Genomic DNA, 109,849 nt, shown 5'->3' with positions numbered 1-109,849 from the left:
TCATCGTCGAGCACCAGGCAGCGCCCTGGCAGCGGGCCGTGGTGCCCTTGCGCGCCCAGCGGCGCCAGCTGCGCCGTCAGCGAGGGCGCTTCGGCGGCCGGCAGCTCGACCCAGAAGCACGATCCCTTGCCGAGCCGGGATCGAAGGCCCTGCCGGGCGCCCATCAGCGCCACGCAGCGGGCCACCACGGCCAGTCCCAGGCCGTGGCCGCTGCGGTGCAGCTGCCATGCGTGGTGGGGGCGGTAGAAGGCCTGGTAGATCTGGCCCTGTTCTTCCAGGGCGACACCGACCCCGGTGTCCCATACCTCGATGCGCCAGTGCCTGCCGCGCTGCCGAGCGCCCACCAGCACGCCGCCGTGCGGTGTGTAGCGCAGCGCGTTGTGCACCAGGTTGGCCAATGACTGCCGCGCCAGCGCCGGGTCGGCCAGCACGGTGGCATGGGGCGGCGGCCGGTGCAGCCGCAGGGCCAGGCGGCGCGCGCCGGCTTCGGCTGCAAACTGGGTGTGGATGTCGTCGAACAGCCCCTGGAGCGGCAGCGCAGCGGGCCGCAACTCCACCGCGCCCGATTCGATGCGCGACAGGTCCAGCAGGGCATCGAACATGTGGCTCACCGAGCGCATGCTGAGCCGCCACTGCGTGAGCAGACCCTCCAGCCGCGGGATGTCCTTGCCGTGCAGGGCAATGGCCTCGGCCAGCAGGCCCATGGCGTGCACGGGCTGGCGCAGGTCGTGCGCGGCGGTGCTCAAGAAGCGGTTCTTCTCGGCCAGCGCCATCTCGGCCGCGCTGCTGGCCTGGCGGTAGCGTTCCGCCAGGTCCCGGCTGTGCTCTTCGAGCGCCACCTGGCGCACGAAGAAGCGGTGCGAGTGGATGGCGCTGCGGTAGATCACCACCATCATCACCAGGGCGATGGGCAGGGTGAAGTACCAATGGCTCTCGAAGGCCCAGGGCATCAGCACGAGGCTGCCGCCCATGCCGAAGAAGAATGCCCGGTAGACCCGCCACGAGGCCGACATCTGGGCGGCGTTGACAGCCACCGTACCCATCAGGGCGGCGTACACCAGCAGCATGAAGTCGTAGCTGGCAGTGCCCATGGGCAGGACCACGGTCGATGCCAGCGCCACGCCATGGGCCAGCGCCAGCCGCTGCACACGGGGCTGCCAGGCCGCGAGCAGGTCGGCGGGCGGGTGTTCGAGCTGCTCGCGGCGGTAGCGGCGCAGCAGGTGCCATGCGTACCACAGGGCCGGCAGGTACAGCGCGCCCCAGACGAAGAAGCCGCGCGGGTTGCCGCCCAGCCAGGCCAGCAGCCCTCCGAACAGAAAACCCATGGCGGGCATGGCCGCCATGCTCAGGCGCAGGCGCGCAAAGGCGGCGCTCAGCAGCCGCAGGCGGCCTGCGTCGGTGGGCGTGGGGGTGTCCAGCGCTTGCTCTGACATGTCCATGTGCCATGCCTCCCGTCAGCGGCCGTGCCGGGGTTCCAGCCACTGGGCCAGCAGGGCATGCAGCCGGACCACGTCGAGCGGCTTGGGCAGCACCAGGTAGCCCTCGCTCTCGGCTTCCTGCAGCTCGGGCGAGTGCAGTTCTCCGCTGACCATGGCACCGTAGGCGCCGGGGCAGTGCGCCATCAGCGCGCGCAGGATGTCAAAGCCGCTCTCGCCCGAGCGCAGGCGCTGGTCGCACAGAATGGCCCCTGGGGTGAAGCCCGTGTCCACCAGCGCCCAGGCCTCGCTGGCGCAGCTGGCGAAGCGGGCGCTGATGCCCCAGGCCTGCAACAGCGCGGCCCAGGCAGTCGCCACCTGCGGGTCGTCGTCGATGACCAGGCAGGTGCCTGACAGCGAACCCAGGTCAGGCGGGCTGCCACCGCCGGCGTCCCATGCCAGGCCGCTGTGGCGGGCAGGCAGGGCGTGGCTGGCGACCAGGGTGGCCGCGGGCAGGTGCAGCCAGAACCGCGATCCCCTGCCCAGGCGCGATGCGAGCCCGTAGTCGGCGCCCATCAGCTTGGCGCAGCGTGCCACCACGGCCAGGCCGAGGCCATGGCCGTCGTTGCCGATGTTCCAGGCGTGCTGCGGGCGGTAGAACGGTGTGTAGATGCGCAGCTGGTCCTCCAGGGCCACGCCCACGCCGGTGTCCCAGACCTCGATCTGCCAGCCCCCGCGGCGCCGGCGCGCGGTGAGCAGCACGCCGCCGCGCAAGGTGTAGCGCAGTGCGTTGTGCACCAGGTTCACGACCGACTGGCGCAGCAGGTCCGCATCGGCCAGCACGGCGGCCTGGGGACCCGGCGGGCGCACGCGCAGCTGCAGCCCGCGCGTGCGCGCCTCCTCGCGAAACAGCGTGAGCACGTCGCCGAAGAGGGCCTCCAGGGCCACCGGTACGGCGTGCACGGCCACATGGCCGCCTTCGATGCGCGAGAGGTCCAGCAGCGAGTTGAACATCCGGTTGACCGAGTGCACGCTGCGCTGCAGGTCGGCCAGCGGGGCGGACAGGCCCGGGTCGTGGTTGCGCCGGGCAATGGCCGCGGCCAGCAGCCCCATGGCGTGCACGGGCTGGCGCAGGTCGTGCGCGGCGGTGCTCAGAAAGCGGTTCTTCTCTTCCAGGGCGGCCTGGGCTTCGTCGCGCGCCGCCAGGTAGCGCGCAGCCAGCTGCGCGCCGCGCTCTTCCAGCCGCACCTGCTGCACGAAGAAGCGGTGCGTCGCGTTGGAGTGGCGGTAGATGGCCAGGCTGAACAGCAGCGCCAACGGCAGGACGGCATGCCAGTGCCCCGGAAACACCCAGACCAGCAGGGGCAGCGATGCATTCCAGCCCGCCATGTACAGGCGCATGAACACGCTGAGCACGGGCGTCTGGAGGGTGGCATTGCCGACCACGATGGCGGCATTGGTCACCAGCAGCAGCAAGGCAAAGTCATAGTCCGCATGGCCGGCCACGATGGCCATGGGCGCGGTGATGCCGGCGCCGTGCAGCAAGGCGCATGCTTCGAGCCGGGGCTTCCACTTGCGCACCATGGCCTGGGCATCCAGGCGCTTGCGGTCGCGCAGGTGCAGGCGCCGCTGCACGGACATCACCAGCGCGAACAGGGCGTAGAAGCCGCACCACACCCACATCCACCGTGCATCGTGCCCCTGCGCGTAGAACAGCGTGAGCGCCAGCGACACCAGCGGCAGCACGAAGATGCTGGTGAGCAGGAAGCCGAAGGTCATCTGCAGCAGGCGGGCCTGCCCCTCCATGCTGATGGGGGCGTCGTCGGACCCCTCGGCCGGTGGTGCTGCCGCAGGCGAGGCCATCAGCCCGCAGGCCCTGTGGCCAGCACCAGCCTGCGCCCGCGCAATTGGGTGATGGCCTCGATGCGGTTGCGTGCACCCAGGCGCTGCAGGATGGCGGTGACATGCTCCTTGACCGTGCTTTCCGACAAGGCCAGGTCCAGCGCGATGCGCTTGTTGGGCTGGCCCAGCAGCACCAGGGCGAGGATTTCGCCCTGGCGGGTGGACAGGCCCAGCTCGGCCGGGGTCACGGGCAGCTCGCGGCTGCGCAGGCCGCCGGGTTGCACGCGCCCGGCCGGAACGAACCAGGTCAGGCCGCCCAGCAGCGCATGCACGGCCTGGGCAAAGGTGTTCGGGCTGTCCTGCTTGTGCAGGAAGCCGTGCGCACCGCTCGCGCGCGCGCGTTCGCTCAGGAGCGGGTCGTCGTCGCCGCTCATGACGGCAATGGCCGTGCCGGGGCAACTGGCCCGCAGCTGGGCGATCAGGCCCAGCGCTGCGCCTTCCGCCAGCCAGAAATCGATGAGGGCCAGCGCCGGTGCGCCATGGGTCGCCACCTGCTGCAGGCAGTCGGCTGCGTCGGTGGCCAGCCGCATCTCCATGTCCGGGCGCAGCGAGCGCAGAAACTCGGCCACCCCACGTGCCACCAGGGGGTGGTCGTCCAGGATGATGGCGTAGGGGGGCGTGGAAGACATTCGGTGGTGTGAAACCCGCAGAGAGGGCAAATTCTGCCAAGTGTTCCGCAAGATGGCTGCGGCGCCAACCCTACCCAGGTAGGGTTGGCATGCGCGTGCACAGTCGCTGCGGGGAGGCGCAGGCAGGTCTGCTACATCCGGATACCTTGAGGGCCTGCTCTCGCTCGGCACCGCCCACTGCCGGATCGATCAACCCGCGCTGTCGCGCTTGCGCAGCACCACGGTGATCTGCCCGTTGGTCTCGATGGTGGCGCGCTCCACCTCGTGCACGTGCAGGCAGCCGCCGGCGCGCAGCGCGGCCTCCAGGTCGTCGGTGGACAGCAGTTCCTTGTGCATCAGCTCGGTATGCACCTGGCCCTTGTCCACCAGCACGCGCGGCGTGCCGTCGATCAGGCGCTCCAGCCACCCGAAACGGAAGGTCAGGTTGGCCAGCACCACATGGCAGCCCATGAGCGTGCTGGCCGAGATCAGCCCGCCGACCAGGGAGTTGTCGCCCGCGTTCATCGAGTTCTGCACGGCATTGGACAGGATCAGCAGCAGCACCAGGTCGAACGGTGCGTACTGCCCCGTCTGGCGCTTGCCCGTGAGCCGCAGGAAGACCAGCAGGAACACGTAGACCAGGATCCCGCGCAGCACAAACTCCCACCAGGGCACGCTCATTTCCCACATGGTTCGACTCCTCGGACATGGATATCCGTGGGTGCCAGTCTACGGGGTCTGCGCGTGGGCGAAAATCGGACCTTGCCGTTCCTTGTGTCAGACCAGAGAGAGATACCACGCATGCTGCGTCGCGAATTCCACCACCATGCCAGCGCGGGGGCCCTGGGCGCCATGCTGCTGGCCGTTGCCAACCGGGCGCATGCCCTGTCGCTGGCCGATCTGTCGGCCGCCGACACCTCGGGCGGGCTCAAGGCCGCCCTGTCCCAGGGCGTGCAGGCGGCCGTTGCCTCGCTGGGCCGCCCCGACGGCTTCCTGGGCAACCCCCGGGTGCGCATTGGCCTGCCGGGGCAGCTCGATGATGCCGCCAAGCTTCTGAAGTCGCTGGGCCAGGGGCGGCGCATCGACGAGCTGGTTACCTCCCTCAACCGTGCCGCCGAAGCCGCCGTGCCACTGGGCAAGGATTTGCTGGTGCAGGCCGTCCAGAGCATGACCGTGACCGACGCCCGCAATATCCTGACCGGGGGCGACACCTCGGTGACGGCCTTCTTTGCAGAGAAGACGCGGGCCCCGCTGGGCGAGCGCTTCCTGCCCGTGGTGAACCAGGCCACCGAGAAGGTCGGCCTCACGCAGAAGTACAACGCCTTTGCCGGCAAGGCCGCCAGCTTCGGCCTGCTCAAGGCCGAGGACGCCAACCTGGCGCAGTACGTCACCGGGCGCACGCTCGACGGCCTGTACCTCATGATCGGCGAGGAAGAGCGCGCCATCCGCCAGAACCCCGCAGCGGCCGGTAGCGCCCTGGCCAAAAAAGTGTTCGGAGCACTGCGCTGAAAGGCTTCGCCATGGCGTCTTCCGACAACACCGCCTGCCCTTGCGGCCAGCTCAACGCGCGCCAGAAGCCCCTGGCCTACGCCGACTGCTGTGGCCGTTATGTGGAGCACTTCGACACCACGCCCGCGCCCGATGCGCAACACCTCATGCGCTCGCGCTACAGTGCCTTCGTGCTGGAGCGCGCCGACTACCTGCAGGCCACCTGGCATGCACGCACCCGGCCCGCGCAGCTCGACTTCGACCCCGGCGCCCGCTGGCTGGGCCTGGCGGTGCGCAGCCAGCGCAGCACGGGCGAGGACACGGCCGAAGTCGAGTTCGTCGCCCGCTACCGAGTCGGCGGCCGCGCCGTGCGCCTGCACGAGACCAGCCGCTTCGTGCGCGAGGGCGGGCGCTGGTTCTATGTCGATGGTGACCAGCAGTGACCGCCATCCTTCTCTTTTTGTGAGCCTTGACCCATGACCTTTGAAGCCATTCTGTTCGACTGCGACGGCGTGCTCGTCGACAGCGAGCACATCACCAACGGTGTGCTGCGCACCATGCTCAACGAAGCGGGCTGGGCCATCACGCACGAAGAGTGCATGGACTATTTCATCGGCCGCACGGTGCGCAGCGCCACGGCCCGTATCGAGGCCGAAACCGGCAAGCCCCTGACCGATGAGTGGATGGCCAGCTTCTACGCCCGGCGCAATGCCGAGCTGGACCTGCACCTGGTGGCCATCGAACACATCCACCCCGCCATCGAGCGCGTGCATGCCCACCACGGCGGGCGCATCGCCTGCGCCTCGGGGGCCGACCGCTTCAAGGTGGAGATGCAGCTGGTCAAGGTGGGGCTCATGCCGTACTTTCAGGGCCGCATCTTCAGCGGCCACGAGGTGCCCCACACCAAGCCCGCGCCCGACGTGTACCTGGCAGCGGCCGCCGCGCTGCAGGCCGACCCCACGCGCTGCGCGGTGGTCGAGGACACCACCATTGGGGTGACGGCCGGCGTGGCCGCGGGCGCCACGGTGTTCGCCTACTCACCCCTGGGCATGGGCGATGAGGCCCTGCGCGCGGCGGGGGCGTCACAGGTATTCCGCAGCATGACCGAGCTGCCGGCCCTGCTGGGCTGCTGAGCCACCCGAGGGGGCAAGCGGGCACGCAAGCGCGCAGCCTTCTCTTAAACTCCCCCGCAGAGCGCGCATTCCTGCCGCGCCGGGAGGGGGAGCCTGTGGCAACACTGCAATCGATGGTGCGTGGGGTGGGGGCGGCATTGGTGGTTGTGCTGGCCGGGTGTTCGTCCGTGCGGCCCTGGATCAACGAGCCCATGCCCCTGGCGGAGCAGTCGGTCACGCAGCGGCCGTCCCAGCGCGATCCGAGCATCCTGGTGGCGGTCACGCTCTCGGGCGGCGGCGCGCGCGCGGCGGCCTTCGGTTTTGGCGTGCTCACCGAGATGCAGAACACGGTGTTCGAATGGAACGGCCAGCGCACCACGCTGCTCGATGCCACCGACGTGGTCAGCGGTGTCTCGGGCGGCAGCATCGTGGCCGCCTACTACGCGGCACATGGCATCGATGGGCTGCCGCGCTTCGAGCACGAGTTCCTGCGCCAGAACTTCCAGAACAGCCTGATCACCCAGGCCCTGCGCCCGGGCAATCTGATCGACCTGACTTCGCCCTGGCTCGGCCGCACGCACCTGCTGGCGCGCCGGCTCGATGAACTCTATGCCGGCAAGACCTTCGGCGACGTGGAAAAGCGCCCGCGCCACCCGCAGCTGTTCATCACCGCCACCGACATGTCGCTGGGCACGGGTTTCGAGTTCACCTGGGACCAGTTCGCGCTGATCTGCTCGGACCTGCGCACGGTGCCGCTGTCCTTCGCGGTGGCCGCCTCCTCGGCCGTGCCGCTGCTGCTCAGCCCCATGACCCTCAAGAACCATGCGGACCAGTGCACCGACCGGCCGGTCGGCACGGCCCTGGCACGGGCCACGGCCGGCGACTACCGCACCCGGCTGTACCGGGCACACGAGCAGAGCTACCTGGACGCCCGGCGCAAGCCCTTCATCCACCTCGTGGACGGGGGCCTGTCGGACAACCTGGGCGTGCAGCGCCTGCTCGACCGTGCCCTGGCAGGCGGCGGCCTGCGCGAAAGCTTCAGCGAGGTGGGCATTCCGCCGGGGAGCATCCGCAAGCTGGTGCTGATCACGGTGAACGCCGAGCGCGACCCCTCGTTCAACATCGACACCAGCGACAAGGTGCCCGACATGTTCCAGGTAGTCGATGCGCTGCTGTTCGGCACCGGCGCACGTGCCACGCGCGAGACGCAGGAGTTCCTGCGCGACATCACAGAGCAGTGGCGCAAGACCCTGGCCACCCACCCGCATGCCGGCGGCGACGTGTTCGCGCCGAACGCCGAGATCCATGTGGTGCCGGTCAACCTGCGCGATTCGCCCGACGATGTGGCACGCCCGCGCCTCTTGCAGATCCCCACGGCGTTTTCCATCGAGCAGCACGAGGTGACGGACCTGATCGAGGCCGGCGGCAGCGTGCTGCGGCACTCGCCCGAGTTCCGGGCGCTGGTGAAGTCGCTGCCGGTGTACCGCGCACCCCAGGCACCGCCGCAGTAGCCGGTGCGCGGCAGAGGAATCATGCCGGTTGGTCCGGCTCCATCATCGCGCGCACCAGCCCCGTGAAGGCCAGGGCCGCCGGCGACAGGGTGCGGTGCGTGAGCCACACGATGCTGTAGTGCGTTTGCATGGGGGCCTGCCTGCGGATCGGCAGGCGCGCCAGCGACCCGGCGCCATCGTGGACGGCCGCATGCTCCGGCGCGAGGATCACCGCGTTCGCGGTCAGGGCCAGGTGCTGCAGCGTGCCCAGGTCGTCACAGACGACGCTGAAGAAGGAGCGGTCCTTGCGCTGCACCTGGGCGTCGAAGTGCGCCGCCACGCCGCTGGGCAGGTTCGGGCCGGCGACGGGGTAGTCCATGGCCTGGTCCAGCGCCACGGGCTGCAAGGCCAGCAGCGGATGCCCTGTGCGCACGAAGAACGACACCGGGATGTTGGGCAGGCGCTTGAGTTGCAATCCCGGCTGCTGCTGCAGGTCGCGCGTGTCGGCGATGAACAGGTCCAGCTGGCGGCGGTGCAGGCGCTCGGCAAGCGCATTCGGATCGGCGACCTCGATGCGTATCGACAGCTGCGGATGGCGCTGGGCCATGTGTGCCAGCACGGGGCGACCCAGCATCCCGGCGGCAAACGGCCCCAGGCCCACGCTCAGCTGGCCCACCACCAGGCCCTGCAGCAACTGCAGGTCGCGCGGGATCTGGTCGGCATCGGCCACCAGCGCCTTGGCGCGCGCCAGCACCAGTTCGCCCGCCGTGGTGAAACGCACCTGGCCATAGGCCCGGTCCACCAGCCTGGCCTGCAGGGCTTCCTCCAGGTTGTCGATGCTGCGCGAGAGCGCCGGCTGGGACAGGTGCACCGCCTCGGCCGCGCGCCCGAAGCTGCCTTGTTCGGCCAGGGCGATCAGGTGGCGGAGCTGGCGCAGCTGCATTTTGCGGTTTATTTAAAAAGAAACACCATATTTTGCATTGGATATTCATTTGAAGCCTGTCGAGAATGGCCTGCATGCCTGCAAAACAAGGAGACAAGCCATGACGATCCCTTCCTTCCCGCGCCGCTGGGCCTTGGCAGGCCTGCTGGCCGCATGCGCCGCGGTGGCCGCGCCCGCCGCCCTGGCCCAAGCCCCGGCAGCGGACTTTCCCCACAAGCCCGTGACCCTGGTCGTTCCCTACCCGGCGGGCGGCGGCACCGACGTGGTCGCCCGCTCCCTTGCGGAGCAGATGGCGCGCCTGCTGGGCCAGCCGGTGATCGTCGACAACAAGCCCGGCGCCAGCGGCATCCTGGGCACCAGCACGGTGGCCAAGGCCGCACCCGATGGCCACACCGTGCTGGTGGGCCTGACCCAGTCGCTGCTGACCAACCCCTTTCTCTATGCAAGGCTGCCCTACGATCCGCGCAAGGACCTGGGCCTGGTCTCGCTGGTGGCCACGTCGCCGCTGCTGCTGCTCGTGCCCGCCAGCTCGCCGGCCCAGAGCGTGGCCGACCTGCAGCGTGCCCTGCGTGCCAAGGGCGATGGCGGCAACTGCGGCTCGTGGGGCGCGGGCTCGTACCCGCACCTGGCCTGCGCGCACATGGCATCGAGCTGGAAGGCGCCCATCGCCCACATCGCCTACAAGGGCGAGGCGCCCATGCTGCAGGACCTGGTGGGCGGGCAACTGAGCTTCACCATCGGCAGTGCCATCTCCGCCAAGCCCTACATGGATGCGGGCAAGCTGCGCGCGCTCGCCGTCACGGGCGGCCAGCGCCTGCCCCTGCTGCCCGCAGTGCCCACCTTCGCGGAGGCCGGCTTTGCCGATCCCGAGTACCGGGTGCTGGGCTGGCTCGGCCTGGCCGTGCCGCAAGCGACACCGCAGGCCGTGGTGGCGCGCCTGCAGCAGGCCGTGCAGCAGGCCGTGGCCACCCCTGAGGTGGGCAAGCGCTTTGCCCAGCTGGGCATGCTGGCCGTGGGCAGCACGGCCGAGCAGTTCCGCCAGGGCTATGCGGCCGACCTGCCGGTCTGGGAGCGCCTGGTGCGCACCTCGGGCGCGCAACTGGATTGATCAAGGCAATCACATGACTACCCCCAAGACCACTCACAACCCTGAGCCCATTGGGCAAGACCCCGTGACGCGGGGCTTCATCGCCACCTGGCCCCACGCCGAGGTGCGCGACGCCACGGGCCGCATCGTCTGGACCCTGGCGGGCTACGAGTTCCTGGACGAGGCCGAGCCGGCGCCCACAGTCCACCCGGGCCTGTGGGCGCATGCGCGGCGCAACCTGGCGCACGGCCTGTTCCAGGTCACCGAGCGCATCTACCAGGTGCGCGGGTTCGACCTGGCCAACATGACGCTGATCGAAGGCGACGCAGGCGTGGTCATCATCGACCCGCTGACCTGTGCCGAGACGGCCGAGGCCGCGCTGCGGATCTACCGCGCGCACCGTGGCGAGCGGCCCGTGACCGCAGTGGTCTACAGCCACAGCCACGTGGACCATTTCGGTGGCGTGCGCGGCGTGATCGACGAGCAGGACGCGATCCGCCGGCGCGTGCCCATCATCGCGCCCGCGGGCTTCGTCTGGCACACCGTGGCCGAGAACATGGTGGCCGGCAACGCCATGTCGCGGCGCTCGCAGTTCCAGTTCGGCCACACCCTGGCGCGCGGCGTCTGTGCCCAGGTCGACTGCGGCCTGGGCAAGAGCCTGCCGCACGGCACGGTGACGCTGATACCGCCGACGCTGACCATCGAGAAGGACCGCGAGCGCCACGTGATCGACGGCATCGAGATCGTCTTCGCCCTGGCCCCCGAAAGCGAGGCGCCTTCGGAGATGTTCTTCTTCTTTCCCGGGCTGCGGGCGCTCAACCTGGCCGAGATAGGCCAGCACAGCATGCACAACCTGTGTCCCTTGCGCGGCGCCCAGGTGCGCGACGCGCGCCTGTGGTCACGCTACCTGGACGAAGCGCTGCACGAGTTCGCGCAGCATGCCGATGTGGTCTTCGCCCAGCACAACTGGCCCACCTGGGGCCAGGCGGAGCTGAGCCGCTTCATCGCCCAGCAGCGCGACCTGTACAAGTACACCCACGACCAGACCGTGCGCCTCATGAACCAGGGCCAGACCGCCGTGGAGATCGCCGAGGTGCTGCGCCTGCCGGCCGAGCTGGCGGGCGTCACGCATGCCCAGGGCTACTACGGCACGCTGGTGCACAACGTCAAGGCCGTGGTGCAGCACTACCTGGGCTGGTACGACGGCAACCCGGCGCGCCTGCATGCGCTGCCGCCGGTCGACGCCGGCACGCGCTATGTCGACTACATGGGAGGCGCCCAGGCGCTGCTGGCACGGGCGCAGGCCGACTTCGAGCGCGGCGAGCACCGCTGGGTGGCCGAGGTCACGGCCCACCTGGTGTTTGCCGAGCCGACCCACCAGGCCGCCCGCGCGCTGTGTGCCGCAGCGCTCGAGCAGCTCGGGTTTGCCAGCGAGTCCGCCACCTGGCGCAATGCCTACCTGCTGGCGGCACGCGAACTGCGCAATGGCGTGCGCGCCGGCCCCCGGCGCAGCCTGGGCTATGACCTGCTCAAGGCCGTTCCGATGGAGATGTTCCTCGACTGCCTGGCCGTGCGCCTGGTGGCCGAACGCGCCAGCGGCCAGGTGCTGCACCTGGGCTGGCGGGTCACCGACACCGGCGAGCACTGGTCGCTGAGCCTGGGCAACGCGGCACTGACCTACCGGCGCATGGAGGGGGACATTGCCGTGGATGCCTGCATCGCGGTCAGCCACGAAGAACTGGCGCGGCTGCTGGCCCAGGGGGAGGGCGTGGCCGCAGCCCTGGCCAGCGGGATCGCAGAGGGCCGTGTCGGCGTGGCCGGAGATCTGTCACGGGTCCAAGCCCTGCTGGCGATGCTCGAGGAGTTCGAACCCATGTTCAATGTGGTCGAACCCTGACACGGATCTGCCTTCAACCGTCTGACGCCGTTGGGTCGCCTTGCCGTGCCAAAGCACTGTCTGCGGCTCCCCGCCTGGTCATACGATCGAATGCAAGTCCGTAGCAGAACCTGCGGGATCAGGGCCGGGTGTCGGGCGCGGGTGTGGTAGGCACGTCCTGCTCCTCGGCGGCCTCGATCTGCGCGGCCATGGCGCGCTGGTAGCCGGGGCGCTGCTGCAGGCGGTGCCAGTACAGCAGCGTGCGCTCGCCGAACTCGGGCGACAGGCCCAGGTGCTCGGCCAGCAGCAGCGCATAACCCACCGAGACATCGGCGGCGGTGAAGCGGCCTGCGCACAGGTGCTCGCCATGGGCCAGGGCGGCTTCCACCGCGCGCAGGCGGGCCAGGAACCAGCGGCGGTAGTCTTCCACCACCTGGGGCTGCTGGCGTCCCCGGGGCTCGAAGCGGCTGTAGCGCAGCACCAGTGTCTGGGGGAAGGTCAGCGTGGCCTCTCCCATGTGCAGCCAGTTGAGGTAGGCGCCATAGGCCGGGTCCACGGCGCGCACGTCCAGCCCGGCATCGGGGTGGGCCGCGGCCAGGTACTGGCAGATGGCGGCCGATTCGGTCATGCGCACGGCGCCCTGCACCAGCAGGGGCACGGTGCCCAGCGGATTCAATTCCAGGAAGCTGCGCGCCTTCAGCCGGGGCGGAAAGGGCAGCATGTGCAGCGAGTACGGCAGCTGCAGCTCTTCGAGCATCCACAGGGGACGGAACGAGCGCGCGCTGACGCAGTGGTACAGGTGGATCATCGGCATCGTGGGCCAGTGTAGTGCGCGGGCACGGCAGCGGGGTTCCCCACGCTGCCAGTGCGGTTGCAGATCACGCCGCCGTGCGGGCCAGGCGCCGGTACTCGGCGGGCGAATGCCCGGTCCAGCCCTTGAAGGCGCGGATGAAGCTCTTCTCGTTGACGAAGCCCGCCGCCTCGGCCACCTGCTTGATGGGGCGGTCGCTGCGGTGCAGCAGCTCCATGGCACGGGCCTGGCGCACCTCGTCCTTGAGGCCTTGCAGGGTGGCCCCTTCCTCCTTGAGCTGGCGGTGCAGCGTGCGCGGCGACACATGCAGCAGGTGCGCCAGCGACTCGGCGCTGTGCGATGCCAGTGCCTGGCCCGGGTGGCCCTGCACGGGCGCGCCCAGCAGCTGGCGCACGCGCGCCACCAGCAGCCGGTCGCGCCGGTACTGCAGCACGGTGAGCGGCAGCGCATGCTGCAGCATCTGGCGCAGCGCGGCCTCGTCGCGCCGCAGGGGCAGGCTGAGGTAGCGCGCGTCGAAGTGGATGGCCGTCCGTGGGGCGTTGAAGCGCACCGATCCCCCGGGGAACAGCACCGCATAGGCCTCGGCATGCGGTGGCGCGGCAAAGGCGAACTCGGCCGCCAGCAGCGGCACGCGCGAATCCACCATCCAGCAGCCCAGGCCCAGGGCATTGCGCAGCACCGAGACCAGGCAGAACTCGCGCAGGGAGCCCAGGTCGCGGTTCTCCACGATGGCCAGCGTGGCCGTGCTGTCGGCCTGCGCCAGGCGCAGCGTGATGTCGTCGGCCAGCAGGCCATGGTGGCGGCACCAGCGCTGGAGCGCCACGCCCAGGTCGGGCGAGCTGATGGAGGCGCGCGCCAGCATGCCGTAGCTGCCCCAGGGCAGGCGCCGGCCGAACCAGCCCAGGGCCTCGTCGTCGAGCTCGCGCATGGCCGCGCCCGAGATCTCCTCCATCTGCCAGGCGGTGATGCGGGCGCCTTCGTCGAACAGCAGGCCGGGCGCAATCTGTGCCTGGGCCAGCGCCCAGGCGGGGCTCATGCCGCGGCGCCTGTAAGCGAGTGCAATCGCCTGCACGAAGGCGATGGGGGTGGCGGCGGGCGCGGTCTTGGGGGCGGGCAGGCCCTCAGGGGCCGCAAGGGCGGGGGATTTCACGGGTGCCAGTGTGCCCGAGGTGTGGCACGATTTGCAACCTTTGTGTCAAGCAGGGGCCGTGGCAGGCTCCTATGCTTGCACATCGCCCCGCCATTCACTCGCTGTGCGGGAGTGCGACACGCAAGGAGACAAGAACATGGGTGCAGCCCTGCCTTCCCCCGCCCCGCTGACTACCAGCCTGGCCCTTGGCGCGACCGACGTGCCCTTGATCGAGCAGACGCTGGGCGACTTCTTCGATGCCATGGTGGCGCGCCAGCCCGAGCGCGAGGCGCTGGTCAGCGTGCACCAGCAGCGGCGCTACACCTACCGCAGCCTGCAGGCCGAGGCCCGGCGCCTGGCCAGCGCCCTGCTGGGCCTGGGCCTGGTGCCCGGCGACCGCGTGGGCATCTGGTCGCACAACAATGCCGAATGGGTGCTGATGCAGCTGGCCACCGCGCAGGTGGGCCTGGTGCTGGTCAACATCAACCCGGCCTACCGCACCTCCGAGGTGGAGTACGTGCTCAACAAGGTGGGTTGCCGGCTGCTGGTGAGCATGGCGCGCTTCAAGACCAGCGACTACCTGGGCATGCTGCGCGAGCTGGCACCCGAGTGGCAGCGCCAGGAGCCGGGCCGCCTGGGCGCGGTGAAGCTGCCGCACCTGAATACCGTGGTGTGGATCGACGAGGCCGGGCAGGGCGCCGACGAGCCGGGCCTGCTGCGCTTTTCGGACCTGCTGGCGCGCGGCGACGCGGCCGATGCGCGCGTGGCCGAGGTGGCTGCGGGGCTCAAGGCCACCGACCCCATCAACATCCAGTTCACGAGCGGCACCACGGGTTTTCCCAAGGGCGCCACGCTCACGCACCGCAACATCCTGAACAACGGCTTCTTCATCGGCGAGTGCATGCGCCTCACGCCGGAAGACCGGCTGTGCATCCCTGTGCCGCTGTACCACTGCTTCGGCATGGTGCTGGGCAACCTGGCCTGCTTCACGCATGGCGCGACCATCGTCTACCCCAATGACGGCTTCGACCCGCTCACGGTGCTGCAGGCGGTGCAGGACGAGCGCTGCACCGGCCTGCACGGCGTGCCCACCATGTTCATCGCCGAGCTGGACCACCCGCGCTTTGCCGAGTTCGACCTGTCCACCCTGCGCACCGGCATCATGGCCGGCTCGCCCTGTCCGACCGAGGTGATGAAGCGCGTGGTCGAGCAGATGCACCTGTCCGAGATCACCATCGCCTACGGCATGACCGAGACCAGCCCCGTGAGCTGCCAGAGCAGCACCGAGACTCCACTGGCCAAGCGCGTCTCCACCGTGGGCCAGGTGCAGCCGCACCTGGAAGTGAAGATCGTGAATCCCGACACCGGCGCGACCGTGCCCGTGGGCGAGCGCGGCGAGTTCTGCACGCGCGGCTATTCGGTGATGCACGGCTACTGGGGCGACGAGGCCAAGACCCGCGAGGCCATCGACGCCGACGGCTGGATGCACACCGGCGACCTGGCCACCATGGACGCCGAGGGCTACGTGAACATCGTGGGCCGCATCAAGGACATGGTGATCCGCGGCGGCGAGAACATCTACCCGCGCGAGATCGAGGAGTTCCTCTACCGCCACCCGCAGGTGCAGGACGTGCAGGTGGTGGGCGTGCCCGATGCCCGGTACGGCGAGGAGCTGTGCGCCTGGATCGTGGTCAAGCCCGGCCAGGAGCTGACCGAGGAGGCCGTGCGCGCCTTCTGCAAGGGCCAGATCGCCCACTACAAGGTGCCGCGCTACATCCGCTTCGTCGCGGGCTTCCCGATGACGGTGACCGGCAAGATCCAGAAGTTCAGGATCCGCGACGAGATGAAGGACCAGCTGGGCCTGGCCGAAGAAAAGACTGCTTGAAAGAGATTCGCTGCATGACCATCCTAGACACCCAATTGAACGCCCGCTCGGCCGATTTCCTGGCCAACGCGGCCGCCATGCGCACCCTGGTCGACGACCTGCGCAGCCACCTTGACAAAGTGGCCCAGGGCGGCGGCGAGGCCGCGCGTGCCAAGCACACGGCACGCGGCAAGCTGCTGCCGCGCGAGCGCGTGCAGATGCTGCTGGACCCGGGCACGCCCTTCCTGGAGCTGGCGCCGCTGGCCGCGCTCAACATGTACAACAACGATGCGCCCAGCGCCGGCCTGATCGCAGGCATCGGCCGCGTGAGCGGCGTGGACTGCATGGTCGTGTGCAACGACGCCACGGTGAAGGGCGGCACCTACTACCCGCTCACGGTGAAGAAGCACCTGCGCGCGCAGGAAGTGGCGCAGCAGAACCACCTGACCTGCATCTACCTGGTGGATTCGGGCGGCGCCAACCTGCCCAACCAGGACGAGGTCTTCCCCGACCGCGACCACTTCGGCCGCATCTTCTTCAACCAGGCCAACATGAGCGCCCAGGGCATCTCGCAGATCGCCGTGGTCATGGGCAGTTGCACGGCGGGCGGTGCCTACGTGCCGGCGATGAGTGACGAGTCCATCATCGTCAAGAACCAGGGCACCATCTTCCTGGGCGGCCCGCCGCTGGTGAAGGCTGCCACGGGCGAGGTCGTCACGGCCGAGGACCTGGGCGGCGGCGACGTGCACACGCGCCTGTCGGGCGTGGCCGACCACCTGGCACAGAACGACCTGCATGCGCTGCAACTGGCGCGCAATGCGGTGCGCAACCTCAACAAGGCCAAGGCCGCATCGCCGGCCGACAGCGCGCCGCTGCCGCCGAAGTTTGCCGGTGAAGAGCTCTATGGCGTGATCCCCGTGGACACGCGCAAGCCCTTCGACGTGCGCGAGATCATCGCCCGCATCGTCGACGGCAGCGAGTTCGACGAGTTCAAGGCGCGCTACGGCACCACGCTGGTCACGGGCTTCGCGCGCATCGAGGGCATGGCCGTGGGCATCATCGCCAACAACGGCATCCTGTTCAGCGAGTCGGCGCTCAAGGGCGCGCACTTCATCGAGCTGTGCTGCCAGCGCAAGATCCCGCTGGTGTTCCTGCAGAACATCACCGGCTTCATGGTCGGCCGCAAGTACGAGAACGAGGGCATCGCGCGCAACGGCGCGAAGATGGTCACGGCCGTGGCCACGGCCGCCGTGCCCAAGTTCACCATCATCATCGGCGGCAGCTTCGGCGCCGGCAACTACGGCATGTGCGGCCGCGCCTACAGCCCGCGCTTCCTGTGGATGTGGCCCAACGCGCGCATCAGCGTCATGGGCGGCGAGCAGGCGGCCGGCGTGCTGGCCACCGTCAAGCGCGACGGCATCGAGGGCAAGGGCGGCCAGTGGAGCGCCGACGAGGAAGAAGCCTTCAAGGCCCCCATCCGCCGCCAGTACGAAGACCAGGGCCACCCCTACTACGCCACCGCGCGCCTGTGGGACGACGGCGTGATCGACCCGGCCGACACGCGCCGCGTGCTGGCGCTGGGCCTGGCTGCCACGCGCAATGCGCCGATCGAGGACACCAAGTTCGGCCTGTTCCGTATGTAAGCCCAGGCAAAGCACCATGAGCAATTCCAACCTGACCATTGCCTACGAAGGCGCGGTGGCGCGCATCACGCTCACGCAGCCCGAGATCCGCAACGCCTTCAGCGACGAAGTCATCGCCGAGATCACGGCCGCCTTCACCGAGGTGGGCGCGCGCGCCGACGTGCGCGCCGTGGTGCTGGCGGCCGAGGGCCCGGCCTTCTGCGCGGGCGCCAACCTCAACTGGATGCGCCGCATGGCCGACTACACGCGCGACGAGAACGTGGCCGATGCCGGCAAGCTCGCCGAGATGCTGCGCGTGATCTACGAATGCCCCCAACCCACCATCGCGCGCGTGCAGGGCGACGTGTATGCGGGTGGTGTGGGCCTGGTGGCAGCCTGCGACATGGCGGTGGCGGTGGACACGGCGGGCTTTTGCCTGAGCGAGGTGAAGCTGGGCTTGATCCCCGCGACCATCAGCCCCTATGTGATCCGCGCCATGGGTGCGCGCGCGGCGCACCGCTACTTCCTTACGGCCGAGCGTTTCAGCGCAGCCGAGGCACTGCGCATCGGCTTCGTGCACGAGGTGGTGGCAGCCGACCCGGACTTCGTGGCGCTCGACGCCAAGCTGGCCGAGCTGCTCAAGGCGCTGACCAGTGCCAGCCCGGCGGCCGTGCGTGCCTGCAAGAAGCTGGTGATCGACGTGGCCGAGCGCGAGATCAATGCCGGCCTGATCGACGCCACGGTGCAGGGCATCGCCGACATCCGCGCCAGCGAGGAAGGCCGCGAAGGCGTGCAGTCCTTCCTGCAAAAGCGCAAGCCGGCCTGGCTGGCAGGCTGATCCGCTCACCAGGACTTTCCATGGACGCACTCTGGCTCAGCATCGTTCAGTGGCTGCACACCATCGGCCTGCACGTGGACCCGGGCACGGCCCGCGACGTGGCCGGTGGCGTGGCCCGTGCCACCCAGCAGCTCGACATGCCCGGCCTGCTGGCCCTGGCCGCCGCGCTGGGCTGGGCCAGCGGCGTGCGGCTGTATGCCGTGGTGTTCATGGTCGGCGCCATGGGCTGGGCTGGCTGGATGGCGCTGCCCCCGGGCCTCGCGGTGCTGCAAAGCCCCCTGGTGCTGGCGGTCAGCGGCTGCATGCTGGTGGTGGAGTTCTTCGCCGACAAGGTGCCCTGGTTCGACAGCCTGTGGGATGCGGTGCATGCGTTCATCCGCGTGCCGGCCGGGGCGATGCTGGCGGCGGGCGTGTTCGGGGCCGACAGCGCCACCATGGGACTGGTGGGTGGGCTGATGGGCGGCTCGCTCGCGGCCACCTCGCTGGCCACCAAGATGACGGCGCGCGCCGCGGCCAACACCTCGCCCGAGCCGTTTTCCAACTGGGGCCTGTCCTTCCTGGAGGACGGGCTGGTGGTGGGCGTGGTCTGGCTCGCCACGCAGTACCCCGTGACCTTCGGGGTGGTGCTGGTGGTGATGCTGGTGGTCTCGGTGCTGCTGCTGGTGGTGCTCTTCAAGTTTCTGCGCGCCGTGCTGCGGCGCTTGTCTTCTCTTTTCTCTGGCCCCGCGAAGGCGGTTTGAAGTCCTATGTTCACAAAAATCCTGATTGCCAATCGCGGTGAGATCGCGTGCCGAGTTGCTGCCACTGCCCGCCGCATGGGGGTGAAGACCGTGGCGGTGTACTCGGACGCCGATGCGGGCGCCAAGCATGTGGCCGTGTGCGACGAGGCCGTGCACATCGGCGGCAGCGCGCCCAAGGAGAGCTACCTGCAGTGGCAGCGCATCATCGGTGCGGCCAAGGCAACGGGCGCGCAGGCCGTGCACCCGGGCTACGGCTTCCTGAGCGAGAACGAGGAATTCGCCCAGGCCTGCGCCGACGCCGGCCTGGTGTTCATCGGCCCGCCGCCCTCGGCCATCCAGGCCATGGGGCTCAAGGCCGAGTCCAAGCAGCTCATGGAAAAGGCCGGCGTGCCCCTGGTGCCCGGCTACCACGGGGCCGACCAGGACCCGGCCCTGCTGCAGCGCGAGGCCGACCGCATCGGCTACCCGGTGCTCATCAAGGCCAGCGCGGGTGGCGGCGGCAAGGGCATGCGCGCCGTGGAGTCTGCGGCCGAGTTCGCCGATGCCCTGGCCTCGTGCCAGCGCGAGGCCATCAACAGCTTTGGTGACGACGCGGTGCTGATCGAAAAGTACGTGCAGCGCCCGCGCCACATCGAGATCCAGGTGTTCGGTGACACGCAAGGCAACTACGTCTACCTGTTCGAGCGCGACTGCTCGGTGCAGCGCCGCCACCAGAAGGTGCTGGAAGAGGCCCCAGCCCCGGGCATGACCGAGGCCATGCGCCAGCAGATGGGCAATGCCGCCGTGGCCGCCGCGCGTGCGGTGAACTACGTGGGTGCCGGCACGGTGGAGTTCATCGTCGAGCAGCGCGCCGACGGCAGCATGAACTTCTTCTTCATGGAAATGAACACCCGCCTGCAGGTGGAGCACCCCGTGACCGAGGCCATCACCGGCCAGGACCTGGTGGAGTGGCAGCTGCGTGTGGCGTCTGGCGAGCCGCTGCCGCTGGCACAGGACCAGCTGCGCATCACCGGCCACGCCATCGAGGCGCGCATCTGCGCCGAGAACCCCGACAACAACTTCCTGCCCGCCACGGGCGCGCTGCATGTGTACGGGCTGCCGGCCCATGTGGCCTTCGAGCGCGGCACCGTGCGCGTGGACTCGGGCGTGCGCCAGGGCGATGCCATCAGCCCGTTCTACGACTCCATGGTGGCCAAGCTCATCGTGCACGGCGACACGCGCGAGCAGGCCCTGGCCCGCCTGGACGAGGCCCTGGCCCAGACCCATATCGTGGGGCTGGCCACCAATGTGCAGTTCCTGCGCCGCGTGGCACGCACCGATTCGTTCGCCCAGGCGAAGCTCGACACCGCGCTGATCCCGCGCGAGCAGGCCGTGCTGTTCAAGCGCGAAGACGTGGGCCTGCCGCTGGCCGCAGCCAGTGCCGTGGCGCAGGCCCTGCTGCACGAGCGCGCGGCCGAGGGCGCCGATCCGTTCAGCCGCCGCGATGGCTTCCACACGCATGGCGTGGTGCAGCGCCGGTTCGAGTTCGAGTTTGGCGGCGAGCATGTGAAAGCCTGGCTGACCTACGAGCGCGGCGGCAGCCTGCACCTGGCCGTGGGCGAGGGCGCTGCCCAGGTGGCCGGGCCCCTGGTGTTTGCCCCCGCGGGGGATGCCATCGACCTGCAGTTCGCCGGCCAGCGCACGCGCGCCGCCGTGCATGCCCAGGGCGAGCTGGACCATGTGTTCACGCCCCAAGGGGCCACGCAGATCCTGGCCATCGACCTGCTGGCCCATTCCGGTGAAGTGGCGGCCGAGGGTGGGCGCCTCACGGCCCCCATGCCCGGCAAGGTGGTGTCGTTCGCCGTCAAGGCCGGCGACAAGGTCGCCAAGGGCCAGGCCCTGGCCGTGATGGAGGCCATGAAGATGGAGCACACCATCGCCGCGCCAACCGATGGCGTGGTGCAGGAGCTGCTCTATGCGCCCGGCGACCAGGTGACCGAAGGAGCCGAGTTGCTCAAGCTGGCTGCTGCCGCAGCAGCAGCGGCGTAACCGCACGCGGACGGGGGTTGCCAGGGCGCGGTACGCTTGCGGTCATGAACATCACCTTTTGCTGTACCGATACCAAAGCCGAGCCCTGGCTCCAGGGCCTGCAGGCGGCCCTGCCCGAAGCGACCATCTCCGTCTGGCAACCAGGGGCTCTCCAGGCCGACTATGCCGTCGTCTGGGCCCCGCCCCAGCAGTTCGTGGACGAACAACCGGCACTCAAGGCGCTGTTCAACATCGGTGCGGGCGTGGATGCCCTGCTCAAGCTGCGCCTGCCGCCCTCCATGCGCGTAGTGCGGCTCGATGATGCGGGCATGGCCGTGCAGATGGCCGAGTACGTGAGCCACGCCGTCATCCGCCACTTCCGCGAGTTCGACGCCTACGAGGCCGACATGCAGGCCGGTCGCTGGGGCTACCGCAAGCCGCGCCTGCGCAGCGAATTCCCGATCGGCGTGATGGGGCTCGGCGTGCTCGGCGAACGGGTGGCGCGGGCGCTCGCGCAGTTCGACTTTCCGGTCAACGGCTGGAGCCGTTCGCCCAAGGCCATCGAGGGTGTGCGCGGGTTCAGCGGTACCGACGGGTTCCACGATTTCCTCGCTGCCAGCCGCGTGCTGGTGAACCTGCTGCCGTTGACGCCCGATACCCAGGACATCATGAACCGCGAAACTCTTTCGCGCTTGCAACCGGGCGCCTATGTGGTCAACGTGGCGCGCGGGGCGCACCTGGTGGAGGACGACCTGCTGGCCCTGATCGACAGCGGCCATGTGGCCGGCGCCACGCTGGACGTGTTCCGCAAGGAACCCCTGCCAGCGGGCCATCCGTTCTGGAACCACCCGCGCATCGTGGCCACGCCGCACACCTCGGCGCGCACGCTGCGCGAGGAGAGCATCGCGCAGATCGCCGGCAAGATCGCGGCGCTGCAGCGCGGCGAGGCCGTGGCCGGGGTCGTGGATCCCGGGCGTGGCTACTGACCGGGCACCATCGGAGCACAGGACACAGCGCATGGCATCCAACTCTCCCTTTCGCCATTTCCTCGGCCTGCTGGGCTGGGTCCTGCTCGTTCCCGGGGCCCTGACAGCGCTGGGCGCGGCCTGGCTGCTGGCATCCAGCCTGAACCTGGTGGGCGACATGCGTTCGGCCCAGGGGCGCGTCGTGGCCCTGGTGCCGGGCACCGCAGGCACGATGGGCCGCACGGCCCATGGCAGCCAGAGCATGGTGGAGTTCACCACCCAGGAGGGCCAGACCCTGCGCGTGACCGATCCAGTGCTGCGGCGCCTGCAGGCCCAGCATTCCGTCGGTGAATCCGTCACGGTCCGCTATCCGTCCCGGGACCCTTCGCAGGCCGAGATCAGCAGCTCCCGCTGGATCAAGGGCTTCATTGGCGTCGGCCTGTTGCTGGCCGGCCTGATCGGCATGGCCGTGGGCGGACTGCTGCTGCGCTTTCGGCCCAGGCCGGCCATGGCCTGACCCCATTTCCATCGGAGACTTCCCCATGAGCATTCCCACCAAAGTCAAACTCGTCGACGTCGGCCCGCGCGACGGTCTGCAGAACGAGAAATCCCCCGTGCCCGCCGTGGTCAAGATCGGCCTGGTGCACCGCCTGCAGGACGCGGGCCTCAAGAACATCGAGGTCACGAGCTATGTCTCGCCCAAGTGGGTGCCGCAGATGGCGGACAACCACGAGGTCATGCAAGGCATTGCGCGCCAGGCGGGCATCGTCTACTCGGTGCTCACCCCCAACCTCAAAGGCTACGAGGCCGCGGTGGTCGATCGGCCCGACGAGATCGTGGTCTTCGGCTCGGCCAGCGAGGCCTTCAGCCAGAAGAACATCAACTGCTCCATCGCCGAGAGCATCGAGCGCTTCGCCCCGGTAGTGGAGGCCGCGCGCGCGGCCGGCATCCACGTGCGCGGCGCCATGAGCTGCACGGTGGGCTGCCCCTACGAGGGCGAGATCGCGCCCGAGCGCGTGGCCTACCTGGCCGGCCTGATGAAGGGCATCGGCGTGCAGCACGTGGGCGTTGCCGACACCATCGGCGTGGGCACGCCGCGCAAGGTGCAGCGCGCCATGGAGGCCACGCTGCAGCACTACGGCATCGACGACGTCTCGGGCCATTTCCACGACACCTACGGCCAGGCCCTGGCCAACACCGTGGCCACGCTGGAGATGGGCGTGTGGCAGTACGACACCTCGGTGGCGGGCCTGGGCGGCTGCCCCTATGCCAAGGGCGCCACGGGCAACGTGGCCACCGAGGACGTGGTCTACATGCTGCACGGCATGGGCATCGACACCGGCATCGACCTCGACAAGCTCATCGATGCAGGGGCCTACATCAGCGATTTTCTGGTCCGCAAGCCCAATTCGCGCGCGGCCAATGCCCTCCTGACCAAGCGCGCCGGCTGAATGCCAGGGCCCGGAAGGCCCGACAATGGGGGGAACAGCGGGCGGCACGGTGCCGCCCCACCATGACCAGTGCGGGAACCTCGGATATGTGCGGAGCGGAACTGAAGAACTTGCCGGAAGGCGTGCAACGGGTGGCAGCGGCGCTGCAGGCGCAGGGCCATCCGCACATGCCGCAGATGCTCGACGACGCGGCGCGCACCGCGCAGCAGGCGGCCGATGCGCTGGGCATCCTCGTGGGCCAGGTGGCCAAGAGCATCATCTTTCGGCGCAAGAGCGACGACGTGGCGGTGCTCGTGGTGACCTCGGGCGACCGGCGCGTGGACGAGAAGAAGGTCGAGGCCCATGTGGGCAAGGTCGGCCGGGCCGATGCCGAGTTCGTCAAGGCGCGCACCGGCTTTTCCATCGGCGGCGTGTCGCCGCTGGCGCATGCCACGCCGCCGGTCACGCTGATCGACCGCGACCTGCTGCGTTTCGACGTGGTCTGGGCCGCGGCCGGGCACCCGCACAGCGTGTTCCCGCTGCACCCGAGCGACCTCACGCGCCTGACCGGCGCGCCCGTGGTGGACGTGGTGCAGGAGCCCGCTCCACCCTCAGCGCCTGCTGCGGCGGCATGACCCCGGTCGAACTGCTGGCCAGCCACGCCCGCCAGATCGGGGCGGCCGGGCATTTCGTTGCCGGCAGCAGCGCGCCCGTGCCCTCGCCCTGCATTTCGGTGTGCCGCATGTCGCCCGACCGCAGCCACTGCGAGGGCTGCTTTCGCACGCTGGACGAGATCCGCATCTGGGGTGGCGCCGACAGCACCGTGCGCCGTGCGGTCTGGGCGCAGTTGTTGTTGCGCGCGGGCATTGCGCCGCTCGCCAAGGAGGCACCACCATGAAACACATCACCTTCTACCTGGACTTCATCTCGCCCTATGCCTGGCTGGCCTTCGAGCGCCTGCCCGAGGTGCTCGAAGGGCAGAGCTACAGCGTGGCCTACCAGCCGGTGCTGCTCGGCGCCCTGCTGGCGCAGCACGCCAACCCGGGGCCCGCCGGCATTGCGCCCAAGCGCGACTGGACCTACCGCCACGTGACCTGGCTCGGCCATGCCCACGGCATCGGCCTGCAGATGCCGGCGCGCCACCCCTTCAACCCGCTGCCGCTGCTGCGCCAGGCGCTGGCCTGCAGCGACGATGGCAGCATCAACCGCTACGTGGCCGGCACCGTGCTGCGCCATGTCTGGCAGGGCGGGCAGGACGCACTGGACGCGGCGCGCATGGCCGATCTGGCCGCTGCATTGTCCGAGCAGCTGCGGCCCGGCCAGGACATTGCGAGCGAGGGCCCCAAGGCGCTGCTGCGCGCCAACACCGAGGCCGCGCAGGCGGCCGGGGTGTTCGGCGTGCCCGCCTTCGCGGTGGACGGCAAGCTCTTCTGGGGGCTTGACGGCCTGCCCATGCTGCGCGCCTACCTTGACGGCGATGCCTGGTTCGAGGGGCCCGAATGGGGCGCGGTGAGCGCTGTGCCGTCGGGCCTCGTGGCCAAGGGCTGACATCGCCCCACACCCGGTTCGTGCGCAGAAAAGCCTGCTGCCTGCGCGCAGTCTTCCTGACAGCGCGCACACCGGCCTGTTGGGGTAAACACCAGCCGGCGCGCGTGCCTTCTCGCATCCTGAAAGCGGCCCCAAGGGTTTCACCCTAAGTTGTCAGAGCGCGGTCAGTTTGGTGAAAGGCCGTGTTGGTTTCGCGTCAGAGCGTGGTCAGTGCAATCTCCAAGAATGTGGGCAGCCGCACCAGAGGGCGGTCTGATACATCACACAGGAGACAAACCATGGCAACCCATCCCGCACCGCGGCCGATGACCGCCGAAGAGAAGAAGGTCATCTTCGCTTCGTCGCTCGGTACCGTTTTCGAGTGGTACGACTTTTATCTGTACGGCTCGCTCGCAGCCATCATTGCCAAGCAGTTCTTCAGCGGTCTGGATGCGGGCGCGGCCTTCATCTTCGCGCTGCTGGCGTTTGCCGCGGGCTTCCTGGTGCGGCCCTTCGGTGCCATCGTGTTCGGCCGCCTGGGCGACATGATCGGGCGCAAGTACACCTTCCTGGTCACCATCCTGATCATGGGCCTGGCGACCTTCATCGTCGGCCTGCTGCCCAGTTACGCCACCATCGGTGTGGCCGCTCCCATCATCCTGATCGCCCTGCGCATGCTGCAAGGCCTGGCGCTGGGCGGTGAGTACGGCGGCGCTGCCACCTACGTGGCCGAGCATGCTCCGCACGGCAAGCGCGGTGCCTACACCTCCTGGATCCAGACCACGGCCACGCTGGGCCTGTTCCTGAGCCTGCTGGTGATCCTGGGCGTGCGCCTGAGCCTGGGCGAGGCCGTGTTCCAGGACTGGGGCTGGCGCATTCCGTTCCTGGTGTCCATCCTGCTGCTGGGCATCTCGGTGTGGATTCGCCTGTCGCTGTCGGAATCGCCGGCCTTCCAGAAGATGAAGGCCGAGGGCAAGACCTCCAAGGCCCCGCTGGCTGAATCCTTCGGCCAGTGGAAGAACCTGAAGATCGTGATCCTTGCACTGGTGGGCCTGACCGCCGGCCAGGCCGTGGTCTGGTACTCGGGCCAGTTCTATGCGCTGTTCTTCCTGACGCAGCAACTGAAGGTGGACAACACCACCGCCAACCTGCTGATCGCCGCCGCCCTGCTGCTGGGCACGCCCTTCTTTGTGGTGTTCGGCGCGCTGTCGGACAAGATCGGCCGCAAGCCCATCATCATGGCCGGCTGCCTGCTGGCCGTGGTGACCTACTTCCCCGTGTTCAAGGCGCTGACCGAAGCCGCCAACCCCGACCTGGCCAAGGCCCAGGCCACGGCTGGCGTGGTGGTGACGGCCGACCCTGCTTCGTGCTCCTTCCAGGGCAACCCGGTGGCGCGTGAGATCGACTTCCGCAGCTCCTGCGACATCGCCAAGCGCTACCTGGTGCAGAACTCGGTGAGCTACGACAACGTGGCTGGCCCCGCAGGCTCCAAGGCCGTGGTCAAGATCGGCACCAAGACGGTCGAGGCGCCTACCGGCAACGTGGTGAACCTCAAGTTCGACGAAGCGTCTGCCAAGGCCATTGCCGCCTTCAAGAAGGAAGTGTCCGAAGACCTGAAGGTCGCCGGCTACCCCGCCAAGGCCGACCCCGCCAAGACCAACAAGGTCCTGACCGTGGTGCTGCTGTTCTGGCTGGTGCTGCTGGTGACCATGGTGTACGGCCCCATTGCCGCCATGCTGGTGGAAATGTTCCCGACCCGCATCCGCTACACCTCGATGAGCCTGCCTTACCACATCGGCAATGGCTGGTTCGGCGGCCTGCTGCCCACCACGGCCTTCGCCATCGTGGCCCAGACCGGCAACATGTACAACGGCCTGTGGTATCCGATCATCATCGCCAGCATGACCCTGGTGATCGGCACGCTGTTCATCCGCGAGACCAAGGACGTGGATATCTACGCCAACGACTGAGGTCGCCGGCACCCTGCGACCAGTGCACGCTCCCCCGGGTGGGCACTGTGTTCCAGAAAAGGGCCTCGCAGCTGCCATGCGGAGCTGCGAGGCCTTTTTGTTGAACAAGCAACCCCCCATCCAAAATTCAGGAGATATGAGCCATGTGGAAGATCGTTGTCGGATTTGTGCTGTTTGCGGCCCTGTCGCTGTTCGTCATCATGAAGGCAGGTGACAAGGTGGACATGGGCGGCGAGCAGCACGGCGGCGACTCGTTGCACGTGCCCGCCGCCCCGGCCTCGGGTGCCAGCGCAGCGCATTAGAAATCACCCCCTGAGTCGCTTCGCGCCTTCCCCCTCTCTCTCGCATTGCTGCGCAACGCGGGGAGGGGACGCTCCCCGCGCGGCGGGGCGGCCCTTGCGCGGGAGCACGGGTCTTGGTCGTGCCAGTTGCGCAGCCCGTTGGCTATGCGATCGTTGGATGATCAGGCACCACGACCGTCCACGTCGACTACCGCTTGAATCGGCCGTCGGTGCCGATGATGGAGAGGTCGGAGAAATCCAGGCCCGAGTGGTCGGTGGCGCTGAAGGACAGCGTCAACCCACCCATGTCCCAGTTGCGGATGCCTTCCAGGCCCGCATGCAGCTTGGCGCGGTCGGGCTTGGCGCCGGCGCGCTTGAGGCCTTCCACCAGCACCTTGGCGCTCACGAAGCCCTCGACCATGGCGGGGGTGAGTTCGCTCACGCCGCCGGCCTTGGCGAGGTCCATGGCCTCCTTGATCAGCGGGTAGTTCAGTGAGCGCTCGGAGGGGAAGACCTGCGTCACCACCACGCCGCGCGCGCTGTCGCCCAGGGCCTTCACGAAGCCGCCCGAGGCGTTGTTCGACAGGGTCACGATCTGCCCGGTGACGCCCGCGGCGCGCAGCGCCTTGATGCCGTCCACCACGGCCGCGCCGGTGCCGATGAAGATCACCGCCTGCGGCTGCTTTTGTGCCACGCGCGGAGCGATGGCGGAGTAGTCGGGCTTGGCGCGGTCGAACTTCTCGACGAACAAGGCCTCGATGCTGTTGGCCTTGAAGCCCGCCTGGGCGCCTGCCAGCCCGTCGGCGCCGAAGGTGTCGTCCACGTGCACCACGCCGATCTGCTTGATGCCCAGGGTGTTCAGGTGGGTGATGGCCTTTTCGACCTCGCGCTGGTAGGTGGCGCGCACGTTGAACACGTACTTGAGCACCGGCTTGTGCAGCACCATGGCGCCGGTCGATGGGCCCACCAGGGCCACGCCGTGCTGCTCCAGCACCGGCACGATGCCCTGGGTGTGCGGCGTGCCGCGCGTCATGAACAGGCCGATCACACCCTTCTGCTCGATCAGCGTGCGCGTGTTCTCCAGGGTCAGCTTGGGGTCGAACTTGTCGTCGAGCGTGATGACCTCGACCTTCTGCCCGCCGACGCCGCCCCGTGCGTTGATGTGGTCGATGTAGAGCGATGCACCCTTCATGGACTCCTGCACCGTGGCGGCGGCCGAGCCGGTCACGCCCACGGTCTGGCCGATGAGGATCTGCGCCTGGGCCGGACTACTCCCCAGGACCAGCAGGACAAGCGCGGCGCAGGCCGTGTTCAGGGGAAGGGCGGCAAGGTGCTTCATACGGACCCTGGTGGTAGGTAGCGCGACAGTGTAGGCCGAAGGTGTGACAAAAGGTAGCCGGGGCTTTACCTGATCCCTGCCAGGTGAGCCCCGGTGCCGCTTCAGCGGCGGAACTTGCCGTCGGTGCCGATGATGGACAGGTCGGCGAAATCCAGGCCCGTGTGGTCGTCGGGGCCATAGCTCAGCTCCAGTCCGCCAAGGTCGAACTTCCGGATGCCCTCCAGCGCCATCTGGACCTTCTCGCGCGTGGGCTTGGGGCCGGCGCGCTTGAGGCCTTCGACCAGCACCTTGGCGGCGGCAAAGCCTTCGAGCATGGCGGGGCTGATCTCGGCCACGCCCTTGGCCTTGGCCAGCGTCTGTGCTTCCTTGACCATGCCATAGGTCACAGCCCGCTCGTTGGGGTACACCTGGGTCACGATCACGCCGCGGGCGTTGGTGCCCAGGCTCTTGATGAAGCCCCCCGACGCGTTGTTGGACAGGGTCACGATCTGGGCAGCCGAGCCGGCGCTGCGGATGGCGTTGCCCGCATCCACCACGGCCGAGCCCGAGGCGATCATCAGTACGGCCTGCGCCTGGGCCTTGGCGACCTTGGCGGCAATCGGGGCGAAGTCCGGCTTGGCACGGTCGAACTTTTCCAGCACGGTGGCCGTCAGCTTGCTGGCGGCCAGGCCCTTCTGGGCGCCGGCGAGGCCGTCGGCGCCAAAGCTGTCGTCGGCATAGACCAGGGCAATGCGGGTGATGCCCATCGAGGCCAGGTGGGTCATGGCCTTTTCTGCCTCGCGCTGGTAGGTAGCGCGCACGTTGAAGATGTTCTTGCGCACGGGCTGGTGCAGCACCATGGCGCCGGTGGAGGGCCCCACCAGCGCCACGCCATGCTTGTCCAGCAGGGGGATCATGGCCTCGGTATGGGGCGTGCCGCGCGTGAGGAACATGGCCAGCACGTTCTTTTCCTCGATCAGCTTGCGGGCATTATCGGCGGCCAGCTTGGGGTCGAACTTGTCGTCCATCGAGACGATCTCGATCTTCTGGCCATTGACGCCGCCCTTGGCGTTGACGGCATCGATGAAGAGCATGGCGCCATCGGCCGTCTCCTTGACCCCTGCTGCCACCGTGCCCGAGTAACCCGCCGTCTGGCCGATCAGGATCTGCGCGTGGCCTGTGCCGCACAGCACGGTGGCCAGGGCTGCGGTCGCCCCCCATTGTTTCCATGTGTTGTTCATGGTTGTCTCCTTGGAATTGAGGGTGACTCTAAGAGATGTTCGCGCCGGGCGAGCGGGCATAACCCGACGCCGTGACAGGACTTGTCAGCAGATGTCAGGCCTGGGGGTATTGCGAGGGGGCCGGACGGGAGCGATGGCGGTGCCTAGAATGTCCCGCCTCACCTCGAAAGACTGCTTCCATGACCCAGGGACTGATCCGTATCCGCGGCGCACGCCAGCACAACCTCAAGAACCTGGATCTGGACATCCGCACCGGGGAACTCACGGTGGTCACGGGCCCGAGCGGCTCGGGCAAGTCCAGCCTGGTCTTCGACACCCTGTATGCCGAAGGCCAGCGCCGCTATGTGGAGACCTTCAGCGCCTACGCGCGCCAGTTCCTGGACCGCATGGACAAGCCGGCCGTGGACAAGGTCGAAGGGGTGCCGCCGGCCATTGCCATCGACCAGACCAACCCGGTGCGCAGCTCGCGCTCCACCGTGGGCACGATGACCGAGCTCAACGACCACCTGAAGCTGCTGTTCGCACGTGCTGGCCAACTGTTCGACCGCGAGACCGCCCAGCCGGTGCGCCACGACAGCCCCGAGACCATCTACGCCGAGCTGCAGCGCCGCTGCGCCGCGGGCGGCGATCCGCGCATCGTGCTGACCTTCCCCGTCGAGCTGCCCGCCAACACCTCGGCCGAGCAGGTCGAGCAGTGGCTGTCGGCCAGCGGCTTCACCAAGGTGCAGGCCGAGCGCGAGGTGGCCACGCCCACCGGCCCGCGCAAGCTGCTCGACGTGGTGGCCGACCGTTTCCGCCTGGGCCATGCCGAGAAGGCGCGCGTGATCGAGGCCATCGAGGTGGCCTTGAAGCGCGGCACCGGGCGCCTCAACGTCTACCGCCTGGCCGATGCACCCGAGGCCGAGCCCGAGCTGTGGCGCTTTTCCACGGGCCTGCACTGCCCGGACAGCGACCTGCGCTACAGCGACCCGATCCCGTCGATGTTCTCGTTCAATTCCGCCGTGGGCGCCTGCGAGACCTGCCGCGGCTTCGGCCGCGTGATCGGGGTGGACTATGGCCTCGTCATCCCCAACGACAAGCTCACCCTGCGTGCCGGCGCCATCAAGACCATCCAGACTCCGGCCTGGAAAGAGGCGCAGGACGACCTCATGCGCCATGCCGAGAGCGCCGGCATCCCGCGCGACACGCCGTGGAACAAGCTCACCGAGGACCAGAAGAAGTGGGTCATCGGCGGCACGCCGGGCTACAAGGACGGGCAGTGGAGCAAGCAGTGGTACGGCATCAAGCGCTTCTTCGAGTACCTGGAGAGCAAGGCCTACAAGATGCACATCCGGGTGCTGCTGTCCAAGTACCGCAGCTACACGCCGTGCCCCACCTGCGCCGGTGCGCGCCTCAAGACCGAGAGCCTGCAGTGGCGCATCGGCAGCAAGGACGCGGCCGACGCGGTGCTCGAACCCGGCCGGCGCTTCCTGCCCGAGGGCGTGAAATGGAGCCGCGCACAGCTCGAGGCCTTGCCCGGCCTGTGCCTGCACGACCTGATGCTGCTGCCCATCGACCGGCTGCGCCGCTTCTTCGACCGCATCGACTTCGTGGCCGAGGGCGCACAGGGCAACGAGGGTGAGACCCAGGCCCTGAAGCTGCTGTTCGAGGAGATCACCACGCGCCTCAAGTACCTGTGCGACGTGGGCATCGGCTACCTCACGCTGGACCGGCAGAGCCGCACCCTGAGCGGCGGCGAGGTGCAGCGCATCAACCTGACCACGGCGCTCGGAACCTCGCTGGTCAATACGCTGTTCGTGCTCGACGAGCCCAGCATCGGCCTGCACCCGCGCGACATGCACCGCATCACCGAGGCCATGCTGCGCCTGCGCGATGCGGGCAATACCCTGGTGGTGGTGGAGCACGACCCGGCCGTGATGCTCGCGGCCGACCGCATGATCGACATGGGCCCCGGCCCCGGCCGTCTGGGCGGGCAGATCGTGTTCGACGGCACCACGGCCGACCTGCGCCATGCCGACACGTTGACCGGCGCCTACCTGAGCGGGCGCAAGCACGTGGGCTTCGGCTTCAAGCGCATGGTGACCGAGGCCACGCCGCGCCTGGTCCTCGAAGGCGCGCGCGAGCACAACCTGAAGGACGTGTCGGTCGAGTTCCCGCTGCAGCGCCTGGTCACCGTGACCGGCGTCAGCGGCTCGGGCAAGTCGAGCCTGATCCAGGACGTGCTGGCCCCCGCGCTGCTGCGCCACTTCGGCAAGGCCACCGATTCGCCGGGCGCGCACGAGCGCATGCTGGGCGCCGACCACCTGTCGGACGTGGTGTTCGTGGACCAGTCGCCCATTGGCAAGACCGCGCGCTCCAACCCCGTGAGCTACGTGGGTGCGTGGGACAGCATCCGCGAACTGTTCGCCGTGGCGCCGCTCGCCAAACAGCGCAGCTACACCGCCGCCAAGTTCAGCTTCAACAGCGGCGACGGGCGCTGCCCGACCTGCGGCGGCTCGGGCTTCGAGCATGTGGAGATGCAGTTCCTGTCCGACGTGTACCTGCGCTGCCCTGACTGCGACGGCAAGCGCTACCGCCCCGAGATCCTGGAGATCACCATCGAGCGCGGTGGCCGTGCGCTCAACGTGGCCGACGTGCTGGCCCTCACGGTGGCCGAGGCCGCCGACCTGTTCGCCAGCGACCGCGACGTGATCCGTGCGCTGCAGCCCATCGTGGACGTGGGGCTCGAGTACGTGGCCCTGGGCCAGCCCGTGCCCACGCTCTCGGGCGGCGAGGCCCAGCGCCTCAAGCTCGCGGGCTTCCTGGCCGAGGCGGCGCGCACAGCGGCCAAATCGCGCCAGGCCGTGGCACGCAAGGGCACGCTGTTCCTGTTCGACGAACCGACCACGGGCCTGCACTTCGACGACATCGCCAAGCTCATGCGCGCACTGCGCAAGCTCATCGACGCCGGGCACTCGCTGATCGTGATCGAGCACAACCTGGACGTGATCCGCGCCAGCGACTGGCTCATCGACCTGGGCCCCGAAGGCGGCGACGGCGGTGGCCTGCTGGTGGCCGAGGGCACGCCCGAGGACGTGCGCCAGCACGCCACCTCGCACACTGGCCAGGCGCTGCGCGACTACGAGCTGGCGCTGGGCGCCGGCGGCCATTCGGTGCACGAGAAGGCGGCGGTGCTGCGGCGCCAGCAGCGGCTGGCGCATGCCGGCCAGGCCGACACCTCCAAGAACGCCATCGAGATCATCAACGCCAAGGAGCACAACCTCAAGAACCTGAGCGTCGACATCCCGCGCGGCCGCTTCAACGTGGTGACGGGGGTCAGCGGCTCGGGCAAGTCCACGCTGGCCTTCGACATCCTGTTCAACGAGGGCCAGCGCCGCTACCTCGAATCGCTCAATGCCTATGCGCGCAGCATCGTGCAGCCCGCGGGCCGGCCCGAGGTGGACGCGGTCTACGGCATCCCGCCGACCGTGGCCATCGAGCAGCGCCTGTCGCGCGGCGGGCGCAAGTCCACCGTGGGCACCACCACCGAGGTCTGGCACTTTTTGCGCCTGCTGTACGTCAAGCTTGGCACGCAGCACTGCGTGAAGGATGGTGCCGCCGTGCAGCCGCAGACGCCCGAGAGCATTGCCGCGCAATTGCTGCGCAACTTCCGCGGCCAGCACATCGGCCTGCTCGCGCCGCTGGTGATGAACCGCAAGGGCGTGTACACCGAACTGGCCGACTGGGCGCGTCCGCGCGGCTTCACCCACCTGCGGGTGGATGGCAACTTTTTGCCCACCACGGGGTTCCCGCGCATCGACCGCTTCAAGGAGCACACCATCGAGCTGCCCGTGGCCAGCATCGACGTGTCGGCCGAGGGTGAGGCGCTGCTGCGCGAATCGCTGGCCCAGGCGCTCACGCATGGCAAGGGCGTGGTGCACGTGCTCAGCAGCCTCGAAGGCCTGCGCGAAGCCATGCTTGCCGGTACGCCCACGGCGGCCATCGGCACGCTGCAGGCGTTCTCGACCAAGCGCGCCTGCCCGGTGTGCGCGACCTCGTACGCCGAACTCGACCCACGCCTGTTCAGCTACAACAGCAAGCACGGCTGGTGCCCCGATTGCGTGGGTACGGGCGTCAAGCTCACCAAGGACCAGCGCAAGGTCTTCGACGATTCGGTGCAGGACGACAACGAGAAGGGCCGCGAGCAGACCTTTGCCGAGCCCGAGGTCGAGAACCTGGCCGACACGGCTTGCCCGGGCTGCCAGGGCACGCGCCTGAACGCCACCGCGCGCGCCGTGCGCTTTGCGGGCATCGGCATCACCGACATCGCGGCCTTGTCCGTCACCGACGTGCGCCGCTGGGTCGAGACGCTGCAGATCGAAGGCGGCATGACCCGGCGCGAGGCCGACATTGCGCGCGACCTGGTGCCCGAGATCAAGAGCCGGCTCGAGTTCCTCGAGGAGGTGGGCCTGGGCTACCTCACGCTGGACCGCGGCGCGCCCACGCTCTCGGGCGGCGAGGCACAGCGCATCCGCCTGGCGGCACAGCTGGGCAGCAACCTGCAGGGCGTGTGCTACGTGCTCGACGAGCCCACCATCGGCCTGCATGCGCGCGACAACCAGATCCTGCTCAACGCCCTGCACAAGCTGGGCGACAAGGGCAATACGCTGGTGGTGGTGGAGCACGACGAGGACACCATCCGCCGTGCCGACCACATCATCGACATCGGCCCGAGTGCCGGCAAGCGCGGCGGCCGCCTGGTGGCGCAGGGCAGCGTGGCCGACATCACGGCGGCCGGCGATTCGCAGACCGGCCGTTACCTGCTGCACGCCATGAAGCACCCGCTGCAGCTGCGCCGCAGCATGCAGCCGAGCGAGCTGAGCGCCGCCGACGCGGCCTTGGGCGAACCTGTGGAAGCGCCCAAGGGGCGGCAGAGCGCAGCGGTCAAGAAGCGCGCAGCCCAGGCTGCGGCGCTCACTGCGCAGGCCCTGGACGATGCCAAGGCGCGCGCCGCCATCCGCTGGCTCACCGTGCATGGCGCGCACCTGCACAACCTGCAGAACGTGACAGCGACGGTGCCGCTGCACCGCCTGGTGGCGGTCACGGGCGTGAGCGGCTCGGGCAAGTCCACGCTGGCGCGCGACGTGCTGCTCAGCAACGTGCAGGCCTGGGTGCAGCAGCGCTCCACCAAGGCCGGGCGCGACGCCATGGACGCGGGCAAGGCACCAGCCCTGGTGGGCTGCACGGGCCTGGCAGGCTTCGAGTCGGTGGACCGGGTGCTGGAAGTGGACCAGACGCCCATCGGCAAGACGCCGCGTTCCTGCCCTGCGACCTACATCGGCTTCTGGGACACCATCCGCAAGCTGTTTGCCGAGACGCTGGAAGCCAAGGCGCGCGGTTATGCGGCCGGGCGCTTCAGCTTCAACACCGGCGAGGGCCGTTGCCCGACCTGCGAAGGGCAGGGCATCCGCACCATCGCCATGAGCTTCCTGCCCGACGTGAAGGTGCCTTGCGAGGCCTGCCACGGCGCGCGCTTCAACCCCGAGACGCTGGCCGTGACCTGGCGTGGCAAGAGCATTGGCGATGTGCTGCAGATGGAGGTGGACGAGGCCGTGGACTTCTTTGCCTCCATGCCTTCCATCGCGCATCCGCTCCAGTTGCTCAAGGATGTGGGCCTGGGCTACCTCACGCTGGGCCAACCCTCGCCCACGCTCTCGGGCGGTGAGGCTCAGCGCATCAAGCTCGTGACCGAGCTCACCAAGGTGCGCGACGAAGTGGGCCGGCGTGGCCAGAAGGCACCGCACACGCTCTACGTGCTCGACGAGCCCACCGTCGGCCTGCACATGGCCGACGTGGACAAGCTCATCCGCGTGCTGCACCGCCTGGTCGACGGCGGGCACAGCGTGGTGGTGATCGAGCACGACCTGGATGTGATCGCCGAGGCCGACTGGATCATCGACCTGGGGCCCGAAGGGGGCAAGGAAGGGGGGCGCATCGTGGCCGCCGCACCACCGGAAACAGTGGTGAAGCTGGGTACGCACACGGGGAAGGCGCTGGCGCCGGTGCTGGCGCGCTGAGGCGCAAGGGGACAGCGAAAACCGCTCTGTACGGCAGACAGGGCAGGGACATGGGGCCGGGGGCCCAACCCACGCAGGGGTTGGGCGAAGTCCTACGGTAGGCGCGGAACTCGGCGCACGCGGCGAAAGAGGGGAAAAACCTACTCTTCGTTTCATGGGTAACGGCGGAAAGGCGCCAAGCCCAAAAGCCCTGATCTACCCCTTAACTACCCGCCTACTGCCATGACCTCACACACTCCAACCCTGACTGCCCTGGCCCTCGTATCGGTACTGCTCACTGCCTGCGGCGGTGGTGGCGGTGGCGGTGGAAGCGGCAGTTTCAGCAGCACCAGCAGCAATGAAGTCGCCGCCGCCGTCGTCGACGCCGATCCCAGCACCGAGCCCGGTGTGCTGACGGTCACTGATGCAACCATCCCCAGCCTGAACGGGGTCTATGGCAACGGCCAGCTCACGCTGAGCGAGGTGTACTACCAGGAAGCCATGGGCGCAAAGCCCGCCACCTGTGCCTACAAGTTCATGGGTGCCGATAAGGTGGATCCCACCGCTACGGCCGGCGCTACCACCAACACGGTGGTGGAAGTGACCACCACGCCTGTCTCCATTGTCGGTACCTCCACCACGCAGGCCGCTATGGTCGGCAACATCACCGCACCTGTCTCGCTCACCGGCGCGGCTCCTTCTGCGGGCGTCCAAGGCGTGCCTACCGCCTTCGGCAAGATCACCTACCGTCCTTCGGCCACGGGCCTGTATTTCGCGTTCCTGACCTTCAACGGCAAGGAGTACGCCAGCCTCGACTCGGTGGACACCCTGGTGGACCGCAGCGGCAACTTGGTGCGTTTCACCAGCAAGACCATGGGGGCCACCGACGGTTCCACCGATACCCTGAAGCTGACGGCCATCATTCCCCTGCACGCTACCCGCAATGCCAATTGCTGACCCGGGGGCGCAGGCGGCTCCTGCGCACATCCGGTGGTTTCGCCCTTGGCCGGTCCTGCGACTGCGACTGGTTCCGTGGCCCGCTTCCCTCTGGGAGGCGGGCTTTTTTGCGGATGCTGCCTGCCCTTTTCCGTGTAGGCGAAGGTCCTACGCACGACAGGGGCGTTGGCGCACGCCAGCGGCAAGACCCCGCTCCTACGATACCCCCACCTCCACACGACAAAGCCGCTCGCCATGAACTCCCTCCTCAAGACCTGTTCTGCCATCGCCGCTGCCAGCGCGCTGCTTGTCGCCTGCGGTGGGGGCAACAGCGACGAACCCACACCCAGCAACGAGCCGGGGGTGCTCACGGTGACGAATGCCTCCCTGTCCGGACTCAACGGCGTGTACGGCAACGGTGCGCTCAACCTGACCGAGGTCGACAAGAAGAACCCGATTGGTTCCGTGCCCGAGCTGTGCACCTTCCGCTTCGATGGCGCGAACAAGGTCGGTTCGACCGAAACGGCCTTTGGTGACGTGCGCTACCGCCCGGATGCCACCGGCCTGCACCAGATCTTCGTGACCTTTGCCGGCAAGGAATACAGCAACGGCGATACCGTGGACACGGTGGTCGCACGTGACAGCAACCAGGTGCGCCTGACCAGCAAGACGCTCACGGCCACCGATGGCTCCGCCAACACCCTGCGGGTGAGCGGCGTGGTCCCCATGCGCCCCAACCGCCCGCTGGGCTGCTGACGCACCAGCGATCGCCCTCGAGGCCTGAGCCGCCCTGCTTCAACCTGTTTCCCCCCTCGGCCGGCGAGTCCGCTCCACCCGGTCATTGGCCCCGCCCATCCTGGAGATGGACGGGGTCTCTTTTTTGCTGCATCGCCGTCACAATGGCGTGGCTCTCCCCTCGCCATCCCCCATGCCGCCTTCGTCCCCTTCGCTATCGCCCCAGGTGGTGTGGCTGCACCCCGAGGCACCACCCAAGCCCGCCGGGGGCGCGCCCTGCAACGGCTGCGGCCTGTGCTGCCTGGCCGAGCCTTGCCCGGTGGGGGTGCTGGTGTCGCGCCGGCGCACTGGTGCGTGCGCGGCATTGCGCTGGAGCGATGGCGAGGGCCGCTACCTGTGCGGCATGGTGTCCGACCCGGGCGGGGTGACGGGTATCCGCCATCCCTGGCTGGTGCGCGCCATCGGCGCCTGGGCCCGGCGCTCGATTGCCGCCGGGGTGGGGTGCGATGCGCAACTGGATGCAGAAGCCCCGCCCCGCTGAGGGCGCACCGCGGTTCCCCCGGTGTCACCCCCTGCGCGCCAGGTGGATGCCTGCCAGCATGCAGCGCACCGATCCACCCGCGAGCTCGATGGTGGGCACCGCCAGCGGCACCAGGGCGGCGCTGCGCTCGATCACGGCTTTCTGCGCTGCAGTGAGACTGGCTGCTGCGCGTGCCGACAGGGCCAGCACCCGGCCCTCTTTGCCTGTGAGCTCCAGCGCATTGCCCGCGAAATCGCCGATCTGCTGCGCGCTCAGTTCGATCAAGGTGCGGCCGGATTCGGCCAGGCGCTCGCACACGGCTTGGCGGCGTACCGGGTCGCTGACCAGGTGGAAGCCGCCGAGCGCGAAGTCGGTGCCCACGCACAGCATCACGTTGGTGTGGTAGCACGGCATCCCCTGTGCGTCGGCCGTGGCAAAGGCCATGGGTTCGTAGTTGAAGTGGGTGCAAAAGCGCTCCAATGCCACCGGGTCGGCGCGGTTGGACTGCGCGGTGTAGGCCACGCGCGCGATGTGGTCGAGCACCATCGCGCCCGTGCCCTCGAGGAACATGCCGTCGGCCTCCAGGCCCGAGTAGTCGATCACGTCCTGCACGCGGTACTCGGCCTTGAGCATCTCGATCACGTCGGCACGCCGCTCACGCCGGCGGCTCTCGGCAAACATCGGGTACAGGGCCACATGCCCGCCCGCATGGGTCGAGAACCAGTTGTTGGGAAACACCGCGTCCGGTGTGCCGCGCTCGCCCAGGTCCTCGAACAGGTGCACGCGCACGCCCGCCGCCTGCAAGCGGGCCGCGGCGGCAGTCACTTCGGCATGGGCAAGGCTGGCGATGGCGTCGGCTGCCTGGGCAGCGGGCGACTGGAAGGCGTTGTCAGCGGCGGTTTCTGGATTGGGGTGGAAGCGGTGCGGGCGCACCATCACGACGGCGGCAGGGGCTTGGGCAGAGGGTTGGGGCATGGACGGGGACGGACAGGTTGGGATGCAATCCCTGGAATTCTCGGCATGGGGAGCGCTACAGAAAAGCCAACATCCTGGTCAAAATGCGCTGAAAATTGGCATATTGCCAATGCTATGGATCACTATGGCCACTATCGACGACACCGACCGCCAAATCATCGGCATCCTGCGCACCGATGCCCGCACCCACGTGGCCGTGTTGGCGCAGAAGCTGCGCATCTCCCGCGGCACGGTACAGAACCGCCTGCGCAAGATGCAGGAGAGCGGTGTGATCACGGGCTACACCGTGCGCCTGCGCCCCGATTCGGAACCCCAGCGCATACGCGCCTGGATGAGCATCGCGGTGGAGGGCAATGCCGCGCCCGAGGTCATCCGCGCCTTGCGTGGCGAGCCCACGGTGGGCACGTTGCACAGCACCAATGGCCGCTGGGACATCGTGGCCGAGGTCCGGGCCGAGAGCCTGGAGGCCTTCGACATGGCGCTGGGGCGCATCCGCCTCACGCCGGGCATCGGCAACACGGAGACCAGCATCCTGCTGTCCACCTACAAGGCCTGAGCGCATGCGGCACCCGTGGCAGGCGCCTGCGTGACACTTGCTAGGGAGTTTCCTGCATGCCCATGGCGACGGGACTGCAGTCCAATGCAGGGATCTATGTCTTCCAAGGATTCCACCATGCAGCGTCGCCGTCAGATCATCCAGTGGGGTGCCGCCGCCGCGGTCGCTCCGGCCACCCTGCTGGCCCGGGCCCAGAGTTTTCCGGCCAAGCCGATCAAGCTGGTGATCGCCTTCCCGGCGGGTGGGCCCACCGATATCACCATGCGCTCCCTGGCCGACAACGCCGGCAAGATCCTGGGCCAGCCCGTGATCGTGGAAAACAAGCCCGGCGCCGGCGGCACGCTGCCCGCCCAGCAGCTGCAGGGCTCCGCGGCCGACGGCTACACCATCGCGCAGATTCCGCTGGGCGTGTTCCGCCTGCCCTACACCACCAAGATCAGCTGGGACCCGGTCAAGGACATCAGCTACGTGCTCAACGTGACCGGCTACGCCTTCGGTCTGGTGGTCCCGGCCGATTCGCAGCTCAAGACCTGGACGCATTTCGTGGCCTGGGCCAAGGCCAATCCCGGCAAGCTCAGCTACGGCTCCACCGGCACCATGACCAGCCCGCACCTGACCATGGAACTCATCGCCCAGCAACTGGGGCTGGAGTTGCTGCACGTGCCCTACAAGGGCAGCGCCGACCTGATGCAATCCATCCTGGGCGGGCAGATCATGGCCGCGGCCGACTCCACGGGCTTTGCGCCCCAGGTCGAGGCCGGCAAGCTGCGCGTGCTCAACACCTGGGGGGCCGAGCGCCTGGCCAAGTTCCCCGATGCACCCACGCTCAAGGAACTGGGCCTCAACCTGGTGCAGAACTCGCCGTTCGGCATCGGCGCACCCAAGGGCACGCCCGACGCCGTGGTCAAGCGCCTGCACGATGCCTTCAAGAAGGCCATGGAGCAGGAGAGCTACCGCACGGCCCTGGCCCGCTACGACATGGTGCCCATGTACATGAGCACCTCGGCCTACCAGAAGTTCGCGCAGGATACCTTCGCGCGCGAAAAGGCGCTGGTGGAAAAGCTGGGCCTGGCCAAGCCGTCCTGAAGGCCGGCTCCGTCGACCTGGCCTGGGGCCTGGTGCCGGGATTGCTTCGGCACCGTCAACCCATCGCGCGTGATCGCCACATGGACCCGGGCGCTGCAGGTCCTCAGCGCCTGACCAGGCGCGCCGGCAGGTGGTTGAGCCGCAGCGCCATGTTGGCCCGGCCTTCGCCGAAGTGCACCAGCCAGGCATGGGTGATGCGGCTGTTGGCCTGGCTCGCGCTCCAGAACCAGTCGGGTGGCGTGTCGGGGAACGCCTGGGTATCGATGGCCGGGTTGCGGCGCCCCGCGTCCACCAGCGTGTGCAACTCGCCGACCGTTGGCAGCCGCCAGCCAGTCTGCTGCGCGGCATGTTCGGCCGCCTCGATCTGGGTGAAGGTGCGGGGCTCGCCCGTGCAGCCCACACCGCTCCATCGCATGCCCTCGGCGCAGCGGCGCCAGGTCAGGCCGGTGCTGCGGTCATGCACTTCCTGGCCGCCGGCGCGCACGGAAAACCGGCCGGGCGTGTGCTGGGCCGTCCACAGGTACCCGCCCAGGGCGCACAGGCCGAGAGCGAGCCAGGCGATGGCGAAGCGCTTGCGCCGGGCCATGTGCGCAGAGGTCGGTGCCGTCAGGCGGTCGCTGCCAGGATGCGCTGCGCCACCTGGCTGAAGCCGGCGCCGCGCTCGCCTTCGGTCACATAGCGTGGCAGGTGCACCAGTTGCGGCACGAAGCGCGCGATGTTGGCCACGCCCACGCTGTGCGCGAAGTGCTGGAACATGAGCTGGTCGTTGGTCGAGTCGCCCACATAGACCCAGCGGCCGATCTCGGCATCGAGGTCGCGGCCGAACAGCTCGCGCACGATCCAGCGCGCCCCTTCGAGCTTGTTGTGGGCGCCGAACCAGCCATTGATGTGGATGCTGCTCACCGTGGCGTTCATTCCGGCCGCGCGCATGCGCTGTACGGCGGCGTCGATGGCCTGCTGCGGCAGCTGCGTGAACTCGCTGTGGTCGATGGCGATGTCGGTCTCGCGCCCGGGCGAATCGGTGGCGCGCAGGGCCCCCGGCACCTCGCGCTCCACCTGCGCCAGCACCTCCTGCATGCGTGCGTAGTTGGTCGTGCGGGTGGGCCCGTCCTGCTGGTAGGTCTTGACCAGGGTCTGGCCCCCAGGGCCGTCCACGCGGCGCAGGGCGACGGCGCCGTTCTCGGCCACGATGGCATCCACGGGCCAGCCCAGCGCGAAGGGCTCGCTCCAGCCGACCGGCCGGCCGGTGATGGGGATGACGTGCAGGCCGGCAGCGCGCAGCGCGCCCAGGGCCTGCAGGGCGTCGGGCGTGATCGCACCGTCGGTGGTCAGCGTGTCGTCGATGTCGGTGAAGACACCGAGCAGGGGAGGGGTGGCTGCGATGTGCCAGTGGGTCAGAGGATGCATGAAGGCGGGGACAAAAAATGGGACCGGCGTAGCCGGGTCAGAACAGCAGGTCCAGGATGCGGTTGATCAAGGCGATGGCGAGGACCGCGACCACGACGTAGCCGATCGTCTGAAGGGTCCGGCGGCGGTCCTGGCGGTTGGCGGCGGTGCGGTAGATCCAGGCTGCAATAGGCGGCGCCACGATGGGGACCAGGATGGCCAGGCCCATCATCGGGATCACGACAAAGCCGCCCCAGTTGTCGGCCGTGTTCATGGTCCGCGCCGATTGGAAGACTTGGTAGGCAGGGATGGCCAGCGCAATGAACAGGGCGACCGAGGCGGCTGCCACGCTGATGTAGCGGGCCATGGCGACCTACACCGCAGCACCGGCGAGGATGGCCCCCCACCATTTCAGGGCGATCCAGCGCTCGCGCTCGCGGGCCTGGTTGGCGGAGGCCGCCTTGGCCGCACGCGCCCGGGCCTCGCGGGCTTGGGCGGCGCAGTTTCCGCGTTGCTCGCACGATGCATTGGCGGCCAGGAAGCTGCGCAGCGCGTCCTGCCGGGGCTGCGCGAGCGCGGTGGCGATCGCACTGCGCTCGGATTCCCGGTCGAGCGCGTCGGACCGGATGCGCAGCCGCCCCTGCTGCTGGGCGGCGAGGAGCACCGCGCCCGCATCCTCTGCGGCACCTTGCAGCGCCGGACCGCGGCACAGGTAGGGCTGGGCCTGGTTGGGCGCCAGGGGGGCTTTGGCCTGGTAGCGGGGAGTCTCGCAGGCCATCGACCAGGCGGGTGTGGCCGCTTGGGCCGCAGCACGCTGCGGCAGCAGTTCCAGATCGAAGGGCCCCAGGGCCAGCGCCCTGCTGCCGGTGTTGTGCAGTTCCACCAGGGCGAAGACGCCGGGCGCTGGTGCCACGCCCGGGGTCGGGTTGGCGGTGGGTGCCCTGGCGTTGTCGCGCAGTGCCCAGACGCCGGGGCGCAGGGTCACCAGGCGTTCCTGCAGGCTACCGATCTCGTCAGGCAAGGGCACGCTGGCCTCGGGCAGTGCGATGCGCAGCTGGCGGGCCAGCAGGGCGTTCCACCAGGCCTTGGCGTCACGGGCGCGGGCGGTGCTGTCGGGTGATCCGACGGACTCGATGGCCTGGCCCAGGGTTTCGGTCGTCGGGGCGAAGTTCCCTGCCGGTTGCAGGCTGGCCAGCCAGCGCAGCAGCAGGGCCTGGCGCAGGGCGGCGGCCTCGCGGGGACGGCCCAATGCCTCCAGCGCCTGGGGCCAGTGCATGGATTCCACGGGCGGGTCGCCGACCGGCATGTTCAGGATGTCCTGGACGGGCGGGATTTCCGCGCGTGGCGCGGCGGGCTGCCTGGCGCCGCTGCGGGGCGGGTCTGCCACGGCCAGGGTGCAGCCCAGTCCCAGTGCGAGCACCAGCATGAAACGCCGCAGCATGCCTGCCGCCCTCCCACGGAGCGCAGGCCGTGCTGTCGAGGGCTGGGCGTGCCGCATGGGAGGGACGATGGCTGAGAGATGGCTTGGAGGAAGAGGCTCAGCTCGCGCTGCCCAGGCTCAGCCCGGCGTGTTCGCGCAGCGGATGGAAGTGGATCTTGGGGAACCGCTCCTGCGCCAGGCGCACGTCGTAGGGCGAGGTGCACAGGTAGGCCAGCGTGTCGGCCGCGTCGTGCGCCAGGCGCAGCGGGTAGGCGTCGGTGAAGGCGCGCAGGTCGGCCGCGTTGTCGGCCGTGATCCAGCGTGCGCCGGTGTACTGGCAGCCCTCCAGGCGCACGTCGGCATCGTATTCCGCCTTGAGGCGGTGCTGCACCACTTCGAACTGCAGCTGGCCCACGGCTCCGAGCAGCATGTTGCCGCCGGCATCGGGCTTGAAGACCTGGATGGCCCCTTCCTCGCCCAGCTGGGCCAGGCCCTGCTGCAGCTGCTTGGTGCGCAGCGGGTTCTTGAGCACCACGGTCATGAACATCTCGGGTGCGAAGAACGGCAGGCCGGTGAACTGCAGGTTGGCGCCATCGGTGATGGTGTCGCCGAGCTGCACGCCGCCGTGCGTGGTGAAGCCGATGATGTCGCCCGCGTAGGCCTCTTCCACCGCCTCGCGGCGCTGCGACATGAAAGTCACGACCGAGGTGGGGCGCAGCTCCTTGGCGCTGCGCTGCACCTTGAGCTTCATGCCCGGCACGTACTTGCCGGAGGCCACGCGCACGAAGGCGATGCGGTCGCGGTGGTTGGCGTCCATGTTGGCCTGCACCTTGAACACCACGCCGGCAAAGCCCTCGTCCTCGGGCTGGATGGTCTTGACCACGGGCTGCTTGTTGACCTGCAGCGTGCTCACGCGCGGGCCGGGGGGCGGCGCCATGTCCACCAGCGCATCGAGCACCTCCATCACCCCGAAGTTGTTCACCCCGGAGCCGAAGAACACGGGCGTCAGCTTGCCGGCCAGGAAGGCCTCGTGGTCCCACTCGGGCGAGGCACCCACGGCCAGTTCCATGCTTTCGAGCGCGGCGTCGAACTCGGCGCCGAAGCGCGCGCGCAGCGTGGTTTCGTCGGACAGCGGGATGGCCTCGAAGTCCTGCGGGCGGCGCTCGCTGCCGGACTCGAACACCGTCATGGTCTTGTTGCGCAGGTTGATGATGCCGCCGAAGGCCTTGCCCTGGCCCACGGGCCAGGTCATGGGGCAGCAGGGCATGCCCAGCTCGCGCTCGACCTCGTCCATGATGTCCAGCGGGTCGCGCACTTCGCGGTCCATCTTGTTCACGAAGGTGATGATGGGCGTGTCGCGCTGGCGGCAGACCTCGATCAGGCGGCGCGTCTGCGCTTCCACGCCGTTGGCCGCGTCGATCACCATCAGCGCCGAGTCGACGGCGGTGAGCACGCGGTAGGTGTCTTCCGAGAAGTCCTTGTGGCCGGGCGTGTCGAGCAGGTTGATCACATGCTCGCGGTACAGCATCTGCATGACCGAGGAGGCCACCGAGATGCCGCGCTGCTTTTCGATTTCCATCCAGTCCGAGGTGGCATGGCGGCTGGCCTTGCGGCCCTTGACGGCACCGGCGATCTGGATCGCACCCGAGAACAGCAGCAGCTTTTCGGTCAGCGTGGTCTTGCCCGCGTCGGGGTGGGAAATGATGGCAAAGGTGCGGCGGCGCCGGGTTTCGGGGGCGTAGGACACAGGGGATTCCAAGAGATGGGGGTGGGCAGCTCGCTGCGGCAGGGGCCTACGGCAGTCGGCGCGGCAGGCGCTCACGCGCCCGAAACCGCTGATTTTACCGGGCTCGCGCCCAGGCCCCTCGGCGGCCGTATCCGAGTTGCTCCACCGCGCTTCGCGCAACCCGCGACGGATGAAACTGGCGCGGCCCAATCCAGTGCTCCCGTGCAAGGGCCGCCCCGCCGCACCGGGGGCGTCCCCCTCCCGACTCGCGCAGCGAGTCGAGAGAGGGGGAAGGCGCGAAGCGACTCAGGGGGTGTTTCAGGCCTCCTGTGCCTGGGCGTGGCGCGCGTACATCTTCTGCATGCCGCCCAGCCAGCGCTCGTAGTCCTGGCCCTTGTTGCGGAAGTACTGCGCCACCTCGGGGTGGGGCAGCACCAGGAAGCGGCCGTCCTGCATGGCGGCCAGCACGTCGCCCGCCACCTGCTCGGGCGGCAGGATGCCGTCGTGCGAGGCCGAACCCCCATCGCCCGTGACCATGGCGGTCTGCACCGACTGCGGGCACAGGCAGGCGACACCCACGCCCTTGCGGCCGTAGGCGATGCGCAGCCACTCGGCAAAGGCCACGGCCGCATGCTTGGTGACGGCGTAGGGCGCGGACTCGACGATGGTCAGCAGCCCCGCCGCCGAGGCCGTGACCAGGAAGAAACCCTCGCCGCGCTCCACCATCTCGGGCACCACGGCGCGGGCGGCCCAGACATGGGCCATGCCGTGGATGTTCCACATCGCGTCCCACAGCGGGTCTTCGAGCTCGATGCCACCTGGGCGGCCCAGGATGCCGGCGTTGGAGATGTAGGCATCGACCCGGCCGTAGCGCGCGCGCGTGGTGGCCACCAGGGCCTTGATGTCGGCCTCGCGCGCAACGTCGCAGCGCACCGCCAGGCCACCGATCTCGTCGGCCACGGCCTGTGCTGGTTCCAGGTGCAGGTCGGCGACGACCACGGCGCGCGCGCCCTCCTGTGCAAAACGCCGCGCGATGCTGCGGCCGATGCCGCTGGCGCCGCCGGTGACGATGATGACCTTGTCCTTCGGGTCCATGGAATGCTCCTCTTGTGTGAGGGCGCCAGTGTCGGGCGGCTTGCCGGGCGCAGCAGCCGCGCAGGTGACAAGCTCAGTCCGCCTGGCGGATGGCGGCGCAGCAAAGCTGTTCCACGCCATGGGCCCACTGCCGCATCTCCTCGGGCCCCAGCTGCAGGAGCAGAACGTAGCGCCTCCCGCCCCAGGCGGACAGGTGCAGCTTGCGAGCCAGGTCCGGGGCCGTCGCCCGGGGCAGATCGGTGCAGGCCGCCAGCACCCGGCCCCACGCGGCGACGAGTTCCTCATGCGCGCGGCGGTGGTCGCGGGGCTCGGCCATCTGCGCTTCCAGCGCCAGCATCCCGGGGTAAAAGGTCGGCAGCTCGGGCGCATCCACGCCGCAGACCAGGCGCACCAGCTGGTGGATGCGCTGCTCCCAGGGCAGGCCGGCGGGCTGCACGGCCTCGCGCTCGATGGCCGCGAGCAGGGTTTCAATGCAGTGGCGCACGTAGCCTGAGAGCAGGGCCGTCTTGTTGGGGAAGTAGTCGTAGAGCGTGCCCACGGCGATACCGGTCTCCAGCGCCACGTTGCGCGTGGTGAGCTTGTCCCAGCCGTCGCGCTGCCAAATCCGAACAAAGGCGTCGTAGATGGCCTGCACGGTAAAGCGGGCCCGCGCCTGGCGCGGCCGTTTCAAGGGCCTGGCCGCTGCGGCGGGGTGGGCGGGCGGGGCCTTCATCGGTTTCCGAACCCGCGGCAGGGCCCGGCGCCATACAGTGACCAGAGCGCCTTTTCACACCCGTACCGGAGACACACCATGACCATGCAGACCCGCCTGTTGACCGACAAGAACGCATTGAATCACACCCGCACCGTGCAGTCGCCCCTGGCGCCGCTGCAGCCCGGCGAGGCCCTGCTGCGCGTGGACCGCGTGGCCGTGACCACCAACAACATCACCTACGCGGCCTTCGGCGATGCCATGAAGTACTGGGATTTTTTCCCCACCGGCGAAGCGGGCTGGGGCCACATGCCGGTCTGGGGCTTTGCCGAGGTCGTGGCATCCGACGTGGAGGGCGTGGCCGTGGGCGAGCGCTTCTACGGCTACTGGCCGATCGCCAGCCACCTGCGCATGCAGCCTGTGCGCGTGACGGCGCGGGGCTTCTACGACGGCGCCGAGCACCGCCAGGGCCTTACCTCCGCCTACAACCAGTACACGCGAACCAGCGCCGATCCGGCCTACCGCGCCGCCGACGAGAACTGGCAGATGCTGGTGCGCCCGCTGTTCATCACCTCGTTCATGCTGGCGGACTTCCTCTCGGACAATGCCTTCTTCGGTGCGAAGCGCCTGGTGTTCTCCAGCGCATCGAGCAAGACGGCCTTCGGCACGGCGTTCTGCCTGCAGGGGCAGGAGGGCATCGAGCGGGTGGCACTCACCTCGTCGCGCAACAGCGCCTTCGTGCAGGGCCTGGGCTGCTACGAGCGCACGGTGGCCTATGGCGAGCTGGAGGCGCTGGAGACGAGCGTGCCCACGCTGTACGTGGACTTTTCGGGCGACGAGGGCCTGCGCGCACGCGTGCACCACCACCTGGGCGCTGCCCTGGTCTACGACTGCTATGCGGGCTCGGCCCAGAACACGCAGTTCCTGCGCGATACCGCCTTGCCCGGGCCGGCCCCGGCGTTCTACTTCGCGCCGGTGCAGATCCGAAAGCGCAATGCCGACTGGGGACCGGAGGTGGTGAACCAGAAGTTCAACGCCGCGCAGCGCGCCTTTATCGAGCGCATCAGCGACGCCCGCCAGCCCTGGATGCGAGTGCAGGAGCACGCGGGCTTTGCCGCTGCGCAGGCGCTGGTGGAGGACCTGCATGCCGGACGCATCGATCCGCAGCTGGGACATGTCGTCACGCTGTAGACGTGGCATGCCGCGTGCTTTTACTTATAATGCGCGCATCCGAGGAGCGTTGCAGCGTCCCCAGCACTGGCGGGGCGTGAGGCTCGGAGTCATCTAGCAACGACGCTCATCCACTTCTCGTGTGGTGAGTGAGCCTTCCGTCTCATCCCCGCGCTGAACGTGGTCTTTCAAACATGCTTTGGAGCACACCACCATGAACGCACGCGTCAACGCCCCGGTCGTCAACACCGACTGCATCATTGCCGACATCGGCCTGGCCGCCTGGGGCCGCAAGGAAATCCGCATCGCCGAAACGGAGATGCCCGGCCTGATGGCCATCCGCGAGGAATTCGCCGCCCAGAAGGCCTTGAAGGGCGCCCGCATCACCGGCAGCCTGCACATGACCATCCAGACCGCCGTGCTGATCGAGACGCTGCAGGCCCTGGGTGCCGACGTGCGCTGGGCCTCGTGCAACATTTTCTCCACGCAGGACCATGCCGCTGCGGCCATCGCCGCCACCGGTACGCCGGTGTTCGCCATCAAGGGTGAAACCCTGGCCGAGTACTGGGACTACACCCACCGCATCTTCGACTTCGGCCCCGCCGGCAGCGAAGGTGAAGGCCCCAACCTGATCCTGGACGATGGTGGCGATGCCACGCTGCTGATGCACCTGGGCCAGCGCGCGGAGAAGGACGCATCGCTGCTGGACAACCCCACCAGCGAAGAAGAAACCTGCCTGTACGCCTCGATCAAGGCCAAGCTGGCCGTGGACCCGACCTGGTACACCCGCAAGAGCGCCCAGATCATCGGCGTGACCGAAGAAACCACCACGGGCGTGCACCGCCTGAAGGAAATGTCGGCCAAGGGCACGCTGCTGTTCCGCGCGATTAACGTCAACGACTCGGTGACCAAGAGCAAGTTCGACAACCTGTACGGCTGCCGTGAATCGCTGGTGGACGGCATCAAGCGCGCCACCGACGTGATGATCGCCGGCAAGGTGGCCTGCGTGGCCGGCTACGGCGACGTGGGCAAGGGCAGTGCCCAGGCCCTGCGCGCGCTGTCGGCCCAGGTCTGGGTGACCGAGATCGACCCCATCAACGCCCTGCAGGCCGCGATGGAAGGCTACAAGGTCGTGACCATGGAGTACGCTGCCGACAAGGCCGACATCTTCGTGACCACCACCGGCAACAAGGACGTGATCACCCACGAGCACATGAAGGCCATGAAGGACCAGGCCATCGTCTGCAACATCGGCCACTTCGACAACGAGATCCAGGTCGCCACGCTCGAACAGTACGAGTGGGAAGAGATCAAGCCCCAGGTGGACCATGTGATCTTCCCGGACGGCAAGCGCATCATCCTGCTGGCCAAGGGCCGCCTGGTGAACCTGGGCTGCGGCACGGGCCACCCGAGCTTTGTGATGTCCAGCTCGTTCGCCAACCAGACCATCGCCCAGATCGAGCTGTTCATGCACAAGGACCGCTACGAGAACGGCCAGGTCTATGTGCTGCCCAAGCACCTCGACGAAAAGGTCGCACGCCTGCACCTGAAGAAGGTCGGCGCCATGCTGACCGAACTCTCCGACGAACAGGCCGCCTACATCGGCGTGTCCAAGCAAGGCCCTTACAAGCCCGACACCTACCGCTACTGATCGGCGGTCGCCGCCGGCCGCTCTTTCCCAGGGGGAAGGGCGCCGGTGGCGCAGAACACCTTGGTGCCCTTGGGGCCATGAAATCCATTGCCTCCCGGCGAGAGAGTGACGCATGCGTGCAGATGTTTTTTTGGTGGAATTCGGCCATGCGGCCACGCGCTCGCAGGCGCAGCGGCTGATCGCGGCCGGGGTGGAGTGGCGCCTGTCGCCGCTCGCACCCTGGCAGAAGGTGGCCAAGAACGGTGACGACATTCCGTCGGTGGCCGAGCTGCGGCTGCTCGATGACTCCGAGGCGAAGTACCTCTCGCGCGGCGGCCTCAAGCTTGAGGGCGCGCTCGCCGCCACCAAGCTGTCCGTTAAGGGGCTGCGCTGCCTGGACGTGGGCCAGAGCACCGGGGGCTTCACCGACTGCCTGCTGCAGCAGGGCGCTGCCCAGGTGATCGGCGTGGACGTGGGGCAAGGCCAGTTGCATGAGCGGCTGCGCAACGACCCGCGTGTGGTGGGCGTGGAAGGGCTCAATGCCCGCGCCATGACAGCCGATTCGCTGCAGGAAGCCTGCGAGGAGGCCCTGTCCGAGCATGTGGAAACAGATATCGACGACAACGACACCCAGCCCGTGGCCCCCTATGCCTGGATGCGCAATGGCGGTGAAGTGGACGACGGGTACGACGACAGCGACGATGCCAAGGAACAGGACGTGGAGGCCTTCAAGGCCGAGCGCGTCGCCAAGGCGCGCGCGCGGGCTGAAGGCATCGTGCGCACGGTGCGCCGCCGCAGGGCGGGGCGGGAGCAGGTGGACATCACGCCCACCTTCGATCTGGTCACCGGTGACCTGTCGTTCATCTCGCTCACCCTCGTGCTGCCCGCGCTGGTGCCACTGTTGGCGCCGGGTGGGCAGTTGCTGATGCTGGTCAAGCCGCAGTTCGAGCTGCAGCCCGGCCAGGTCGGCAAGGGCGGCATCGTGCGCGACGAATCCCTGTATGCGGTGGTCGAGCAGCGCATCCGCGACTGCTGCGCCGGCCTGGGCCTCGCGGTACAGGCCTGGCTGGAAAGCCCCATTGGCGGTGGCGACGGCAACCGTGAATTCTTTGTTTTTGCGAGGAGGGCCGCATGAACGCAGCCAAGGCACAGGCCACTGGCTTTCCGGTGAGCCTCGAATTCTTTCCGCCCAAGACACCTGCGGGCGCCGACAAGCTGCGCGCCGAGCGCCAGCAGCTGTATGTGCTGAGCCCAGAGTTCTGCTCCGTCACCTACGGTGCCGGCGGCTCCACGCAGGAGGGCACTTTCGGCACCGTGCGCGAGATCCTGGCCGAGAGCGTGCCAGCGGCCTCGCACTTCTCTTGCATCGGCGCCACACGCGCATCGGTGCGCGAGCAGCTGGACCAGCTCAAGGCCATGGGCGTCAAGCGCCTGGTGGCCTTGCGTGGTGACCTGCCCAGCGGCTATGGCGCGGGCGGCGAGTTCCAGTACGCCAGCGACCTGGTGGCCTTCATCCGGGCCGAGACCGGGCGCGACTTCCATATCGAAGTGGCCGCCTACCCCGAGGTGCATCCCCAGGCCCGCTCACCCGAAGCCGACCTCAAGGCCTACCTGGCCAAGGTGCAGGCAGGCGCCGACGCGGCCATCACCCAGTACTTCTACAACGCGGATGCCTATTTCCGCTTCGTGGACGACGTGCAGGCCCTGGGCGCCAGCATCCCTGTGGTGCCGGGCATCATGCCGATCACCAGCTCTACCCAGCTCTTGCGCTTCTCGGATGCCTGCGGCGCCGAAATCCCGCGCTGGATCCGCCTGCGCCTGCAGGCTTTCGGGGACGATATGGCGAGCATCAAAGCCTTCGGCCTCGACGTGGTGACGGATCTGTGCGACCGGCTGCGCAGTGCAGGCGTGCCTGCATTGCACTTCTACACCATGAACCAAAGCGCCGCCACCCTCGAAATTTGCCGCCGCCTGGTGTTGTGAGTGGCGTCCAACGGTAATATTCACACCCTTTGTTTCATTTTTTCTGGTGCGCCATGAAGGTTGTATTTGCCGTGATGCTGGCCCTGCTGGGGGCCTTGGGTGCATCGAGCGTGGGGGCGCAGACGCGCTACCACTGCCGCGATGCCAATGGGAATGACTATTCCCTGTCGCGTCCGTGCCCGAGTGGAAGCACCACGCGAACTGTGGAAGCGGTCCCTGTCCAACCATCCTATTCCTACAGCCAGCCTTCCCGTCCCACCGTGGTGCGCACGGCACCCGATGTGCCGGACCACTACAGCTACATGAGTGGACGCTGCCGCTCGCTGGACGAAAACATCCGCAATGCCTACTCGCGCAAGATCGCGCCGGACGTGGTGCAGGGCATGCGCAGTGAGTACCGCCGCGACTGCGCCCAGGAAGAGCAGGACGCCTCCGACCGCTTCTACCAGGAGCGGCGAGCGGGGGACAGGCAGCGCCGCGATGAAGAAAGATCCGCCCAGTTGGCGAATCAGTCGGCCCGTGACATGGACGCCCGCCAGGCCCAGCAATGCGCTGAATCGCAGCGCATCCTGAACAACAAGAAGGCCCGTACCGACCTCACCGAAGGGGAGCGGGCCGACCTCAAGCGCTTTGAAGAGGCGTTTCTTGCGCGCTGCAAGCGCTGATCTTTCGCGAGCAATTGCCTGCGCGCTGGTGGCCTGCTGCCTGCTGTGGTGGCCAGCGGCATGGGGTGAGGAAGCGGGTTTGCGCCTGGATGGCGCCACGGGTAGCGACCTTAGGGTGCCGCCGGACCCCGCCGAGACCCTGCCATTGCGCCCCGGGGCCGTGGGGGTGCAGGGATTGACCCGCCCCAGCCTGTCGGCGGATGTGGCGGACATGGATGAAGACGAGGACGACGACGCCCTCGGTGCGGACGAGGGCCCCCTGGAAACGGGCCTGGCCTCCTGGTATGGCCAGCGCTTCCACCGGCGGCGCACGGCCAGCGGCGAGTTGTTCGACATGAATGCCATGACGGCGGCGCACCGCACGCTGGCCTTTGGCACCCGCATCTGCGTGCGGGACCGGGAAACGGGCAAGGGCGTGGTGGTGCGGGTCAACGACCGGGGCCCGCACGTGGCCAACCGCATCGTCGACCTGAGCCGTGGTGCGGCCTTGGCCCTGGGAGTGCAAGGGGGGCTCAAGCCCGTGGATGTGTTCCCTGTGGGTGGCGATGCCGTCACCTGCCCACCCGCTCCCCTCGATAACCTTCCGCAGCGCTTTGCCCTGCCCGCGGCCCGCGAAACGCAGGCCCCAGCGGCCAACGCTCGCCGCACCCGTGCGGCTGCGCCGCGCCTGCTGCGTTCCCCCTGAGCGTTCCGAGCGCTGCCGTGGCGAGCCGCGGTGGTCGTCCTGGCTATCCGCCGGACTCCAGGGTGTGCGTCGCGTTCCGGTCCTGCGCCAGCAGCTCCGCCATCTGCGGCAGGGCGTCCTTGAGCGCCGCCTTGAGCGTGAAGGGTGGGTTGATCAGGAACATGCCGCTGGCCGGCAGGCCGGGGCGCTTGGTGTCGCCGCTCGCGGTTTCGGTCATCTTGCTGGACTTGACGGTCAGCGTGGCATGCAGCCAGCTTTTCCCCGCCTTGGTGGCCAGGGTCTTCAGGCGGCGCGGCAGGTCATGGGCTTCGGGGCGCGGGATGATCGGGTACCAGAAGGCATAGGTGCCGGTGGCAAAGCGCTTGAGCGAATCCGCCGCCATGTCGAGCACCTTGCCGTAGTCATTTTTCATCTCGTAGCTGGGGTCGCACAGCACCAGCGCGCGCCGGGCCGGCGGAGGCAGGAATTTCTTGATGCCCTCGAACCCGTCCTCGTGCAGCACCGCCACCTGTCGCCCGGCTTCGAGCTGGGCCACGTTGCCGGCGAGTGCGCGCAGGTCGGTGGGGTGCAGCTCGAACAGCTTGAGCTTGTCATGGTCGCGCAGCAGGCGCTGGATGATGAAGGGCGAGCCCGGGTAGACGCGCGTGGCCGCACCCTGGTTGAAGGCGCGCACCATGTCCACATAGGCCTGCAAGGCGGGTTTGAGCGCGGGTGCCCCGGGTGCGACCAGCCGGGCGATGCCGTCGGCGGACTCGGCGCTGGTATTGGCATAGTCGCCGTCCAGCCGGTACAGGCCTGCGCCTGCATGGGTGTCCAGCACGGTCAGGGCCGCGTCTTTCTCGGTAAGGTGCTGCAAGGTGGCAATCAGCACCGTGTGCTTGAGCACGTCGGCGTGGTTGCCTGCATGGAAGGCGTGGCGGTAACTGAACATGCCCCAATGGTAACGATTGTCAGCGCCTGGACCGATATTTCGGCGCTTGCCGCCCGATCAGATGGCCCCACTCCCGTCAATTGGGTCTTTCAGGCGCCACAGGTGGCATGGACAATGCAGTACAGGGCAGAATTGCGTGCTGGGAGGTTCCTGCGTGACGTTTTTGGCAGATATGTGGCTTTTTGTTTCAATGCCACCGGCTGTCATGCATCATGATTGCAGGTGCCGCGGGACGGCCCCTCGCAGCAGTTTCCTGCCCCCCGTCCCGGCGGCCTGTCCGCCCAGCCTTTTCGCACAATGACCGAAACCTCTGTTCCTGCTCCTGCCAGCGCCGTCAGCCATGTCGATGCGCTGCCGCCTGGAACGCGGCTGGCCGAGTTCGAAATCCTGGCCTTGCTGGGGGTGGGCGGTTTCGGCATGGTCTACAAGGCCTTCGACCATTCGCTGCACCGGGCGGTGGCGATCAAGGAGTACATGCCTTCGGCGCTGGCCGGGCGGGCCCAGGGCCAGTCGCTGTGGGTGCGCTCCTCGTCGGACCAGCAGACCTTCCACGCCGGCCTCGAATCCTTTGTGGGCGAGGCCCGCCTGCTGGCCCAGTTCGACCACCCCTCGCTGGTCAAGGTGTTCCGCTTCTGGGAGGCCAACAACACCGCCTATATGGTCATGCCTCTGTATTCGGGCATGACCTTCAAGCAGGCGCGCGCCCAGATGCGCACGCCGCCCACCGAAGAGTGGCTGCGCAAGCTGCTGTGGTCGGTGCTGGGGGCCCTGCGCGTGCTGCACGACGGCAAGACCCTGCACCGTGACATCTCGCCGGACAACATCTTCCTGCAGGACAGCGGGCCACCGGTGCTGCTGGACCTGGGCGCGGCGCGCCATGCGATCAACGACAAGGACCACAAGCACACCGCGGTGCTCAAGGTGAACTACGCACCCATCGAGCAGTATTCCGAAGGTGACGACGACCTGCGCCAGGGGCCCTGGAGCGACCTGTACTCGCTGGCGGCCGTGGTGCACGGCTGCCTGTGCAACGACACACCCCTGCCGGCCACCCTGCGTTCCATCAAGGACCGCATGGTGCCGTTCTCGCGGGTGGCCAAGACCGTCAAGAAGCAACTGGGGGTCGAGTATTCGCCGGCTTTCGTGGCCGCGGTCTCGCAGGCGCTGTCGCTCAGGCCGGAGGACCGGCCCCAGAGCATCGACGCCTTCCTGCAGCTGATGGAGATGACCAGCCCCCCTGAGGGAGTGGAGCATTTCGACTTCCGCGCCGACCTGGGCGATATCTGGGTGGAGCCTGCTGACCAGCCCGGTCCCGGTCTGCTGACCCCGACGGTGGACGTGACGGCGGCCCCCGCCATCGTGGCCCAGATCGAGGCCCAGGTGAACAAGGCGCTGGAGGCGAAAGCCGAGGAGGCCCAGGCCGAGGAATACCCTGATACCGTGCAACGGGGCGCGGCCGACACCGTCTTCATGGACCCCGTGGACACGCAGGTCCTCGAGGTGCCCATGCCCGGCGCGGACCGCAAGACTGCGCGCCACGGCCGTGGCGATTCCAGCGGCGCTGCGGGCCGGGTGCGCGCGGCCCTCACGGAGTCCGAGCGTGCCAGCGCAGCCCTGGCGGCGCGCGCCGACCGGCGTTCGAGTCGCATGCCGGTGTGGCTGGTGCTGGGTGCAGCCGGGTTGGCTGTGGCGGCTGCCGGGGTCTGGTGGTCGCAAGGCCGTGGTCCGAAAGCAGCCCCCGTGGACGACATCATCACCGAGATGGCCGAGCCGGCGCCCGCTGCGTCCGAGGCGGTGGCGGTTCTGGTGCCCGCATCGGAGCCCGCAACCACCGTGGCCAGCGCGCCCCTGGGGGCCACACTGACCGTGGCCGAGGCCGCATCGGCGGCCGCGGCGGCCAAGCCCGTGCCCAAGCCGAAACGCGCCGTGGCCTCCGAGTCCGCGCCTGCGCCCGTTGTGGTCCATGAGGAGCCGCCACCGCCGCCACCGCCACCGCCACCGGTGGAGCGCCCCCGTCCCGCGCCGGTGCGCGTGCCGTCGCCGCAGGAGACCTGTGCCGACGCCAGCTTCCTGGCCCGTCCCATGTGCATCCACAACGAATGCCAGAAGCCGTCCCAGGCTGGATCCGCCATTTGCGTGGAGAACAAGCGCCGCTACGACGCCGAAGAGGCGCGCCGCCGCCAGTCGCCCTGAGCCTTCCCGGTGTGGAGCCGGGAGCCTTGCGCGGCTTTCGCAAGGCATGGCTTGCGCCGCAGGCCTGGTAATTCGTATAATCGAGAGCTTCGCAGCGCTTTGTGGTCCCGCGGCGAGGAATTTCATGCCACCTAAGAGGCTTCCTTCAGAGAAGCACCGACCGTGGAAAAGGACCCGCCAAACCCTCTTCAAAGAGAAAACTCATGACTACTACTTTCAGCGCCAAGCCCGCTGAGGTCGTGCACGAGTGGTTTGTGATTGACGCGACCAACAAGGTCCTCGGACGAGTAGCCAGCGAAGTTGCTCTCCGTTTGCGCGGCAAACACAAGGCCATTTACACGCCTCACGTCGACACCGGTGACTTCATCGTCATCATCAACGCCGCCCAGCTCAAGGTCACCGGCACCAAGTCCCTGGACAAGGTGTACTACCGCCATTCGGGTTACCCCGGCGGTATCACGGCCACGAACTTCCGCGACATGCAAGCCAAGCACCCCGGCCGCGCGCTGGAGAAGGCCGTCAAGGGCATGCTGCCCAAGGGTCCCCTGGGCTACGCAATGATCAAGAAACTCAAGGTGTATGGCGGTGCAGAGCATCCCCACACCGCCCAGCAGCCCAAGGCTCTGGAAATCTAAGGAGCCTTGAGATGATTGGTGAATGGAACAATGGCACCGGCCGTCGCAAGTCCAGCGTCGCCCGCGTGTTTCTGAAAAAAGGCACTGGCAAGATCACGGTGAACGGCAAGGACATCCAGTCCTACTTCGGCCGCGAAACCTCGATCATGATCGCCAAGCAGCCCCTGGCACTGACGAACCATGTCGAAACCTTCGACATCCAGATCAATGTGCACGGTGGTGGTGAATCCGGCCAGGCTGGCGCTGCCCGCCATGGCATCACCCGCGCCTTGATCGACTACGACGCGACGCTCAAGCCCGCACTGAGCCAAGCCGGCTTCGTGACGCGCGATGCCCGCGAAGTGGAACGTAAGAAGGTCGGTCTGCACTCTGCACGCCGCGCCAAGCAGTTCTCCAAGCGTTAAGCCTGGGCTGCCCTGCAAAAAAACCGCCTTCGGGCGGTTTTTTCGTTTAAGGTGCGCTCTTCGTTTTCGAGCACCCGTTTCCGCCTCCCATGCGTTTGCGCCTTCTTCGCCGCCGGCTGACCATCAGTGCCCCCCGTGTGGCCATCCGCAGCGCCATGCCCTGGCCTGTGCGCTGGCTGCTGCTGGCGGTTGTTTTCGGCTTGTGCGCCGCCGTGGCGCTATGGGCCTTCGAGTTCGGCAAGTCCATCGCCGGGCTCGATTCCGGCGCCCGCGAGGAGCTGGTGCGGCTGCGCGGCGAGGTGGCACGGCTGGTGGAGGAGACGCAGCGCCAGCATGCCGTCTCGCAGACGGCCGAGAGCATCCTCACCGCCGACCGGGCTACCCTGCAGACCCTGATGGCCCAGGTACGGCAGCTCGAGGCCGAGAACCGCACGCTGCGCGAGGACCTTGGGTTCTTCGAGCGCCTCATCCCGGCAGGCTCCACGGAGGGCGTGGCCATTCGCGGCCTGCACGCCGAAACCGTGGGCGGCATGCAGTTGCGCTGGCAGGTGCTGGTGATCCAGGCCGCGCGCAACGCGCCGGAGTTCAATGGCAAGCTGGAACTGGTGCTGGCGGGAACGCAGGACGGCAAGCCCTGGACGCAGACCTTTCCTCAGGGCGCAGCCCTGCAACTGCGCCAGTACCGGCGCCTGGAGGGGATGTTGACCCTGCCACCCGATGCCGTGGTAAAAACCGTGACCGCGCGGGTGCTGGATGGCAGCACCCTGCGCACCTCCCAGACCATGGCCCTGGCGGCGGAATAGCCGCCACCTGCCGTCGCCCGCCACCTTGTGTGCGGAGCGGGCAGAAAGCCAGGGTTCTGCCTTTCATTTTTGCTGCGGATGGACCGACCGCCTGCCGACGCCCCGGGCGCCTGCGGGCCGCCATCCCTGACCCAGGAGTTTTGCCCATGTTTTCCCGAAAAAAGCAGCCCCCGATCAAGAGCCTGGTGGCCCATGGCACCCGCATCGACGGCAATGTGCTGTTTGGCGAGGGGATGCGCATCGATGGCGAGGTGGTGGGCGACATCCGCTCGGGCACCGAGCAGCCCAGCATCCTGGTGATCTCCGAATCAGCGCGTGTCGAAGGGGCGGTGCATGCCGACCACGTGATCGTCAACGGCTCGGTGACCGGCCCGGTGCATGCGGCCGAGCTGCTGGAGCTGCAGCCCAAGGCGCGCATCACGGGCAACGTGCACTACAAGGCGCTGGAAATGCACCAGGGCGCCATGATCACGGGCCAGATGTGCCCGCTGGCGGTGGTGGCCGACGAAAAGCCCCCACTGCAGTTGTCGTCAAAGCCGGTAGCCCCTGAATCCCCGACTGCTTTGCAGTAGTATTGGCCCCAAACCTGATAACGGAGCCCCCCATGAGCGCAGTTGCCGAGAACATCCAGACCGAAATGCCCGCCCCCATCCTGTTCACCGACAGTGCTGCGGCGAAGGTGGCGGACCTGATCGCGGAAGAAGGCAATCCCGACCTCAAGCTGCGTGTCTTCGTGCAGGGTGGCGGATGCTCGGGCTTCCAGTACGGCTTCACGTTCGATGAAATCACGAACGACGACGACACCACCATGACCAAGAATGGCGTCTCGCTGCTGATCGACGCCATGAGCTACCAGTACCTGGTCGGTGCCGAGATCGACTACAAGGAAGACCTGCAGGGCGCCCAGTTCGTGATCAAGAACCCCAACGCCACGACCACCTGCGGCTGCGGCTCCAGCTTCTCCGCCTGAGGACGCGGTGCCGTGCCGACGGCACCGCACTTCGCAGCAAGCCGCCTTCGGGCGGCTTTTCATTTGAGGCTCCTGATTTCCCCATAGTCTGGCAGCGCATGCAGCAAGAACAATCCCGCAAGGTCCTCCTTTGGCTGGTGGCCATCGGCTTCTTCATGCAGACGCTGGACGCCACCATCGTCAACACCGCGCTGCCGGCCATGGCGCGCAGCCTGGGTGAGAGCCCGCTGCAGATGCAGTCGGTGGTGGTGGCCTATTCGCTGGCCATGGCCATGCTGATCCCGGCCTCGGGCTGGCTCGCGGACCGCTTCGGCTCGCGCCGTGTCTTCTTCTCGGCCATCGTGCTGTTCGTGCTGGGCTCGGTGTGCTGCGCCATGGCCCAGAACCTGCCCCAGCTCGTGGCAGCCCGCGTGGTGCAGGGGCTGGGCGGTGCGCTGCTGCTGCCGGTGGGGCGGCTGGTGGTGCTGCGCACCTTTCCGCGCGAGCAGTTCCTGCAGGCCATGAGCTTCGTCGCCATCCCCGGCCTCATCGGCCCGTTGATCGGCCCCACGCTGGGCGGCTGGCTGGTGGAGGCCGCCTCCTGGCACTGGATCTTCCTGATCAACGTGCCCGTGGGGCTGGTGGGCTGCATCGCCACGCTGCGCTTCATGCCCGGGGAGCCCGTGACCTTCGTGCCCCGTTTCGACCTGGCCGGCTACCTGATGCTGGCCTTCGGCATGGTGTCGCTGTCGCTGGCGCTCGATGGCCTGGCCAGCATGGGCCTGCGCCAGGCCAGCGTGCTGGTGCTGATGGTCTTCGGCCTGGCCAGCCTGGTGGCCTACTGGCTGCACGCCGCGCGCCGCGCCGATCCGCTGTTCTCTCCGAGCCTGTTTTCGGTCGACACACTGCGCATCGGCCTGCTGGGCAACCTGTTCTCGCGGCTGGGCAGCTCCTGCATGCCCTTCCTGATCCCGCTGCTGCTGCAGGTCACCATGGGCTACTCGCCGATGCAGGCGGGCATGATGATGCTGCCGGTGGCGATTGCCGGCATGTCGATGAAGCGTTTCACCACGCCGCTGATCACCCGCTTCGGCTACCGCCAGGTGCTGGTGGGCAATACCCTGCTGGTCGGCCTGACCATGGCCAGCTTCGGCCTGGCCGATCCGTCCCAGCCGCTGTGGGCACGCGTGCTGCAGCTGGCGGTCTTCGGTGCAGTGAACTCCCTGCAGTTCACGGCCATGAACACGGTGACCCTCAAGGACCTGGACCATGCCACGGCCAGCAGCGGCAACAGCCTGCTGTCCATGGTGCAGATGGTGGCCATGGGCATGGGCGTGGCGGCTGCGGGCGCGGTGTTAGCGGCCTTCACTGCCTTCTTCCAGCCACCAGGCGCGGCGCACACGCTTTCGGCCTTCCAGGCCACCTTTGCCTGCATGGGACTGATGACGGTGGCGTCGGCCGGCATCTTCTGGCAGCTGTCGCCCGAGGACCGGGCCAGCAGCAAGGCAGCGACCACGGCCGACGCCGCAGACCACGGCTGAGCTGAGAGCCTGTTTACGATCTTTTCAGGGTTGTGCAAGTACCTTGCCGGGATGGGATGCAAGGCGCGGGGTGCAGCCAATAGCTCGGCTATTGGCAAGCGCCGCAACGCCGCAGACCGCCCGGCAAGGCACTTGCCCGAAGGGTTGAGGCGAAATCGGGCGATTGAATGCCTCGGCTGCTTGCATGGGCATGGGCCCATGCAGCGCACCCGAAGCATCCACTCATCCCGATTGCGCCCCAACACGACCCCGAAAAGATCGTAAACAGGCTCTTATGCCGGGTAGAGGGCGCCCAGGATGCGCCCGCCGGCAGCGCCCGTCACGCTGGCCAGGTTGCCCGGCTGGCTGCTGATGGCCTGGCGCGCCAGCCAGGCAAAGGCGGCCGCCTCGACCTGCAAGGCGGGCAGGCCCAGGGCGTCGGTGGCGAGTACCTGCAGGGCAGGGCAGGCGGCCTGCAGCCGGGCCATGAGGTGGGCATTGAGCGCACCACCGCCGCAGACCGCCAGGGTCTTGGCGCCCGCAGCATGGCGGCTGGCATCGTCGGCGCAGGCCAGCGCCGTGAACTCCGTGAGCGTGGCCTGCACGTCCTGGGGCGCTGCGCCCAGGAAGGATTCCAGGCGGCTGGCGAGCCAGGCGGGGTTGAACAGGTCGCGCCCCGTGCTCTTGGGCGGTGGCTTGTGCAGAAAGGGCTCCTGGCGCAGCAGGGCCAGCAGTTCGGGCAGCACCTGGCCGCTGGCGGCCCAGGCACCGCTGGCGTCGAACGCCTGGCCGGTGTGCCCCTGGCACCAGTGATCCATCAGGGCATTGCCGGGACCGCAGTCGAAGCCCAGCACCTGGCCGTCGGCGCCGAGCACGCTGAGGTTGGAGATGCCGCCGATGTTGAGCACCAGCATGGTTTCGCCCTCGCGGCCGAACACGCCGCGGTGGAAGGCCGGCACCAGCGGCGCACCCTGGCCGCCGGCCGCCAGGTCGCGGCTGCGGAAATCCGCCACCACGGCGATGCCCGTGCGCTCGGCCAGCAGGGCGGGGCTGTTCAGTTGCAGGGTGTAGCCCGTGCCATCGAACTCCTGCGGGCGGTGGCGCACGGTCTGGCCGTGGGCGCCGATGGCGCGAATGGCCTGGGGTGCCAGCCCGCTGCGTTCCAGCAGGGTCTGCACTACCCCGGCATAGGCGCGGGCCAGGGCATTGCCCGCCAGGGCGGCGCGGTGCAGCTCATCGCTGCCAGGGGTGTTGAGGGCCAGAAGTTCTGCGCGCAGTCCGGGCGCGAAAGGCGTGCTGGCATGGTGGGTCACCACCATGCGGTCATCCGCGAAATCCGCCAGCACCCCATCGATCCCGTCGAGGGAGGTGCCGGACATCAGGCCGATGTACAGCTCGGACATGGCCGAGGGATGCTTATTCAGCGCTGGCTTGCTCGATGGAGACCGCAGCCGACAGCTGGATGCGCATGGCCGATGCCACGCGGTCGAAGGCTGGGCGACCGGCCTTCGACACCGGTGCCGCGGCTTCGCTCGCAGCCACGATGGTCTGTGGATCCTGGTGCTGGCCGTTTACGCGGAATTCGAAGTGCAGGTGCGGGCCGGTGGCCCAGCCCGTGGAACCCACGGCGCCCAGGGTCTGGCCCTGTTCCACCGACTGGCCCTGGCGCACATCGATGCGGCTCAGGTGGGCGTACACGGTGACGTGCTGGTTGCGGTGCTTGACGAAGACCACGTTGCCAAAGCCGTTCTGCACGCCGGAGAACTCCACCACGCCGTCGCCCACGGTGCGCACGGGCGTGCCCGTGGGGGCTGCGAAATCGGTGCCCAGGTGGGCGCGCCAGGTCTTCAGGATGGGGTGCATGCGCATCTTGAAGCCGCTGGTCACGCGCGAGAACTCCACGGGGGAGGTCAGGTAGGCGCGGCGCATGCTTTCGCCGTCCAGCGTGTAGTAGGCGCCCTTGGAAGCGTTGGCTTCCTGGAACCAGATCGCCTGGTGGGTCTTGTTGTTGTTGACGAACTCGGCGCTCAGCACGCGGCCGCTGCTCAGCGGCTCGCCATCGGCTTCGAGGGTTTCGTAGACCACCGAGAAGCGGTCACCCTTGCGCAGCGAGCGGCGGAAGTCGATATTGCCCGAGAACAGCTCGGCCATCTGCACGGCCACGGCATCGGGGATATTGGAGGCATCGGTCGCGGCGAACAGCGAGCTGTTGATCACGCCGCCGGCCAGGCGGCTGCTGGTCGTCAGTTTGGCGGTCTCGACGCGCGAGCCGAACTTCTCGCCGGTGCGCTCCACGATCAGGCGGCGGAAGTTGCCGCTGTCGTCAGGCACCCAGCGCGCGGTCAGGCGCACCAGGCGGTGGTCGTCGGTGGTCTCGGCCGACACGAAGCGGCCGGTGCGGCCCAGCATGTTCTGTCGGACAGTATTGTCACCACGCAGGAAGGCAGCGGCGGCCGGATCGGCCACGCCCATGCGCTGCAGCAGCGATTCGGGGGTGTCGCTGCTGCGCACCTGCTCGGAGCGGAACAGCGAGAAGCCGGGCGCATCGAGCTGGCCCAGCACCAGGTTCTCGGCCAGCGATTCCACCGGGTAATTCACCATGCGCACCGGCATGTCGGCTGGATCGGGGGCGAACGAGGCCACGGCAAACGCGCCGCCGCCGCCCGTGAGCAGCAGTGCTGCGATGGCGGCGGTGATGCGTTTCGGGTGTTGTTGGATGCTCTGGGACAGTCGGTCTAGCAAAGCCGCGCTGGCGGTGGTCAAGCCGTGAATCAAAGGTCTATCCCCAGTGTGAGAGTGGTCTCCTGGCACTTCCCCGGTGTGAATACGGGGCAAGGCAAGGCGCACAGACTGTCTGTTTGCAGCGATTCGACAGAGCCCAGGGCGGGTCGAAACAGCGGGCCCATTAGAATCCGCCTCTGCAATGTGGGCTGGAGTATAGCGGTGCGCGCTGTATAGACATCCCAAAAAACCCTTATGAATCAATCTGCTGTTACAACGAACCCGGTTTCCGATGGTGTAGGACGGGCGCTTGAAATCTCGCTGCGCGGCGTGCAGGAGCTGCTTCCCCAGGACGAATGGGTCAAGAAGCTGGCGCGCTCGGAGGCCACGGGCAAGCCCTTGCGCATCAAGCTGGGCCTGGACCCCACGGCCCCAGACATCCACATCGGCCACACCGTGGTGCTCAACAAGATGCGGCAATTGCAAGATCTGGGCCACCAGGTGATCTTCCTGATCGGGGACTTCACCAGCCTGATCGGTGACCCCTCGGGCCGCAACAGCACGCGCCCGCCGCTCACGCCCGAACAGATCAAGGCCAATGCCGAGACCTACTACCGCCAGGCCAGCCTGGTGCTGGACCCGGCCCGCACCGAGATCCGCTACAACAGCGAGTGGAGCGAGCCCCTGGGTGCCAGCGGCATGATCCAGCTGGCCGCCAGGTACACGGTGGCGCGCATGATGGAGCGCGACGACTTCCACAAGCGCTTCACCACCGGCCAGTCCATTGCGGTGCACGAGTTCCTGTACCCGCTGATGCAGGGCTACGACTCCGTGGCCTTGAAGAGCGACCTGGAACTCGGTGGCACGGACCAGAAGTTCAACCTGCTCATGGGCCGCCACCTGCAGCAGGAATACGGCCAGGAGCCACAGTGTGTGCTCACCATGCCGCTGCTGGTGGGCCTGGACGGCGTGGACAAGATGTCCAAGTCCAAGAACAACTACATCGGCATCTCCGAAGAGCCCAACACCATGTTCGCCAAGGTGCTGTCGATCTCGGACACGCTGATGTGGGACTGGTTCACGCTGCTGTCCTTCCAGTCGCTGGAGCAGATCGCCGCCCTCAAGGCCGAGGTGGCGGGCGGGCGCAACCCCAAGGACGCCAAGGTCATGCTGGCCAAGGAGATCACCACGCGCTTTCACAGCGCGGCCGCGGCCGAGGCGGCAGAGCAGGACTTCCACAACCGCAGCAAGGGCGGCGTGCCTGACGAGATCCCGGATGTCAGCCTGTCCGGCGCCCCACTCGGTATCGGCGCGTTGCTCAAGGGCGCCAATCTGGCCCCGTCCAGCAGCGAAGCCGGCCGCCTGATCGATGGCGGCGGCGTGCGTGTGGATGGCAGCGTGGTCAGCGACAAGGGCCTCAAGCTCGAAGCGGGCACTTACGTGGTGCAGGTCGGCAAGCGCAAGTTCGCACGCGTGACCCTGGGCTGAACGTTCCTGCCTTGTCCTGCCAACGCCCTGCCGGCCCGCGCTGTCGGGGCGTTTTTCATGGTGCGCTGGCCACGGTGCGCAGCGTGGCCAGCATGGCCAGGGTGTGCGGGTCGGTTTCTGCCGTGCGGTAGGCCAGGTACAGGGTCGACGCGGCGTCCGGTTCCAGGATCGGTTTGTAGACCACCCCTTCAAGGCCGATGCAGCGCGTGTCCTGCGGCACGATGGCGATGCCCAGGCCAGCAGCGACCAGGCCGATCATGAAAGCCGGTTCGCGCGCTTCGCGCACCACCCGGGGGCGAAAGCCGGCCTGGGCGCACAGCTGCATCACCGGCCAGTACAGGCCGATGCCGGCATCGCGCGGGTAGGTGATCAGTGCCTCGCGCTGGAGGTCGGCCATGCGCACCGCCTCCTGGCGGGCGAGTGCATGCCCCTCGGGAACCGCGGCCACCAGCGGCGCCCGGTACCACTGCTCCAGATGCACGCCCTCGGGCGGCCGCATGTCGGGCTTGCGCAGGATGCCCACGTCCAGCACGCGCTCGTACAGCGCGCCCAGTTGCGCCACGGAGGCCATCTCCTGCAGGTCGATCTCCACGTGCGCATGGCCCTGGCCAAAGCCGCGCAGCGCGCGCGGCAGGCGCTCGGTGAACATGGCCGAGGCCGTGACCCCGAGCGCGATGCGCCCGAAGATGCCGGCCGATGCACTGCGCGCCGCCTCCGTGGCCTCCTGGGCGGCCGCCAGGATGGCACGGGCGCGCACCAAAAACTCCTTGCCTGCCTGGGTCAGGAACACGCGCCGCGTGTCGCGCACGAAGAGCTCGGCGCCGATCTCCTCTTCCAGCGCGCGGATCTGCGTGCTCAGCGGCGGCTGGGCGATGTGCAGCCGAAGGGCCGCGCGGGTGAAGTTGAGCTCTTCGGCCACGGCCACGAAGTAGCGCAGATGGCGCATTTCCATATGGGGGCTCCTATGGGTCAGGGTTGTCAGGGGTTATTTATACTTTTTTGGTACTGATTTTGATCCAAAAACAGTATTTCCAGATATTGATGAGGGTCCCTAGCATCTGTCCTGTCGTCGCCCAAAGCGGTGCGGCCATGCAAAAACAGGAGACAAGCTTGAACCCCCATCCGCCATCCGCCCGGCCTGCCCGTGCGTTCCCCACCAATCCCTCGCGCGCCATCTGGGTGCTGGCCGCCGGTCTGGCCGCATGCACCTTCGGCACCGCCCATGCCCAGAGCGGTGTCACCATCTTCGGCACGCTGGACCTCAACATCACCCATGCCAAGGCCGGTGGCGCCTCGGCCACCACCATGTCCTCGGGTGGCAATCTGGTGCCCAGCCGGCTGGGCTTTCGGGGCACCGAGGACCTGGGGGGCGGCCTGGCCGCGAGCTTCTGGCTCGAAGCCCAGTTGCTGCCCGACTCCGGCGCACTCGAGGGCTCGGCCCTGTTCCACCGCCGCTCCACCGTGAGCCTGTCCAGCGCCTCCTGGGGCGAGGTGCGCCTGGGGCGCGACTATGCGCCCACATTCTGGAACGTCTCACAGTTCGCACCCTTCGGCACGGTGGGCGTCGGCGGCTCGGCCAACCTCATCGAAGGCTGGCCTTTCGGGACCGGCGGGGCCCGCACCTTTGTGCGCTCGGCCAACTCGCTGGGCTACCTGCTGCCGCGCAACCTGGGCGGCGTCTATGGCCAGGCCATGGTGGCTGCGGCCGAAGGGGCCGATGGCGCGCGCTATACCGGTGCCCGGTTGGGCTACGCCGCCGGCCCGGTGGACGTGGCGGTCGCCTACGGCGAGACTCCGGCCAAGGGGCAGACCAGCAAGGTGGCCAACATCGGCGGCGCGTACAACTTCGGCGTGGCCAAACTCATGGGCTACTGGCTGGACCAGCGCGCCACGGGCAGCAAGCATTCCAACTGGTTGCTGGGCGCCACCGTGCCGGTGGGTGAGGTCGGCACCGTGCGCGTGTCGGTGGCAGAGGCCAAGGCGCGCGGTGCTGCGGTGGTGGGCGACGGTGCGCGCCAGATGGCCGTGGGCTATGTGCATGCGCTGAGCAAGCGCACGGCGCTGTATGGGGCGTACTCGCGCATCACCAACCGGGGCAATGCCGCGTTTGCGACCGGCGAGTCCCCCGAAGGCGCTCCGGGCGTGAATGCCTCGGGCCTGCAGTTCGGCATCTCGCACAACTTCTGACCGTGGTATCGGAGTTTCAAACCATGCACAAGCGCAACCTCCTCCTGGGCGCCCTCGCCGTTACCGTCCTGGCCTGCACGGCCCGCGCCCAGTCCACCCCGGGCTGGCCCAACGGGCCGGTGCGCCTGGTCACGCCCACGCCGGTGGGCGTGGGCGCCGATGCCTTTGCCCGGCTCTATGCCGACCGCCTGTCCAAGCTGCTCTCGGCCCCCGTGGTGGTCGAGAACCGGCCCGGGGCATCGAGCACGCTGGCCACCGATGCGGTGGCCAAGTCCCCGGCCAATGGCCAGGTCTTCCTGTTCTCCACCAGCCTGCCCATCACCACGGTGCCGCACCTGATGGCCAAGCTGCCCTACCACCCCGAAAAGGACCTGGTTCCCGTGGCGGCGCTGTTTCGCGGCGGCTCCTTCATCGTGGCCAGCCAGTCGTTTGCCGGCAAGTCGCTCAAGGACCTGGTGTCCATCGCCAAGGCCAAGCCCGGCAGCATCAACTACGCCACCTACGGGCCCGCGAGCACGGCCAACCTGGGCATGGAACTGCTGCAGGACGCAGCGGGCATCGACATGGTGCAGATCGCCTACAAGCAAAGCGCCATGCCCGACCTGATGGGGGGACAGCTCGATGTGGGCTGGGAACCGGCCTCCTCGGCGCTGCCCAACATCCGCTCGGGCAAGTTGCGTGCGCTGGCCTATACCGGTGACAAGCGCAGCCCCACGCTGCCCGATGTGCCCACCTTGTCCGAGCTGTACCCCGGCCTGGAGCTGTTCACCACCATCGCTGTCTGGGCACCCGCCGGCACACCGGCGCCGGTGCTGGAGCGCATGCGCAAGGCGCTCGAAGCCGCGTCCAAGGACCCGCAGGTCGCCAGCGCCCTGCAGGAGACGGGCAACGAGGTACTCAGCATCACACCCGCCCAGATGCAGGCCAACCTGGCGCGCGAGTCGCAGTCCATGGAGCGCCTGATCAAGGCCAAGAAGATCGCCATCAACTGACCCACCGAAGCCACGCATCCATGTCCGACCCACTTCCATCCTCCTTGTCGCCCGCCTCCGGGGCCCCCTGGCTGATCGACCGGCTCACGCGGGGCCAGCCGGTGGCCGCCTTCGGTGTGCGCGGTGCCCGCACGCCCGAGATCGCCCGCCTGGCCAAGGCCAGCGGCCATGAGGTCATCTGGGTGGACCTGGAGCACAGCACCATGGCCATCGACGTGGCCGGGCAGATCTGCGCCTGCGCGCTGGACATCGGCCTCATGCCGCTGGTGCGCGTGCCCGAGCGCGAGTACGGCGTGATCGGGCGCCTGCTCGATGCGGGCGCCCTGGGGATCATCGCGCCCCGGGTCGAGACTGCCGCGCAGGCGGCCGACATCGTGGCCGCCTGCCGCTTTCCGCCGCAGGGCCACCGCTCGGCCATCGGCACGCTGCCCCTGGTGCAGTACCGCCGCATGGCGCCCGAGGCCCTGTACCGCGCGGCCGACCAGGCCACGCTGGTCAAGGTGCTGGTCGAAAGCCCGCTGGGCATCCGCAACCTGGCCGAGATCGCGGCCGTGCCCGGGGTGGACCTGGTGGCCATTGGCACCAACGACCTGAGCGCAGAGCTGGGCGTGCCCGGCGACTTCCGCCACCCCACGGTGCGTGCCGCGCATGAATCGGCGCTGGCCGCCTGCCAGGCGGCGGGCAAGCCCCTGGCCATTGGCGGCATCGGCGACGCCGCCTACAGCGCCGAGCTGGTGCGCCTGGGTGCGGCGCCGCTGCTCATGACGGCCATCGATACCGACCTTCTCCTGGCTGCCGCGCAAGCCCGCGTGGCGCAGGCCCTTGCAACCCTGACCTGAACTCCCATGGCTTCCGAGATCCTTGTTCCCACCCCCACGCGCAGCGCAGACACCCTGTCGCGCCCCGCTTTCCCCATGCCGGCCGGCGCCTGCGACAGCCATGTGCATGTCTTCGGCCCGGTGGACCGCTACCCCCATGTGGCCCAGCCGCACTACACCCTGCCCGACGGCCCGGCACCGCTGCTCGACCGCATGACCCGCGGCCTGGGCCTGGATCGCTTTGCCATCGTGCAGCCGAGCTTCTACGGCACCGACAACTCCTGCATGCTCGACGCCCTGGATGAACTGGGCGGGCGGGCGCGCGGCGTGGCCATGGTCGAGGATGGGGTGGACGACGCCACGCTCGATGCCATGCACCGGCGCGGTGTGCGCGCGCTGCGGCTGGACCTGTTCCTGCGCGCGCAGTGGCCCATTGCGCGCATCGTCGACTACATCCAGCGCAGCGCCGAGCGCATCCGCCCCTGGGGCTGGCACCTGCAGTTCTACACGCCTGGCACCGTGGTGCGCGACCTGGTCCCGGCGATGCCCGATATCGCCTCGGACTTCGTGATCGACCACATGGGCTACATGCTGGAAAGCGATGGCCTGACGCGCACCGACTTCGACCGCCTGATTGCCGCCGTGGCCGGCGGCCGGGGCTGGATGAAACTCTCGGGCCCTTACCGCATCGCCAAGGACGGCAACTACGCACGCCTGCTGCCCTATGCCCAGGCCATTGCCGAAGCGCTGCCGGAGCGCACCATCTGGGGCAGCGACTGGCCGCACATTCCCAACGGCCAGATGGACACCGGCGCCCTGCTGAACCTGCTGGGCGAGTGGGTGCCCGATGCGTCCCGCCGCAACCGCATCCTCTGCGACAACCCGGCACGCCTGTACGATTTCCAGCCATGACGATGCACCCTCCGTCTGCCACCATGGCGCTGCGCGAAATCCAGCGCCTGCCCACCAGCGCCGCACGCGCCGTCGAGCCCTTCGCCATCGATGGCGTGCAGTACCTGGCCATCGCCCAACTGTCCGTGGACATCCCGGGCACTGCGCCCGGCATGGGTGCGGGCGACAGCGATGTCGAGACCATCGTCTACCGCTGGGACGGCGCCGCCTTCACCGAGTTCCAGCGCCTGCCCGTGCCCGGCGGCGAGGACGCCGAGTTCTTCACGCTGGACGGCCGCCACTTTCTGGCCACGGCCAGCCTGCGCAGCGGCCGCGGGCCCTACGACATGTCGCCGCCTTCGGTGGTCTACGAATTCGTGCAGGGGCGCTTCACGCCCTTCCAGCGGATCGCGGGCACGGCGGCCAAGCAATGGCATTTCTTCAGTGTGCAGGGCCGCTCGTTCCTGGCACTGGCCCAGGGCGCGGCCGGCCATGGGGTGGCGGTGGACGCATCGGCGCAGTCGTGCATCTTCGAATGGAATGGTGAAACCTTCGTGCCGTTCCAGGCCGTCGAGTCCGCCTGGGGCTACAACTGGCTCGCGTTCGAGGTGCAGGGCCGTACGCTGCTGGCCTATGCCGACCATGTCGCGCCCTCGCGCCTGCTGGTGTGGAACGGCACGGCGTTCGAGACCCTGCAGGTGCTCGACGGCACCAGCGGCCGCGCCTTCTGCCACTTCCATGCGTCGGGCACCGACTGGCTGGTGTTCGCCAACCTGCTGGGCGAGACCTGGCTGCTGCGCTGGGATGGCGCACAGTTCTCCGCCCACCAGCGCCTGAGCGGCCCGGGCGGGCGCGAATTCGCCTGGCTGCCTGCCGGCGAAGGGGCGGGGGGCCACCTGGTGCAGGTCAACTTCATCCACGGCTCGCGCGAGGCGCCCATCCCCGAGCTGCAATCGGTCATCTACCGCTGGCACGGCGATGGGCTGGAGGCGGTGCATGCCTTCGGCACCTCGGGCGGCACCGATGCGGCCGCCTTCACGGTGGGCGGCGTACCCTGCCTGGCCGTCGCCAACAGCCTGAGCGGGTCGCTGCATTTCCGCACCGACAGCCGTATCTACCAAATCCTGGCGGGTTCGTAGCCCGCGACACACACCATGTACCAACCCCAAGCCGATTTCGCGGGCCTGTTCCATGCCTTCACCGGCGGGCCGGGCGCCATCGGGCCCGAGCTCACGGCCCTGATGCTGGAGCAGCAGGCCGGCAACCCGCTGCTGGTGTCCACCGCCTCGGACATCGCACTGTTCCCGGGCCGGGGCGCCGCGCCGCGCATGGAAAGCTTTCGCAAGTCCACGCGTGGCTTCATCGAGCTCACGGCCATCTCGCACCTGCCCCTGGCCATCGCCTATGTGGCGCGCCGGCGCGAGCTCGCGCCCGATGACGTCGCCGGCTGGCGCACCCCGCTGCAGGGCCTGCTGCCGCACATCGCGCGCGTGCGCGGCGCCAATGTCGCCGAGATGTGGCGCCAGCACGTGAACCTGCCGGCCTTTGCGGGCCAGGAGGCGAAGATCGCCGCCCTGGTGGCCTACACGCTCGATGCCACCGAGGCTTATGTCGAGCGTGCGCTGGTGGATGCGTCACTGCTCGACTTCGACGCCCTGGCGGCGCAGTACTTCGACCCGCCAGCCGGCGTGCTGCCGGTGTCCATGAACGCCATCATGTTCGCCACCTTCGGCCTGGCCTATGTGGACATCGCCTTTCGCATCGGCGCCTGGCTGCATGGCAGCGGCATCGACTGGGCGCGCGCCATGGTGCTGGTCAGCGGCCAGTCGGGCCGGCCCACGGCGGGGGTGACCTGGTCGTCCAACAGCATGTGCAACCTGGTCTGGCGCGTGAGCGATGGCCGGATGCCGGCCGACCGCCTGTACGTCGCACCGCATGCGCCCGGCTTCTCTGTCGACCAATTCCAGGACCAGGCCGCGCTGGCCGGCCTGGAGCAGACCTACCGCCGGCTGTGGATGCACACGCGCACCAGCGTGGAGGTGTCGCGCCAGATGTTCGCGCACCACCCGGCCTATGTGTTCTCGCCCGATGCGCAGCGCGACATGCCGCCCATCCACGGCCTCGATGACCAGGCCGCCTGCGTGGCGCGCCTGCGCCGCATCATGGAAGACCCGCAGCAACTGCTGGTGAACTGCGTGGCCGACTACGTGGTGGACGAGCTGCAGCGCAATGGCAACCGGCCCGGCGAGGTGCCGATCCCGGGCTTCACCAACGTCGATTACGAGGGGCTCGTTCGAAGCTAACGATTTCCGGCATGCCTTGCCCTGCCTGCCGCCCTGCCTGGTGATGGCGGCCGGCGGGGCAGGGCGCGCCGGAGACTGGCAAGCTGTTGGCGGTCTCAGTCGAAGTCGTCGACGGTATCCGGGTCGGGCACATCGCCCACGGCCTCGCGCGTGGCCTTGGCCTGGATCTCCAGCCAGGCGCAGAAGGCCTTGATCTCCGGGCGGTGGGCGCTGCGCGGCCCCACCAGCAGCCAGTAGGCCAGCGGCGAATCCAGCCGGTGGTTGGGCAGCAGCTCCACCAGGTCGCCCGCGGCCAGTGCGTCGGCAATCAGCGGCATGCGGGCCAGCGCCAGGCCCTGGCCGCTCAGGGCCGCCTGCACGATCTGGTGTGCGTAGTTGAAATACAGCCAGCGCTGCGGCTGCAGCTTGGGGTGGCCCTGGTTCTCGAACCAGCGCTGCCAGCTCAGGTATTCCAGGTGCGTGCTGCGGTGGGCGTCGCCGGCCTCGATCAGCGTGAACTGGGCCACATCGGCGGGGGTGCGCACGGGTGGGCTGCTCTTGATGAGCCAGGGGCTGGCCACGATGGCCAACTGCTCGCCGCACAGGCGCACCGCGCCGGGCGGGGTGGTGGAGGGCAGGCTGTAGCGCAGCGCCAGGTCCACGTCCGAGGTTTCCAGGTCCACCGGCACGTCGGTGGCGTCGATGCGGATGTCGATGCCCGGGTTGTCGCGCTGGAACTCTTCCATGCGCGGTATCAGCCACATCGATGCAAAGCTGGCCCAGGTGCTGATGGCCACGCTCTTGCGCCCTGCCGTCTGGCGCACCAGGCGCACCGAGGCGTCCATGCGTTCGAGCGCTGGCGCCACCGAGCGCTGCAGCTGGGCACCGGCGCTGGTCAGCTCCACCGCACGCGTGTGGCGCAGGAACAGGGGCACGCCCACCTCGTCCTCCAGGGACTGGATCTGGCGGCTCACGGCCGACTGGGTCAGGGCCAGCTCATCGGCGGCGGCACGGAAGTTCAGGTGCCGGGCCACGGCCAGGAAGGCCCGCCAGTGGCCAACGGCCACGGGGCGGGTGCGCGAGAGGGCAGGGGTGGGGTCGGCGTTCTGCATGCTCTGATTTGAAAATTTATTCATGCGCTGTAAGCATCAATAGCGTACCGCGTTTTCATTGGACCGAAGGCCGCTACGAGCAGATCATCCAGGCTCTACAACGTTTTTTTCAAACACCAAGGAGCCCACCATGCTGTCCCGTACCGTTCTGGAATCGCAACAATCCGCCATCGCTTCCGCGGCCGGCCGCGTGTTGGCCGGAAGCTGGAAGCTGGACGCGGGCCGTGCCATCACGCTGAACCCGCGTGAGCGCAGTGTGCTTGAAATCTCGCAGGGCCGGGTATGGCTTTCGGTGGGTGCCAGGCCCGGCCAGCCCGAGCAGGCCACCGAGGACGTCGTGCTGCTCCAGGGGCAGACCCTGGTCATCGAACCGGGCCAGCAGGTGGTGATGGAGTCCTGGTTCCTGCGTGGCGGGGCGCCCAGTGCGGTGGCCTTCTGCTGGGACATTGCACCCGTCGCCTCCCTGGAGGCCGATCCGGCGCTGGACTGGGAGCTGGGCGTGGCGCAGCCGCTGCGCGACCTGGTCTGCGCGCTCGGCCAGGGCGGTCGTGCCGTGGTCGCCGCGGTGGCCAAGACCCTGGGCGCCAGCGGTCGACTGGCCGCCGGCCTGGCCCGGTTTGCTCTGCATCGGATAGCACCCCAGCGAGTGCGCATGCACGCTTGAGCGCGATTTGGCCGTCACCGGTATCCGGCCGTTTTTGGATTGATGCCGAACTTGAATCAATCAGGCCCTTGCAATTCATTGGACGCGCATCAAGCACAAGCGCACCATAGAGGCCTACAGGGTTTACCAGGAGAAAGCCATGACTGCATCGAATGTTCTGCAATTGCAACCATCCAGCGCCTTCCGCCGCGTTGCGGCCAAGGACATCTGCACGCTCAAGCCCGGCGAGGCCGCCAGCCTCAAGCCGCGCAAGGCCATGGCACTGCGCGTCGCCGAAGGCCAGGCCTGGGTGACCCTGGACGACGGCCCGCACGGCTCCAGCAGCGAATCCGCCGGCGACGTCTTCCTGCAGGCTGGCCAGACCCTGTGGGTCGCAGCGGGCCAGCATGCGGTGGTGGAGACGCTGGGCAACCAGCGCCTGCAGTACCGCTGGACGGGCCTGGCCGAGCGCTCGGCACCGGCCTGGTGGAAGCGCGCCGCGCTGGGTGTGACCTCGGTGCCCTCGGTGGACGGAACGCCCTGCTGCGCCTGATGTGCGACCACGCGGTGGCCGGCGCTGGCTGGCTCCGCATGGCGCTCCCCAACGAGACGGCCGCCTGGACCATTCCGGCGGCCGTTGTCTTTGGCGCTAGCGATGCAGCTCAGCGCGCAGCACCTCGAAGGCAGCCATCGCGGCCTCGCCATCGAGCTGTTCGAGCCGCACGAGCACCTCGGTGTCGTCCACCGACGTGAAGGCCAGGCTGAACCCGCGAAATCGCCGCTCGGCGAGCAGGCCATGGTGCAGCACCTCCACCCCCGTGTGGCGCGGGTCGTTGCGGATGCGCTCGGTGAGCTTGAGCACTTGCTTCTGCGTGCCCTCCAGTTGTTGGCAAAAGCGCATGCCATCGAAGACCAGCAGGCCGGTGATGCCCAGGCTGGCGTTCTTCACGCGGGCATGGCCGGCGATCTCGGCGACGACACTGGCGGGCTGGTCGGGTGCCAGGGTACTCACGTACAAGGCTTCATACAGGCTGTGGGCAGGGGTCATAGGTGCGGCGCAATGTAGGACGGCGCTGACAGCGGCGCAATGTCAAAAGACATAGCAGGACTGCGTGCACGAAAAAGGCCGTGGCGATCCATGGCGCGGGTCCAACACCGCAAAAAAATGCCCACCGGTGGGTGCCTCGGACGGTGGCCGGCTCCCTAGAATGGCGCCACGATGAACGCCACCCTGCCGCCCCAAGCGTGCCCGCCGCGCTGCCATGAATGCCGACTGCGCAGGACCGGTGCCTTCACGCCCGTGGAGCCCCAGGTGCTGGACTTCATCGAGGGCTTTCGCTCCGCCACCCAACCGGTGCCGGCCGGCGGCGCCCTGGTGCACGAGGGCCAGGTCAACTCCCGCCTGTTCACGCTCTACTCGGGCTGGGCGTTTCGCTACAAGACACTGAGCGACGGGCGGCGCCAGATCCTGAACTTCCTGTTGCCGGGGGACCTGGTGGGCCTGCAGCAGGAGTTCGGCGACCTGTCGGCGCATGGCGTCGAGGCGCTCACGGACTGCACGCTGTGCGTCTTCCAGAACGACAGCCTGTGGGCCGTGTTTGCCGAGCATCCGCGGTTGGGCTACGACGTCACCTGGCTGGCGGCCCACGAGGAGGGCCACGTGGACGATCACCTGTTGACCGCCGGGCGGCGCAACGCCACCGAGCGCGTGGCCATGCTGCTCATGCACCTGTACCGCCGGCTCGACCGCCTGGGCCTGGTGGATGCCGATGGCAGCGTGGCCTTCCCGCTCAACCAGCAGCACATCGCCGATGCCCTGGGCCTGTCGCTGGTGCACACCAACAAGACCCTGCGCCGCCTGGCGCTGCTGGGCCTGCACGATCTAAGGAACGGCCGGCTGCGGCTGCTCAATACCCGCGCGCTCGAACGCATTGCCGAGTACTACGACACGCCGCCGCGCCTGCTGCCGCTGCTGTAGGCAGGCGCCTGGCCAGCGGCGTGGCCGCTGCGCAGCCGATAATCGCCGTTCCGTGCCCGTGCGCCACCTGGCGTGCCGTCCTGCACACTGGCCTGGGCACCCCCATTTCGCATTTCCATGACGCAACTCGACATCCTCATCATGGCGGCCGGCAAGGGCACGCGCATGAAAAGCCGCCTCCCCAAGGTGCTCCAACGCCTGGGCGGGCGCCCCCTGTTGCACCACGTGCTGGACCAGGCGGCCCATCTGCAGGCGCGCAGCGCCACGGTGATCACCGGCCATGGCGCGGCCGAGGTGGAGGCCGCCACGCGCGGCGCGCCCGCTGGCGGTGTGGAACTCGCTTTCGTGCGGCAGGAGCCGCAGCTGGGCACCGGCCATGCCGTGCAGCAGGCGGTGCCCCACCTGCGCGACGACGGCACGGTGGTGGTGCTCTCGGGCGATGTGCCGCTGACCCAGGCCGACACCTTGCGCGCGCTGGTGGCCGCCGGCGGCGGCGAAAAACTGGCACTGCTCACCGTCACCTTGCCTGACCCCACGGGCTATGGCCGCATCGTGCGCAACGGCTCCGACGCCGTGCAGGGCATCGTCGAGCACAAGGATGCGAGCGAGGCGCAGCGCGCCATCACCGAGGTCTACAGCGGCATCATGGCCGTGCCGGCCCGACTGCTGGCCCCCTGGCTGGCGCGCCTGACCAACGACAACGCCCAGGGCGAGTACTACCTGACCGACATCGTCGCCATGGCCGTGGCCGATGGCGTGCCCGTGGTGGCCCACCGCATCACCGATGCCCTGCAGGTGGCGGGCGTGAACAGCCCGCTGCAACTGGCCGAGCTCGAGCGCGCCCACCAGCAGCGCCAGGCCCGTGCGCTGCTGGAGCAGGGCGTGCGCCTGGCCGACCCGGCCCGCTTCGACCTGCGCGACGACGTGCGCACGGGCGTGCGCGGCGAGCTGGTGTGCGGGCAGGACGTGGAGATCGACGCCAACTGCCTCTTCACCGGCCGCGTGGAGCTGGGCGAGGGCGTGCAGATCGGTGCCAACTGCTGCATCGCCAACGCGCGCATCGCTGCCGGTGCGGTGGTGCACCCCTACACCCATATCGACGGCGAGAAGCTCGGTGCCAGCGTGGGCGAGGGCGCGCTGATCGGCCCGTTCGCGCGCCTGCGCCCCGGTGCGCAACTGGGCCGCGAAGTGCACATCGGCAACTTCGTGGAGGTGAAAAACTCCACCCTGGCCGATGGTGCCAAGGCCAACCACCTGGCCTACCTGGGCGACGCCACGGTGGGCGAGCGTGTGAACTACGGTGCCGGCGCCATCACCGCCAACTACGACGGCGCCAACAAGCACCGCACGGTGATCGAGGCGGACGTGCACATCGGCAGCAACTGTGTGCTGGTGGCGCCCGTCACCATCGGTGCCGGCGCCACAGTGGGCGGCGGGTCGACGATCACCAAGGACGTGCCGCCCGGCTCGCTGGGCGTGGCCCGTGGCAAGCAGGTGGCCATTGCCAATTGGCAGCGTCCCACGAAGCAGCCCAAGGCTTGAGCTGAGCAGGAGGCCTGCGCCATGAGCGACGACGACATCCCCCAGAGCGTGGAGGCCCTGCGCGCCGAGCTGGCGCGCAGCCGCCAGCAGCTGGCCGACATGGCCGCTGCGCAGGAGGAGTTCCTGCGCGCCGTCTCGCACGACCTGCGCGCGCCGCTGCGCCATGTGACCTCGTACGGCACGCTGGTGCGCGAGGTGCTGGGCGAGCTGCCGGCCGATGTGGTGCAGGCGCCCGAGCTGCAGGAGGCGCTGGGCTTCCTGGCCACCATGGACCAGTCGGCCCGGCGCATGGGGCTCATGATCGACGGCCTGCTGGCCATCACGCGGACCACGCGCGCGCCGCTGCGCTGCGAAACCGTGGCACTGGCCGATGCCGTGGCCCAGGCGCGCACCGACCTGGCCGCGGCCGAGGCCGGGCGCGAGGTGCAATGGCACCTGGCACCCGACCTGCCCGCGCTCGATGCCGACCCTGGCCTGTTGCGCGAGCTGCTGGTGCAGGTGCTGGGCAATGCACTCAAGTTCACACGCGGCCAGGCGGTGGCGCACATCCACATCGGCGCCGAGCCGCTGGCGGGCGGGCGCGTGGCCGTGACCGTGCGCGACAACGGCACGGGCTTCGACCCCGCGCGCGCGGGATCGCTGTTCGGCGTGTTCCAGCGCCTGCACCGCGAGACGGAATTCGAGGGCGTGGGCACCGGCCTGGCCTTGTGCCGGGTGATCGCGCAGCGCCATGGCGCGCAGATCACGGCCGCCGGTACGCCGGGCCAGGGCTGCGCGGTCCGCCTCGAGTGGCCGCAGCCCTGACCGACCGAGGCATGCCGAACCAGGGCCCTGGCGCCCGCCAACCCCTTCACACCCCGCAAGTCCAGGGCTGGTGCCCCGGTGCCTGGCAACCCATGGCCTCGGGCGATGGGCTGGTGGTGCGCGTGCGCCCGCCGCTGGGGCGGCTGACCCTGCACCAGGCATGGCGGCTGGCGCGCCTGGCCCGCACGCACGGGGCGGGCATTCTGGAACTGTCCAGCCGCGCCAATGTGCAGTTGCGCGGCGTGGACCCTGCGCGGCATGCCGCGGTGCTGCGGGCCCTGGCGGGCTGCGGGCTGCTGGATGTGGACGTGCAGCGCGAGCGCCTGCGCAATGTGGTGCTGGACCCCTTGCACCGGCCCGGCGATGGCGTGCAGGCGCTGGCAAAGGCGCTGCTGCAGGGGCTGGCCGAGGCCGATGGCCTGGATGCGCTGCCCGCCAAGTTCGGCTGGTCCATCGACGGCGGCCATTCGCATTGGCTGCAGGCGGTGCCTGCCGACATCCGCATGCACAGGGTTGCGGGAACGCACCCCCCGGCCTGGCAGGTACAGCCGGATGGCCTGCCCTGGGCGCTGGCGGCGGCGGGGCCTGCGCAGGCCGCCGCCGCGGGGCTGGCCCTGGCGCGGTGGTTTGCCGCGCATTGCCTGGCGCAGCGCACCGCGGGGCGGCGGCCCGGGCGCCTGGCGGCACATGCCGGCGAACTGGAGCGCCTGCGGGCCGCCGCCACGCCGGCGGCCCCCTGGCCCGCCGGGCGGCCGCCAGGGGTTCACTGGGTGCGCGCCACCCACGGCCACGGCACGGATTCCACGCGGCCCGGCCCGCAGCCCGGCTTCCTGCCCGGCATCGGCACGCTGGTGGGCGCCCCTTTGGGGCGCTTGCCGGCGCAGGCACTGGCCCGGCTGGTGTGGGCCTTGCGTGGCAGCGCTTGCGGCCTGCGCGTGACCCCCTGGCGCATGCTGCTGGTCGAATCCGGTGCCTCCGCGGTCAGGCCGCCCGGCTTTTGGCACACCGCCGGCCTGGACGTGACCGCAGACTGGGTGACCCAACCCGGCGATGCCCGCTTGCGTGTCTCGGCCTGCACGGGGGCTCCCGGGTGCCCGCAGGCCCAGGCCCCCACGCAGGCACTGGCGCTGGCGCTGGCCGCCCATGTGCCGCCCCAGGCCCACCTGCACGTGGCGGGCTGCGCCAAAGGCTGCGCGCGCCAGGCGCCCGCCACGGTGACCTTGCGCGCTGAGCCCACCACCGGCGAACCGGTTTTCGCGGTGGTGCGGCAGGGGCGCGCCGCGGACGAGGCGGTCGAGCACGTGGACCTGTCCGCACTGCAGGACAATCCCGGCCTGTTGTTTGAAAAGAATTGATGCTGCACCGCTACGAAACCGATGGCGCCGAGATCTACCGGCAGTCTTTCGCCACCATCCGCCGCGAGGCGTCCCTGGACCGATTCACCCCCACCGAGGAACGTGTCGTGGTGCGCATGGTGCATGCGGCCGGCATGGTCGAGCTGGCACCCCATGTGGCCTTCTCCCCCGGCATGGCCGAGGCGGCAGAGCAGGCACTGCGCCAGGGTGCCCCGGTGCTGTGCGATGTGCGCATGGTCAGCGAGGGCATCACCCGCAAGCGCCTGCCCGCCCACAACCGGGTGCTCTGCACCCTGCAGGATGAGCGCGTGGCGGCGCTGGCCCACGAAATGGGTACCACCCGCAGCGCCGCCGCGGTGGAGCTGTGGCGGCCTGATCTGGCGGGCGCCATCGTGGCCATCGGCAATGCACCCACGGCCCTGTTCCACCTGCTCAACCTGCTGCAGCAGCCCGGCTGCCCGCGCCCGGCGGCCATCATCGGCTGCCCGGTGGGTTTCGTCGGCGCGAGGGAGTCCAAGGAGGCACTGATGCAGGACCTGCCCGTGCCCGCGATGGTCGTGCGCGGCCGCCTGGGGGGCTCGGCCATGACCGTGGCCGCCATCAACGCCCTGGCCAGCCATGCCGAGTGAGGCCATGGCGGTGGCGCAGGCGGCGCCCGGCATCGTCTGCGTGGGCCTGGGCCCCGGCGACCCGGAGCTGATGTCGGTGAAGGCGCACCGCCTGGTGCGCAGCGCGCGCCACGTGGCCTTCTTCCGCAAGAAGGGGCGCCCGGGCAAGGCCCGCCAGGTGGTGGACGGCCTGCTGGCAGCGGAGGCCACCGAATACCCCATGGAGTACCCCGTGACCACCGAGCTGCCCGTGGACAGCCCGGAGTACGTGGCCCAGCTCGCGGCGTTCTACGACGATTGGTGCCCCCGCCTGGAAACCCTGGCGCGCACCGAGCAGGTGGTGGTGCTCTGCGAAGGCGATCCCTTCCTGTATGGCTCCTTCATGCACCTGTACACCCGGCTGCGCGAGCGCGCCGCCGTGCGCCTGGAGGTGGTGCCGGGCATTCCCGGCATGGTGGGCTGCTGGCACGCCACGGGCGAGCCCATCACCTGGGGTGACGACGTGCTCAGCGTGATGACCGGCACCTTGCCCGAGGATGAACTGGTGCGGCGCATGCAGACCGCCGATGCCCTGGTGGTGATGAAGGTCGGGCGCAACCTGCCGCGCATCCGCCGGGCGCTGCAGCGCACGGGACGGCTCGGTGCTGCCTGGCTGGTGCAGAACGGCACCACGGCCAGCCAGCAGGTGGCCAAACTGACCGAGGTGAGCGACGAGGCCTGCCCCTACTTCGCCATCGTGCTGGTGCATGGCCAGGGCCGCCGGCCGGAGGCCGCCTGGTGAGCCCGGGCCAGACCCCCGGCCGCCTGACCGTGGCGGGCCTGGGGCCCGGGGCCCTCGCGCAGGTCACGCCCGAAGTGGCCGCCGCCCTGCAGGCCGCGACCGACGTGGTGGGTTACCTGCCGTATGTGGAGCGGGCCCGTGCGCTGTGGCAGGCGCAGGGCCAGGCCCCGGCGGTGGCCTGGCATGCGTCGGACAACCGGGTGGAGCTGGACCGGGCGCGCCAGGCACTGGCGCTGGCGGCGCAGGCGCGGCAGGTGGTGGTGGTGTCGTCGGGCGACCCCGGGGTGTTTGCCATGGCCGCGGCCGTGTTCGAAGCCATCGAGCAGGCGCCGCCCGAACAGGCCACCGCCTGGCAGGCGCTGGACGTGCAGGTGCTGCCCGGCATCACTGCCATGCTGGCCGCCGCGGCGCGCGCCGGTGCGCCGCTGGGCCATGACTTTTGCTGCATCAACCTCTCGGACAACCTCAAGCCCTGGCCGGTGATCGCCCGGCGCGTGCAGCTGGCGGCCGAGGCCGACTTCGCCATGGCCTTCTACAACCCGCGCTCGCGCAGCCGGCCCGAGGGCTTCGTGCGCCTGCTGGCCTTGCTGCGCGCGCACTGCGAGCCCACGCGGCTCATGGTCTTTGCGCGCGCCGTGTCCACGCCCGACGAGGCGCTGCAGGTGTGCACGCTGGCCGAAGCCAGCCCCGACATGGCCGACATGCGCACCGTGGTGCTGGTGGGCAACAGCAGCACGCGGCTGGTGGGCCGCTGGGTCTACACCCCGCGCTTCTATGGGCTGGAAGGCACCTTGCCCGCCGCCTCGGGCAGCACGCCATGAGTGATCCAATGCAGCACGGTGCCCACCTCTTCGGTGCGCGGGCGCTGCGGCAGCGGGGCGCGCTGCACCATCACCACCGGCAGCCCCAGCGCGCGCGCCGCCAGCAGCTTGCCGCGCGTGGCCTCGCCCCCGGCGTTCTTGGCCACCAGCAAGGTGATGCCATGGGCCTGCAGCAATGCCTGGTCGTGCGCGGCGCTGAAAGGGCCGCGGCCCAGCACCACCGTGGTGTCGGCCAGCGGCAGGCTTCCCGGCTGCGGCGCATCCACCAGGCGCAGCAGGTAATGGTGTTGGTGCCGGCCGGCAAAGGCATCCAGTTGCTTGCGCCCTATGGCGAGAAACACCCGCGCGGGATCTTCGGGCAAGGCCTGGGCCGCCGCCGCCATGTCCGGCACGTCCAGCCAGCGGTCTCCGGCCTCGGCCTGCCAGGGTGCGCGTTCCAGCGCCAGCAGAGGCACGCCCGTGGCGTCGCAGGCCGCACAGGCGTTGCGGCTCATCTGCGCGGCAAAGGGGTGGGTGGCATCCACCACGTGGGTGATGCCCTGGCCGCGAATGAACTGCACCAGCCCGTGCACGCCGCCAAAGCCGCCGCAACGCGTGGGCAGGGGCTGTGCCACGGGGGCCTGCGTGGCACCCGCGTAGGAAAACACGGCAGGTATCCGTGCCTGGCGCAGGGCCTGCGCCAGCTGGCTGGCGCCGCTGGTGCCGCCCAGCAGGAGAACATGCGTCATGGCTGATCCGTGGTTGACATTGGTGGGCCTGAACGAGGACGGGCTGGACGGGCTGGCACCCGCCGCGCGCCGGGCGCTCGACCAGGCCCAGGTGATTTTCGGCGGCCCGCGCCACCTGGCGCTGGCACAGGCCGGTGGGCGCGGCCGCCCCTGGCCCGTGCCGTTCGACACTGCACCCGTGCTGGCGCTGCGTGGGCAGCGCGTGGTGGTGCTCGCCTCGGGCGACCCGTTCTGGTTCGGTGCGGGTGGCAGCCTCGCGGCGCACCTGGCCCCGCAGGAGTGGCGCTGCCACGCGCAGCCCTCGACATTCTCGCTGGTGGCGGCCCGCCTGGGCTGGCGGCTGGAGGCCACCGACTGCCTGGGCCTGCATGCTAGCCCGCTGCAGCAGTTGCTGCCGCGCCTGGCGCCGGGCGGGCAGTGCATCGTGCTGCTGCAGGGTGGTCCGGCCGTGGCCGAGCTGGCCGCATGGCTCACCCAGGAGGGCTGGGGTGCGAGCGCGCTGTGGGTGATGGAGTCCGTGGGCGGCCCGCGCGAGCGCTGCCGCGCGTTGCAGGCGTACGAGGCCTGCGCCGTGCTGGCCGCTGACCCGGCCAGGGCCCCGGTGGCGGTGGCCCTGCGGGCCGCAGGCGGACCCGCCTTGCCCCAGGTCCCCGGGCGTGGCGACGGCTGGTATGCGCACGACGGCCAGATCACCAAGGCCCCGGCCCGGGCGCTCACGCTGGCGGCCCTGGCGCCCCGGCGCGGTGAGCGGCTGTGGGACATCGGCGGGGGCTCGGGCTCGGTGGCCGTGGAGTGGTGCCTGGCCGGCGGCGTGGCCAGCAGCGTGGAGCAGCATGCGGTGCGGGCCGACAACATCCGCAGCAATGCGGCGCGCTTTGGCCTGCAGCCGGTGCTGCAGGTGGTGCATGGCCTGGCGCCCGATGCGCTGCAGGGTTTGGCGGTGCCCCAGGCGGTGTTCGTGGGCGGTGGCTTCGATGCGGGCCTGTTCGCTGCCTTGCAGGCGCTGATGCCCATCGGCTGCCGGCTGGTGGTCAACGCCGTGACCCTGGAGACCGAAGCCCTGCTGGTGCAATTGCATGCCGAGCATGGCGGCCAGTTGCTGCGGCTGGAGCTGTCCAGCGCCGAGCCACTGGGACGCATGCGCAGCTGGAAGGCTGCGCGCCCGCTGGTGCAGTGGAGCTGGCAGCGGTGATGGCCGGCCTTGCCGCCCCGCCGCACGCCTGCCTGGTGGTCGGCGTGGGCCTGCGCGCGCAGGCCACGCCTGCCGCCTTGCAGGCCCTGTGGCTGCAGGCGCAAGCCCTGCTGCCTGGGCCGGTGGACCGCTTTTGCGCCGTGGCCGTGCTGCAGGGCAAGGAGCAGCACCCGGCGCTGGCCGGCTGGCTGGGCCCTGCACCCGCGCCAGTGCTGGCGGTGCCGGTGGATGCCCTGCGCTGCCAGCCGGTGGCCACGCAGTCGCCGCGCCTGCAGGCCCGTTACGGCACCGGCAGCGTGGCCGAAGCGGCTGCGCTCGCTGCCGCCGGGCCGCAGGCGCAGCTGCTGCGGCCCCGCCTGGTGGCCGAGGATGGCAGTGCCACGCTGGCCGTGGCCTTGCGCCACCCGGCCCCTTTCGATTGTTGTATGGCAGTGGCAGGCGCAGCACGCCAGGCCGCCGCGCTGACCCAAGGAGCAACGGCATGACCGTGCATTTCATCGGCGCCGGCCCCGGCGCTGCCGACCTCATCACCGTGCGCGGGCGCGACCTCATGGGCCGTTGCCCGGTCTGCCTGTACGCCGGCTCGCTGATCCCGCGCGAGCTGCTCGCGCACTGCCCGCCGGGCGCGCACATCGTCAATACCGCGGCCATGGACCTCGATGCCATCATGGCCGAGATATCCGCCGCCCATGCGCGCGGTCAGGACGTGGCGCGCCTGCATTCGGGCGACCTGTCGGTCTGGTCCGCCATGGGCGAGCAACTGCGGCGCCTGCGCGCGGCGGGCATCGACTACACCGTGACTCCCGGCGTGCCCTCGTTCGCGGCGGCCGCGGCCACGCTGGGCGCAGAGCTCACGCTGCCCGGCCTGTGCCAGTCGGTGGTGCTGACACGCACTTCGGGCCGCGCCACCGCCATGCCCGAGGGCGAGAACCTGGCCGCCTTTGCCGCCACGGGGGCGCTGCTGGCGATCCACCTGTCCATCCACATGGCCGACAAGGTGCAGGCCGAGCTGCTGCCGCACTATGGCGCCGACTGCCCGGCGGCCATCGTCTGGCGTGCCAGTTGGCCCGACGAGGCCGTGGTGCGCACCACGGTGGGCACGCTGGCCCAGGCCGTGGCCGCCAGCATGGAGCGCACGGCGCTGATCCTGGTGGGGCGCAGCCTGCAGGCCGAGGCGTTTGCCGAAAGCCGGCTCTATGCGGCCGACTACGACCGCCGCTACCGGCCCCTGGGCACGGCACCGCGCTTCCCGGCACCGGACCTGCCCGAGGGCTCGGCGCTGGACACGGCACGGGACCAGTCCTTGAGCGCATGACCACGAACATGCGCCCGCCTGCCGGCCCTGGCCTGCCGCCGGTGGCCCTGGTGCTGATCGGCATCGGCACGGGCAACCCCGACCACCTCACCCGCCAGGCCATCACGGCCATGAATGCGGCCGACCTGATCCTGCTGCCGCACAAGGGCGAGGACAAAGCCGAACTCGCCGCACTGCGCCAGGCCTTGTGCGACGAGGTGCTGGTGGCGCCTGCCCCGCGCATCGCCGGTTTCGACATGCCGGTGCGTCGCAGCCAGGGCGACGACTACCTGGCCCAGGTCGACGAATGGCACGCCGCCATCGCCCGCTGCTGGCAGGACGCCATCACCCGTGCCGTCGACAGTCCCATGCCCGAGGTGCTGCGTGTCGCCCTGCTGGTCTGGGGCGACCCCGCCCTGTACGACAGCACGCTGCGCATCGCGGCGCGCATGCAGCCCGCGCCGGTGCGGGTGGAGGTGGTGGCTGGTATCACCTCGGTGCAGGCGCTGGCCGCCGCCCATGCCGTGCCCTTGAACGACATCGGCCAGCCCTTCGTAGTGACCACCGGCCGCCAGCTGCGCGAGCGAGGCTGGCCTGCGGGCGTGGACACGGCCGTGGTGATGCTGGACGGGCAGTGCAGCTTCAGGGCGCTGCCGCCCGAGGGCCTGCATATCTGGTGGGGCGCCTACCTGGGCATGCCCCAGCAACTGCTGGACAGCGGGCCCCTGGCCGAGGCCGGCCCGCGCATCGAACGCACCCGTGCCGCTGCGCGTCAAGAGCATGGCTGGATCATGGACATCTATCTGTTGCGGGGCTCGCCCCGGCTACCGGCCATCGAAAGCCCGCCGCTGTCAGCGGTCTGAGGTCGCCAGTTGCGGCGCCGTGGCGGATCCCGCATCGGCGGAACTGTCCGTGACGCGGTTGCGCCCGGCGTTCTTGGCCACGTAGAGCGCGGCATCGGCCGCGTCCATCCAGGCGCGCAGGCTGCCATGGCGCGGGTGCACGGCCGCCACACCGATGCTGGTGGTCATGCGCAGGGCCGGCATGTCGCGCAGGCGGACGGCCTCGGTCTGCGCGCGGATGCGCTCGGCCACGGCGACGGCCTCCTCCACGGCCATGCCGGTCAGCAAAATGGCGAACTCGTCTCCCCCGTAGCGGCCTGCGCAGTCGGTGGCGCGCACGTTGCCGCGCACCACATGGGCCACCGCGCGGATCACCTCGTCGCCCACGCTGTGGCCATGCTGGTCGTTGATCTGCTTGAAGCTGTCGATGTCCATCATCAGCATGCAGGCCGGCTCGCGGCTGGCATGGTGGCGCCGTAGCGCGGCCTCGGCCTGCTCCTGCCAGTGGCCGCGGCCGTACAGGCCGGTCAGCGTGTCCACGCGGCGCAATTCGTCGAGCAGCAGGTTCTGCTGCGACACCTTGCGGATTAGCCGGTAGCTGACCACGCTGACCGAGATGGTGTGCAGCGCCATCACCGGCAGGCAGGCCAGGATGATGGGCAGGGGGCTCTCGGGCGACCAGTGCACGCCAGTGAGCAGGGTTCCGGCCGCACCGCCCGCGAGCATGGCCGGGATGGACCGGGCCCACAGCCCGCGGATGCCGGTGGTGATCTTGTCCACCATGGTCAGCGTGCACAGCAGCACGCTGGGCAGCAGGCTGAAGTGCATCAGCGGCACCAGGGCCGCCGCCAGGGCCGAGTCGGTGAGCAGGTTGCGGATCTCGGCGCGGTAGGGGTCGGCGCTGCGCCGCGCGAGCTGGTAGGCCACATGAGGCCAGACGAAGCAGGGCAGCACCATGCCCAGCCAGGCGAGCAGAGATGCCTGGCGTTGCCACAGCACGACGGCCACCACCACGCCACCGAGCCCCATGCCGAGCACGCGCAGCGGGTACACGCGCCGGGGCATCTGTTGTTCGTAGGTGGCCATGGAGAAAAGGGTGCGCAGGCGAAGGGGCAGCGGGGAGGGGCGCGGTGAGCTTACCTTTACCCGGCGGTAGAGGCCAGCGGCAAATGGCATGCCCCGCCGCCCCGCCGGGTCGATGGCGGGGGGGCCGCGGATCGGCTCACGGCCCCTGCAGCGGGATGGCCGTGCCGAACTTGGCGCGCTTGGTGCTGAAGAAGGCCTTCACGTTGCGCACATTGGCATCGCCCGTGAACAGCTGCTGCGACAACGCCAGGTAGCCCGGCATGTCGCGCGTGTGCACCACCAGGATGAAGTCCGGCCCGGGCGACACGCGCCAGCACTGCTGCACGGCGGGGTGCTCCACCGCACGGGCCTCGAAGGCGTCGAGTGATTGCACATCCTGCCGGTCCAGAGACACCTCGACGATGCAGGCCAGGCCATGGCCTTGCACGGCGGCCAGGCGGTCGGGCTGCAGCAGGGCCACCTGCCGCTCGATCAGGCCCACCTCGTGCAGCCGCTTGACCCGGCGCAGGCAGGTGGGTGGCGAGACATGCACCTGCTCGGCCAGAGCCTGGTTGCTCTGGCCGGCGTCGGTCTGCAGCAGGTTCAGCAACTGCAGATCCACGTGGTCTAAGGTGATTGATTCCGAAATTTCCATATTTTTGGAATTTTATTTCACGAGATGGTTTATGTGAAATTTAAGTTCACTATTATCAAAATATCAATCACAAATTCCAATCTGCGCTGCCTACCATTGCGCCATCCATCCAACAGGAGCAGCAATCCATGTGCGGCATCGTCGGCGCGGTCTCCACGCGCAACATCGTTCCCATTCTTGTGCAGGGCCTGCAGCGGCTCGAATACCGGGGCTATGACTCCTGCGGCGTGGCCGTGCATGCATCGAGCCTCGATGCCAGCCGCCCGGCCGGCCTGCAGCGCGCCCGCAGCACGGCCCGCGTGGCCGAACTGCTCGAACAGGTGCAGGCCGACCAAGTGGACGGCGCCACCGGCATCGCCCACACCCGCTGGGCCACGCACGGTGCGCCCGAGGTGCACAACGCCCACCCGCATTTCAGCCACGGCACGGGCGACGCGGCCGGCACGCCGGGCCGCGTGGCCCTGGTGCACAACGGCATCATCGAGAACCACGAGGAACTGCGCGCCGCCCTGCAGGCCCGCGGCTACGTGTTCACCAGCCAGACCGATACCGAAGTCATCGCCCACCTGGTCGACAGCCACTACAGCGGCGACCTGTTCGAGGCCGTGCAGGCCGCCGTGGCCCAGCTGCACGGTGCCTACGCCATCGCCGTGATGCACCGGGACGAGCCGCACCGCGTGGTGGGTGCGCGCGCTGGCTCGCCGCTGATCCTGGGCGTGGGCTCGGGCCGTGGCGGCTCGGTGGCGGGCGAGCATTTCCTGGCCAGCGATGCCATGGCCCTGGCCGGCGTGACCGACCAGATCGTCTACCTCGAAGAGGGCGACCTGGTCGACCTGCAGCTGGGTCGCTACTGGATCGTGGGCAAGGGCCGCGAGGCGCTGACCCCCGCGCAGCGCCCCGTGCGCACGGTACAGGCGCACAGCGGCGCGGCCGAGCTCGGCCCCTACCGCCACTACATGCAAAAGGAGATCTTCGAGCAGCCGCGCGCCATCAGCGACACACTCGAAGGCGTGGAGGGCATCGTGCCCGAGCTGTTCGACGGGGCCGACGGCACGGCCGCCTGGCGTGTGTTCAAGGAGATCGACAGCGTCCTCATCCTCGCCTGCGGCACCAGCTACTACAGCGGCTGCGCCGCCAAGTACTGGCTCGAAGAAATCGCCGGCATCCCCACCCAGGTCGAAGTGGCCAGCGAGTACCGCTACCGCACCAGCGTGCCCAACCCGCGCAGCCTGGTGGTCACCATCACCCAGTCGGGCGAGACGGCCGACACCCTGGCCGCCCTGCGCCACGCGCAAAGCCTGGGCATGCAGCACACGCTGACCATCTGCAATGTGGCCACCAGTGCCATGGTGCGCGAGTGCAAGCTGGCCTACATCACGCGCGCCGGCGTGGAGATCGGCGTGGCCAGCACCAAGGCCTTCACCACCCAGCTGGCCGGGTTGTTTTTGCTCACGCTGGCGCTGGCGCAGTCCAAGGGCCGGCTCACGGCCGAGCAGGAGGCCGCGCACCTCAAGGCCATGCGCCACCTGCCCGTGGCCCTGCAGGCCGTGCTCGCGCTCGAACCCCAGGTCATCAACTGGGCCGAGGACTTCGCGCGCATGGAGAACGCCCTGTTTCTGGGCCGGGGCCTGCACTACCCCATTGCGCTCGAAGGCGCCTTGAAGCTCAAGGAGATCAGCTACATCCACGCCGAGGCCTACCCGGCCGGCGAGCTCAAGCACGGCCCCCTGGCCCTGGTCACCAGCGCCATGCCCGTGGTCACCGTGGCGCCCAACGATGCGCTGCTGGAAAAGCTCAAGAGCAACATGCAGGAGGTGCGCGCCCGCGCCGGCGTGCTCTACGTGCTGGCCGATGCGGACACCCGCATCGAGAGCAGCGAAGGCATCCATGTGATCCGCATGCCTGAGCACTACGGCCCGCTGAGCCCGCTGCTGCACGTGGTGCCCCTGCAGCTGCTGGCCTACCACACGGCCTGCGCGCGCGGCACCGACGTGGACAAGCCGCGCAACCTGGCCAAGAGCGTCACGGTGGAGTGAGCGGGGTGCGGCAAGGGTTTCGCTGACTACGCCCAACAAGGTTCGTCGGATGAAGACAAGGTCTGTCCGGCTTTTCCTGCATTGCGGAAATCAGCCGTGCTCTGCCCTGCCTGGTAATTGAGCACTCCGTCAGGACCCGCGTCGATGCTGCCTCTGCGGCACATACCACGGAGATATCCACAGCCTCATCCACGGCTTGCGTGGATAGATCGGGCCGGTGGGCAAGGCTGTCGGCGGTGGGGCGGCGCGCGCATTCGGCTCGGCCTTCAAGGGCATCGACAGCCACAGCGCTGTAGGCAGCACCGACACGCTCCGTGGACGCGACACCCTGCGCACCATGGCCCTGAACGGCCGGTGAGATCCGAGCCTGTGGTGGAAGATCGCTGACGCCAACGGGCTGGCGACCACAGGTCCGGATGGGGGCCCATGGTGAAGATGTGTGCACGGCTAGACTTTGGCCATGCAAACAAAATCACCCACCACCGTCATCCTGGACGGAAGCAGGCTCACGATCGAGGAGGTTGTCGACATCGCTACCGGCAAGCGGCGTACATCGCTCGGTCAATCGGAGACATTTCGCCAGCGGATTGATGCAGGAGCCCAGTTTCTTGATCGCCTGCTGGTTGAAGACGGGGTGATCTATGGGGTCACCACGGGCTACGGCGATTCCTGCACGGTTCAGATTCCTGCGGACTTGGTTTCGGAACTGCCCCACCATCTGTATACCTACCATGGCATTGGCGCTGGCCGGCTCTTTACGCCAGAGGAGACGAGGGCCATTCTGGTGGCACGCCTCAATTCGCTGTGCCAGTGCGTCTCCGGCGTGAGTTGGGAGTTGCTGGTGCAGCTGGAACAACTCTTGGTCCACGACGTATTGCCCCTGATTCCCTCGGAGGGGTCGGTGGGCGCCAGCGGGGACCTGACACCCCTGTCGTACGTTGCGGCCGTGTTGTGCGGAGAGCGTGAGGTTTGGCACCAGGGAACGAAGAAGTTCGCCGCAGACGCGTTGAAGGACATCGGGCTCAAACCCTTGCGGCTGCGCCCCAAGGAAGCACTGGCCCTGATGAACGGGACCTCCGTGATGACGGGGCTGGCCTGCATCGCATGGTTGCGCGCGCAAAGCCTCGAGCGCCTCAGCACCCGATTGACGGCGTGCAATGTGTGGGCCAGCGACGGCAATGCACATCACTTTGATGAGAAACTGTTCCAGGCCAAGCCGCATGCCGGCCCCCAGCTGGCGGCCAAGCGCATCCGGGAAGACCTGATGTCCGAAAAGCCGGCAAGGAATGAAAAGCGTCTGCAGGACCGCTATTCGTTGCGGTGTGCGCCCCACGTGATCGGCGTGTTGGGCGATGCATTGCCATTCCTTCGCCAGTTGATTGAAAACGAACTCAACAGCGCCAATGACAACCCTTTGATCGACCCGGAGGGCGAGCGGGTACTGCATGGTGGGCACTTCTATGGAGGACACATAGCGCTTGCCATGGATACCCTGAAAAATACGGTCGCCAACCTGGCGGACCTCATGGACCGGCAATTGGCGCTGCTGGTCGACCAGCGCTACAACCATGGGCTACCGTCCAATCTTTCGGGCTCCACCGGTCCTCGCGCCGCCATCAACCATGGCCTGAAGGCCCTTCAGATCAGCGTGTCGGCCTGGACCGCAGAGGCGTTGAAGCAAACCATGCCGGCCTCCGTCTTCTCGCGATCCACCGAATGCCACAACCAGGACAAGGTCAGCATGGGGACCATCGCCGCACGCGATGCCCTGCGGGTGCTCGAGCTGACCGAGCAGGTCGCTGCCGGCATGCTCATAGCGGCCCGGCAAGCGCTGGAACTGCGTCTGCGGATCAGCAAGCTCCCACTGCCAGCCCCTCTCAGGGACTTCCTGGCCGATCTCTCAGGGGCCATTCCACTGGTGGTCGAAGATCGGGCACTGGACAAGGAATTGCAGGAACTGATGCACGGCCTGCGCACGGGCAAGTGGGAGGTCTACAGCGCTTGAGCAGGGCACCGGCGCCAATCAGGTGAGCGCAGCTGTCAGGCAGGGGGCTGCCATGGGTTTCTCGCCGCGGATCGATGCGGGAGCGGGGGTTGCGACTGGCAATGGGCGGAACACGCCGAGGCCCTCATCTGCGGCCAACCGATATGGCGGGGCAGGCTTTCATGCGGCTATTTGCAACGGGAATGACCGAGGCCCGGTCTCTGTGCGATATTCACGGGACCTGTTCTAGAACCCGTCATCCCGCAGCACCAGGCGCCATAGACCATGGAACGCACAGACCAACTTCTGGCCGACCTGCAAGACTGCGAAGCAGCCAGTCTGGTGGGGGCGCACGACGCCGGGGCCGAGATCGCTGCGCGGGCCTTGCAAACCGCCAGGGAATGCGGGCTGCGGCCCGAAGCCGCGCTGGCGTCCGCTTGGCTGGCCGAGCACCAGCTGCGCCGGGGCGAGAGCGAAAAGGCGGCAGAGAGTGCCCACGCAGCCCTGGCGGAGGCCGACGCGCTCGAATTGCATGGGGTCGGTATCAAGCTGCGCAACACCCTGACCCGGGCCTGGTGCCAGCTCGGGCGGGCTGACGAGGCGCTGCCCGAGGCGATGTGGGCACTGGGGCGGGCACGCACCCTGGGAGCGCCCGGGCTGGTGTCGCGCAGCCTCTCCAGCCTGGCGGGCGTGGTGGAGTTGCTGGGCGACCCTGCGCATGCGATCACCCTCTTGCACAAGGCGGATGAAGAGGCCCGACGTGACGGTGACAAGGTGGCGCAGTTCGCCGCGGTCGTCAATCTCGCAGGCGCACTGTGCCGATCCGGGCGCCAGCTCGCCCACCTGCCGGGCCCGCTGGCTCCGACCGAAGCGCAGGCTGCGCATCTGCGCGAGGCCCTGGCCGTGGTGCAGAGGGCGAAGGCGCTCGCGCGCGGGCATGTACGCTGGAAAATGGTCTGCGCCGAGATCGAATGCCTGGCCCTGGAGGCCTTGGGGCGGCTTGCGGAGATGCGTGTCGCGGTCGATCGGCACCGCGCATTCGCCATCGAGGCGAAAGCCCCTGATGCCCGTGCAGAAAACGAACTGCTCAACGCGGACTGGCTGTTGGCCAGCGGGCGCGCGGCCGAGGCCTGCGAAGCGCTGGACCACCGGGTGGATGCGGCCGCGGCCCAGCGCAACGAAGGATGCCGCCGGTGGTGGTGGAGATCCCGGTACCGTGCCTTCAAGGCTGCTGGCTCCGATGCGCAGGCCCTGGCGGCACTGGAGTCCATGATGGTGCAGGTGCGCCGCGACCGTGAACTGAGCCTGACCGCCCAGGCGCGCGTGCTGTTGGGCGAGGTGAGGATGGAAATTGCCCAGCAGGAACTCGCGCAGTTGCGGCTTGAAGCGCAAGAGCTCCGCGAGCGCGCCGATGTGGCGACGCAAAAATCCCTGCTGGACCCGCTCACCGGGCTGGCCAATCGGCGCGCACTGGACGCCCGCCTGATGGCCGTGCTTCCGATGCGGCATGGCCAGGTGGAGGGATTTTCGCTGGCCATCATCGACATTGACCACTTCAAGCAGATCAACGATGGCTGGGGCCACGACGTCGGGGACGCCGTGCTGCGCGAGACCGCCAAGTTGCTGACCGGCGGCGTGCGAGGGGGCGACTTCGTGGCGCGCATTGGCGGCGAGGAGTTTGTCATTCTGCTGTGGGGACAGGCATTGGGTGATGCCTCCCTGGTGTGTGAACGGCTCAGGCAGCAGGTGCAGGCACATGACTGGTCCCGATTCGTGCCGGGGCGTGGGGTGACCGTCAGCATGGGGCTGACCTGTGCCCAGCCCCTGGACGATGCGGCCCAGCTTCTGCGGCGTGCGGACCAATGGATGTACGCGGCCAAGCGCGAAGGGCGCAATCGGCTGCAGGGAGGGTGAGGTGGGTGGCAGCCCCGTGGCCCGCATGCCCTGGCATGGCGGACCTGCAACTGCCGCACCACCTGCGCGCGCGGCAGGGAGTTTTGTATGGTTTTGTACGCAGCCATGGGCCGGCTACATTGGGTCAAGAAACCGCTGGGGCAAAGCGCCGTCCGCCTCAACAATCCGGCCGTCATTTCGACAAGCACACACTCCCCCAAGGACCCCACCATGACTGCTGCAGCAAGCACCCAAGACAATGTTCTCTACACAGGCCGCACCCACACCACCGGCGGTCGCACCGGCGCCTCGCGCAGTGACGATGGCCGGCTGGACATCGCGCTCACGCGCTTCGGCACCGTGGGCACCGGTACCAACCCCGAGCAGCTGTTCGCTGCCGGCTGGTCGGCCTGCTTCATGGGCGCCATGGCACGCGCCGCGCAGACCGCGGGCGTGCGGCTGCCGGACGACCTGGCGGTGGATGCCGAAGTGGACCTGGTGCAGGGGCCGGACGGCTTTGCGCTGGCGGCGCGCCTGAAGGTCAGCGTGCCCGGCGTCGACCGTGACAAGGCCCTGGCCATCGTCGAAGGCGCGCACCAGCTGTGCCCCTATTCCAAGGCGACCCGCGGCAACATCGCGGTCGATCTGTCCGTCGCCTGAACGGCCTGCCTGCGTCCCGCCATGCCCTGGTCCATTTGCTAAGGAAGCCCGTGCCTTCATTCCTGCGGCGGCTCTGGCCGTCCACCCTGCTGGCACGCACCACGCTCCTCGTGGTGCTGGGCATGGCGCTCGCGCAGCTGCTGACCTATGTGGCCATCCGCTACGAGCGGGGCCAGACGCTCATGAACCTGATGGTCAGCGGTGTCGAGCGCGATATCGCCAGCTCGGTGGCCATCCTGGACCGGCTGCCCGCCAGCGAGCGGGAGGACTGGCTCCAGCGCCTGGAGCGGCCCAACTACACCTTCTCCCTGCAAGGTGCCGTGGACACCGCGCCCCCGGCATCGCCGGCCCTGTCGCGCTTCGTCGAAGTCGTGGCCACGGCACTGCGCCCGTTCCCGGTGCTGGCCGTGGGCCAGATCGAGAACATGCCGGAGACGGTGCGCATGCAGGTGCGCCTCGGTGATGGATCCTCGCTCTATGTGCTCGCGCGCCGGGTTCCGATGCCGGTCTCGGACTGGGTCACCTGGCTGCTGCTCGCCCAGTTGGTGGTGCTGGCGGCCTGTGCGTGGGTGGGCATGCGCCTGGTCACGCGGCCGCTGAAGCGGCTGGCGGCCGCGGCGGACCAGCTGGGCCCCGACCTGCAGCCCTCGCTCGTGGCGGAAAGCGGGCCGGCCGAGGTGGCGCAGGCCGCACGCGCCTTCAATGCCATGCAGCGGCGCATCGCCGGTTACCTCAACGAGCGCATGCAGATCCTCGCGGCGATATCGCACGACCTGCAGACACCCATCACCCGCATGCGCCTGCGTGTCGACCTCCTGGAGGGCATGCCCGAAGCCGACAAGTTCCGCCATGACCTCGATGCCATGCGCACGCTGGTCCAGGAGGGCGTGGGCTATGCCAAGACCCTTCAGGGCTCGCAGGAGCAGTTGCGCCGCCTGGACCTGGATGCCCTGGTGCGCAGCATCGCCAACGACTACGCCGACACGGGCAGCCCGGTCACCATGGCGGGCGAGGTCACCGTGCCCGTCACCACGCGACCCCATGCCTTGCGCCGCATCCTCACCAACCTGGTCGACAATGCGCTGAAATATGGCGAGCGTGCAGAAATGCGCGTGCGGCTGGAGCAGGACCACCTGTACATCGACGTCTGCGATGCCGGGCCGGGCATTCCCGAAGCGCAGCTGCTGGCAGTGCTGCAGCCCTTCTACCGCGTCGAGGGCTCGCGCAACCGCGAGACCGGCGGCTCCGGCCTGGGCCTGGCCATCGCGCACCAGCTGGCCCTGTCGCTCGCCGGAGAGCTCAGCCTGCACAACCGCCCCGAGGGCGGCCTGTGCGCGCGCCTGAAACTACCCGCCCATACCCCGACTGCATCCCCATGATGAGCACCACCGTTGCCCCCAGCGACCACATCCTCGTGGTCGACGACGACCGCGAGATCCGCGACCTGGTCAGCGCCTACCTGCAGAAAAATGGCTACCGCGTCACCACCGTGCCCACGGGGCGGCACATGCACCAGACCCTGGAGACGGCCGGCCCCTTCGAACTCATCATCCTGGACCTGATGCTGCCCGGCGAAGACGGCCTGACGCTGTGCCGCGACCTGCGCGCCGGCAAGTTCAAGGCCGTGCCCATCATCATGCTCACCGCCCGTGGCGACGAGGCCGACCGCGTGCTCGGGCTCGAGATGGGCGCCGACGACTACCTGGCCAAGCCCTTTGCCGCGCGCGAGCTGCTGGCGCGCATCAAGTCCGTGCTGCGGCGCACGCGCATGCTGCCACCCAACATGCGCAGCACCGAGGAAGCACGCTACCTGGCCTTCGGCGACTGGCGGCTGGACACCGTGGAACGTGCCCTGCTGGACAAGGAGGGCACCATGGTGCCCCTGAGCGGGGCCGAGTACCGGCTGCTGCGCGTGCTCGTGGACCACCCGCAAAAGGTGCTGACGCGCGACCAGATCCTGTCCATCACCCAGGGGCGCGAGGCGGAGCTGTTCGAGCGCTCCATCGACCTCATGATCAGCCGCCTGCGCAAATGCCTGGGCGATGACGCGCGCGAGCCGCGCTACATCAAGACCGTGCGCAGCGAAGGCTATGTCTTCGCCGCCCAGGTCGAGGCGCAGGAAGGGTAGGGAGGCGGGCCATGCGCAGATGGTTGTTCTCGCTCTTGTTCCTGTTCGGCGGCCTGGCCTCGGAGCTCGCCCAGCCCGCGGGCCGGCCCTGTGCCGTGCCGTCCGCCAATGCCTCGCCGCCACCGCGGCGGCGTGGCGCCCTCCCGCCGCCCTAGTTTTCCGGTTTGTCTTCCCCGCATCGCACCACCGCCACCTTCAGGGTGGCGGTGGCGTTTTGGGAGCCCGTTTCTTTGCCGGCGGCGGCTTTGTATGGCTGTGTATCCGGCGTCGGTTTCGCTACACCACCATGCACTTGCAGGGGGTGCATGACACATGCCACATACACCGCGGCGGTGTACTGGAGCCAGCCGCCGACACGGTGTCGGCGCCCTTCACAACCCGCTGGAAAGAACCCACCATGGACACCACCCACACTCCCTTCGCCCGCCGCCGCAGCTTTCTTGGAAGCACGGCCCTCGGCCTGGCCATCGCCCCCCTCGGCAGCCTGCTCAGTGCCCCGGCGCTCGCCGCGGCGGGCAGCGGCGAGGCGACCCGCTTCGATGGGCTCAAGACCGTCGATGCCGGCGACCTGCGCGTCGAATATGCCGAAGCCGGGCCGGCCAACGGCCCCGTCGCCCTCCTGCTGCACGGCTGGCCCTATGACATCCATGCCTTCGTCGATGTCGCGCCGCGCCTGGCGGCTGCCGGCTACCGCGTGATCGTGCCCTACCTGCGCGGCTACGGTGGCACCCGCTTCCTGTCCGCAGACGCCGTGCGCAATGGCCAGCAGGGTGCTGTGGCCCAGGACATCATTGCGCTGATGGACGCGCTCGGAATCCGCCAGGCCGTACTGGGCGCGTTCGACTGGGGTGCGCGCACGGCCTGCATCCTGGCCGCCATCTGGCCCGAGCGCGTCGCCGGCCTGGTCTCCGTGAGCGGCTACCTGATCGGCAACCCCAAGGCCAATGCCAAGCCGCTGCCGCCGGCCGCCGAGTTCGCCTGGTGGTACCAGTCCTACTTTGCGACCGACCGCGGCCGCGATGGCTACGCCGCCAACCCGGCCGCGTTCAACCGCTTCATCTGGCAGCAGGCATCACCGCAGTGGCAATTCGATGAGGCAACCTACCAGCGCAGTGCCCAGTCCTTCGAGAACCCGGACCATGTGGCCATCGTGGTCCACAACTACCGCTGGCGCATCGGCCTGGTGGGCGGCGAGTCGCGCTTCGATGCGCTGGAGGACAAGCTGGTGGCAGCGCCCAGCATCGGCGTGCCCTCCATCACGATGGAAGGCGACGCCAATGGCGCACCCCATCCGGCCCCGGCCGCCTATGCGAAGAAGTTCACGGGCAGGTACCAGCACCGCCACCTGAGCGGCGGCATCGGCCACAACCTGCCACAGGAAGCGCCCGCCGCCTTCGCGCAGGCGGTGATCGACGTCACCCGGCTCTGACCCCCGCCACCAAGCCGTCTGGAGCTGCTGCCATGACCCTCTATATCCTCGCGTTCGCCGGCGGGATGCTGACCCTGCTCAGCCCCTGCATCCTGCCGGTCCTGCCCTTCGTCTTCGCGCGCCATGGCCGGCCCGCTGCGCAGGGCCACCTGCCCTTGCTCGCCGGCATGGTCGTCGCCTTCGCGTCCGTGGCCTCGCTGGGTGCGGTGGCGGGTGCCTGGGCGGTGCACCTGAACCAGGCCGGGCGCTGGATCGCGCTGGCCTCGCTGGCCTGGTTCGCGGTCTCTCTGCTGTTGCCCGGGGTGGCGGGCTGGTGGAGCCGCCCGCTGGTCCGGGCGGGTGAGCGCCTGCTGCGCGTCAAGACCCGAAGCACCTGGCTGGGCTCCGCGCTGCTGGGCGTCGCCACCGGCCTGGTCTGGTCGCCGTGTGCGGGGCCGGTGCTGGGCCTGGTGCTCTCCAGCGCCGCCCTGGCCGGCCCGGATGTGCACACCTGGCTGCTGCTCTTGTCCTACGGCGCGGGTGCCGCCGTTGCCCTCGCGGCCGCGCTGCGGATGGGCGCCCGGCCCCTGGCGGCCCTGAAGGCGCGCTGGTTGCCTGGCGTCGCCGGCCGCCGCCTCGCGGGCGGCGTGATGCTGGCCGCGGTGCTCGCGGTTGCCCTGGGTGTGGACACCGGCGTGCTGGCCCGGCTCACCGGCCCCGGGGCTGCAGGTGGTTTCGAAGCCCGCCTGCTGCAGCGCGTGATGCCAGGGGCCGAGGCGGCAGAGCTGCCACTGGACCGCAATGGCGCGCCGCGCCCCTCCAGCCTGCCCATCGAATCCACGCGGGCCAGCTTCGATGGCGGCACCCGGTGGCTCAATGCCGCGCCGCAGTCCATTGCCGCGCTGCGCGGCAAGGTCGTGCTGGTGAACTTCTGGACCTACTCCTGCGTCAATTGCCTGCGCACGCTGCCCTACGCCAAGGCCTGGGCGCACAAGTATGCGAACCGCGGCCTGGTGGTGGTGGGCGTGCACACCCCGGAGTTCGCGTTCGAGAAGGACCAAGGCAATGTCCAGCGGGCCTTGCGCGATCTCGGCATCCCCTACCCCGTGGTGCAGGACAACGACTTTCGCATCTGGCGCAGCTTCAACAACCGCTACTGGCCGGCGCTGTACTTCGTCGATGCGCAAGGCCGGGTGCGTCACCACCAGTTCGGCGAAGGCGGCTACGCGGCCTCCGAGCGCGTGATCGAGGAGCTGCTGCGCGAGGCCGGTGCCTCCTCCCCCGCCAGCACCGGCGGCGTGCCACCGGATGCCAGGCCGGACACCCGGGGCCTGGGCCTGGCTGCCGATGCGGACACGCTGCGCAGCCCCGAGACCTACCTGGGGTATGAAAAGGGGAGCCGTCCGCGCGTGGCCGGCAGCGTCGTGGCCGACCAGCCGGCGCACTACACCGCTGCACCGCTGCAGACCAACACCTGGTCGCTCGCCGGCAATTGGACGTTGGGCCCCGAGTTCGTGCAGGCCCACCAGCCGGGCGGCCGCCTGGCGGTGCGCTCCGAGGCCCGCGACGCCAACCTCGTGCTGGGCGCCGCCACCGGGCAGCCCGTGCGCTTTCGGGTGACGCTGGACGGCCAGCCCCCCGGCATCCACCATGGCACGGACGTGGACGCCGAAGGCAACGGGGTGGCGGACGCGACGCGGCTCTACCAGCTGATCCGCCAGGGCGGCGCGGTGAAGCCCCGCACCGTGGAGATCCAGTTTCTGGAAGCGGGCGCGCGCAGCTATGCCTTCACCTTTGGCTGAACGGTACTGCGGCGACCCGTGCCGTGTTTGCACCGTGCCCACCAACGGGCCCCGGTGCGGGGCCTCGCCGGTATTGAAGACGGGCCTATCTGCTAGGTCCCATCTGGCGTAGCGGGCCGGGCAACGGCCGTTCAGAATGGAGCGGTGCCGTCGCGGTCCGCGACAGGACAGGACGACAACGACAACGCCAGGAGACTTCATGCGCTTTACCTTTCCCCCCGCACGCCGATCGGTGCTGGCCCTGCTCGCCGTGCTGGCGCTGCCCGGCGCCTGGGCCCAGGCGCCGGCCTACCCCGACAGGCCCATCAAGCTGGTGGTGGGCTACCCGGCGGGCGGTGCGGTCGACATCATCGCGCGCACGGTGGGCCAGGCCATATCCAGCAGCATGGGCCAGCCCATCGTCGTCGAGAACAAGCCCGGCGCCGGCACCAACATCGCGGTGAAGTCGGTGATCGGTGCTGCGCCCGATGGCTACACGCTGATGCTCGCCGCCAACGCGCTGGCGGCCAACATGGCGCTGTACCAGCCCGCGCCCTTCGATGCCGAAAAGGACCTGGTGCTGATCTCGCAGGTGGGCCGGGTGCCCGTCGTCATTGCCGCCAACCCCACGGTGCCGTACAACACCGTGGCACAGCTCATTGCGGCGGCCAAGGCCAGGCCCGGTGGCATCTCGTTCGCCAGCCCGGGCAACGGCGCCACGCCGCACATGGCCGTGGAGCTGTTCGCCAAGGCGGCCGGCATTTCCTTGCAGCACGTACCCTACCGCGGCGGCGGCCCGGCCATCACCGACACCATTGGTGGCCAGGTGCCGCTGGTGGCGGTCAACGCGCTGGAGGCCCTGCCGCACGTGAAGAGCGGCAAGCTCAAGGTGCTGGCCGCGCTGAGCGCCAACCGCACCAGCATCTTCCCGGACGTACCGACCATCGCCGAATCCGGCTATCCCGGCTTCGAGGCCTCGGTCTGGTACGGCCTGGTCGCGCCCGCGGGAACGCCCAAGGCCATCACCGACAGACTGCATGCCGAAGTGCAGAAGGCCCTCGATCAACCCGAGGTCAAGGCGCGCATGACCGGCGTGGGCAGCGAGGTCACGCCCGGCAGCAGCGCCCAGTTTGCCGCGCTGGTGCGCTCCGAACGCCAGCGCTATGAAAAGCTGGTCAAGGAAACCGGCATCAAGCCGGATTGATCCCATGGCGGCCCTCTGGCCTCGGCGCCGATTCCTGCCCCTGCTCGGCCTGCCCTTGTTTGCCGGGGCGCGGCCGGCGCAGGCAGCGGCCGATTTCCCATCGCGGCCCGTGCGCATCATCGTGCCCTTCACGCCCGGGGGCTCCAGCGACATCCTGGCGCGGGCCGTGGGGCTGGAACTGGGGCAGTCGCTGGGCCAGCCGGTCATCGTCGAGAACGTGCCCGGCGCGGGTGGAACCCTGGGCTCCGAGCGGGCCCTGCGTTCGCCACCCGACGGCCACACCCTCTTCATGGGCCACACCGGCACGCTGGCGGTCAACCCCTGGCTGTACCCGCAGCTCGACTTCGATCCGCTCAAGGCGTTTGCGCCCGTGGCCCTGGTGGCCCGGGTGCCCAATGTGCTGGTGCTCCATCCCTCGGTGCCGGCTGGAAGCCTGGCCGAGCTGGTGGCGTACTCGCAATCGCACCCGGACCGTCTGGCCTACGGGTCGGGCGGCAATGGCAGCGCGGCCCACCTGGCGATGGAGCTGCTCAAGCTGCAGACGGGGCTGAAAGCCTTGCATGTGCCCTACAAGGGCACGGCACCTTCGGTGAACGACCTGCTCGCGGGCCAGGTGCAACTGCTGTTCACCGGCGTGCCGGCGCTGCTGCCGCACATCAAGGCCGGCAAGATCCGGCCGCTGGCTGTGTCGGGCCGCCAGCGCTTGGTGCAGCTGCCCGAGGTTCCCACGGTCGGGCACTCCGGTGTGCCAGGCGCACAGGGCTTCGAGGCCGACCAGTGGTACGGCCTGGTCGCTCCCGCGCGCACGCCGGCCGATGTGGTGCAGCGGCTCAACGCGCGCACCAACGACGCCCTGAGGGTGCCGGCCGTGGCCCAGCGCCTGGGCAGCGAAGGGGCCGAGCCGACACCGACCACGGCCCAGGCGTTCGGTGCCCTGATCACGAGGGAAAAGGCCCGCTGGGAATCGGTGGTCAAGGCCGCCGGGGTGAAGGCCGAATAGGGCGGCGCAGCCCATCAGATCACCCGGTTGCGCCTGCGGTCTCGAACTCCACCGCCTTGAGGTCGCCCAGCGGTGACAGCAGGGCCGGATCGAACGCGCGCGGCGCCAGGCCATCGCGCAGGCGCTGCGGCCAGTCGGGGTTGGCCAGCGCGCCGCGGCCCAGGGCCACGAGGTCGGCACCATCGCCCAGCGCGTTCGCCGCGCGTGCGGGGTCGTGCAGGCCGCCGTTGGCGATGAGGGCGATGCTGGGGGCATGGCGGCGCGCCAGCTGCACCAGGCTGGCATCGGCATCGGCGAAGGCCGGCCGCCAGGCCTCGAACTCGGTGACGTGCAGGCAGTCCGCGCCCGACTGTGCCAGGGCGCTGAACACGGTGGCCGCGCCGCCCTCGGCCTCGGGCCAACGGTGCATGAAGTCGTTGACCTTGCCCTGCGAGATGCGCACCCCGATCGGCACTGCGTTGCCCAGCTCCTGCCTCACACCCTGCACCACCTCGCAGGCCAGCCGCACGCGCTGGCCGATGGGGCCGCCCCAGCCATCGCCGCGGCTGTTGGTGTGGCCCGTGAGGAACTGGTCGAGCAGGTAGCCATTGGCGCCATGGACCTCCACGCCGTCGAAGCCGGCCACCTCCACGGCCAGCCGTGCCGCCCGGCGAAAGCCGGCGATGGCCTCGCCGATCTCGGCCTCGCTCATCGCCACGGGCAGCGGGTAGAGGCCTTCGCCGCGGTACAGCGCCATCTGCTGCCCCAGCGGGCGCACGGCCGAAGGCCCTGCCGTGTGACCGCGAAAGCGGTTGAACTGCGACAGCGCGCCCGCATGCATGAGTTGCGCGAACACGCGCCCGCCTGCGGCGTGGATGGCCTGCACCACGGGGCGCCAGGCCAGGGCCTGGGCCCGGTCGCTCAGGCCCGGCTGGTGGGCATAGCCCTGGGCGTAGGCCTGGTCGGTGTAGATGCCCTCGGTGACCACCAGGCCGAAGCCACCCTCTGCAAAGCGCGCGTAGTAGCGTGCCATGCGCTCAGTGGCCTGGCCTTCGGCCGTGGCGCTCACGCGCGTCATGGGCGCGACGACCAGCCGGTTGGGCAGGGCGAGGCCGCCGATGCGGGTGGGCGACAGCAGGGGCCTCATTCGCGCACCCCGGGGATGGTGGCGATGGCCTCGATCTCGATCATCGCGTCGGGCGAGTACAGGCCCGAGACCTCGACGATGGTGTCGGCCGGGTAGGGCGCGCTGAACCATTGGCGGCGCAGCTCCACGATCTTCGGGAAGTGCGCCATGGAGGTCAGGAAGATCGTGACCTTGGCCACGTGGCGCAGGTCCGAGCCGGCGGCCCGCAGCACGCGGTCGAGGTTCTTGAAGGCCTGTTCGGCCTGGGCATCGAAGTCGCCCTTGCCGACGATGGCGCCATCGTCGCCGATGGCCGCCTGGCCCGAGACGAAGACCAGGTTGCCCAGCGCAATGGCCTGGGACAGCAGGAAGGGGGCATAGGGATCGGGCTGGGTATGGACTTGCGTGAGAGGCATGGTGGCTCCTTGATGGATGAAAGGGGTTGGGTCATGTGACGCGCGAAGGCAATGACGTGCCGCCAGTTTCCCCAAATGAATGGCACCCGACAAAGGTCGATTTTTCAGGCGACAGATGAATCAAACTAAACTGTCGAGATGCGCAGACTTCCCCCCTTGGGTGCCATGCGGGTGTTCGAGGCCGCCGCGCGGCGGCTGAGCTTCAAGGACGCGGCCGACGAGCTGCATGTCACCCCCACGGCCGTGAGCCACCAGATCAGGCTGCTGGAGGAGCACCTGGCCGTGCGCCTGTTCGAGCGCGGCACGCGCCAGGTGGCGCTGACGGCGGCGGGGCACCAGCTGTTCCCCGTGCTGCGCGATGGGCTGGACAGCTTCGAGCGCGCGGTCGAGCGCGTGCGCCGCACGCAGGGCCAGGCGCAGGCGGCCACGCTGTCATCGACCGTGGCCTTCATGGCCAAGGTGCTGGCGCCACGGGTCGGCTCGTTCAGCGCACAGCACCCGGGCTGGAGCCTGCGCCTGGATGCCAGCCACCGCGTGGTGGACCTCGATACCGAGGCCGATGCCGCCATCCGCTACGGCAGCGGGCGCTATGCCGGCTTGGTGGTGGAGCCGCTGTTCCAGGACCGCTTCGCGCCCGTGTGCACACCGGCCCTGGCGGCGGCTGCACGGCGCGACCTGGGCGCCGTGCCGCTGATCCACTTCGAGTGGGGCCAGGCGCCACGCGACGAGTCCCTGGCGCCGGTGTGGCGCACCTGGCTGGCGCGCGCCGGCCTGGGCGGCGACGCGCCCCCGGATGCTGGGCTCTCCTTCACCGAAGAGATGCATGCCGTGCAGGCCACCGTGGCGGGCCAGGGTGTGGGCCTGCTCAGCCTGACGCTGGTGGCCGACGAGCTGCGCTCGGGCGTGCTGGTGCAGCCCTTCGAGCTCGCGGTGGACAGCTACCGCTACGACCTGGTCTACAGCCCGCGCGCGGCCGACCGGCCGGCCACGCGCGTGCTGCGCGAGTGGGTGCACGGCCAGTTCGGCAACCGGGCGTGACAGGTCTTAGCGCAGCCCCATGTAGCTGGTCCACTTGCGTTCGTAGCCGTTCTTCTCGAACTCGTCGGCCATGAAGTCGATGAAGGAGCGCACCTTGGCCGAGAGGTGTTTGCGGCTCGGGTAGGCGATGTTGATCTGGATGCGCGGCAGGTCCCAGTCGTTGAGCACCGGCACCAGCCGCCCGGCCACGATGTCGTCGTAGACGATGTAGCTCGGCTGCACCAGGATTCCCAGGCCGCTGAGCGCAGCGGCGCGCAGCACCTGGCCGTCGTTCGATTCGAGCAGGCCCTGGATCGGCACCACACAGCTGTCCGCGCCGCGGGCCAGCCGCAGCTCGTGCGCGTGGTTGGCGTACACGTAGATCAAAAAGTCGTGCGCGGCCAATTCATCCGGCGACTTCGGCATGCCGCGCGATGCCAGGTAGGCCGGCGATGCGCACAGCACCCGGCGCGTGGAGGCCAGCTTGCGGATGGTGATGCTGCTGTCGGGCTCGAACTCGCGGTTGCGGATCGCCACGTCGATGCCGTTCTCGATCATGTCCAGGTAGCGGTTGGCGGCCTCGATGTGCACGCGCACCTGCGGGTACTGGCGGTGGTACTGCGCCAGGCGCGGCGCGATCAGCTGCATCGAGAACGACAGCGAGGCGCTGACGCGCAGCACGCCCGAGGGCTTGAGCGTGCTGGAGTTGATGGCCGTCTCCGCGTCCAGCAGCTCGGCCAGCACGGTGCGCGCGCGCTCGTAGAACTCCTGGCCCTCGCTCGTCAGGTACAGGCGCCGGGTGTTGCGCTCCACCAGCCGCGCCTTGAGCCGGCCTTCGAGCGACGCCAGGTGGCGGCTGGCGGCGGGGTTGGACAGCCCCAGCGCCTCGGCCGCGCCGCCCATGCTGCCCACCTCGGCGACCTTGATGAACAACTCCAGCTCGGTAAGGCGGTCCATATTTTCATTTAACGGAAATCTTCATTCCATTTTGACCTGTTTATGTTCTTTTGTGGAAATCATAAAGTTCGCATCCAGACCCCACGAACACGGCAAGGCGGAGACAACAACCATGCGCAACCTCGACCAGGACAACATCACCCAGGCGGTCATCGCCAGCTTTGCCGGCACGGCCGACCCCCGCCTCAAGCAGGTGCTCATCAGCCTGGTGCAGCACCTGCATGCCTTCGCCCGCGAGGTGGAATTGACCGAGGACGAGTGGTTCAAGGGCATCGAATTCCTCACCCGCTGCGGCCACATCACCGACGACAAGCGCCAGGAATTCATCCTGCTGTCGGACGTGCTGGGCCTGTCCATGCTCACCGTGGCCATGAACAACCACAAGCCCGAGGGCTGCACCGAGGCCACGGTGTTCGGCCCCTTCTACGTGAAGGACGCGCCGACCTACGAGCTGGGCGCCGACATTGCCAACGGTGCCAAGGGCACGCCCTGCCAGGTGCGCGGCACGGTGCGCGGCACAGAGGGCGAAGCCATCCCGGGCGCCACGCTCGATGTCTGGCAGTCCGACGACGACGGCCTGTACGACGTGCAGCACGAGGCGCTGGAACAGGCGCAGGCGCGCGGGCAGCTGCGTGCCGACGCCGAGGGCCGCTACCACTTCCGCTCCATCGTCGCCGTGCCCTACGCCATTCCGCACGACGGCCCGGTGGGCGCCATGCTGCAGGCCACGGGCCGCCACCCCTGGCGCCCGGCGCACCTGCATTTCATGGTGAAGGCGCCGGGCTACGAGACGCTGATCACCCATGTCTTCCGGCAGGACAGCGACTACCTCGACTCCGACGCGGTGTTCGGCGTGCGCCAGTCGCTGGTCTGCGACTGGACGCAGCAGCCCGATGGCAGCTACCTGCTCGCGTACGACTTCGTGCTCAACCCGGCGAAGGCGGGGTGAGGCCAATGCTGTTCAGCTTTCTCCTGCTCGACCGGCCGGATGCCGGCGACCTGCGCCAGGCTGTGCGCCCGCAGCACTAGGCCTATCTGGGTTTGGTGCAGCAGCGCATCGCGTTCGCCGGGCCCCTGGTGCACGACGACGGCAGCACCATGCTCGGCAGCCTGCTGGTCATCGACTTCGAATCCCGTGAAGCGGCGCTCGCCTGGCTGGCGAACGAGCCATTCACCCAGGCGGGCCTGTACGCCGGCACCACCGTCCACGCCTTCATCAACCTCTGGCCCCAGAAGACGGGGTTCCCTGCATGAGCACCTACCCGCAAACCATCCGCCACATCGTGATGTGGAACGTGCAGGGCGACACGCCTGCCGAGCGGCAACGCAACATCGAGCGCCTGTGCACCAGCTTCGACAGCCTCAAGGGCCGCATCCCCGGGATGCGGCACCTGGAGATCGGCGTGGACGTGAGCCGTACCTCGTACGCCTGCGACGTGGTGCTCTACAGCGAGTTCGATTCGCCCGAGGCCCTGGCCGCGTATGCCGAGCACCCCGAGCACCTGCGCGTGCGGGCGGAGCTGGGCGCGATGCGCACCGCGCGCTACCAGGTGGACTACCCGGTCACCCCGGCATGAATCCGCCGCTGGAGAAGAACCCCATGCACGACTTCATCCACCGCCACCAGTCCCCGCGCACCGTGTTCGGCGCCGGGTCGCTGGCCCACCTCGAACGCGAGATCGACCTGCTGGGCGCGCGGCGCGCCCTCGTGCTGTGCACGCCCGGCCAGGTGGGCCAGGCGCAGCAGGTGGCCGACCGCCTGGGTGCGCGCGCGGCCGGCGTCTTCGCCCGGGCCGAGATGCACGTGCCCATCGAGGCTGCGCGTGCCGCACGCGACGAGGCACGCCGGCTGGGGGCGGACTGCGCGGTCGCCATTGGCGGCGGCTCCACCATCGGCCTGGGCAAGGCCATCGCGCTCGACGCGGGCCTGCCCATCCTGGCCATACCGACGACCTATGCGGGCAGCGAGATGACGCCGATCTACGGCATCACCGAAGCCGGCCTCAAGACCACGGGCCGCGACGCCCGCGTGATGCCGCGCACGGTGATCTACGACCCCGAGCTCACGCTGTCGCTGCCCGTGCCGCTGAGCATCACCAGCGGCATCAATGCCATCGCGCATGCGGTGGAGGGGCTGTATGCACAGGACGGCAACCCCGTCATGGACCTGATGGCCGAGGAGGGCATCCGCGCCCTGGCCCAGGCACTGCCGGCCCTGCACCGGGACGGCGGCGACGTGCAGGCACGCGGCGATGCCCTGTACGGCGCCTGGCTCTGCGGCAGCGTGCTGGGCAACGTCAGTGTGGCCCTGCACCACAAGCTGTGCCACACGCTGGGCGGCAGCTTCAACCTGCCGCATGCCGAGACCCACACCGTGGTGCTGCCCCATGCACTGGCCTTCAACCTCCGCCATGTGCCGGCTGCCGCCAGGCGCATCGCCCGCGCCCTGGGCGGCGTGGAACCGGGCGATGTGGCCGGTGCGCTGTTCGACCTGGCGCATGCCGCGGGCGCGCCCGTGGCCCTGCGCGACCTGGGCCTGCGCGAGGCCGACCTGGACACCGTCTGCGACCTGGCCCTGACCCAGCAGTACCCCAACCCCCGCCCGCTGGAGAAGGGGGCCGTGCGCCACCTGCTGCAGATGGCATACGAGGGGCGGCGGCCCGAACCCATGCCATTGCCGTAACGAACCACCATTCCACAGGAGACAAGCATGACAACGAGAACCACCCAGCCATCCCCCCGCCGCCGCCTCATGGGCCTGGCGCTGCTCGCGCTGGCGCCCTGCCTGGCCGCACCGGCCCTGGCGCAAGACAAGTACCCGAGCCGCACCATCAAGGTGATCGTGCCCTTCCCGGCCGGCACGGCGCCCGACGTGATGGCCCGCTTCTGGGCCGAGCGGCTGGCCAAGGCCGTGGGCCAGGGCGTCATCGTCGACAACAGGCCGGGCGCCAGCACCATCGTGGGCACGCAGCAGTTCGCCGCAGCGCCGGCCGACGGCTACACCTTCCTCTATACCGCCAGCGGCACGATCTCGATCAACCCCTACGTCTACAAGAAGCTGCCCTACCAGGTGGGCGACCTGGTGCCGGTGATCCAGACCCTGTCGATCCCGCTGGTGATCACGGTGGCCAACAGCTCGCCGTTCAAGACCCTGCCGGACCTGATCAAGGAGGCGAAGGACAAGCCGGGCAAGGTGAGCTATGCCTCCTACGGCGTGGCGACCGCGCCGCACGTGTCCATGGCGCATTTCGCCAACAGCGCCAACGTCTCGATGAACCATGTGCCCTACAAGGACGGCGGGCTCAACGACATCGTGGGCGGCACGGTGGACACGGCCTTCAGCCCGATTGCCGACGTGCTGCAGTTCATCCGCACGGGCCGGGTGCGGGCGCTGGCCGTGTCGAGCCGCCAGCGCCTCGAATCGCTGCCCCAGGTGCCCACTGTGGCGGAGACCTTTCCGGGCTTCGAGGGCGATTCCTGGCACGGCATCTTCGCCCTGAAGGGCACGCCGCAGGCCGCCATCGACCTGGTGGCGGCCGCGTCGCAGAAGATCGTGGCGTCGGACGAGTACAGGAAGTACCTGGGCAGCATGGGCCTGGTGCCCATCGGCGGCACGCCCGAGGCCTTTGCCAGCGTGCTGCAGGTGGACGGCAAGCGCTGGGTCAACGTCATCAAGGGCAACAACATCACCCTGGACTGAGACCGGTCAGAGTAGGTGCTCCAGCCGGATCGGCAGGTCGCGCAGGCGCTTGCCCGTGGCATGGAAGATGGCGTTGGCGATCGCCGGTGCCACGCCCGTCATGACCACCTCGCCCAGGCCCTTCACGCCCAGGTGGTTGATGCGCGGGTCGGGCTCGTCGATGAAGTCGGCTTCGATGCTGCCGATATCGAGGTTCACCGGCAGCACGTACTCGGCCAGGTTGGCGTTGAGAAAGCCGCCGTAGCGCGGGTCCACCTCGCTGACCTCGCGCAGCGCGGCGCCGATGCCCCAGACCACGCCACCCTGCACCTGGCTGCGCGCAGTGCGCGGGCTGGCCACGCGGCCGCAGTCGGCCACGCTCACCACGCGCGGCACGCGCACCCGGCGCGTGTGGGGCTCGATGCGCACCTCCACGAAATGCGCGATGTAGCTGAAGGCCGCGAACTCCGGGTAGTGCGGGCCGGCCGCCGAAGGCAGGCCCTGGGCCAGCCGCGCATAGATCTGCTCGGGCTGGCCCGGAGCGCGGTGGCGGCTTTCCACCTCGATGAAGGGTGTGCGCGCGGCCTTCAGGATCTGCGCCGGCGTGCGGGCGCGCCGCGAGGGGTTGAGCGCCGCCAGCTCTGCCATGGCCTGCTCGGCCGCCTGGAGCGCTGCCGGCAGGGCCGTGGCCGTGCCCCAGGAGCCGGCGGTCAGGTGCTGGGGCACGCTGCGCGTGTCGCCCAGCACCACGCTGACCTGGCGCACAGGCACCTGCATCACGCCGGCCACCGTGTTGGCCACGGCCGTGCGGATGCCCTGGCCCATCTCGTGCCCGCCGATGTCGATGCGCACCCGGCCGTTGTCCGACACGCGCAGCCGCGCGATAGCTGGCGCCGTGGCCGCCTTGTAGGCCCCGGCGGCCACGCCCCAGCCGATCAGCGTGCCATCGGCCGCCTGCATGGAGCCGGGTGCCGGGCTGCGGCGTGCCCAGCCAAAGCGATCGGCGCCGCGCGTGAGGCACTGCGCCAGGTGGCGCGAGGAGAAGGGTTTGCCCGACTGCGGGTCGACCTGCGTGTCGTTGGCCAGGCGCAGCGCCACGGGGTCCTGGCCCAGCGCATGGGCCAGTTCGTCCATGGCGCTTTCGAGCGCGAAGCAGGTGAAGTGCTCCCACGGCCCGCGCATGAAGCCCGGCGTGTGGGTGTCGGTGCGCACCAAGCTCTCGCGCCCGCGAAAATTTGCACAGGCATACATGCTGGCCGAGATCTCGGTGCACGACGAAGGGAACAAATCGTGCTGCGAAGTCTGCTGCTGCACCTCGTGCGTGATGGCCTGCAGCCGGCCTGCGGCATCGGCCCCGAGCTGCAGCCGGTGCGTGCTGGCGGGCCGAAA

Annotated in this window: 106 protein-coding genes and 1 riboswitch (2 of these 107 cut by a window edge); of the genes, 76 read left to right on the top strand and 30 right to left on the bottom strand. The window is 69.0% G+C overall.

Annotated features, from left to right (window positions below):
• The 4 genes from AC07PF_RS10145 to AC07PF_RS10130 all read right to left on the bottom strand — a co-directional run.
• A protein-coding gene (locus tag AC07PF_RS10145; protein ID WP_494611745.1) for an ATP-binding protein crosses the window boundary here: on the bottom strand, positions 1–1,439 show its 5' portion. 343 nt of this gene lie to the left of the window's left edge; 1,439 of the gene's 1,782 nt are visible here — the first part of the coding sequence; the start codon lies at positions 1,437–1,439; its stop codon lies off the left edge, out of view.
• Positions 1,440–1,454: 15 nt separating this feature from the next.
• Positions 1,455–3,278, bottom strand: a complete 1,824-nt coding sequence (locus AC07PF_RS10140; protein ID WP_494611744.1) for a sensor histidine kinase — start codon at positions 3,276–3,278, stop codon at positions 1,455–1,457.
• Positions 3,278–3,946, bottom strand: coding sequence for a response regulator transcription factor (locus AC07PF_RS10135; protein WP_145695946.1), 669 nt, complete (start codon positions 3,944–3,946; stop codon positions 3,278–3,280). Before AC07PF_RS10135 ends, AC07PF_RS10140 begins: the two co-directional genes overlap by 1 nt.
• Positions 3,947–4,135: 189 nt before the next feature.
• Entirely contained in the window at positions 4,136–4,615 is a 480-nt protein-coding gene (locus tag AC07PF_RS10130; RefSeq protein ID WP_007860664.1) for a DUF421 domain-containing protein, read from the bottom strand.
• A 111-nt stretch (positions 4,616–4,726) separates the two neighbouring features.
• Between AC07PF_RS10130 and AC07PF_RS10125 the strand changes: the two genes are divergently transcribed.
• The 4 genes from AC07PF_RS10125 (at position 4,727) to AC07PF_RS10110 (ending at position 8,036) form a co-directional block, all read left to right on the top strand.
• The gene (locus AC07PF_RS10125; RefSeq protein WP_494611743.1) at positions 4,727–5,434 is read left to right on the top strand and encodes a DUF4197 domain-containing protein; all 708 of its coding nucleotides are present in this window, start codon (positions 4,727–4,729) and stop codon (positions 5,432–5,434) included.
• 11 nt (positions 5,435–5,445) lie between these two features.
• Positions 5,446–5,856: a YchJ family protein gene (locus AC07PF_RS10120; protein ID WP_494611742.1), complete on the top strand. Its 411-nt coding sequence runs from the start codon at positions 5,446–5,448 to the stop codon at positions 5,854–5,856.
• 33 nt (positions 5,857–5,889) lie between these two features.
• On the top strand, positions 5,890–6,546 hold the full coding sequence (locus AC07PF_RS10115; protein ID WP_007860670.1) for an HAD family hydrolase: 657 nt from the start codon (positions 5,890–5,892) through the stop codon (positions 6,544–6,546).
• 95 nt (positions 6,547–6,641) lie between these two features.
• A complete protein-coding gene (locus AC07PF_RS10110) occupies positions 6,642–8,036 on the top strand; it encodes a patatin-like phospholipase family protein (protein WP_494611741.1) in 1,395 nt (464 codons plus the stop codon).
• A gap of 19 nt (positions 8,037–8,055) precedes the next feature.
• On the opposite strand, the gene AC07PF_RS10105 is transcribed toward AC07PF_RS10110, so the two are convergent.
• Positions 8,056–8,958 (bottom strand): LysR family transcriptional regulator, encoded by a 903-nt coding sequence (locus AC07PF_RS10105; RefSeq protein WP_494611740.1) that lies wholly within the window; start codon positions 8,956–8,958, stop codon positions 8,056–8,058.
• 100 nt (positions 8,959–9,058) lie between these two features.
• Here AC07PF_RS10105 and AC07PF_RS10100 point away from each other — a divergent pair, with 100 nt between their 5' ends.
• Both AC07PF_RS10100 and AC07PF_RS10095 read left to right on the top strand, forming a co-directional pair.
• Positions 9,059–10,066 (top strand): Bug family tripartite tricarboxylate transporter substrate binding protein, encoded by a 1,008-nt coding sequence (locus AC07PF_RS10100; RefSeq protein ID WP_494611739.1) that lies wholly within the window; start codon positions 9,059–9,061, stop codon positions 10,064–10,066.
• 13 nt (positions 10,067–10,079) lie between these two features.
• Complete coding sequence (locus tag AC07PF_RS10095) at positions 10,080–11,942, top strand: alkyl/aryl-sulfatase (protein ID WP_494611738.1); 1,863 nt, start codon at positions 10,080–10,082, stop codon at positions 11,940–11,942.
• Between the two features lie 118 nt (positions 11,943–12,060).
• On the opposite strand, the gene AC07PF_RS10090 is transcribed toward AC07PF_RS10095, so the two are convergent.
• Entirely contained in the window at positions 12,061–12,729 is a 669-nt protein-coding gene (locus tag AC07PF_RS10090) for a glutathione S-transferase family protein (RefSeq protein WP_494611752.1), read from the bottom strand.
• A 70-nt stretch (positions 12,730–12,799) separates the two neighbouring features.
• Positions 12,800–13,882, bottom strand: coding sequence for an AraC family transcriptional regulator (locus AC07PF_RS10085; protein WP_494605333.1), 1,083 nt, complete (start codon positions 13,880–13,882; stop codon positions 12,800–12,802).
• Between the two features lie 136 nt (positions 13,883–14,018).
• On the opposite strand from AC07PF_RS10085, the gene AC07PF_RS10080 reads away from it, so the two are divergent.
• The 13 genes from AC07PF_RS10080 (at position 14,019) to AC07PF_RS10020 (ending at position 27,126) form a co-directional block, all read left to right on the top strand.
• Positions 14,019–15,746, top strand: coding sequence for an AMP-binding protein (locus tag AC07PF_RS10080; RefSeq protein WP_494611737.1), 1,728 nt, complete (start codon positions 14,019–14,021; stop codon positions 15,744–15,746).
• 14 nt (positions 15,747–15,760) lie between these two features.
• On the top strand, positions 15,761–17,368 hold the full coding sequence (locus AC07PF_RS10075; RefSeq protein ID WP_494605337.1) for a carboxyl transferase domain-containing protein: 1,608 nt from the start codon (positions 15,761–15,763) through the stop codon (positions 17,366–17,368).
• A gap of 16 nt (positions 17,369–17,384) precedes the next feature.
• Positions 17,385–18,185: an enoyl-CoA hydratase/isomerase family protein gene (locus AC07PF_RS10070; protein WP_494611736.1), complete on the top strand. Its 801-nt coding sequence runs from the start codon at positions 17,385–17,387 to the stop codon at positions 18,183–18,185.
• A 20-nt stretch (positions 18,186–18,205) separates the two neighbouring features.
• Positions 18,206–18,925: a DUF4126 domain-containing protein gene (locus AC07PF_RS10065; RefSeq protein ID WP_494611735.1), complete on the top strand. Its 720-nt coding sequence runs from the start codon at positions 18,206–18,208 to the stop codon at positions 18,923–18,925.
• Between the two features lie 6 nt (positions 18,926–18,931).
• Positions 18,932–20,953, top strand: coding sequence for an acetyl/propionyl/methylcrotonyl-CoA carboxylase subunit alpha (locus AC07PF_RS10060; RefSeq protein WP_494611734.1), 2,022 nt, complete (start codon positions 18,932–18,934; stop codon positions 20,951–20,953).
• 44 nt (positions 20,954–20,997) lie between these two features.
• Entirely contained in the window at positions 20,998–21,918 is a 921-nt protein-coding gene (locus AC07PF_RS10055) for a 2-hydroxyacid dehydrogenase (RefSeq protein ID WP_494611733.1), read from the top strand.
• Between the two features lie 31 nt (positions 21,919–21,949).
• Positions 21,950–22,414 carry a DUF3592 domain-containing protein gene (locus tag AC07PF_RS10050; protein WP_007858378.1) on the top strand — a complete coding sequence of 155 codons (465 nt, stop codon included), beginning with the start codon at positions 21,950–21,952 and terminating at the stop codon, positions 22,412–22,414.
• Positions 22,415–22,439: 25 nt separating this feature from the next.
• Positions 22,440–23,348, top strand: a complete 909-nt coding sequence (locus AC07PF_RS10045; protein WP_007858377.1) for a hydroxymethylglutaryl-CoA lyase — start codon at positions 22,440–22,442, stop codon at positions 23,346–23,348.
• Between the two features lie 86 nt (positions 23,349–23,434).
• Positions 23,435–23,962, top strand: coding sequence for a YbaK/EbsC family protein (locus tag AC07PF_RS10040; RefSeq protein WP_007858376.1), 528 nt, complete (start codon positions 23,435–23,437; stop codon positions 23,960–23,962).
• A complete protein-coding gene (locus tag AC07PF_RS10035) occupies positions 23,959–24,225 on the top strand; it encodes a DUF1289 domain-containing protein (RefSeq protein WP_007858375.1) in 267 nt (88 codons plus the stop codon). The genes AC07PF_RS10040 and AC07PF_RS10035 overlap by 4 nt, the downstream gene beginning before the upstream one ends.
• Positions 24,222–24,875: a 2-hydroxychromene-2-carboxylate isomerase gene (locus AC07PF_RS10030; RefSeq protein WP_007858374.1), complete on the top strand. Its 654-nt coding sequence runs from the start codon at positions 24,222–24,224 to the stop codon at positions 24,873–24,875. The genes AC07PF_RS10035 and AC07PF_RS10030 overlap by 4 nt, the downstream gene beginning before the upstream one ends.
• Positions 24,876–25,153: 278 nt before the next feature.
• Positions 25,154–26,824 carry an MFS transporter gene (locus tag AC07PF_RS10025; protein WP_145695933.1) on the top strand — a complete coding sequence of 557 codons (1,671 nt, stop codon included), beginning with the start codon at positions 25,154–25,156 and terminating at the stop codon, positions 26,822–26,824.
• A gap of 143 nt (positions 26,825–26,967) precedes the next feature.
• A complete protein-coding gene (locus tag AC07PF_RS10020) occupies positions 26,968–27,126 on the top strand; it encodes a hypothetical protein (RefSeq protein WP_007858372.1) in 159 nt (52 codons plus the stop codon).
• 187 nt (positions 27,127–27,313) lie between these two features.
• Here the strand turns inward: AC07PF_RS10020 and AC07PF_RS10015 are convergent, their stop codons facing one another.
• Positions 27,314–28,444: an ABC transporter substrate-binding protein gene (locus AC07PF_RS10015; RefSeq protein ID WP_494611732.1), complete on the bottom strand. Its 1,131-nt coding sequence runs from the start codon at positions 28,442–28,444 to the stop codon at positions 27,314–27,316.
• 101 nt (positions 28,445–28,545) lie between these two features.
• Positions 28,546–29,664, bottom strand: coding sequence for an ABC transporter substrate-binding protein (locus AC07PF_RS10010; protein ID WP_007859372.1), 1,119 nt, complete (start codon positions 29,662–29,664; stop codon positions 28,546–28,548).
• A gap of 179 nt (positions 29,665–29,843) precedes the next feature.
• Between AC07PF_RS10010 and uvrA the strand changes: the two genes are divergently transcribed.
• The 4 genes from uvrA (at position 29,844) to AC07PF_RS09990 (ending at position 37,911) form a co-directional block, all read left to right on the top strand.
• Positions 29,844–35,720, top strand: a complete 5,877-nt coding sequence (uvrA, locus tag AC07PF_RS10005; RefSeq protein ID WP_494611731.1) for an excinuclease ABC subunit UvrA — start codon at positions 29,844–29,846, stop codon at positions 35,718–35,720.
• Between the two features lie 222 nt (positions 35,721–35,942).
• A complete protein-coding gene (locus tag AC07PF_RS10000; RefSeq protein WP_494611730.1) occupies positions 35,943–36,656 on the top strand; it encodes a hypothetical protein in 714 nt (237 codons plus the stop codon).
• 234 nt (positions 36,657–36,890) lie between these two features.
• Positions 36,891–37,391 (top strand): hypothetical protein, encoded by a 501-nt coding sequence (locus tag AC07PF_RS09995; RefSeq protein ID WP_145695929.1) that lies wholly within the window; start codon positions 36,891–36,893, stop codon positions 37,389–37,391.
• Positions 37,392–37,563: 172 nt separating this feature from the next.
• Positions 37,564–37,911 carry a hypothetical protein gene (locus AC07PF_RS09990; RefSeq protein WP_494611729.1) on the top strand — a complete coding sequence of 116 codons (348 nt, stop codon included), beginning with the start codon at positions 37,564–37,566 and terminating at the stop codon, positions 37,909–37,911.
• A 24-nt stretch (positions 37,912–37,935) separates the two neighbouring features.
• On the opposite strand, the gene ctlX is transcribed toward AC07PF_RS09990, so the two are convergent.
• On the bottom strand, positions 37,936–38,865 hold the full coding sequence (ctlX, locus tag AC07PF_RS09985; protein WP_494611728.1) for a citrulline utilization hydrolase CtlX: 930 nt from the start codon (positions 38,863–38,865) through the stop codon (positions 37,936–37,938).
• Between the two features lie 124 nt (positions 38,866–38,989).
• Between ctlX and AC07PF_RS09980 the strand changes: the two genes are divergently transcribed.
• Together AC07PF_RS09980 and AC07PF_RS09975 are read left to right on the top strand one after the other, a co-directional pair.
• Positions 38,990–39,421, top strand: a complete 432-nt coding sequence (locus AC07PF_RS09980; RefSeq protein ID WP_494611727.1) for an Lrp/AsnC family transcriptional regulator — start codon at positions 38,990–38,992, stop codon at positions 39,419–39,421.
• Positions 39,422–39,538: 117 nt separating this feature from the next.
• Positions 39,539–40,507 carry a tripartite tricarboxylate transporter substrate binding protein gene (locus AC07PF_RS09975; protein WP_494605364.1) on the top strand — a complete coding sequence of 323 codons (969 nt, stop codon included), beginning with the start codon at positions 39,539–39,541 and terminating at the stop codon, positions 40,505–40,507.
• A gap of 103 nt (positions 40,508–40,610) precedes the next feature.
• Here the strand turns inward: AC07PF_RS09975 and AC07PF_RS09970 are convergent, their stop codons facing one another.
• The 7 genes from AC07PF_RS09970 to AC07PF_RS09940 form a co-directional block, all read right to left on the bottom strand.
• Positions 40,611–41,093 (bottom strand): Lcl C-terminal domain-containing protein, encoded by a 483-nt coding sequence (locus AC07PF_RS09970; protein WP_494605366.1) that lies wholly within the window; start codon positions 41,091–41,093, stop codon positions 40,611–40,613.
• A gap of 20 nt (positions 41,094–41,113) precedes the next feature.
• A complete protein-coding gene (locus tag AC07PF_RS09965; RefSeq protein ID WP_494605368.1) occupies positions 41,114–41,914 on the bottom strand; it encodes an HAD-IIB family hydrolase in 801 nt (266 codons plus the stop codon).
• Between the two features lie 37 nt (positions 41,915–41,951).
• The gene (locus AC07PF_RS09960; RefSeq protein ID WP_494611726.1) at positions 41,952–42,260 is read right to left on the bottom strand and encodes a hypothetical protein; all 309 of its coding nucleotides are present in this window, start codon (positions 42,258–42,260) and stop codon (positions 41,952–41,954) included.
• 6 nt (positions 42,261–42,266) lie between these two features.
• A complete protein-coding gene (locus tag AC07PF_RS09955; RefSeq protein ID WP_494611725.1) occupies positions 42,267–43,334 on the bottom strand; it encodes a hypothetical protein in 1,068 nt (355 codons plus the stop codon).
• Positions 43,335–43,431: 97 nt separating this feature from the next.
• Positions 43,432–45,060, bottom strand: a complete 1,629-nt coding sequence (locus tag AC07PF_RS09950; RefSeq protein ID WP_007859347.1) for a peptide chain release factor 3 — start codon at positions 45,058–45,060, stop codon at positions 43,432–43,434.
• Positions 45,061–45,357: 297 nt separating this feature from the next.
• Positions 45,358–46,134 (bottom strand): SDR family oxidoreductase, encoded by a 777-nt coding sequence (locus AC07PF_RS09945; RefSeq protein ID WP_494611724.1) that lies wholly within the window; start codon positions 46,132–46,134, stop codon positions 45,358–45,360.
• Between the two features lie 73 nt (positions 46,135–46,207).
• On the bottom strand, positions 46,208–46,846 hold the full coding sequence (locus AC07PF_RS09940; protein ID WP_494611723.1) for a TetR/AcrR family transcriptional regulator: 639 nt from the start codon (positions 46,844–46,846) through the stop codon (positions 46,208–46,210).
• A gap of 78 nt (positions 46,847–46,924) precedes the next feature.
• Here AC07PF_RS09940 and AC07PF_RS09935 point away from each other — a divergent pair, with 78 nt between their 5' ends.
• From AC07PF_RS09935 to AC07PF_RS09910, 6 genes are all read left to right on the top strand, one after another.
• On the top strand, positions 46,925–48,016 hold the full coding sequence (locus tag AC07PF_RS09935; RefSeq protein WP_494611722.1) for a DUF2855 family protein: 1,092 nt from the start codon (positions 46,925–46,927) through the stop codon (positions 48,014–48,016).
• A gap of 37 nt (positions 48,017–48,053) precedes the next feature.
• A riboswitch (S-adenosyl-L-homocysteine riboswitch) is annotated at positions 48,054–48,131 on the top strand.
• 78 nt (positions 48,132–48,209) lie between these two features.
• On the top strand, positions 48,210–49,646 hold the full coding sequence (ahcY, locus tag AC07PF_RS09930) for an adenosylhomocysteinase (protein ID WP_007859340.1): 1,437 nt from the start codon (positions 48,210–48,212) through the stop codon (positions 49,644–49,646).
• A 112-nt stretch (positions 49,647–49,758) separates the two neighbouring features.
• Complete coding sequence (locus AC07PF_RS09925; protein ID WP_494605377.1) at positions 49,759–50,760, top strand: TlyA family RNA methyltransferase; 1,002 nt, start codon at positions 49,759–49,761, stop codon at positions 50,758–50,760.
• Complete coding sequence (gene metF / locus AC07PF_RS09920) at positions 50,757–51,608, top strand: methylenetetrahydrofolate reductase [NAD(P)H] (protein ID WP_494605379.1); 852 nt, start codon at positions 50,757–50,759, stop codon at positions 51,606–51,608. Before AC07PF_RS09925 ends, metF begins: the two co-directional genes overlap by 4 nt.
• Before the next feature lie 53 nt (positions 51,609–51,661).
• On the top strand, positions 51,662–52,273 hold the full coding sequence (locus AC07PF_RS09915; protein ID WP_007856950.1) for a DUF4124 domain-containing protein: 612 nt from the start codon (positions 51,662–51,664) through the stop codon (positions 52,271–52,273).
• A gap of 175 nt (positions 52,274–52,448) precedes the next feature.
• The gene (locus AC07PF_RS09910; RefSeq protein WP_494611721.1) at positions 52,449–52,958 is read left to right on the top strand and encodes a septal ring lytic transglycosylase RlpA family protein; all 510 of its coding nucleotides are present in this window, start codon (positions 52,449–52,451) and stop codon (positions 52,956–52,958) included.
• A gap of 43 nt (positions 52,959–53,001) precedes the next feature.
• Here AC07PF_RS09910 and AC07PF_RS09905 read toward each other — a convergent pair whose 3' ends face one another.
• Positions 53,002–53,889: a 23S rRNA (adenine(2030)-N(6))-methyltransferase RlmJ gene (locus AC07PF_RS09905; RefSeq protein ID WP_007856952.1), complete on the bottom strand. Its 888-nt coding sequence runs from the start codon at positions 53,887–53,889 to the stop codon at positions 53,002–53,004.
• Between the two features lie 297 nt (positions 53,890–54,186).
• On the opposite strand from AC07PF_RS09905, the gene AC07PF_RS09900 reads away from it, so the two are divergent.
• The 7 genes from AC07PF_RS09900 (at position 54,187) to mdtD (ending at position 60,414) form a co-directional block, all read left to right on the top strand.
• A complete protein-coding gene (locus AC07PF_RS09900) occupies positions 54,187–56,082 on the top strand; it encodes a serine/threonine protein kinase (protein ID WP_494611720.1) in 1,896 nt (631 codons plus the stop codon).
• A 203-nt stretch (positions 56,083–56,285) separates the two neighbouring features.
• Positions 56,286–56,717, top strand: coding sequence for a 50S ribosomal protein L13 (rplM, locus tag AC07PF_RS09895; RefSeq protein ID WP_007856954.1), 432 nt, complete (start codon positions 56,286–56,288; stop codon positions 56,715–56,717).
• An 11-nt stretch (positions 56,718–56,728) separates the two neighbouring features.
• Complete coding sequence (gene rpsI, locus AC07PF_RS09890) at positions 56,729–57,121, top strand: 30S ribosomal protein S9 (protein WP_007856955.1); 393 nt, start codon at positions 56,729–56,731, stop codon at positions 57,119–57,121.
• Between the two features lie 89 nt (positions 57,122–57,210).
• Positions 57,211–57,924, top strand: a complete 714-nt coding sequence (locus AC07PF_RS09885; RefSeq protein ID WP_145695912.1) for a DUF6776 family protein — start codon at positions 57,211–57,213, stop codon at positions 57,922–57,924.
• Between the two features lie 146 nt (positions 57,925–58,070).
• On the top strand, positions 58,071–58,496 hold the full coding sequence (locus AC07PF_RS09880; RefSeq protein WP_494611719.1) for a bactofilin family protein: 426 nt from the start codon (positions 58,071–58,073) through the stop codon (positions 58,494–58,496).
• 32 nt (positions 58,497–58,528) lie between these two features.
• The gene (erpA, locus tag AC07PF_RS09875; RefSeq protein ID WP_007856958.1) at positions 58,529–58,894 is read left to right on the top strand and encodes an iron-sulfur cluster insertion protein ErpA; all 366 of its coding nucleotides are present in this window, start codon (positions 58,529–58,531) and stop codon (positions 58,892–58,894) included.
• Between the two features lie 98 nt (positions 58,895–58,992).
• On the top strand, positions 58,993–60,414 hold the full coding sequence (mdtD, locus tag AC07PF_RS09870; protein WP_145695911.1) for a multidrug transporter subunit MdtD: 1,422 nt from the start codon (positions 58,993–58,995) through the stop codon (positions 60,412–60,414).
• A gap of 272 nt (positions 60,415–60,686) precedes the next feature.
• On the opposite strand, the gene AC07PF_RS09865 is transcribed toward mdtD, so the two are convergent.
• Complete coding sequence (locus AC07PF_RS09865; RefSeq protein ID WP_494611718.1) at positions 60,687–61,796, bottom strand: anhydro-N-acetylmuramic acid kinase; 1,110 nt, start codon at positions 61,794–61,796, stop codon at positions 60,687–60,689.
• Positions 61,797–61,809: 13 nt separating this feature from the next.
• Positions 61,810–63,168, bottom strand: coding sequence for a peptidoglycan DD-metalloendopeptidase family protein (locus AC07PF_RS09860; RefSeq protein WP_494611717.1), 1,359 nt, complete (start codon positions 63,166–63,168; stop codon positions 61,810–61,812).
• Between the two features lie 201 nt (positions 63,169–63,369).
• Here AC07PF_RS09860 and tyrS point away from each other — a divergent pair, with 201 nt between their 5' ends.
• The gene (gene tyrS, locus AC07PF_RS09855; protein WP_007856962.1) at positions 63,370–64,602 is read left to right on the top strand and encodes a tyrosine--tRNA ligase; all 1,233 of its coding nucleotides are present in this window, start codon (positions 63,370–63,372) and stop codon (positions 64,600–64,602) included.
• A gap of 55 nt (positions 64,603–64,657) precedes the next feature.
• Here the strand turns inward: tyrS and AC07PF_RS09850 are convergent, their stop codons facing one another.
• Positions 64,658–65,554, bottom strand: a complete 897-nt coding sequence (locus tag AC07PF_RS09850) for a LysR substrate-binding domain-containing protein (RefSeq protein ID WP_007856963.1) — start codon at positions 65,552–65,554, stop codon at positions 64,658–64,660.
• Positions 65,555–65,712: 158 nt separating this feature from the next.
• Between AC07PF_RS09850 and AC07PF_RS09845 the strand changes: the two genes are divergently transcribed.
• The 6 genes from AC07PF_RS09845 to AC07PF_RS09820 are packed head-to-tail and all read left to right on the top strand — an operon-like array spanning position 65,713 to position 71,793.
• Positions 65,713–66,789, top strand: coding sequence for a porin (locus AC07PF_RS09845; RefSeq protein ID WP_494611716.1), 1,077 nt, complete (start codon positions 65,713–65,715; stop codon positions 66,787–66,789).
• 23 nt (positions 66,790–66,812) lie between these two features.
• Positions 66,813–67,781, top strand: coding sequence for a Bug family tripartite tricarboxylate transporter substrate binding protein (locus AC07PF_RS09840; protein WP_494611715.1), 969 nt, complete (start codon positions 66,813–66,815; stop codon positions 67,779–67,781).
• A 20-nt stretch (positions 67,782–67,801) separates the two neighbouring features.
• On the top strand, positions 67,802–68,620 hold the full coding sequence (locus AC07PF_RS09835; protein WP_145695904.1) for an aldolase/citrate lyase family protein: 819 nt from the start codon (positions 67,802–67,804) through the stop codon (positions 68,618–68,620).
• Between the two features lie 6 nt (positions 68,621–68,626).
• Positions 68,627–69,511 carry an amidohydrolase family protein gene (locus tag AC07PF_RS09830; RefSeq protein ID WP_007856967.1) on the top strand — a complete coding sequence of 295 codons (885 nt, stop codon included), beginning with the start codon at positions 68,627–68,629 and terminating at the stop codon, positions 69,509–69,511.
• Entirely contained in the window at positions 69,508–70,629 is a 1,122-nt protein-coding gene (locus tag AC07PF_RS09825) for a hypothetical protein (RefSeq protein ID WP_494611714.1), read from the top strand. The genes AC07PF_RS09830 and AC07PF_RS09825 overlap by 4 nt, the downstream gene beginning before the upstream one ends.
• Before the next feature lie 15 nt (positions 70,630–70,644).
• The gene (locus AC07PF_RS09820; protein ID WP_494611713.1) at positions 70,645–71,793 is read left to right on the top strand and encodes a DUF5624 domain-containing protein; all 1,149 of its coding nucleotides are present in this window, start codon (positions 70,645–70,647) and stop codon (positions 71,791–71,793) included.
• Between the two features lie 95 nt (positions 71,794–71,888).
• Here AC07PF_RS09820 and AC07PF_RS09815 read toward each other — a convergent pair whose 3' ends face one another.
• Positions 71,889–72,884, bottom strand: coding sequence for a LysR substrate-binding domain-containing protein (locus AC07PF_RS09815; RefSeq protein WP_007856970.1), 996 nt, complete (start codon positions 72,882–72,884; stop codon positions 71,889–71,891).
• 130 nt (positions 72,885–73,014) lie between these two features.
• Here AC07PF_RS09815 and AC07PF_RS09810 point away from each other — a divergent pair, with 130 nt between their 5' ends.
• Both AC07PF_RS09810 and AC07PF_RS09805 read left to right on the top strand, forming a co-directional pair.
• Positions 73,015–73,548: a DUF2917 domain-containing protein gene (locus AC07PF_RS09810; protein ID WP_494605407.1), complete on the top strand. Its 534-nt coding sequence runs from the start codon at positions 73,015–73,017 to the stop codon at positions 73,546–73,548.
• A 139-nt stretch (positions 73,549–73,687) separates the two neighbouring features.
• The gene (locus tag AC07PF_RS09805) at positions 73,688–74,080 is read left to right on the top strand and encodes a DUF2917 domain-containing protein (RefSeq protein WP_007856974.1); all 393 of its coding nucleotides are present in this window, start codon (positions 73,688–73,690) and stop codon (positions 74,078–74,080) included.
• Positions 74,081–74,176: 96 nt separating this feature from the next.
• On the opposite strand, the gene AC07PF_RS09800 is transcribed toward AC07PF_RS09805, so the two are convergent.
• A complete protein-coding gene (locus AC07PF_RS09800; protein ID WP_007856976.1) occupies positions 74,177–74,575 on the bottom strand; it encodes a BLUF domain-containing protein in 399 nt (132 codons plus the stop codon).
• 171 nt (positions 74,576–74,746) lie between these two features.
• On the opposite strand from AC07PF_RS09800, the gene AC07PF_RS09795 reads away from it, so the two are divergent.
• The 7 genes from AC07PF_RS09795 (at position 74,747) to cobJ (ending at position 81,416) form a co-directional block, all read left to right on the top strand.
• Entirely contained in the window at positions 74,747–75,505 is a 759-nt protein-coding gene (locus AC07PF_RS09795) for a Crp/Fnr family transcriptional regulator (RefSeq protein WP_007856977.1), read from the top strand.
• 117 nt (positions 75,506–75,622) lie between these two features.
• Positions 75,623–77,047, top strand: coding sequence for a bifunctional UDP-N-acetylglucosamine diphosphorylase/glucosamine-1-phosphate N-acetyltransferase GlmU (gene glmU, locus AC07PF_RS09790; RefSeq protein ID WP_494611712.1), 1,425 nt, complete (start codon positions 75,623–75,625; stop codon positions 77,045–77,047).
• A 21-nt stretch (positions 77,048–77,068) separates the two neighbouring features.
• Positions 77,069–77,851 carry a sensor histidine kinase gene (locus AC07PF_RS09785; RefSeq protein WP_494611711.1) on the top strand — a complete coding sequence of 261 codons (783 nt, stop codon included), beginning with the start codon at positions 77,069–77,071 and terminating at the stop codon, positions 77,849–77,851.
• Between the two features lie 92 nt (positions 77,852–77,943).
• Positions 77,944–79,206: a ferredoxin-like domain-containing protein gene (locus AC07PF_RS09780; RefSeq protein ID WP_494611710.1), complete on the top strand. Its 1,263-nt coding sequence runs from the start codon at positions 77,944–77,946 to the stop codon at positions 79,204–79,206.
• The gene (locus AC07PF_RS09775; protein WP_494611709.1) at positions 79,206–79,835 is read left to right on the top strand and encodes a precorrin-8X methylmutase; all 630 of its coding nucleotides are present in this window, start codon (positions 79,206–79,208) and stop codon (positions 79,833–79,835) included. The genes AC07PF_RS09780 and AC07PF_RS09775 overlap by 1 nt, the downstream gene beginning before the upstream one ends.
• On the top strand, positions 79,825–80,595 hold the full coding sequence (cobI, locus tag AC07PF_RS09770) for a precorrin-2 C(20)-methyltransferase (RefSeq protein ID WP_494611708.1): 771 nt from the start codon (positions 79,825–79,827) through the stop codon (positions 80,593–80,595). The genes AC07PF_RS09775 and cobI overlap by 11 nt, the downstream gene beginning before the upstream one ends.
• Positions 80,592–81,416: a precorrin-3B C(17)-methyltransferase gene (gene cobJ / locus AC07PF_RS09765; protein WP_007852789.1), complete on the top strand. Its 825-nt coding sequence runs from the start codon at positions 80,592–80,594 to the stop codon at positions 81,414–81,416. The genes cobI and cobJ overlap by 4 nt, the downstream gene beginning before the upstream one ends.
• Here the strand turns inward: cobJ and AC07PF_RS09760 are convergent.
• Complete coding sequence (locus tag AC07PF_RS09760) at positions 81,368–82,144, bottom strand: cobalt-precorrin-6A reductase (protein WP_494611707.1); 777 nt, start codon at positions 82,142–82,144, stop codon at positions 81,368–81,370. The genes cobJ and AC07PF_RS09760 overlap by 49 nt on opposite strands.
• On the opposite strand from AC07PF_RS09760, the gene cbiE reads away from it, so the two are divergent.
• The 4 genes from cbiE to cobF are packed head-to-tail and all read left to right on the top strand — an operon-like array spanning position 82,143 to position 85,493.
• Positions 82,143–83,336, top strand: coding sequence for a precorrin-6y C5,15-methyltransferase (decarboxylating) subunit CbiE (gene cbiE, locus AC07PF_RS09755; protein WP_494611706.1), 1,194 nt, complete (start codon positions 82,143–82,145; stop codon positions 83,334–83,336). The genes AC07PF_RS09760 and cbiE overlap by 2 nt on opposite strands.
• Complete coding sequence (locus AC07PF_RS09750; protein WP_494611705.1) at positions 83,336–83,821, top strand: cobalamin biosynthesis protein; 486 nt, start codon at positions 83,336–83,338, stop codon at positions 83,819–83,821. The genes cbiE and AC07PF_RS09750 overlap by 1 nt, the downstream gene beginning before the upstream one ends.
• Positions 83,818–84,651 (top strand): precorrin-4 C(11)-methyltransferase, encoded by an 834-nt coding sequence (gene cobM, locus AC07PF_RS09745; RefSeq protein ID WP_494611704.1) that lies wholly within the window; start codon positions 83,818–83,820, stop codon positions 84,649–84,651. The genes AC07PF_RS09750 and cobM overlap by 4 nt, the downstream gene beginning before the upstream one ends.
• Entirely contained in the window at positions 84,648–85,493 is an 846-nt protein-coding gene (gene cobF, locus AC07PF_RS09740; RefSeq protein WP_494611703.1) for a precorrin-6A synthase (deacetylating), read from the top strand. Before cobM ends, cobF begins: the two co-directional genes overlap by 4 nt.
• On the opposite strand, the gene AC07PF_RS09735 is transcribed toward cobF, so the two are convergent.
• Positions 85,482–86,558: a diguanylate cyclase gene (locus tag AC07PF_RS09735; RefSeq protein WP_494611702.1), complete on the bottom strand. Its 1,077-nt coding sequence runs from the start codon at positions 86,556–86,558 to the stop codon at positions 85,482–85,484. The genes cobF and AC07PF_RS09735 overlap by 12 nt on opposite strands.
• 136 nt (positions 86,559–86,694) lie before the next feature.
• Positions 86,695–87,192: an Lrp/AsnC family transcriptional regulator gene (locus AC07PF_RS09730; RefSeq protein ID WP_494605432.1), complete on the bottom strand. Its 498-nt coding sequence runs from the start codon at positions 87,190–87,192 to the stop codon at positions 86,695–86,697.
• A gap of 128 nt (positions 87,193–87,320) precedes the next feature.
• Here AC07PF_RS09730 and glmS point away from each other — a divergent pair, with 128 nt between their 5' ends.
• The 12 genes from glmS to AC07PF_RS09670 all read left to right on the top strand — a co-directional run bounded on the left by glmS (position 87,321) and on the right by AC07PF_RS09670 (position 101,286).
• The gene (gene glmS, locus AC07PF_RS09725) at positions 87,321–89,228 is read left to right on the top strand and encodes a glutamine--fructose-6-phosphate transaminase (isomerizing) (protein WP_494611701.1); all 1,908 of its coding nucleotides are present in this window, start codon (positions 87,321–87,323) and stop codon (positions 89,226–89,228) included.
• A gap of 217 nt (positions 89,229–89,445) precedes the next feature.
• On the top strand, positions 89,446–89,586 hold the full coding sequence (locus AC07PF_RS09720) for a hypothetical protein (protein ID WP_494605436.1): 141 nt from the start codon (positions 89,446–89,448) through the stop codon (positions 89,584–89,586).
• Positions 89,587–89,688: 102 nt separating this feature from the next.
• Positions 89,689–91,233 carry an HAL/PAL/TAL family ammonia-lyase gene (locus AC07PF_RS09715; protein ID WP_494611700.1) on the top strand — a complete coding sequence of 515 codons (1,545 nt, stop codon included), beginning with the start codon at positions 89,689–89,691 and terminating at the stop codon, positions 91,231–91,233.
• Between the two features lie 264 nt (positions 91,234–91,497).
• Positions 91,498–93,126, top strand: coding sequence for a GGDEF domain-containing protein (locus AC07PF_RS09710; RefSeq protein WP_494611699.1), 1,629 nt, complete (start codon positions 91,498–91,500; stop codon positions 93,124–93,126).
• Positions 93,127–93,336: 210 nt separating this feature from the next.
• Positions 93,337–93,765 carry an organic hydroperoxide resistance protein gene (locus AC07PF_RS09705; RefSeq protein ID WP_494605441.1) on the top strand — a complete coding sequence of 143 codons (429 nt, stop codon included), beginning with the start codon at positions 93,337–93,339 and terminating at the stop codon, positions 93,763–93,765.
• Between the two features lie 50 nt (positions 93,766–93,815).
• On the top strand, positions 93,816–95,144 hold the full coding sequence (locus AC07PF_RS09700; protein ID WP_007855028.1) for an ATP-binding protein: 1,329 nt from the start codon (positions 93,816–93,818) through the stop codon (positions 95,142–95,144).
• Entirely contained in the window at positions 95,141–95,893 is a 753-nt protein-coding gene (locus AC07PF_RS09695; protein ID WP_494611698.1) for a response regulator, read from the top strand. Before AC07PF_RS09700 ends, AC07PF_RS09695 begins: the two co-directional genes overlap by 4 nt.
• A gap of 11 nt (positions 95,894–95,904) precedes the next feature.
• Positions 95,905–96,048, top strand: a complete 144-nt coding sequence (locus AC07PF_RS09690) for a hypothetical protein (RefSeq protein ID WP_494611697.1) — start codon at positions 95,905–95,907, stop codon at positions 96,046–96,048.
• A 242-nt stretch (positions 96,049–96,290) separates the two neighbouring features.
• Positions 96,291–97,322: an alpha/beta fold hydrolase gene (locus AC07PF_RS09685; protein ID WP_494611696.1), complete on the top strand. Its 1,032-nt coding sequence runs from the start codon at positions 96,291–96,293 to the stop codon at positions 97,320–97,322.
• A 32-nt stretch (positions 97,323–97,354) separates the two neighbouring features.
• Positions 97,355–99,103: a cytochrome c biogenesis protein DipZ gene (locus AC07PF_RS09680; protein ID WP_494611695.1), complete on the top strand. Its 1,749-nt coding sequence runs from the start codon at positions 97,355–97,357 to the stop codon at positions 99,101–99,103.
• A 199-nt stretch (positions 99,104–99,302) separates the two neighbouring features.
• The gene (locus tag AC07PF_RS09675; protein ID WP_494611694.1) at positions 99,303–100,286 is read left to right on the top strand and encodes a Bug family tripartite tricarboxylate transporter substrate binding protein; all 984 of its coding nucleotides are present in this window, start codon (positions 99,303–99,305) and stop codon (positions 100,284–100,286) included.
• A gap of 4 nt (positions 100,287–100,290) precedes the next feature.
• The gene (locus tag AC07PF_RS09670; protein ID WP_494611693.1) at positions 100,291–101,286 is read left to right on the top strand and encodes a Bug family tripartite tricarboxylate transporter substrate binding protein; all 996 of its coding nucleotides are present in this window, start codon (positions 100,291–100,293) and stop codon (positions 101,284–101,286) included.
• A 19-nt stretch (positions 101,287–101,305) separates the two neighbouring features.
• On the opposite strand, the gene AC07PF_RS09665 is transcribed toward AC07PF_RS09670, so the two are convergent.
• Entirely contained in the window at positions 101,306–102,412 is a 1,107-nt protein-coding gene (locus AC07PF_RS09665; RefSeq protein ID WP_494611692.1) for an oxidoreductase, read from the bottom strand.
• Positions 102,409–102,807 (bottom strand): RidA family protein, encoded by a 399-nt coding sequence (locus AC07PF_RS09660; protein ID WP_494611691.1) that lies wholly within the window; start codon positions 102,805–102,807, stop codon positions 102,409–102,411. The genes AC07PF_RS09665 and AC07PF_RS09660 overlap by 4 nt, the downstream gene beginning before the upstream one ends.
• Positions 102,808–102,945: 138 nt before the next feature.
• Here AC07PF_RS09660 and AC07PF_RS09655 point away from each other — a divergent pair, with 138 nt between their 5' ends.
• Positions 102,946–103,845 (top strand): LysR substrate-binding domain-containing protein, encoded by a 900-nt coding sequence (locus AC07PF_RS09655; RefSeq protein WP_494611690.1) that lies wholly within the window; start codon positions 102,946–102,948, stop codon positions 103,843–103,845.
• Positions 103,846–103,851: 6 nt separating this feature from the next.
• On the opposite strand, the gene AC07PF_RS09650 is transcribed toward AC07PF_RS09655, so the two are convergent.
• Positions 103,852–104,781 carry a LysR family transcriptional regulator gene (locus AC07PF_RS09650; RefSeq protein ID WP_494611689.1) on the bottom strand — a complete coding sequence of 310 codons (930 nt, stop codon included), beginning with the start codon at positions 104,779–104,781 and terminating at the stop codon, positions 103,852–103,854.
• Positions 104,782–104,893: 112 nt separating this feature from the next.
• Between AC07PF_RS09650 and AC07PF_RS09645 the strand changes: the two genes are divergently transcribed.
• From AC07PF_RS09645 to AC07PF_RS09625, 5 genes are all read left to right on the top strand, one after another.
• Positions 104,894–105,730 (top strand): intradiol ring-cleavage dioxygenase, encoded by an 837-nt coding sequence (locus AC07PF_RS09645; RefSeq protein WP_494611688.1) that lies wholly within the window; start codon positions 104,894–104,896, stop codon positions 105,728–105,730.
• Positions 105,731–105,825: 95 nt separating this feature from the next.
• Positions 105,826–106,035, top strand: a complete 210-nt coding sequence (locus AC07PF_RS09640; RefSeq protein WP_494611687.1) for a YciI family protein — start codon at positions 105,826–105,828, stop codon at positions 106,033–106,035.
• Positions 106,032–106,358 carry a Dabb family protein gene (locus AC07PF_RS09635; protein WP_007855041.1) on the top strand — a complete coding sequence of 109 codons (327 nt, stop codon included), beginning with the start codon at positions 106,032–106,034 and terminating at the stop codon, positions 106,356–106,358. The genes AC07PF_RS09640 and AC07PF_RS09635 overlap by 4 nt, the downstream gene beginning before the upstream one ends.
• On the top strand, positions 106,355–107,464 hold the full coding sequence (locus AC07PF_RS09630) for a maleylacetate reductase (protein ID WP_494611686.1): 1,110 nt from the start codon (positions 106,355–106,357) through the stop codon (positions 107,462–107,464). The genes AC07PF_RS09635 and AC07PF_RS09630 overlap by 4 nt, the downstream gene beginning before the upstream one ends.
• Positions 107,465–107,491: 27 nt before the next feature.
• Positions 107,492–108,481, top strand: coding sequence for a Bug family tripartite tricarboxylate transporter substrate binding protein (locus AC07PF_RS09625; protein ID WP_494605469.1), 990 nt, complete (start codon positions 107,492–107,494; stop codon positions 108,479–108,481).
• Between the two features lie 6 nt (positions 108,482–108,487).
• Here AC07PF_RS09625 and AC07PF_RS09620 read toward each other — a convergent pair whose 3' ends face one another.
• Positions 108,488–109,849, bottom strand: the 3' portion of a protein-coding gene (locus AC07PF_RS09620) for a xanthine dehydrogenase family protein molybdopterin-binding subunit (RefSeq protein ID WP_494611685.1). Its footprint extends 855 nt past the window's final position; the window shows 1,362 of its 2,217 coding nt (coding positions 856–2,217); its start codon lies off the right edge, out of view — the gene reads right to left on this strand; the stop codon is at positions 108,488–108,490.

This window comes from Acidovorax sp. GW821-FHT10A04, assembly GCF_059415825.1.
The sequence above is the reverse complement of the archived record's forward strand: the minus strand, read 5'-3'. Positions and strand labels throughout refer to the sequence as shown.

What these genes read in the sequence shown, in the direction of transcription:
- AC07PF_RS10140 (WP_494611744.1), bottom strand. Translation starts at nt 3,278, where the DNA reads ATGGCCTCGCCTGCGGCAGCACCACCGGCCGAGGGGTCCGACGACGCC.
- AC07PF_RS10135 (WP_145695946.1), bottom strand. Translation starts at nt 3,946, where the DNA reads ATGTCTTCCACGCCCCCCTACGCCATCATCCTGGACGACCACCCCCTG.
- AC07PF_RS10130 (WP_007860664.1), bottom strand. Translation starts at nt 4,615, where the DNA reads ATGTGGGAAATGAGCGTGCCCTGGTGGGAGTTTGTGCTGCGCGGGATC.
- AC07PF_RS10125 (WP_494611743.1), top strand. Translation starts at nt 4,727, where the DNA reads ATGCTGCGTCGCGAATTCCACCACCATGCCAGCGCGGGGGCCCTGGGC.
- AC07PF_RS10120 (WP_494611742.1), top strand. Translation starts at nt 5,446, where the DNA reads ATGGCGTCTTCCGACAACACCGCCTGCCCTTGCGGCCAGCTCAACGCG.
- AC07PF_RS10115 (WP_007860670.1), top strand. Translation starts at nt 5,890, where the DNA reads ATGACCTTTGAAGCCATTCTGTTCGACTGCGACGGCGTGCTCGTCGAC.
- AC07PF_RS10105 (WP_494611740.1), bottom strand. Translation starts at nt 8,958, where the DNA reads ATGCAGCTGCGCCAGCTCCGCCACCTGATCGCCCTGGCCGAACAAGGC.
- AC07PF_RS10100 (WP_494611739.1), top strand. Translation starts at nt 9,059, where the DNA reads ATGACGATCCCTTCCTTCCCGCGCCGCTGGGCCTTGGCAGGCCTGCTG.
- AC07PF_RS10095 (WP_494611738.1), top strand. Translation starts at nt 10,080, where the DNA reads ATGACTACCCCCAAGACCACTCACAACCCTGAGCCCATTGGGCAAGAC.
- AC07PF_RS10090 (WP_494611752.1), bottom strand. Translation starts at nt 12,729, where the DNA reads ATGATCCACCTGTACCACTGCGTCAGCGCGCGCTCGTTCCGTCCCCTG.
- AC07PF_RS10080 (WP_494611737.1), top strand. Translation starts at nt 14,019, where the DNA reads ATGGGTGCAGCCCTGCCTTCCCCCGCCCCGCTGACTACCAGCCTGGCC.
- AC07PF_RS10075 (WP_494605337.1), top strand. Translation starts at nt 15,761, where the DNA reads ATGACCATCCTAGACACCCAATTGAACGCCCGCTCGGCCGATTTCCTG.
- AC07PF_RS10070 (WP_494611736.1), top strand. Translation starts at nt 17,385, where the DNA reads ATGAGCAATTCCAACCTGACCATTGCCTACGAAGGCGCGGTGGCGCGC.
- AC07PF_RS10065 (WP_494611735.1), top strand. Translation starts at nt 18,206, where the DNA reads ATGGACGCACTCTGGCTCAGCATCGTTCAGTGGCTGCACACCATCGGC.
- AC07PF_RS10060 (WP_494611734.1), top strand. Translation starts at nt 18,932, where the DNA reads ATGTTCACAAAAATCCTGATTGCCAATCGCGGTGAGATCGCGTGCCGA.
- AC07PF_RS10055 (WP_494611733.1), top strand. Translation starts at nt 20,998, where the DNA reads ATGAACATCACCTTTTGCTGTACCGATACCAAAGCCGAGCCCTGGCTC.
- AC07PF_RS10050 (WP_007858378.1), top strand. Translation starts at nt 21,950, where the DNA reads ATGGCATCCAACTCTCCCTTTCGCCATTTCCTCGGCCTGCTGGGCTGG.
- AC07PF_RS10045 (WP_007858377.1), top strand. Translation starts at nt 22,440, where the DNA reads ATGAGCATTCCCACCAAAGTCAAACTCGTCGACGTCGGCCCGCGCGAC.
- AC07PF_RS10040 (WP_007858376.1), top strand. Translation starts at nt 23,435, where the DNA reads ATGTGCGGAGCGGAACTGAAGAACTTGCCGGAAGGCGTGCAACGGGTG.
- AC07PF_RS10035 (WP_007858375.1), top strand. Translation starts at nt 23,959, where the DNA reads ATGACCCCGGTCGAACTGCTGGCCAGCCACGCCCGCCAGATCGGGGCG.
- AC07PF_RS10030 (WP_007858374.1), top strand. Translation starts at nt 24,222, where the DNA reads ATGAAACACATCACCTTCTACCTGGACTTCATCTCGCCCTATGCCTGG.
- AC07PF_RS10025 (WP_145695933.1), top strand. Translation starts at nt 25,154, where the DNA reads ATGGCAACCCATCCCGCACCGCGGCCGATGACCGCCGAAGAGAAGAAG.
- AC07PF_RS10020 (WP_007858372.1), top strand. Translation starts at nt 26,968, where the DNA reads ATGTGGAAGATCGTTGTCGGATTTGTGCTGTTTGCGGCCCTGTCGCTG.
- AC07PF_RS10015 (WP_494611732.1), bottom strand. Translation starts at nt 28,444, where the DNA reads ATGAAGCACCTTGCCGCCCTTCCCCTGAACACGGCCTGCGCCGCGCTT.
- AC07PF_RS10010 (WP_007859372.1), bottom strand. Translation starts at nt 29,664, where the DNA reads ATGAACAACACATGGAAACAATGGGGGGCGACCGCAGCCCTGGCCACC.
- uvrA (WP_494611731.1), top strand. Translation starts at nt 29,844, where the DNA reads ATGACCCAGGGACTGATCCGTATCCGCGGCGCACGCCAGCACAACCTC.
- AC07PF_RS10000 (WP_494611730.1), top strand. Translation starts at nt 35,943, where the DNA reads ATGACCTCACACACTCCAACCCTGACTGCCCTGGCCCTCGTATCGGTA.
- AC07PF_RS09995 (WP_145695929.1), top strand. Translation starts at nt 36,891, where the DNA reads ATGAACTCCCTCCTCAAGACCTGTTCTGCCATCGCCGCTGCCAGCGCG.
- AC07PF_RS09990 (WP_494611729.1), top strand. Translation starts at nt 37,564, where the DNA reads ATGCCGCCTTCGTCCCCTTCGCTATCGCCCCAGGTGGTGTGGCTGCAC.
- ctlX (WP_494611728.1), bottom strand. Translation starts at nt 38,865, where the DNA reads ATGCCCCAACCCTCTGCCCAAGCCCCTGCCGCCGTCGTGATGGTGCGC.
- AC07PF_RS09980 (WP_494611727.1), top strand. Translation starts at nt 38,990, where the DNA reads ATGGCCACTATCGACGACACCGACCGCCAAATCATCGGCATCCTGCGC.
- AC07PF_RS09975 (WP_494605364.1), top strand. Translation starts at nt 39,539, where the DNA reads ATGCAGCGTCGCCGTCAGATCATCCAGTGGGGTGCCGCCGCCGCGGTC.
- AC07PF_RS09970 (WP_494605366.1), bottom strand. Translation starts at nt 41,093, where the DNA reads ATGGCCCGGCGCAAGCGCTTCGCCATCGCCTGGCTCGCTCTCGGCCTG.
- AC07PF_RS09965 (WP_494605368.1), bottom strand. Translation starts at nt 41,914, where the DNA reads ATGCATCCTCTGACCCACTGGCACATCGCAGCCACCCCTCCCCTGCTC.
- AC07PF_RS09960 (WP_494611726.1), bottom strand. Translation starts at nt 42,260, where the DNA reads ATGGCCCGCTACATCAGCGTGGCAGCCGCCTCGGTCGCCCTGTTCATT.
- AC07PF_RS09955 (WP_494611725.1), bottom strand. Translation starts at nt 43,334, where the DNA reads ATGCTGCGGCGTTTCATGCTGGTGCTCGCACTGGGACTGGGCTGCACC.
- AC07PF_RS09945 (WP_494611724.1), bottom strand. Translation starts at nt 46,134, where the DNA reads ATGGACCCGAAGGACAAGGTCATCATCGTCACCGGCGGCGCCAGCGGC.
- AC07PF_RS09940 (WP_494611723.1), bottom strand. Translation starts at nt 46,846, where the DNA reads ATGAAGGCCCCGCCCGCCCACCCCGCCGCAGCGGCCAGGCCCTTGAAA.
- AC07PF_RS09935 (WP_494611722.1), top strand. Translation starts at nt 46,925, where the DNA reads ATGACCATGCAGACCCGCCTGTTGACCGACAAGAACGCATTGAATCAC.
- ahcY (WP_007859340.1), top strand. Translation starts at nt 48,210, where the DNA reads ATGAACGCACGCGTCAACGCCCCGGTCGTCAACACCGACTGCATCATT.
- AC07PF_RS09925 (WP_494605377.1), top strand. Translation starts at nt 49,759, where the DNA reads ATGCGTGCAGATGTTTTTTTGGTGGAATTCGGCCATGCGGCCACGCGC.
- metF (WP_494605379.1), top strand. Translation starts at nt 50,757, where the DNA reads ATGAACGCAGCCAAGGCACAGGCCACTGGCTTTCCGGTGAGCCTCGAA.
- AC07PF_RS09915 (WP_007856950.1), top strand. Translation starts at nt 51,662, where the DNA reads ATGAAGGTTGTATTTGCCGTGATGCTGGCCCTGCTGGGGGCCTTGGGT.
- AC07PF_RS09905 (WP_007856952.1), bottom strand. Translation starts at nt 53,889, where the DNA reads ATGTTCAGTTACCGCCACGCCTTCCATGCAGGCAACCACGCCGACGTG.
- AC07PF_RS09900 (WP_494611720.1), top strand. Translation starts at nt 54,187, where the DNA reads ATGACCGAAACCTCTGTTCCTGCTCCTGCCAGCGCCGTCAGCCATGTC.
- rplM (WP_007856954.1), top strand. Translation starts at nt 56,286, where the DNA reads ATGACTACTACTTTCAGCGCCAAGCCCGCTGAGGTCGTGCACGAGTGG.
- rpsI (WP_007856955.1), top strand. Translation starts at nt 56,729, where the DNA reads ATGATTGGTGAATGGAACAATGGCACCGGCCGTCGCAAGTCCAGCGTC.
- AC07PF_RS09885 (WP_145695912.1), top strand. Translation starts at nt 57,211, where the DNA reads ATGCGTTTGCGCCTTCTTCGCCGCCGGCTGACCATCAGTGCCCCCCGT.
- AC07PF_RS09880 (WP_494611719.1), top strand. Translation starts at nt 58,071, where the DNA reads ATGTTTTCCCGAAAAAAGCAGCCCCCGATCAAGAGCCTGGTGGCCCAT.
- erpA (WP_007856958.1), top strand. Translation starts at nt 58,529, where the DNA reads ATGAGCGCAGTTGCCGAGAACATCCAGACCGAAATGCCCGCCCCCATC.
- mdtD (WP_145695911.1), top strand. Translation starts at nt 58,993, where the DNA reads ATGCAGCAAGAACAATCCCGCAAGGTCCTCCTTTGGCTGGTGGCCATC.
- AC07PF_RS09865 (WP_494611718.1), bottom strand. Translation starts at nt 61,796, where the DNA reads ATGTCCGAGCTGTACATCGGCCTGATGTCCGGCACCTCCCTCGACGGG.
- tyrS (WP_007856962.1), top strand. Translation starts at nt 63,370, where the DNA reads ATGAATCAATCTGCTGTTACAACGAACCCGGTTTCCGATGGTGTAGGA.
- AC07PF_RS09850 (WP_007856963.1), bottom strand. Translation starts at nt 65,554, where the DNA reads ATGGAAATGCGCCATCTGCGCTACTTCGTGGCCGTGGCCGAAGAGCTC.
- AC07PF_RS09840 (WP_494611715.1), top strand. Translation starts at nt 66,813, where the DNA reads ATGCACAAGCGCAACCTCCTCCTGGGCGCCCTCGCCGTTACCGTCCTG.
- AC07PF_RS09835 (WP_145695904.1), top strand. Translation starts at nt 67,802, where the DNA reads ATGTCCGACCCACTTCCATCCTCCTTGTCGCCCGCCTCCGGGGCCCCC.
- AC07PF_RS09830 (WP_007856967.1), top strand. Translation starts at nt 68,627, where the DNA reads ATGGCTTCCGAGATCCTTGTTCCCACCCCCACGCGCAGCGCAGACACC.
- AC07PF_RS09825 (WP_494611714.1), top strand. Translation starts at nt 69,508, where the DNA reads ATGACGATGCACCCTCCGTCTGCCACCATGGCGCTGCGCGAAATCCAG.
- AC07PF_RS09820 (WP_494611713.1), top strand. Translation starts at nt 70,645, where the DNA reads ATGTACCAACCCCAAGCCGATTTCGCGGGCCTGTTCCATGCCTTCACC.
- AC07PF_RS09815 (WP_007856970.1), bottom strand. Translation starts at nt 72,884, where the DNA reads ATGCAGAACGCCGACCCCACCCCTGCCCTCTCGCGCACCCGCCCCGTG.
- AC07PF_RS09810 (WP_494605407.1), top strand. Translation starts at nt 73,015, where the DNA reads ATGCTGTCCCGTACCGTTCTGGAATCGCAACAATCCGCCATCGCTTCC.
- AC07PF_RS09805 (WP_007856974.1), top strand. Translation starts at nt 73,688, where the DNA reads ATGACTGCATCGAATGTTCTGCAATTGCAACCATCCAGCGCCTTCCGC.
- AC07PF_RS09800 (WP_007856976.1), bottom strand. Translation starts at nt 74,575, where the DNA reads ATGACCCCTGCCCACAGCCTGTATGAAGCCTTGTACGTGAGTACCCTG.
- AC07PF_RS09795 (WP_007856977.1), top strand. Translation starts at nt 74,747, where the DNA reads ATGAACGCCACCCTGCCGCCCCAAGCGTGCCCGCCGCGCTGCCATGAA.
- glmU (WP_494611712.1), top strand. Translation starts at nt 75,623, where the DNA reads ATGACGCAACTCGACATCCTCATCATGGCGGCCGGCAAGGGCACGCGC.
- AC07PF_RS09785 (WP_494611711.1), top strand. Translation starts at nt 77,069, where the DNA reads ATGAGCGACGACGACATCCCCCAGAGCGTGGAGGCCCTGCGCGCCGAG.
- AC07PF_RS09780 (WP_494611710.1), top strand. Translation starts at nt 77,944, where the DNA reads ATGGCCTCGGGCGATGGGCTGGTGGTGCGCGTGCGCCCGCCGCTGGGG.
- AC07PF_RS09775 (WP_494611709.1), top strand. Translation starts at nt 79,206, where the DNA reads ATGCTGCACCGCTACGAAACCGATGGCGCCGAGATCTACCGGCAGTCT.
- cobI (WP_494611708.1), top strand. Translation starts at nt 79,825, where the DNA reads ATGCCGAGTGAGGCCATGGCGGTGGCGCAGGCGGCGCCCGGCATCGTC.
- cbiE (WP_494611706.1), top strand. Translation starts at nt 82,143, where the DNA reads ATGGCTGATCCGTGGTTGACATTGGTGGGCCTGAACGAGGACGGGCTG.
- AC07PF_RS09760 (WP_494611707.1), bottom strand. Translation starts at nt 82,144, where the DNA reads ATGACGCATGTTCTCCTGCTGGGCGGCACCAGCGGCGCCAGCCAGCTG.
- AC07PF_RS09750 (WP_494611705.1), top strand. Translation starts at nt 83,336, where the DNA reads ATGGCCGGCCTTGCCGCCCCGCCGCACGCCTGCCTGGTGGTCGGCGTG.
- cobM (WP_494611704.1), top strand. Translation starts at nt 83,818, where the DNA reads ATGACCGTGCATTTCATCGGCGCCGGCCCCGGCGCTGCCGACCTCATC.
- cobF (WP_494611703.1), top strand. Translation starts at nt 84,648, where the DNA reads ATGACCACGAACATGCGCCCGCCTGCCGGCCCTGGCCTGCCGCCGGTG.
- AC07PF_RS09735 (WP_494611702.1), bottom strand. Translation starts at nt 86,558, where the DNA reads ATGGCCACCTACGAACAACAGATGCCCCGGCGCGTGTACCCGCTGCGC.
- AC07PF_RS09730 (WP_494605432.1), bottom strand. Translation starts at nt 87,192, where the DNA reads ATGGAAATTTCGGAATCAATCACCTTAGACCACGTGGATCTGCAGTTG.
- glmS (WP_494611701.1), top strand. Translation starts at nt 87,321, where the DNA reads ATGTGCGGCATCGTCGGCGCGGTCTCCACGCGCAACATCGTTCCCATT.
- AC07PF_RS09715 (WP_494611700.1), top strand. Translation starts at nt 89,689, where the DNA reads ATGCAAACAAAATCACCCACCACCGTCATCCTGGACGGAAGCAGGCTC.
- AC07PF_RS09710 (WP_494611699.1), top strand. Translation starts at nt 91,498, where the DNA reads ATGGAACGCACAGACCAACTTCTGGCCGACCTGCAAGACTGCGAAGCA.
- AC07PF_RS09705 (WP_494605441.1), top strand. Translation starts at nt 93,337, where the DNA reads ATGACTGCTGCAGCAAGCACCCAAGACAATGTTCTCTACACAGGCCGC.
- AC07PF_RS09695 (WP_494611698.1), top strand. Translation starts at nt 95,141, where the DNA reads ATGATGAGCACCACCGTTGCCCCCAGCGACCACATCCTCGTGGTCGAC.
- AC07PF_RS09690 (WP_494611697.1), top strand. Translation starts at nt 95,905, where the DNA reads ATGCGCAGATGGTTGTTCTCGCTCTTGTTCCTGTTCGGCGGCCTGGCC.
- AC07PF_RS09685 (WP_494611696.1), top strand. Translation starts at nt 96,291, where the DNA reads ATGGACACCACCCACACTCCCTTCGCCCGCCGCCGCAGCTTTCTTGGA.
- AC07PF_RS09680 (WP_494611695.1), top strand. Translation starts at nt 97,355, where the DNA reads ATGACCCTCTATATCCTCGCGTTCGCCGGCGGGATGCTGACCCTGCTC.
- AC07PF_RS09675 (WP_494611694.1), top strand. Translation starts at nt 99,303, where the DNA reads ATGCGCTTTACCTTTCCCCCCGCACGCCGATCGGTGCTGGCCCTGCTC.
- AC07PF_RS09670 (WP_494611693.1), top strand. Translation starts at nt 100,291, where the DNA reads ATGGCGGCCCTCTGGCCTCGGCGCCGATTCCTGCCCCTGCTCGGCCTG.
- AC07PF_RS09665 (WP_494611692.1), bottom strand. Translation starts at nt 102,412, where the DNA reads ATGAGGCCCCTGCTGTCGCCCACCCGCATCGGCGGCCTCGCCCTGCCC.
- AC07PF_RS09660 (WP_494611691.1), bottom strand. Translation starts at nt 102,807, where the DNA reads ATGCCTCTCACGCAAGTCCATACCCAGCCCGATCCCTATGCCCCCTTC.
- AC07PF_RS09655 (WP_494611690.1), top strand. Translation starts at nt 102,946, where the DNA reads ATGCGCAGACTTCCCCCCTTGGGTGCCATGCGGGTGTTCGAGGCCGCC.
- AC07PF_RS09650 (WP_494611689.1), bottom strand. Translation starts at nt 104,781, where the DNA reads ATGGACCGCCTTACCGAGCTGGAGTTGTTCATCAAGGTCGCCGAGGTG.
- AC07PF_RS09645 (WP_494611688.1), top strand. Translation starts at nt 104,894, where the DNA reads ATGCGCAACCTCGACCAGGACAACATCACCCAGGCGGTCATCGCCAGC.
- AC07PF_RS09635 (WP_007855041.1), top strand. Translation starts at nt 106,032, where the DNA reads ATGAGCACCTACCCGCAAACCATCCGCCACATCGTGATGTGGAACGTG.
- AC07PF_RS09630 (WP_494611686.1), top strand. Translation starts at nt 106,355, where the DNA reads ATGAATCCGCCGCTGGAGAAGAACCCCATGCACGACTTCATCCACCGC.
- AC07PF_RS09625 (WP_494605469.1), top strand. Translation starts at nt 107,492, where the DNA reads ATGACAACGAGAACCACCCAGCCATCCCCCCGCCGCCGCCTCATGGGC.